This window comes from Pseudoalteromonas sp. MMG024 (assembly GCF_021654175.1).
Lineage (GTDB): Bacteria > Pseudomonadota > Gammaproteobacteria > Enterobacterales > Alteromonadaceae > Pseudoalteromonas.
Genome location: NZ_JAKFZO010000003.1, coordinates 1 through 115,343, shown reverse-complemented (window position 1 = coordinate 115,343; position 115,343 = coordinate 1). Strand labels below are relative to the sequence as shown.

The 115,343-nt window shown below is 40.4% G+C and carries 86 protein-coding genes (1 of these 86 running past the window's edge); 48 read left to right on the top strand and 38 right to left on the bottom strand.

From position 1 onward, the window contains the following. From L1068_RS03830 to L1068_RS03775, 12 genes are all read left to right on the top strand, one after another. On the top strand, positions 1–1,220 hold the 3' portion of the coding sequence (locus tag L1068_RS03830) for an MMPL family transporter (protein ID WP_237129164.1). 1,024 nt of this gene lie to the left of the window's left edge; the window shows 1,220 of its 2,244 coding nt (coding positions 1,025–2,244); its start codon lies beyond the left edge, outside the window; the stop codon is at positions 1,218–1,220. Then, complete coding sequence (locus tag L1068_RS03825) at positions 1,217–2,464, top strand: NAD(P)/FAD-dependent oxidoreductase (protein WP_237129163.1); 1,248 nt, start codon at positions 1,217–1,219, stop codon at positions 2,462–2,464. Before L1068_RS03830 ends, L1068_RS03825 begins: the two co-directional genes overlap by 4 nt. Continuing rightward, positions 2,446–2,988 (top strand): DUF3261 domain-containing protein, encoded by a 543-nt coding sequence (locus tag L1068_RS03820; RefSeq protein ID WP_237129162.1) that lies wholly within the window; start codon positions 2,446–2,448, stop codon positions 2,986–2,988. The genes L1068_RS03825 and L1068_RS03820 overlap by 19 nt, the downstream gene beginning before the upstream one ends. 1 nt (position 2,989) lies before the next feature. After that, entirely contained in the window at positions 2,990–4,165 is a 1,176-nt protein-coding gene (locus tag L1068_RS03815) for a beta-ketoacyl-ACP synthase (RefSeq protein WP_237129161.1), read from the top strand. 150 nt (positions 4,166–4,315) lie between these two features. Next, positions 4,316–4,771: a hotdog family protein gene (locus tag L1068_RS03810; RefSeq protein ID WP_237129160.1), complete on the top strand. Its 456-nt coding sequence runs from the start codon at positions 4,316–4,318 to the stop codon at positions 4,769–4,771. After that, complete coding sequence (gene fabG / locus L1068_RS03805) at positions 4,768–5,493, top strand: 3-oxoacyl-ACP reductase FabG (RefSeq protein ID WP_054980760.1); 726 nt, start codon at positions 4,768–4,770, stop codon at positions 5,491–5,493. Before L1068_RS03810 ends, fabG begins: the two co-directional genes overlap by 4 nt. Further along, positions 5,493–6,716 carry a beta-ketoacyl-ACP synthase gene (locus tag L1068_RS03800; protein WP_237129159.1) on the top strand — a complete coding sequence of 408 codons (1,224 nt, stop codon included), beginning with the start codon at positions 5,493–5,495 and terminating at the stop codon, positions 6,714–6,716. The genes fabG and L1068_RS03800 overlap by 1 nt, the downstream gene beginning before the upstream one ends. 3 nt (positions 6,717–6,719) lie before the next feature. Beyond that, positions 6,720–7,523, top strand: a complete 804-nt coding sequence (locus L1068_RS03795; protein WP_237129158.1) for a MipA/OmpV family protein — start codon at positions 6,720–6,722, stop codon at positions 7,521–7,523. Positions 7,524–7,532: 9 nt separating this feature from the next. Beyond that, positions 7,533–7,961 carry a hypothetical protein gene (locus L1068_RS03790; RefSeq protein ID WP_010559404.1) on the top strand — a complete coding sequence of 143 codons (429 nt, stop codon included), beginning with the start codon at positions 7,533–7,535 and terminating at the stop codon, positions 7,959–7,961. 62 nt (positions 7,962–8,023) lie between these two features. Further along, positions 8,024–8,239 carry a VF530 family protein gene (locus L1068_RS03785; RefSeq protein WP_010559403.1) on the top strand — a complete coding sequence of 72 codons (216 nt, stop codon included), beginning with the start codon at positions 8,024–8,026 and terminating at the stop codon, positions 8,237–8,239. A gap of 67 nt (positions 8,240–8,306) precedes the next feature. Continuing rightward, complete coding sequence (locus L1068_RS03780) at positions 8,307–8,567, top strand: DUF3081 family protein (protein ID WP_010559402.1); 261 nt, start codon at positions 8,307–8,309, stop codon at positions 8,565–8,567. A gap of 76 nt (positions 8,568–8,643) precedes the next feature. Then, positions 8,644–9,171, top strand: a complete 528-nt coding sequence (locus tag L1068_RS03775; protein WP_237129157.1) for a hypothetical protein — start codon at positions 8,644–8,646, stop codon at positions 9,169–9,171. Positions 9,172–9,233: 62 nt separating this feature from the next. On the opposite strand, the gene L1068_RS03770 is transcribed toward L1068_RS03775, so the two are convergent. The 6 genes from L1068_RS03770 to L1068_RS03745 all read right to left on the bottom strand — a co-directional run bounded on the left by L1068_RS03770 (position 9,234) and on the right by L1068_RS03745 (position 15,988). Beyond that, positions 9,234–9,932 carry a TorF family putative porin gene (locus L1068_RS03770; protein ID WP_237129156.1) on the bottom strand — a complete coding sequence of 233 codons (699 nt, stop codon included), beginning with the start codon at positions 9,930–9,932 and terminating at the stop codon, positions 9,234–9,236. Positions 9,933–9,936: 4 nt separating this feature from the next. Next, a complete protein-coding gene (locus L1068_RS03765) occupies positions 9,937–11,154 on the bottom strand; it encodes a choline transporter (RefSeq protein WP_010559399.1) in 1,218 nt (405 codons plus the stop codon). Positions 11,155–11,288: 134 nt separating this feature from the next. Beyond that, positions 11,289–12,938 (bottom strand): choline dehydrogenase, encoded by a 1,650-nt coding sequence (gene betA / locus L1068_RS03760; RefSeq protein ID WP_237129155.1) that lies wholly within the window; start codon positions 12,936–12,938, stop codon positions 11,289–11,291. 11 nt (positions 12,939–12,949) lie between these two features. Next, positions 12,950–14,413, bottom strand: a complete 1,464-nt coding sequence (gene betB, locus L1068_RS03755; RefSeq protein WP_237129154.1) for a betaine-aldehyde dehydrogenase — start codon at positions 14,411–14,413, stop codon at positions 12,950–12,952. A gap of 2 nt (positions 14,414–14,415) precedes the next feature. Beyond that, positions 14,416–15,006: a transcriptional regulator BetI gene (gene betI, locus L1068_RS03750; protein WP_237129153.1), complete on the bottom strand. Its 591-nt coding sequence runs from the start codon at positions 15,004–15,006 to the stop codon at positions 14,416–14,418. 589 nt (positions 15,007–15,595) lie between these two features. Beyond that, the gene (locus tag L1068_RS03745) at positions 15,596–15,988 is read right to left on the bottom strand and encodes a hypothetical protein (RefSeq protein WP_237129152.1); all 393 of its coding nucleotides are present in this window, start codon (positions 15,986–15,988) and stop codon (positions 15,596–15,598) included. Positions 15,989–16,127: 139 nt separating this feature from the next. Between L1068_RS03745 and L1068_RS03740 the strand changes: the two genes are divergently transcribed. Continuing rightward, on the top strand, positions 16,128–18,068 hold the full coding sequence (locus tag L1068_RS03740; protein ID WP_237129151.1) for a TonB-dependent receptor: 1,941 nt from the start codon (positions 16,128–16,130) through the stop codon (positions 18,066–18,068). A 32-nt stretch (positions 18,069–18,100) separates the two neighbouring features. Here the strand turns inward: L1068_RS03740 and L1068_RS03735 are convergent, their stop codons facing one another. Beyond that, positions 18,101–19,471, bottom strand: coding sequence for a hypothetical protein (locus L1068_RS03735; protein WP_237129150.1), 1,371 nt, complete (start codon positions 19,469–19,471; stop codon positions 18,101–18,103). Positions 19,472–19,646: 175 nt separating this feature from the next. Here L1068_RS03735 and L1068_RS03730 point away from each other — a divergent pair, with 175 nt between their 5' ends. Continuing rightward, the gene (locus tag L1068_RS03730) at positions 19,647–21,686 is read left to right on the top strand and encodes a S9 family peptidase (protein WP_237129149.1); all 2,040 of its coding nucleotides are present in this window, start codon (positions 19,647–19,649) and stop codon (positions 21,684–21,686) included. 72 nt (positions 21,687–21,758) lie between these two features. Here L1068_RS03730 and L1068_RS03725 read toward each other — a convergent pair whose 3' ends face one another. The 6 genes from L1068_RS03725 to L1068_RS03700 all read right to left on the bottom strand — a co-directional run bounded on the left by L1068_RS03725 (position 21,759) and on the right by L1068_RS03700 (position 34,324). Then, the gene (locus L1068_RS03725) at positions 21,759–22,793 is read right to left on the bottom strand and encodes a nitronate monooxygenase (RefSeq protein ID WP_237129148.1); all 1,035 of its coding nucleotides are present in this window, start codon (positions 22,791–22,793) and stop codon (positions 21,759–21,761) included. A gap of 124 nt (positions 22,794–22,917) precedes the next feature. Then, entirely contained in the window at positions 22,918–29,943 is a 7,026-nt protein-coding gene (locus L1068_RS03720) for an Ig-like domain-containing protein (protein WP_237129147.1), read from the bottom strand. A gap of 699 nt (positions 29,944–30,642) precedes the next feature. Then, the gene (locus tag L1068_RS03715; RefSeq protein WP_237129146.1) at positions 30,643–31,125 is read right to left on the bottom strand and encodes an MgtC/SapB family protein; all 483 of its coding nucleotides are present in this window, start codon (positions 31,123–31,125) and stop codon (positions 30,643–30,645) included. Positions 31,126–31,141: 16 nt separating this feature from the next. Next, positions 31,142–32,470 (bottom strand): hemolysin family protein, encoded by a 1,329-nt coding sequence (locus L1068_RS03710; protein ID WP_237129145.1) that lies wholly within the window; start codon positions 32,468–32,470, stop codon positions 31,142–31,144. Between the two features lie 272 nt (positions 32,471–32,742). Then, positions 32,743–33,297: a rhomboid family intramembrane serine protease gene (locus L1068_RS03705; protein WP_237129144.1), complete on the bottom strand. Its 555-nt coding sequence runs from the start codon at positions 33,295–33,297 to the stop codon at positions 32,743–32,745. A gap of 79 nt (positions 33,298–33,376) precedes the next feature. Continuing rightward, positions 33,377–34,324 carry an alpha/beta hydrolase gene (locus tag L1068_RS03700; RefSeq protein WP_237129143.1) on the bottom strand — a complete coding sequence of 316 codons (948 nt, stop codon included), beginning with the start codon at positions 34,322–34,324 and terminating at the stop codon, positions 33,377–33,379. A 166-nt stretch (positions 34,325–34,490) separates the two neighbouring features. On the opposite strand from L1068_RS03700, the gene L1068_RS03695 reads away from it, so the two are divergent. Next, positions 34,491–35,645, top strand: coding sequence for a murein transglycosylase domain-containing protein (locus tag L1068_RS03695; RefSeq protein WP_237129142.1), 1,155 nt, complete (start codon positions 34,491–34,493; stop codon positions 35,643–35,645). On the opposite strand, the gene L1068_RS03690 is transcribed toward L1068_RS03695, so the two are convergent. Continuing rightward, positions 35,642–36,271: a LysE family translocator gene (locus tag L1068_RS03690; protein WP_237129141.1), complete on the bottom strand. Its 630-nt coding sequence runs from the start codon at positions 36,269–36,271 to the stop codon at positions 35,642–35,644. The genes L1068_RS03695 and L1068_RS03690 overlap by 4 nt on opposite strands. A gap of 484 nt (positions 36,272–36,755) precedes the next feature. Between L1068_RS03690 and L1068_RS03685 the strand changes: the two genes are divergently transcribed. The 5 genes from L1068_RS03685 (at position 36,756) to L1068_RS03665 (ending at position 41,936) form a co-directional block, all read left to right on the top strand. Beyond that, entirely contained in the window at positions 36,756–36,983 is a 228-nt protein-coding gene (locus L1068_RS03685) for a hypothetical protein (RefSeq protein WP_237129140.1), read from the top strand. A 192-nt stretch (positions 36,984–37,175) separates the two neighbouring features. Next, on the top strand, positions 37,176–37,553 hold the full coding sequence (locus tag L1068_RS03680; protein WP_237129139.1) for a hypothetical protein: 378 nt from the start codon (positions 37,176–37,178) through the stop codon (positions 37,551–37,553). Positions 37,554–38,075: 522 nt separating this feature from the next. Next, positions 38,076–38,438, top strand: coding sequence for a hypothetical protein (locus tag L1068_RS03675; RefSeq protein WP_237129138.1), 363 nt, complete (start codon positions 38,076–38,078; stop codon positions 38,436–38,438). A 227-nt stretch (positions 38,439–38,665) separates the two neighbouring features. Continuing rightward, positions 38,666–40,813: an alkaline phosphatase family protein gene (locus L1068_RS03670; RefSeq protein WP_237129137.1), complete on the top strand. Its 2,148-nt coding sequence runs from the start codon at positions 38,666–38,668 to the stop codon at positions 40,811–40,813. 352 nt (positions 40,814–41,165) lie between these two features. Next, positions 41,166–41,936, top strand: coding sequence for a hypothetical protein (locus tag L1068_RS03665; RefSeq protein ID WP_237129136.1), 771 nt, complete (start codon positions 41,166–41,168; stop codon positions 41,934–41,936). Positions 41,937–41,967: 31 nt separating this feature from the next. Here the strand turns inward: L1068_RS03665 and L1068_RS03660 are convergent, their stop codons facing one another. Further along, a complete protein-coding gene (locus tag L1068_RS03660) occupies positions 41,968–42,699 on the bottom strand; it encodes a glutathione peroxidase (protein WP_010559376.1) in 732 nt (243 codons plus the stop codon). 156 nt (positions 42,700–42,855) lie between these two features. After that, a complete protein-coding gene (locus tag L1068_RS03655; protein ID WP_237129135.1) occupies positions 42,856–43,548 on the bottom strand; it encodes a glutathione S-transferase family protein in 693 nt (230 codons plus the stop codon). A gap of 403 nt (positions 43,549–43,951) precedes the next feature. Between L1068_RS03655 and L1068_RS03650 the strand changes: the two genes are divergently transcribed. Beyond that, a complete protein-coding gene (locus L1068_RS03650; RefSeq protein WP_237129134.1) occupies positions 43,952–44,602 on the top strand; it encodes a hypothetical protein in 651 nt (216 codons plus the stop codon). A gap of 99 nt (positions 44,603–44,701) precedes the next feature. Here the strand turns inward: L1068_RS03650 and L1068_RS03645 are convergent, their stop codons facing one another. Next, entirely contained in the window at positions 44,702–45,631 is a 930-nt protein-coding gene (locus L1068_RS03645) for a hypothetical protein (protein WP_237129133.1), read from the bottom strand. A gap of 313 nt (positions 45,632–45,944) precedes the next feature. On the opposite strand from L1068_RS03645, the gene L1068_RS03640 reads away from it, so the two are divergent. From L1068_RS03640 to L1068_RS03625, 4 genes are all read left to right on the top strand, one after another. Continuing rightward, on the top strand, positions 45,945–47,915 hold the full coding sequence (locus L1068_RS03640) for a BCCT family transporter (RefSeq protein ID WP_237129132.1): 1,971 nt from the start codon (positions 45,945–45,947) through the stop codon (positions 47,913–47,915). Between the two features lie 338 nt (positions 47,916–48,253). Next, positions 48,254–48,559 carry a DUF1294 domain-containing protein gene (locus L1068_RS03635; RefSeq protein ID WP_237129131.1) on the top strand — a complete coding sequence of 102 codons (306 nt, stop codon included), beginning with the start codon at positions 48,254–48,256 and terminating at the stop codon, positions 48,557–48,559. 137 nt (positions 48,560–48,696) lie between these two features. Next, positions 48,697–49,107 (top strand): alternative ribosome rescue aminoacyl-tRNA hydrolase ArfB, encoded by a 411-nt coding sequence (gene arfB / locus L1068_RS03630; RefSeq protein ID WP_237129130.1) that lies wholly within the window; start codon positions 48,697–48,699, stop codon positions 49,105–49,107. Between the two features lie 140 nt (positions 49,108–49,247). Continuing rightward, a complete protein-coding gene (locus L1068_RS03625; protein WP_054979143.1) occupies positions 49,248–51,821 on the top strand; it encodes a TonB-dependent receptor in 2,574 nt (857 codons plus the stop codon). A 47-nt stretch (positions 51,822–51,868) separates the two neighbouring features. Here L1068_RS03625 and L1068_RS03620 read toward each other — a convergent pair whose 3' ends face one another. Continuing rightward, positions 51,869–53,101, bottom strand: coding sequence for an HDOD domain-containing protein (locus L1068_RS03620; RefSeq protein ID WP_237129129.1), 1,233 nt, complete (start codon positions 53,099–53,101; stop codon positions 51,869–51,871). 108 nt (positions 53,102–53,209) lie between these two features. Beyond that, on the bottom strand, positions 53,210–54,583 hold the full coding sequence (locus L1068_RS03615; protein ID WP_237129128.1) for a hypothetical protein: 1,374 nt from the start codon (positions 54,581–54,583) through the stop codon (positions 53,210–53,212). A gap of 889 nt (positions 54,584–55,472) precedes the next feature. Here L1068_RS03615 and soxR point away from each other — a divergent pair. Beyond that, entirely contained in the window at positions 55,473–55,913 is a 441-nt protein-coding gene (soxR, locus tag L1068_RS03610; protein ID WP_010559365.1) for a redox-sensitive transcriptional activator SoxR, read from the top strand. Between the two features lie 191 nt (positions 55,914–56,104). On the opposite strand, the gene L1068_RS03605 is transcribed toward soxR, so the two are convergent. Next, positions 56,105–57,490, bottom strand: coding sequence for an aspartate ammonia-lyase (locus L1068_RS03605; RefSeq protein WP_237129127.1), 1,386 nt, complete (start codon positions 57,488–57,490; stop codon positions 56,105–56,107). Positions 57,491–57,650: 160 nt separating this feature from the next. Then, on the bottom strand, positions 57,651–58,535 hold the full coding sequence (locus tag L1068_RS03600; RefSeq protein ID WP_237129126.1) for a LysR substrate-binding domain-containing protein: 885 nt from the start codon (positions 58,533–58,535) through the stop codon (positions 57,651–57,653). 68 nt (positions 58,536–58,603) lie between these two features. On the opposite strand from L1068_RS03600, the gene L1068_RS03595 reads away from it, so the two are divergent. Next, complete coding sequence (locus L1068_RS03595) at positions 58,604–59,188, top strand: hypothetical protein (protein ID WP_054979149.1); 585 nt, start codon at positions 58,604–58,606, stop codon at positions 59,186–59,188. A gap of 35 nt (positions 59,189–59,223) precedes the next feature. Here L1068_RS03595 and L1068_RS03590 read toward each other — a convergent pair whose 3' ends face one another. Continuing rightward, positions 59,224–59,508, bottom strand: coding sequence for a DUF1496 domain-containing protein (locus tag L1068_RS03590; protein ID WP_237129125.1), 285 nt, complete (start codon positions 59,506–59,508; stop codon positions 59,224–59,226). 140 nt (positions 59,509–59,648) lie between these two features. On the opposite strand from L1068_RS03590, the gene L1068_RS03585 reads away from it, so the two are divergent. After that, entirely contained in the window at positions 59,649–60,455 is an 807-nt protein-coding gene (locus tag L1068_RS03585; protein WP_237129124.1) for a hypothetical protein, read from the top strand. A 6-nt stretch (positions 60,456–60,461) separates the two neighbouring features. Here L1068_RS03585 and maiA read toward each other — a convergent pair whose 3' ends face one another. Together maiA and hmgA are read right to left on the bottom strand one after the other, a co-directional pair. Next, a complete protein-coding gene (gene maiA, locus L1068_RS03580) occupies positions 60,462–61,088 on the bottom strand; it encodes a maleylacetoacetate isomerase (protein WP_237129123.1) in 627 nt (208 codons plus the stop codon). A 99-nt stretch (positions 61,089–61,187) separates the two neighbouring features. Next, positions 61,188–62,483, bottom strand: coding sequence for a homogentisate 1,2-dioxygenase (hmgA, locus tag L1068_RS03575; RefSeq protein ID WP_105171892.1), 1,296 nt, complete (start codon positions 62,481–62,483; stop codon positions 61,188–61,190). Between the two features lie 235 nt (positions 62,484–62,718). Here hmgA and L1068_RS03570 point away from each other — a divergent pair, with 235 nt between their 5' ends. After that, positions 62,719–63,144, top strand: coding sequence for a MarR family winged helix-turn-helix transcriptional regulator (locus L1068_RS03570; RefSeq protein WP_237129122.1), 426 nt, complete (start codon positions 62,719–62,721; stop codon positions 63,142–63,144). 70 nt (positions 63,145–63,214) lie between these two features. Here L1068_RS03570 and L1068_RS03565 read toward each other — a convergent pair whose 3' ends face one another. The 3 genes from L1068_RS03565 to L1068_RS03555 all read right to left on the bottom strand — a co-directional run bounded on the left by L1068_RS03565 (position 63,215) and on the right by L1068_RS03555 (position 70,559). After that, on the bottom strand, positions 63,215–66,313 hold the full coding sequence (locus tag L1068_RS03565) for a TonB-dependent receptor (RefSeq protein ID WP_237129121.1): 3,099 nt from the start codon (positions 66,311–66,313) through the stop codon (positions 63,215–63,217). 164 nt (positions 66,314–66,477) lie between these two features. After that, positions 66,478–69,663: a TonB-dependent receptor gene (locus tag L1068_RS03560; RefSeq protein WP_237129120.1), complete on the bottom strand. Its 3,186-nt coding sequence runs from the start codon at positions 69,661–69,663 to the stop codon at positions 66,478–66,480. A 74-nt stretch (positions 69,664–69,737) separates the two neighbouring features. Beyond that, complete coding sequence (locus L1068_RS03555) at positions 69,738–70,559, bottom strand: S1/P1 nuclease (protein ID WP_237129119.1); 822 nt, start codon at positions 70,557–70,559, stop codon at positions 69,738–69,740. Positions 70,560–70,895: 336 nt separating this feature from the next. Between L1068_RS03555 and L1068_RS03550 the strand changes: the two genes are divergently transcribed. Both L1068_RS03550 and L1068_RS03545 read left to right on the top strand, forming a co-directional pair. Next, positions 70,896–71,624, top strand: a complete 729-nt coding sequence (locus L1068_RS03550; protein ID WP_237129118.1) for a hypothetical protein — start codon at positions 70,896–70,898, stop codon at positions 71,622–71,624. Next, positions 71,611–72,546 carry a hypothetical protein gene (locus L1068_RS03545; RefSeq protein WP_237129117.1) on the top strand — a complete coding sequence of 312 codons (936 nt, stop codon included), beginning with the start codon at positions 71,611–71,613 and terminating at the stop codon, positions 72,544–72,546. The genes L1068_RS03550 and L1068_RS03545 overlap by 14 nt, the downstream gene beginning before the upstream one ends. 444 nt (positions 72,547–72,990) lie before the next feature. On the opposite strand, the gene ushA is transcribed toward L1068_RS03545, so the two are convergent. Further along, a complete protein-coding gene (gene ushA, locus L1068_RS03540; protein WP_237129116.1) occupies positions 72,991–74,559 on the bottom strand; it encodes a bifunctional UDP-sugar hydrolase/5'-nucleotidase UshA in 1,569 nt (522 codons plus the stop codon). A 261-nt stretch (positions 74,560–74,820) separates the two neighbouring features. Here ushA and L1068_RS03535 point away from each other — a divergent pair, with 261 nt between their 5' ends. From L1068_RS03535 to L1068_RS03510, 6 genes are all read left to right on the top strand, one after another. Further along, the gene (locus L1068_RS03535; protein WP_237129115.1) at positions 74,821–75,591 is read left to right on the top strand and encodes a peptidylprolyl isomerase; all 771 of its coding nucleotides are present in this window, start codon (positions 74,821–74,823) and stop codon (positions 75,589–75,591) included. Between the two features lie 259 nt (positions 75,592–75,850). Beyond that, a complete protein-coding gene (locus L1068_RS03530) occupies positions 75,851–78,736 on the top strand; it encodes an insulinase family protein (RefSeq protein ID WP_237129114.1) in 2,886 nt (961 codons plus the stop codon). Between the two features lie 130 nt (positions 78,737–78,866). Continuing rightward, positions 78,867–80,567 carry a lysophospholipid acyltransferase family protein gene (locus tag L1068_RS03525; protein ID WP_237129113.1) on the top strand — a complete coding sequence of 567 codons (1,701 nt, stop codon included), beginning with the start codon at positions 78,867–78,869 and terminating at the stop codon, positions 80,565–80,567. Between the two features lie 52 nt (positions 80,568–80,619). Further along, complete coding sequence (locus L1068_RS03520; RefSeq protein WP_237129112.1) at positions 80,620–81,006, top strand: MAPEG family protein; 387 nt, start codon at positions 80,620–80,622, stop codon at positions 81,004–81,006. Positions 81,007–81,037: 31 nt separating this feature from the next. Next, the gene (yghU, locus tag L1068_RS03515) at positions 81,038–81,877 is read left to right on the top strand and encodes a glutathione-dependent disulfide-bond oxidoreductase (RefSeq protein ID WP_237129111.1); all 840 of its coding nucleotides are present in this window, start codon (positions 81,038–81,040) and stop codon (positions 81,875–81,877) included. A gap of 79 nt (positions 81,878–81,956) precedes the next feature. Further along, positions 81,957–82,451 carry a GNAT family N-acetyltransferase gene (locus tag L1068_RS03510; protein WP_237129110.1) on the top strand — a complete coding sequence of 165 codons (495 nt, stop codon included), beginning with the start codon at positions 81,957–81,959 and terminating at the stop codon, positions 82,449–82,451. Here L1068_RS03510 and L1068_RS03505 read toward each other — a convergent pair. Genes L1068_RS03505 through L1068_RS03495 form a run of 3 tightly spaced genes read right to left on the bottom strand, consistent with a single transcriptional unit; the run spans position 82,426 to position 85,911 of the window. After that, the gene (locus tag L1068_RS03505) at positions 82,426–83,031 is read right to left on the bottom strand and encodes an ABC-type transport auxiliary lipoprotein family protein (protein WP_054979166.1); all 606 of its coding nucleotides are present in this window, start codon (positions 83,029–83,031) and stop codon (positions 82,426–82,428) included. The two genes, L1068_RS03510 and L1068_RS03505, sit on opposite strands and share 26 nt — an antisense overlap. Before the next feature lie 4 nt (positions 83,032–83,035). Further along, positions 83,036–84,691, bottom strand: a complete 1,656-nt coding sequence (gene pqiB / locus L1068_RS03500) for an intermembrane transport protein PqiB (protein WP_010559343.1) — start codon at positions 84,689–84,691, stop codon at positions 83,036–83,038. Next, positions 84,688–85,911: a paraquat-inducible protein A gene (locus tag L1068_RS03495; RefSeq protein WP_237129109.1), complete on the bottom strand. Its 1,224-nt coding sequence runs from the start codon at positions 85,909–85,911 to the stop codon at positions 84,688–84,690. Before L1068_RS03495 ends, pqiB begins: the two co-directional genes overlap by 4 nt. A 108-nt stretch (positions 85,912–86,019) precedes the next feature. On the opposite strand from L1068_RS03495, the gene L1068_RS03490 reads away from it, so the two are divergent. The 3 genes from L1068_RS03490 to L1068_RS03480 all read left to right on the top strand — a co-directional run bounded on the left by L1068_RS03490 (position 86,020) and on the right by L1068_RS03480 (position 88,497). Beyond that, positions 86,020–87,240 carry an iron-containing alcohol dehydrogenase gene (locus tag L1068_RS03490; RefSeq protein WP_237129108.1) on the top strand — a complete coding sequence of 407 codons (1,221 nt, stop codon included), beginning with the start codon at positions 86,020–86,022 and terminating at the stop codon, positions 87,238–87,240. Positions 87,241–87,912: 672 nt separating this feature from the next. Further along, entirely contained in the window at positions 87,913–88,050 is a 138-nt protein-coding gene (locus L1068_RS03485) for a hypothetical protein (RefSeq protein WP_237129107.1), read from the top strand. 48 nt (positions 88,051–88,098) lie between these two features. Further along, entirely contained in the window at positions 88,099–88,497 is a 399-nt protein-coding gene (locus L1068_RS03480; RefSeq protein ID WP_237129106.1) for a hypothetical protein, read from the top strand. A 267-nt stretch (positions 88,498–88,764) separates the two neighbouring features. On the opposite strand, the gene L1068_RS03475 is transcribed toward L1068_RS03480, so the two are convergent. After that, positions 88,765–90,120: a hypothetical protein gene (locus L1068_RS03475; RefSeq protein ID WP_237129105.1), complete on the bottom strand. Its 1,356-nt coding sequence runs from the start codon at positions 90,118–90,120 to the stop codon at positions 88,765–88,767. Positions 90,121–90,249: 129 nt separating this feature from the next. Then, on the bottom strand, positions 90,250–92,877 hold the full coding sequence (locus L1068_RS03470; RefSeq protein ID WP_237129104.1) for a TonB-dependent receptor: 2,628 nt from the start codon (positions 92,875–92,877) through the stop codon (positions 90,250–90,252). A gap of 123 nt (positions 92,878–93,000) precedes the next feature. Here L1068_RS03470 and L1068_RS03465 point away from each other — a divergent pair, with 123 nt between their 5' ends. Beyond that, the gene (locus L1068_RS03465) at positions 93,001–95,052 is read left to right on the top strand and encodes a winged helix-turn-helix domain-containing protein (RefSeq protein ID WP_237129103.1); all 2,052 of its coding nucleotides are present in this window, start codon (positions 93,001–93,003) and stop codon (positions 95,050–95,052) included. A gap of 29 nt (positions 95,053–95,081) precedes the next feature. On the opposite strand, the gene L1068_RS03460 is transcribed toward L1068_RS03465, so the two are convergent. From L1068_RS03460 to L1068_RS03450, 3 genes are all read right to left on the bottom strand, one after another. Then, positions 95,082–96,467 carry a TonB family protein gene (locus tag L1068_RS03460; protein ID WP_237129102.1) on the bottom strand — a complete coding sequence of 462 codons (1,386 nt, stop codon included), beginning with the start codon at positions 96,465–96,467 and terminating at the stop codon, positions 95,082–95,084. 275 nt (positions 96,468–96,742) lie between these two features. Then, positions 96,743–99,295: a TonB-dependent receptor gene (locus L1068_RS03455; protein ID WP_237129101.1), complete on the bottom strand. Its 2,553-nt coding sequence runs from the start codon at positions 99,293–99,295 to the stop codon at positions 96,743–96,745. A gap of 823 nt (positions 99,296–100,118) precedes the next feature. Continuing rightward, a complete protein-coding gene (locus tag L1068_RS03450) occupies positions 100,119–101,345 on the bottom strand; it encodes a threonine/serine exporter family protein (RefSeq protein WP_237129100.1) in 1,227 nt (408 codons plus the stop codon). A 343-nt stretch (positions 101,346–101,688) separates the two neighbouring features. Between L1068_RS03450 and L1068_RS03445 the strand changes: the two genes are divergently transcribed. Further along, positions 101,689–102,501: a transporter substrate-binding domain-containing protein gene (locus L1068_RS03445; protein WP_237129099.1), complete on the top strand. Its 813-nt coding sequence runs from the start codon at positions 101,689–101,691 to the stop codon at positions 102,499–102,501. 145 nt (positions 102,502–102,646) lie between these two features. Continuing rightward, positions 102,647–102,943, top strand: coding sequence for an antibiotic biosynthesis monooxygenase (locus L1068_RS03440; RefSeq protein WP_237129098.1), 297 nt, complete (start codon positions 102,647–102,649; stop codon positions 102,941–102,943). A 140-nt stretch (positions 102,944–103,083) separates the two neighbouring features. Here L1068_RS03440 and L1068_RS03435 read toward each other — a convergent pair whose 3' ends face one another. Together L1068_RS03435 and L1068_RS03430 are read right to left on the bottom strand one after the other, a co-directional pair. Next, positions 103,084–105,048 carry a methyl-accepting chemotaxis protein gene (locus L1068_RS03435; RefSeq protein ID WP_237129097.1) on the bottom strand — a complete coding sequence of 655 codons (1,965 nt, stop codon included), beginning with the start codon at positions 105,046–105,048 and terminating at the stop codon, positions 103,084–103,086. Between the two features lie 140 nt (positions 105,049–105,188). Further along, positions 105,189–106,433: a glycosyltransferase gene (locus L1068_RS03430; protein ID WP_237129096.1), complete on the bottom strand. Its 1,245-nt coding sequence runs from the start codon at positions 106,431–106,433 to the stop codon at positions 105,189–105,191. Positions 106,434–106,813: 380 nt separating this feature from the next. On the opposite strand from L1068_RS03430, the gene L1068_RS03425 reads away from it, so the two are divergent. From L1068_RS03425 to L1068_RS03405, 5 genes are all read left to right on the top strand, one after another. Beyond that, the gene (locus L1068_RS03425; RefSeq protein WP_237129095.1) at positions 106,814–109,219 is read left to right on the top strand and encodes a prolyl oligopeptidase family serine peptidase; all 2,406 of its coding nucleotides are present in this window, start codon (positions 106,814–106,816) and stop codon (positions 109,217–109,219) included. Positions 109,220–109,365: 146 nt separating this feature from the next. Continuing rightward, on the top strand, positions 109,366–111,306 hold the full coding sequence (locus L1068_RS03420) for a methyl-accepting chemotaxis protein (protein ID WP_237129094.1): 1,941 nt from the start codon (positions 109,366–109,368) through the stop codon (positions 111,304–111,306). 325 nt (positions 111,307–111,631) lie between these two features. Beyond that, positions 111,632–113,578 (top strand): methyl-accepting chemotaxis protein, encoded by a 1,947-nt coding sequence (locus tag L1068_RS03415; RefSeq protein WP_237129093.1) that lies wholly within the window; start codon positions 111,632–111,634, stop codon positions 113,576–113,578. A 162-nt stretch (positions 113,579–113,740) separates the two neighbouring features. Continuing rightward, entirely contained in the window at positions 113,741–114,097 is a 357-nt protein-coding gene (locus tag L1068_RS03410) for a ribosome recycling factor family protein (RefSeq protein ID WP_237129092.1), read from the top strand. 612 nt (positions 114,098–114,709) lie between these two features. Further along, positions 114,710–115,168: a DUF6174 domain-containing protein gene (locus L1068_RS03405; RefSeq protein WP_343221839.1), complete on the top strand. Its 459-nt coding sequence runs from the start codon at positions 114,710–114,712 to the stop codon at positions 115,166–115,168. The last annotated feature ends 175 nt before the right edge of the window (positions 115,169–115,343 follow it).

The window sequence follows — 115,343 nt, the reverse complement described above, 5'->3', positions numbered from 1 at the left end:
TGGTTCTTGGCTTTGTAACAACTGCCGCAGGTTATGCACTTTATAGCTTTTCACCAATGGCCTTATTACAACAAGTCGCGGTGTTTATGATTTTTGGTCTGCTTGGTGCGCTTGTGTTTTCTCTTTTTTGTCAGTATGCGCTTGATCTTAAAATTAAAAAGCCGCGTATTGCTTGGGCGAATGTGTTAATGCGATTAAATCGTGAAAAAGCGAAGTTACTGGCAGTATTAGTTGTATTGTTCTCCCTTGGCTTTTTAGTGAAACCGATTGTGCATCAAGATGACGTTGCTGTTTTGAGTAATACAAGTGAGACACTTAAACATAATGAAATGTTTAACCTTGCTTTACTTGGCCAAAGTAATAAGCACCACTTTTTACTGACTGCTGACTCCATGCAATCGGCGCTTGAAAAACAAGAGACGGTAGTTAAATGGTTGGAAAAAAACGCCAATCAGGTTGAAGTAAACAGTTTGGCAAATTACTTGCCGTCACTAAATGCGCAGCAAACTACCTATACCTTACTACAAAATAAAGTAGTGGCGGGTCACTATACTGAGGTGAGCAGTTCGCTTGGCATTAATGTGGGGGTTGAGCAATATTCGCCATTAACGGTGAGCGAATTTAGACAGTCGCCACTTAAGCAGCTGTTACCGCTTCATTTAGTGTTTGAAGATGCGCACAATGCGGTGCTTTGGTTTAATGTTGACACATTAACGAGTGATACCCTGAATGAATTATTAAACGAACATGGAGATTTCTTGCATTTACTTGATAAACGTCAAGAAATTTCAGATGCATTAGGTCATTATCGCTCTACAGTAATGGGACTTATGGCATTAAGTGCGGTGGTTGCAATGCTCGTTATGGCGCTACGTTTTGACTTGGTCACGGCGTTGTTGTCAGGGCTTATCATTGGCTTAGTGACGCTGTGTGCATTGTTACTCTCGAGTTGGTTACAAGGTGCGGTAAATTTATTTAATTACCTCGCAACAATTTTAATTTTAGCGCTGGCAATTGATTATCTAATTTTTTATCGTAGTAAGGGCTTGTGCCAAAGTAACTTGCAGGCAATAAGTTTATCATTATGTTCATCATGTTTGGTGTTTGGCATATTAATATTGAGTAAAACACCGGCTGTTTTTAGTTTTGGTTTAACCTTAGTTATCGGGTTAGTGAGCCTTTACCTATTGGCTCCCTGTATTGTCAAGGAAAGGAAATGAAGGTAGAAAAAGTTGATGTAGTTGTAATTGGTGCAGGTCCTTCAGGCGCAGTTGCAAGTAGTTTATTAAATAAACAAGGAAAAAAGGTTGTCGTATTAGAGCGTGAAACATTCCCGCGCTTTTCAATTGGCGAGAGCTTATTACCTCAGTGCATGACCTATTTAGCTGAAGCTGGCTTAGTTGATAGTTTAAATTCACAAGCGGATGCACTTGGCTTTCAGTTTAAAAATGGTGCCGCATTTGAAAAATCAGGCGAACACACCTTTTTCGACTTTACCGATAAGTTTACCGAAGGACCAGGTACTACGTTTCAAGTAAAACGTGCAGACTTTGATAAATTACTTGCCGATGGCGCAGCGCAGCAAGGGGTTACAATTCGTTATCGTCATACTGTAATTGAAGTGACTGAACACGCTGATTTTATGCGTTTAATTGTGATTGACCAAAGCGGTGAAACCTATACAGTTGAGGCTAAATTTGTGTTAGACGCGAGCGGCTTTGGCCGAGTGTTACCGCGTTTACTCGATTTAGAAAAACCGTCAAAATTCCCTGTGCGCAGTTCTTATTTCACGCATGTTGAAGACAATATTGATGATGCTAACTTTGATCGCAATAAAATTCTAATTACTGTTCACCCAGAGCATCCAGATGTGTGGTATTGGTTAATTCCATTTTCAGATGGTACGGCAAGTATTGGTGTAGTAATTGAGCCTGAAAAAGTTGTGGCAGCAGAGCGCGAACATCAAGAGATTTTGTTTGATTATATCAATCAAGTACCAAACTTATCTCAACTACTAAAAAGTGCCAAAGCGATTGCACCTGCACGCCAAATTAAAGGCTATTCAGCGGACGTAACACGTTTACATGGCGAGCGCTTTGCGCTGTTAGGCAATGCTGGAGAGTTTCTAGATCCTGTATTTTCAAGTGGTGTAACCATTGCACTTCGCTCTGCGTGTCTAATTGCACCTGTGGTAAATGATTTGCTCGATGGCAAAGAAGTAGATCTTGCTACACAATATGCAGAGCCGCTTAAGCAAGGTGTTGATTGCTTTAAAACCTTTGTTACTGCGTGGTATGACGGTCGTTTCCAAGACGTTATCTTCCATAAAGAGCAAGATCCGCAAATCAGACAAATGGTATGCTCAATTCTTGCTGGTTACGCGTGGGATACAAGTAATCCATACGTTGCGCATAGCGAGCGTCGTTTAGATGTATTAGCGAAGTTATGCAAAGAGTATCAGTAACCTTACTAATACTGTGTTTATTGGTAGTAGGTTGTTCAAGTGCACACCGTATTGATACGGTGTCGCTTGATAGCGCCATTCACTATGAATTACAAGCAGTACCTGAAAATTGGCCAAAAATGTCTGCACTGCAATTGGTCACAGTTACACGGGGTGATAAGCAAAATACCTTGTTGTTACAAAGCGAACGTTCCGAGCAGCAACTCAATTTAGTCGCGCTAACAGCGCAAGGAATAAGTTTATTCTCATTATCGCTGTTCAAAGACGGTAATTATCACGTTGAAAACCATTTACCCGGCATTAATTTGTACCCAAGCCATATGCTAGCCGATATGCAATTGGCAACATGGCCGCTTACAAATGTTAAGCAAGGGCTACTTGGCGCATCCATTTCGCAGCAGCAAGACGCACGCATTATTAGCGACCTAAATGGCGAGGTAATGCGCATTCGCTACACAGACACCACTACGACAATTACCCACATGCGTCGTCACTACACAATCACTATCGAAGAGATAAACTAATATGGCAATCGGCTTAAATGACTTAGGGCTTGTTTGTAGCCTAGGCGACAGTAAGCAAAGTGTGATGGCAGCACTGTCAAACAGTGAACTATCACAGCCGCAATTACTGACCAAATTTGATAAACCGGGCAATGACGGAACTGAATTTTTTGTCGGTGCTGTAAGCGCAACGTTACCAGAAATTTGTGAGCCACAGTTTAATACGCGCAATAATCAATTGTTGTTAACCGCGTTCAAACAAATTGAGCAAACATTTACAGCGCTAACAAAACAATCTGAAAAACAACGTATTGCCATTGTTTTAGGCACCAGCACTAGCGCCATTAGTGAAGGTGAAAGCGCCTATCAGCAATTTACAGATGAGGGTGATTACCCAGCGCATTTTAATTATCGTCAGCAAGAATTACATGCACCGAGTGAATATTTAGCGCATATAACGGGTGCAAGTGGCCCTTGTTACACTATTTCAACGGCATGTAGCTCAAGCGGTAAAGCATTAGTCAGTGCGCGCGGTTTAATTGAATCGGGTATCGCAGATCTGGTGCTTTGTGGCGGCGTAGATAGTTTATGTAAAATGACCTTAAATGGTTTTAAAGCGCTTGAATCGACCGCGGCTGAATACTGTAAACCGTTTCACAGCGAGCGTGATGGTATTAATATTGGCGAGGCGGCGGCACTTTTTGTAATGAGTAAACAGCCTGCTGCTGTGCGTTTATGTGGCGCCGGTGAAAGTTCTGATGCGTATCATGTTTCAGCGCCAGAACCGTCTGGCCGTGGAGCGATCGCAAGTATGACGAAAGCTTTGCAAGACGCTGGCATCGATGCCAAAGAGATTGGTTACATTAATGCTCATGGTACCGGCACACCAAAAAACGATGAAATGGAAGCGAACGCCATTCATTACCTTGGTTTTGATTGTTTAGTGAGTTCAACCAAAGGTTTTACCGGTCATACGCTTGGAGCGGCTGGGGCATTGGAAGCGGGGATCTGCTGGTTATTACTAAGTGATTTCAATAAAGACGAGGTAATTCCTGCCAATTACCGTGTAGCGGAACTTGATGAAAAACTTTCGCCAATTAGACTCGCAGCATCGAATTCTTCTGGTAAAATACGCTTTTGTTTATCCAACTCGTTTGCGTTTGGTGGCAATAATGTGTCACTTGTTTTTGGTAATTAGCGCATCAACGGAAAAACACCGAATTAAAAATGTAACGCTAGGCATCAGTGCTAACACTTAAGTGCCAGCGCTAGTAAACTCGATTAAGTGCTCACGCCCTATTTGGGCGTTGTTTATTTTGCACCCTTAATCCGAAACTTAGGTTAATTCATGACACATTATTCGATTGAAGCGGTGCTACCTCACGCCGACCCAATGATCTTGCTCACGCGCTTGGTGAGCTATGATCAAGACTCTGCAGTTTGCGAGGTCGATATCTCTGCACAATCAGCGTTTTTTAACGAACAAACTCAATCAGTTGCAAGTTACATTGGTACTGAATATATGGCACAATCTATCGCAGCATACGCAGGTGCTTTAGCACTCGATGACAATGCTGCGGTTAAAATTGGATTTTTAATTGGTTCGCGTAAATATAAGACATTTACTCCTGAGTTTACGCTAAGGCAGACGTTAGCTGTTTCGGTTAAAAAACTGTTTCAAGAAGAAACAGGGTTAAGTGTATTTGAATGCCAAATTCTGCATGCAGATACGGTTCTTGCTGAAGCTAAAATCAATGTCTTTCAACCAGATGATCCTGTGCAGTTTTTAAAGGAACAACAATGACAAAACGTGTATTAGTAACTGGCTCAAGTCGCGGAATTGGCAAGGCCATCGCATTAAGATTGGCCGAAGACGGATTCGATATTACGCTTCATTGCCGCAGTGGCATTGACGCGGCAATGCAAGTAAAAGAACAAATAGAAGCACTTGGCCGGCACGTTAGCCTTGTTCAATTTGACGTATGTGACCGTCAAAAAACGCAGCAAGCATTGCTTGCGGATGTCGAAGCCCATGGAGCGTATTATGGCGTTGTCTGCAATGCCGGTGTAACACGCGATACTGCCTTTCCTGCAATGACAGGTGAAGAGTGGGATGAAGTATTAACTACAGGATTAGATGGTTTCTACAACGTAGTGCAACCTTTGGTGATGCCGATGATCCAAACTCGTAAAGGCGGCCGCATTATCACTATGGCGTCGGTATCGGGCATTGCTGGTAACCGTGGGCAGGTTAACTACAGCGCAGCAAAAGCAGGTTTAATTGGTGCAACTAAGGCACTGGCGCTGGAAGTGGCAAAACGTAAAATTACAGTAAATTGCGTCGCACCGGGTTTAGTTGCAACCGATATGGTTGATGATTTACCAGTCGATGAAATTTTAAAAATGGTACCTATGCGCCGTATGGCAGAGCCAAAAGAAGTGGCGGGTACAGTGGCATTTTTAATGTCAGATGACGCTGCCTATATTACGCGTCAGGTTATTTCGGTAAATGGTGGGTTAGTTTAGTGAAACGCGTTGTTGTAACAGGAATGTCTGCGATTACTGCGCTAGGCGATGATTGGCAAACGTTTAAAAGTGCCTTAAAAACAGGTGAAAATGCAGTAGAGACAATGCCAGATTGGACATTTATTAATGGCTTAAATACCAATTTGGGCGCGCCAGTGAAGCATTTTGAAAAGCCTAAGCATTATTCACGCAAAAAGATCCGTTCAATGGGACGGGTATCACTTATGGCAACGCGCGCAACAGAATTAGCTCTCGAACAAGCTGGCCTTTTAGAGCACCCATCGTTAACGAATGGCGATACCGGTATCGCGTACGGCTCATCAATTGGCTCTACTGCGCCGCTTATTCCATTTGGCCGCATGATGGACAGTGGCGAAATGACTGGTGTGACAGCAACGAGTTATATTCAAATGATGGCGCATACCGCGCCAGTTAATGTGGGCGTATTTTTTGGCTTAAAAGGTCGCGTTATTACCACAAGCTCAGCATGTACATCAGGCTCACAAGGTTTGGGCTATGCTTTTGAGGCGATTAAATTTGGTCGTCAAAAGCTAATGGTTGCAGGTGGCGCAGAAGAGCTGTGTGTAACCGAAGCCGCAGTATTCGATACGTTATACGCGACCAGTTGCAAGAATGACACGCCAAAACAAACCCCACGCCCGTTTGATAAAGACCGTGACGGCCTGGTGATTGGTGAAGGTGCATGTACCTTTATTTTAGAAGAGTTAGAACACGCACAAGCGCGAGGCGCACATATTATTGCAGAAATTGTTGGCTTTGGCTGTAATTCAGACGGCCAACATGTAACCCAGCCAACCAGCGAAACCATGCAAGTGGCGATTGAGCAAGCAATTGCCGAGGCGGGTATAGAAAAGTCTCAAATTGGTTATGTGAATGCTCACGGCACATCAACTGACCGTGGTGACATTGCCGAATCTCATGCTACTTTCAATGTGTTAGGTAAGGTGCCGATTAGTTCGTTAAAGAGTTATTTAGGACACACCTTAGGCGCGTGCGGCGCTATTGAAGCGTGGGCGAGTATTCATATGATGCAAGACAATTGGTTTGGTGGCACGACGAACTTAGATAATGTCGACCCAGAATGTGCGCCACTCGATTACTTAAATGTAGAGGGACGTGAAATCAACACCGATTATGTGATGAGTAACAACTTTGCGTTTGGTGGGATCAATACCTCGTTAATCTTTAAACGCTGGTCGTAAATCATGTTGATGCGATGGATTGCACTTAGCCTACTGTTTATCTCAACACACAGTGTTGCCGATGAAGTCACGTTTGGCATTGGCGCATTTTATTCATCGCTCCCGCATTATTTAGGCGCAGAACAAAACGAAAGTTATGTGGTGCCGCTGCCGTACATTCACATAGAGAAAGAACATTATAAAGTAGAGCGCAACGAATTCGAATCATTTTATGAAGTTGCACCTAATCATTTTATTAGTGTCAGTGCAGGTGGTGCGATTGCCGTATCAAGTAAAGATAATCGTGCCCGCGAAGGCATGGACGACCTTGCCTGGGTAGGCGAAATAGGCCCAAGCTATCAATATTTTAGTTTTGGTAATCCTACCTCAGACGACTATCTGTACATTTCACCTTTTGTTCGAAAAGCCTACGCATTTGATGGCGGAGATATTGACGATATTGGCAGTGTGTATGGCGTTATGCTAGAGGCAGGGCAGCAGATTTATCAAGATGGCCAGCACCAAGTAAACCTTACTGGACGTTTTAGTACGCGTTTTGGAAGCCATGCTTACAACAGCTACTTTTATCACGTTGCTGAACAATTTCAAACAATTGACCGTTTGTCTTTCGATGCGGATGCGGGTTATCTTGCATCGGTATTTAGTTTAGGATTAACTTACGATAACGATTGGCTTTGGGCCGGCGGTTTTCTTCGATATTATAATTATTCACACAGTGCAAATCAGCAAAGTCCCCTGTTGCGTGATAATCACAACGTTGCACTTGGTTTTGGCTTTGCATGGAAGTTCTATTCATTAAAAAATTAGGGAGAAGTAATGAAAAAATTAATTCTTGGTGTTTCGCTTGCACTTGCTGCAAGTACTGCAACGGCGCGTGATGATATTGGTCGTTACTCAGTTGAAGAGCTACTAAGCACAGCAAAAGCTGAGCAAGCGCTTGATCCAAATATTAAACTATTTTTTGGTAAGCAAAAAGCGGGCGAAGTAAAGTCAACTTACGGTGAAGTGCAAACCAATAAAAAAACCAATGCGTTCAACAAAAGCGATAAAGAAGCGTGCCAATGGGTAATGCTTAGTGCATTGAAATCATTACAAGAGCGCGCGCGTAGAGAAGGCATGAATGCCGTAATGAACATTAGTTCGTACTATAAAAAACGCGAATTTGTAAGTGATACTGAATTTGAATGTGGCGCAGGTTTTGTAATGGCCGGTGTGACATTAAAAGGTGATTTGGTTAAACTATAAGAGTTCAACCATTCTTTAAAAAAAGCCCGTTTAGGGCTTTTTTAATATTTAAGGCAGCAAAAATGCAAAACCAACCAAATAACCCATTACATGGCTTAACGTTAGAGAAAATTGTGACACAATTGGTCGAAGAGTATGGTTGGGATGGCCTTTACCGCGAGATTAAAATTAACTGTTTTTCAAACGATCCTTCAATTAAATCATCGCTAAAATTTTTACGTCGTACCCAATGGGCGCGTGACAAAGTTGAAGCACTTTACCTTGATACGTTCCGCTAACTGATCTAAACGTCCAGTAACTCACTATAATTAAGTAACAATTTGAGAAATCAGGGAGTGCTTAATTATGAAAAACGAGCTAGACGCCAAACTATTATTGAAAGTATTCGACCTTATCTACCAAAAGGGCGAAGACTTTGAAGACGGTAAACTCTATCAAGGGATCACCGCGTTTTCTGATATTGACGGCTACACCATTTACCTGAAAGGAAATGGTGTATTGCTGCGTTTTGGCTTTCACAACACCTATCATCTTGATTATGAACACAGTAAATTAAAAGACGTGTTTATGAGCAAACTCGAATCTTTGGTTAAAGAAGTCGAATAACGCCTTCCTTTAGTTAGCTAACCTACTTAAATCTAAAAAATATTTATTTGAAAAACGCGATACGCGCGAGGAACTTATGAGACAGATCATTATTTTAATTCTTTTGCTATTAGGTACTGGATGCACAACGCATTATCCAAACCAAGATATTGAAGGAAAACGGTTTCCAAATGTCACAGGCACCAGTTTAGAAAAACAAACCGTTAGTTTACCAGCGCATGTTGCTGGCAAGCCGAGTGTATATTTAATTGGCTATAAACAAGATTCGCAATTTGATATTGATCGCTGGTTAATTGGACTTGATATGAAAGAAGTGGACGTGGTTGCTTTTGAATTACCTACTATTGCAGGCATGTTTCCGCGTATGTTTAGTGCCCAAATTGATGAGGGTATGCGGCGCGGCATTCCAAAAGAGTTATGGGGTGGGGTAATTACAATTTATGAGGACGGTGAGCGTATTCAGGCTTTTACCGGCAATGAAAAACCAAACAACGCAAGGGTTTTGTTGTTAGATGAAAAGGGTAAAATTGTTTATTTTTATGACAGCGGTTTTAGCGTTGCTGCGCTAAATGATTTAATTGCCCGGTTGGCAGAGCTAGGTTAATTTAGGTAAAAGAAAAGGCGCAATGTGCGCCTTTTTACTTTTATGCGTTTAAATATTGCAGGTTACAGCGAGAATGTTCTTGAAATAGAGAACACTAAGCGCTCATCTGCGGTGTCCCAATCAAGGTTTGTGTTTTCCGCCGCAAGCTCTAGGTTAAACCCTTTAAAGCTGGTTTGATAGGCTAATCGATAGTGATGATACGACGAATTATTGCCATCCCATAACCACTTATCGCCATCAAGTGAGTTTGACACATCAAAACTTGCACGTAGCGTATGATTTGGCGCGATTTCATAAGAATGCGCTAGCATCGAAACAGTGTGGCCTGCGCCTGTACCAAAGTAATCCCAGCTGTACCAAAAGTTAAACTCGGTATTACCTAATGCTGATGAATAGCCAAATTTTGCGTAAGCTTCAGGGTAGTTACCATCATCTGAATAACTTGCACCGTGGTAGGTGTAATACGCGATACCATAATCAAGGCTTAGCGCATCGTTAAGGCTGATATAGTGCCCAGCGTAAAAATCCCACTCAATGTTAGTGTCGTCACCAAAATCTACATTTGATGCCCAACTACCCGCGTAAAAGCCATTGTCAAATGATTTGTCGAGACTAACCTGTAGCGCTGGGTCGTTCATGGTTTGGCTAACACCGTTGAAAGTGTAGTCAGATGCCCCAGTTACCGTTGTACTCCAATCGGCATGCGCCACGCTTGTCATTACTGCAACCGGGATTAGTGATAATTTAATTAAATTTTTCATATGATTAGCTTATTGTCTCTATTTTATTAAAATCAATTGCGTTTTCTTTTGGAGAACTTTGAATCGTCTTAACTGTTTTGAATTTATTAACCAAAATAAAACCAAAACCAGCAAAGAAAATCGCAATAACAATGGCACCAACCCATTGGATTTGTAAAAAGTTCAGTTTAAATAATAGTGTTAAAAGTGAAAGTGCAACAATATTTAGCAACAGATAATTGCGCTTACCTAAACGGGCGACGGTTAGGTTAAGGTTATCTGTGTATAAGCGGATCAGTGAGTCTAATGAATTGATCACAAACACAATACCAACAAATACCATTGCAAAATTCACTAGGCCATCGGTTGCAATACCAGCATCATGGTAGTGATACAGCACGGCAAACCAAGCGGCAATTGGAATTGACGGGAAAATCAACATCGCTGCGAGTACTTGGTAGGTTTTAAGTCCACCAACAAAACGAGAGGTGAATTGACCAATCATAATGCTCCACGCAAACCACCAGAATAAATAGAATTCATGATAATCGTTAAGCGGCAATACAAAATGATGAATATTCGCAAAGTAGTCGCCAATTAGTGCTAAGTTATTTGTATAGGCACTCATTTCGCTGTCGCCAAATACAAAGGCGCCAGCCCACATAGCAACAATTAACGCGATAAATACCCAGGTTGTTGTAATACTTAAAAAGCGTACATAACGAATACTGGTGCTTGAATAAGCAGCAAAACAAATTGCCGCAAATACAATTAAGTAAAATGTTGGCACAATTGATTCGCCATCACCTACCGCAGGTAAATACCAAGGCAAGTTACTCAGTAACAAAAAGGCAGTAAACGCACATGTGCCTATAATCACCACGTTGTTAACCAATTTTACCAGCGGAATTTCGAAAAATTTCACTTTAGGTTCAATTACACAGAAATAAAAACAGGTCAAAAAGTAGAAACCCCAAATTAAGAATCCCCAAAAACCAAACTCAATTGCGAGTGGGTTTGTGAAGCCATATTCTGGGCTTGCTTTTATGTCTGCATAACCGGCAAACTCGGTTAGCGGGAACATGATCAGGCCAACGTCGAGGCCAGATGTAAACAGAATTGCAATAAAGGTAAATGTTTTAACTGGGGTCACACCCACTACTTGCATATTGCCCCATTTATATAAAATAAAGGCGATTGAAAGTAAGGTGAACAAAATGCCAGCACTAAGCCATAAGGTCATTGTCACCCTCCCAGTATAAGTAAAAATAGTCCATAGTTTTCCTATTTGTTGTTGTCATAGTTAATTAATAGCGAGTTGCTATTTGTTGAAAATAACGATGAAAGTTGTGATGCTTTCATCGTTATTACCAATTTTTAGCGCTGTTGCTGCTGCCAATCTGGCTTAATGCCAACAGGCACAGCAGTTGAGTTAAGCGCTGGCTTTGCCAAAATGATGTCAGCCGCTTTTTCTGCAACCATAATGGTTGGCGCATTTAAATTGCCGTTCGGTATGGTTGGGAAAATAGAAGAGTCCACTACGCGTAAATTGCTTATTCCGCGCACTTGCGTATTTGAATTTACTACCGCCATATCGTCTTCCCCCATTTTGCATGAGCAACTTGGATGATAAGCACTTTCAACGGCATCACGCACAAAGGCATCAATTTCTTCATCAGTTTGAATTTGTTCGCCAGGTTGAATTTCACCGTCGCGGTAATCATCAAATGCAGGCTGTGCGATAATTTCGCGAGTTAAACGCACGCAAGCGCGGAACCCTTCAATATCGTCGGGGTGCTGTAAGTAATTAAACTGAATCTTTGGCGCAATACTCGGATCAGACGATTGAATCGTCACCGCACCACGACTTTTCGGTTTATTGTGGCCCACATGTACCTGAAAACCATGGCCATCAAATGCCGATTTACCATCGTAACGAATCGCCGCAGGTAAAAAGTGATATTGAATATCTGGCCATTCAACGCCCGCTTTTGAACGAATAAAAGCGCAGGATTCAAAGTGGTTAGTAACTCCAAGACCTGATTTTGCAAACAACCATTGTGCGCCAATTAAACCTTTTGAAATCAGCCCTAACTTGCCATTTAACGTAATTGGCTTTTTACATTTGTACTGAAAATAAAACTCTAGATGATCTTGTAAGTTTTGACCGACACCTGGTAACTCGTGCTGCACTTTTACGCCGGCTTGTTCAAGCACGTCGCGTGGTCCAATGCCCGATAATTGCAAAATATGGGGTGAGCCAATCGGACCGGCGCTTAAAATAACCTCTTTATTAGCAATGGCGCGATGCGCTTTCCCTTTAATGGTGTAGTTCACACCCGTTGCTTTTTTGCCTTCCAAACGTACTTTAGTTACCAGTGCATTGGTTACTATGGTTAAATTCTTGCGGTGCTTTATTGGATCTAAATAAGCGCGACTTGCCGAGCAGCGAATGCCGTTTTTAACGGTCATATGCATTGGGCCAAAACCTTCTTGGTTTTCACCGTTGTAGTCGTGAGTATGGTCATAACCTGCTTGTTTACCCGCTTCGATAAACGCGCGGTACAAAGGGTTAGCCATCTCATTACCGTTATTAACGCCAAGTTCACCATTGCCGCCGCGATAATTATCTTCACCTAAATACCAGCTTTCGGCTTTTTTGAAGTAAGGTAAGCACGCTTGGTAATCCCAGTTTTCTGCGCCGTGTACGGCCCATTCGTCAAAGTCTTTTGCATGACCACGTACGTACACCATGCCATTAATTGACGAAGAGCCACCCAATACCTTGCCGCGCGGGCAGTGCATACTGCGATTATTAAGGTAAGGCTCTTTTTCAGTATGAAATTGCCATGCGTATTTATCGCCATTCATTGGAATTGATAACGCCGTTGGCATTTGAATAAAAATACTTTTATCCGAACCACCGGTTTCCAGTAAAAGTACCGAATGTTCGGGATTTTCAGATAAACGGTTGGCGAGCACACACCCAGCTGAGCCTGCGCCGACAATAATATAATCGTACTGCATAAAATTACTCACTAAAATGGGCTTTCAATTTGGCTCATGCCAACATAAATTGATTTGGTTTGGGTGTAACTGTTCAGTGTTTCAACACCGTTTTCGCGGCCGATACCTGAGCGCTTGTATCCGCCAACGGGCATTTCTGCAGGCGAATTACCGTAGCTGTTTATCCAACAAATACCGGCATTTAATTGATGAATCACGCGGTGAGCACGTTTGATGTTTTGACTAAAGACACCCGCGGCTAAACCAAGTTCTGTATTATTCGCGCGTTTAATCACGTCATCTTCATCGTCAAACGGTAATACACACATCACTGGGCCAAAAATTTCTTCTTTGACTATGGTCATGTCGTCATTGCAATCAACAAAAATAGTTGGCGCAACGAAGTTACCGTTAGGTGCAGATTCTGGCGTTGCCTGATAACCCCCAGTTAAAACCGTGGCACCTTGCTGTTTACCAAGCTCGATATAGTTTAAAACCAAGGCTAAGTGCTTTTTCGAAATTAGCGCGCCTAAATTAACATTTGGATCGAGTGGATCGCCCATTACAATGTTATTTTCGGTGCGGTTTTTTAACTCTTCGATAAACTCATCGTAAACATTTCTTTGAACATAAACACGAGTGCAGTTGGTACACACTTCACCTTGGGTATAGAAGTTACCAAGCATTGCAGCGCTTACCGCTTCGGTGATTTCGGCATCATCGAACACGATTAACGGCGACTTACCACCCAGTTCCATGGTCACTTCTTTTAAGTTGCTGGCCGCACTTTGCATCACTTTTTGGCCTGTGCCCACTTCACCAGTGAACGAGACTTTTTCAATATCTGAGTGTGTTGTTAACCATTGACCAACATCGCCTGCGCCGTGTACCACGTTGAATACACCTGCTGGCATGCCTGCTTCAATAAATATTTTGGCAAGTTCAACCGCGCCGCGAGGTGTTTCTTCAGATGGTTTGAAAATTAAAACGTTACCTGCCGCAAGTGCCGGGCCCGATTTCCAACAGGCAATTTGCAGTGGATAGTTCCACGCACCAATACCAGCGCAAATGCCTAATGGCTCTTTTCGTGTATAGAAAAAGTCATTACCAACCGTTTGCTGTGAACCTAGTTGTGTTGGTGCAAGGCCTGCAAAATATTCAATAACATCGGCACCTGTTTCAATATCCACACAGTCGGCTTCTTGAATTGGCTTACCTGTATCCAGTACTTCAATTTTTGCCAAATCGTCGTTGCGCTCACGCAATAGGGCAACCGCTTTTAATAAAATTCGACTACGTTCAACAGCGCTCATTGCTGACCAAGTTGCAAAGCCCTGTTTGGCACTTTCAATGGCTTGCTCTTTTATAAAGTCGTCTGCGATTTCAGTTTGGTAAATAACCTCGTTTGTAGCGGGATTGATTACATCAAACGACTGACCTGATTTGTTTTCAAGCAGTTCGCCATGAATAAAGTTGAGCAATTTAGGAAGAGACATAATTAATCCTGACACACGGGAATAAGGGAGTTAACGTAGTTTTTAGCAAGCAATTCTGCATTGCTAAATTCGGCTTCGTTTGCTTTGGTTAATACGGCACGTAACCAAAGGCCGTCGATCATCGCTGCGCTAAGGGTTGCAGCTTGTAATGCTTGTTCATAAGGCAATAACGTTTTGAACGAATAAAGTAAATTGCTGTACAGACGTTTTGCGTTGACCGCTTGCAAGCGGTGTAATTGTTCGTCATGCATTGATTCTGCCCAAAAACTCAGCCACGTTTTGGTGACATGCGCCTGCTTTTGTACAACTGAGAAATTTGCTTCAACGATTAACATAAGACGTTGTTGCTGACTTATGTTTTCGTCGATTTTTGAGATTAAGCTGGATTTTAAACTGGTTAGTAAGTAACGCACGGTCGCTTCAATTAACCCATTCTTACTACCAAAGTAGTGACTGATAATGCCCGAGGACAATCCAGCATGTTTGCTAATGGTATTAATCGTTGTTGCTTTTAATCCGAGCTCGGCAACTGAGTTTAATGTGGCGTCAATCAGCTGTTGACGACGTATGGGTTCGTATCCAACTTTAGGCATATTTTTATTAATTGATCGTTCAATAAAAATAAATTTTAATGAACTCTAACTAATATTTCAAATCTAAGGGCGCGTTTACGTTTGTGTTTATGTATGTTTTTGCAATGATATAAAATAGTAAGCTACTGAATTTGTTATTTTAATTTTGTCATTAAAATTATTTAAAAATAATTTGTTTTGTTGTCATATTATTACAATTAAAACTATTTCTACTGTAAGTAAATTGGTGTTCCGAGAAATGCGGGGCAAGTTTTAGCTGGCGTTAATTTAAGAAATGGCTCTCAAAAAGAGGCTGTTTGGTTAATGTAGTTTATGTGGATGCATAGGGTGTTAAGGCAACAATACCAATTCACTTAAATAGCTGATCATCGTAGCGGACGAAGCATCATGCTCACTGCGTTAGAATTTATCAATGTAGAACAAATACATAAGAAAAATTCCGCCTTGTTATCATTTCATTTATTCAGCGCTATCCCTGAGCTCATATTTAACAGAATTGGTATAATAAAAAAGATTAGCAGGAAGTTTTTTGAGATGGGTAAACAGGGTAACTAATTTTTAATTTAGGTACGTTACCCTTATTTAAGTGTTAAGCAATGAGTTGCTTTACTACAGCAAGTTGTTGTTCGCCAGTGGTGGCTTTCGCAAGTTGCGATGCTAATTTGCTGCCATTTATGTCAGACAGTAATTTTGCTAATGCATGTTTGGATAAGGTTACGTCAAAATAATCATTAAGTTCATGACCTCCAAACCAAATTAGTCCGGCTTTTTCCAGCCAATCAATAGCGGCACTAATTTCAATTGCTAAATCAAGCGGCGAATCGCAATGAAATCCACCTTGATTAATTAACATGTGCGCTAACGTGGAGCATGAAATGTCTATTTTGTTGGGAAATGCCGTTTGAGTTTGTGTCATTACATGGCATACCACAGCTTGAAACAAGGACATATTAGGCAGGTTTTTACTGATTGTATCGTTCATATTTTTCTTTAACCACTTGCTGTTGCGGCACTTTTTACTATTCTTAAAATATACATTTTTTAAGTATCATACACTAATAATAATGCCAATATTGCCTTTTCGTTGTGTAACACTGCTGCCGTTTGCGCTTATGCTAAGTGTGTCTGAACATGCTTTTAGTGCAACAAATTCCGATCTCTTCGCGCTCGATTTGCATCAGCTGAGTGAAATTGAAGTCACCATTGCCAGTAATACGCTGGAAACAAAAGAAACGGTTCCCTCTACCATTACGGTGTTTGATGAAAAGCAGCTCACAGCCTTAGGTGTAAACAATGCGTTTGACGTATTGAACTACGTACCGGGTATGCAAATGGCGCGCGGCGATTGGGTAGGTGCTGTGCCAAAAGAGCATGCTAGAGGGGTAAGGTTAGACAATGGCTATTTGTTAATTTTACTTGATGGCGTGCGTTTAAACGAAACATCGTTTGGTAAAGCCACGGTTTATACTCCCTATATTGCCGCATCTGTGCTTGAAAAAGTTGAAATCATTCGAGGTCCTGGTTCGGCCCTTTACGGCAGCAATGCGTTTTTAGGTGTAGTTAATTTTATTACTAAAAAAGCACATAAAAGGTTTGAAATTGCGATTGGCGACCACGGTTATAAAGCGCTCAGTGGCAGTTATGCAAATACACAGGAGCAAATGAGTTTCAGTGCGAATGTCTCGTTACAACATAGTGATGGGCAATCATACCACGTAGGGGAGCAATTAACGGTTAACGACCCTTTAAAGCATGTATTTGTGAACGCCCATTTGGACTACCAAAATAGTGAATTGCGTTTTCATTTTATTGAAAATCAACTGGATGAGTTTATAAACCTCGGTGGTTTTAGTAAACAAAATGTACATACCAGTCAGTCTGCCAGCATTAGTTTGCAGCATCAATTATGGCAAAATGATCATCATGAAATTGACGTGTTGGCAAGCTACGCTAATTTTCAAATCGATTCTTCTGGCATGGTGTTACCAACGGCAGCGGGTATTGTAAGTAATGATTTTCTCACTGGGCCAAACTGGCGAACGCAGTGGAGTAAGTTAAAGTTTACCCATAATTACAAGCTATCAAGCGATAAGCAATTAAACTCTGGTTTCGAATACCGCCATGCCAGTCAATATCAAGCGGGTGTTACGACCAACTTTTATGATTTTGATAGTCAGTTAATCATTCCAAACGATGCGTTTTATTTAGGCGGATTACAACGGATTGAGAACATTCCTGAATTTGCAGCGCTACGTGCTTCGCATGATTTTTATGGCGCATATAGCCAATTAAAGTGGCAGTTAAATCCAAGCTGGTTGTTTTTTATTGGTGCGCGATACGATGACATAAGAGATCTAGATAGTAAATTATCACCGCGTTTTTCAGCGATTTGGCATGCATTTGATAATCAAACTATTAAGCTTCAATACGGCGAGTCATTCAGAACCCCGGTTAATAATGAGCTTTACTCAAGCGACAGTGTTACCAAAGGCAATCCTAACTTAACGTCTGAATACGTTAAAACAACCGAGCTAGCGTGGCTTTATAATGGCAAAAGCGCATCACTTGAAGCTGTGCTATTTAACAATCAATTAAGAGACTTTATTAATCTAGTACCAACTGCCGGAACCAGTTTTTTTACCTTTGAAAATAGTGTTAATGAGAATATGTCTGGGGTGGAATTATCCGCTAAAAAGCTCTATCACAAGCTACAAATAACCGCTAACTACACGCAGTTATTTGACGACCCAATAAATCAAAGCTTTAAGCGTTTTGCTAATTTACAGTTGAGTTATCCAACCGACTTTATCGATTTTCATATCAACGCCTTGTGGCGTGACAAAATTGAAGCTGAGCGCAGTGATGAATTTCGCTATTATCAACCGAGTTACACGCTAGTAAACATAAAGTTAGCGCGTAGTTTTGAACAGCATACATTGTCACTAACAGGTGAAAACCTATTTGATAAAGACTATAGCATTTTTGATCCGCGAGTTTGGAATGGCGCGGTGCCAGGAAAAGGCCGGCAACTGGTGTTAAGTTACGAATATGCCTTTAACTAACACAAACGATTAGGTTTAGTTATCAGCGCGTCCTAATCAGGCATTGCTTCAATGCTGACAATCGCAGAACGATTTAAGGTAATCTTGTAGCGTTTAGCTGTTTTTGTACCATTTGCCGAGTAGGTAACCACTAAGTTTATCTGATAACGCCTTTCTACCGATTGACCCGATACTTTGCTGCCATCCAAACTGTAGAGTTTGCCAGCGCCTTTTTTTAAGTATCTGACAAACGGGGTTAAGTTAAAAAACACTTGCTGCTGAATTTCTTCATAACCTGGTAAAAACGCTTTAGCAATCACTTTACTATCACAGCGGTAATGAATTAAATGTGCCGCTTGCTTGTTTTGCTGACGTCTTTTTTTAAATAAATTCTCGACATCATCGGGTAGTGCTTTTCGACGAATATGTTCAAGCCATACAGTTTGAGTATGAATGGTTTTGTCATCCGCACTGCTTTTAAATATATGACGCCATTTGGGGCGCCCTTGCCTTATTTTACGCCAAATTACGCGGGTTAAATCTTCTTTAAATGTTTCACGTAGACCATAAATAACCCCCAACATGGCAATCAGCGCTAATGTAACTTCTTGGAAGTTTGAACGCGCATTAAGAACTAAAAACATCACAAACGCCATCATAACCGCTGTGACGGTGCCACGGACTAAACGCTGCAAGTTTAAGTTAAGGTTTTTGGTTTCTTTACTAAACACCACACCATATTCGATTAGCCTTTGCAGTAAGCGCATTTTGTTGGTGATGCGATTGGGATCCTCTAGGGTTTGTTTAGAATTGTACTCACGCTCTTCACGGTAGGCGCTTTCACTGCGACAAAAATCACGTAATGCCTCACGCGCTTTTGCAAACTCACTGCTTTTTGGACCTTTTGACAACAGCTTTAAAAACATTTGTTCACAGTGCCAACTTAAGTAGTTATCGGCGTTGTCGAAATATGACTTTAGCTTTTTGTCGGGCGGTGTGTAGCGGCGCAATTTCTTCAATAACACGCCTGCTTGTTCAACCAATTCAGTGGCTGCGGGATAAAACACCTCGGCATCTTTTATTTTTTGTGTATGTTTAATATCTGCCTCAAGCGCCAAGCGAATTTGGTAAGAGTAAAGGTTTAAATTCAATCGGTAATCAGATTTTTCACCTTTTGACTGACTGATAAAGCGGCTACGTACTAAAGGTAAATGTAATTGCTCAGAATAATAGGCACTGTGGCTTTTCACATGGGCGTGAAAATAGTCTTCTTCGTTTAAGGTACTGGTGTTGATGCCCATTTCTACGGGCAAAGAAAAATACAGATCGAGGCGCTGTGTTTCTTTGGGAAGTAATAAATAGCTTAACTTAATTGATAAGCTTTCATCTTGAGCGAGTTTTACGTCTCTGTCGATATTGAGCACTCCTTTTCTGCTTTAGTTATCGCTATTAAGCATAGCATAAATCTACTTTAATAACATGATGTTAAATTATAAAGCGCGTTTAAACCCGTCAATATGCAGTCTATCTTAGGCATGTTGCAAAAATGAATTGAGTTGCTACATTGCCTAAGCAACCAATAAAAATGGACCCTTTTTTATGAGTAAAATAATAAAAACTACGCTGTTAGCAGGATTAGTTAGTTTAAGCGTAGGCCCAGCAATTGCCAGTGACAATGCAACTTGGCAATATGAAGATGTGTTTAACATTGAATATGCAGCTTCACCTCAAGTTAGCCCAAGTGGTGACAGTATTGTTTATGAGCGTCGCAGCATGGACATTATGAGTGACAGTACACGCATCAACTTGTGGCAGTATAATCTCAGCAGCAATGCCCATACGCCGTTGCTTTCAGGTAAGGCACAGTATCGCATGGCACGTTTTTCATCGGACGGAAAAAAGCTGGCGTATATTTCAAATGAAGAGGGCGATAATCAGCTTTATGTGCGTTGGTTGCAAAGTGGCGACACGGCTCGCGTAACGAATGTGGAACATGGCGTAAGTAGTATAAGTTGGTCACCAAATGGTCAATGGATCGCGTTTTCTATGTTTAAACCACAAGAAGCGAAAGTTATTTTTAGCGAAATGCCAAAGAAACCAAAAGGGGCTAATTGGGCTGGTACTGCAAAGTATATTGATCAGATGAGTTATCGTAGCGACGGACGTGGGTTTTTACCCTATGGCTATCGCCATATTTATGTTGTACCAGCAGAGGGCGGCACGCCTCGTCAAATCACTACAGGCGATTTTCACCATGGCGGCAATATTGCGTGGAGCCAAGATGGTGAGCAGATATTTATCAGCGGCGACCGCCACCCTGATTGGCAAGATAGACCACGTGAGTCAGACATTTATCAAATTAATGTTGCTACGGGCGAAACCACTAATGTGACCAAACGCGAAGGCCCTGATGCTGCGCCAGTGATGTCGCCAAATGGTAAAAAGATTGCGTATTTGCGTTTTGATGATAAAAAGCTATCGAGCCAAAACAACGACATTTTTATCATGAACAATGACGGTACTGATGTTAAAAATTTAACTGCGAAACTCGATAGACCAATAGGCAACCCTAAGTGGGATACAAAAGGCCGTGGTCTTTACTTTAGCTATGACGATTATGGCCAAAAATACGTAGGCTACGTAAACCTGAAAGGAAAAATCACAGAAAAAATAACCAAACTGGGTGGCCAGTCTTTAGGGCGTCCGTATACCTCGGGTGAATTTGCGGTAGTAGATACGAATGAACTGGTTGTGACATTAGCCAATGCCAGTCGACCTGCCGATCTTGCGATGGTTAAAAAGGGAAAAACGCGTAAAGTTACCTCATTAAATGAAGATTTACTCGGCCATAAAACAACTGCGGAAATGGGGGAGATCACGGTTAAATCAACGGTTGATGGTCGTGATATTCAAGCTTGGTATGCACTGCCACCTAATTTTGATAAAAATAAAAAGTATCCGTTGATTTTAGAAATTCACGGTGGTCCACATACTGCTTATGGTCCAAATTTTAGTACCGAAGTGCAGTTAATGGCTGCAAAAGGCTATGTTGTCGTGTGGGCGAATCCGCGCGGCAGTACGTCTTATGGTGAAGATTTCGCGAATCTTATCCACCACAATTACCCTTCGCAAGATTACAACGATTTAATGGATGTTGTTGATGGCATGGTTGCGAAACCGTATGTTGATAGCAATAACTTGTTTGTAACGGGTGGCTCTGGTGGTGGTGTTTTAACTGCTTGGATTGTGGGTAAAACTGACCGCTTTAAGGCCGCTGTGGTGGCAAAGCCTGTCATTAACTGGTTGAGCTTTGCTCTGACCGCTGACGGTTACTCGTATTTTACAAAATACTGGATGCCAGGCATGCCATGGGATCATGTTGAGCATTTATGGGCTCGTTCGCCACTTTCGCTGGTGGGCAATGTTACCACACCAACTATGTTATTAACTGGCGAAGAAGATGTGCGTACGCCGATGAGTGAAACTGAGCAATATTATCAAGCATTACAACTGCGTAAAGTGGATTCGGCAATGGTGCGTATTCCTAAAGCAAGTCATGGTATTGCGGCAAGACCAAGTAACTTGATCCAGAAAGTTGGTAATATAATGGCGTGGTTTGAAAAATATCGCACCCAATAAAGTCTGTTTTAGATAATAAAAAGCCCCGAAATATCGGGGCTTTTTATTGACTAATTAACTGGGGTTAACACACTAAATTTGTTTATTAGCAAGTGTTTGAATACGCGTTTCGGCGCCTGATACAACATCGTTGATGATTTGCTCTACCGACTTAACCTCGTGAATAACCCCTTGCGATTGACCTATAAATTGCACACCGTTGTCTAAATCGCCATCGATGGTTGCAGCTTCAAGTTTTTCGGTAGCGGCACCAAATAATGACAACATTTTTATTTTATCAAACTGTGCTATTAAGCCGACAAGCAGTTTCCACACCGGCATATCGACCATTTTTGCTGCTTTAAATGACTTAATGGTGGCGATTAAAAAATTCATTGGCTTTTTAGTAGCTTTTTGTGCTGCCGGTGTTTTCATTACGCGCGCATAAAGACCATCAAAATTCTTGGAATAAATAGTATCTGCGACGCGTTTTTCTATCACCGCATTCTTAACATTTTGGTGCACTGGGCTCTCAAGGCTGGTTGCAAAACGAGAGCCCATTGCGACAGCGTCTGCGCCAAGGGCGAGAGCTGCCACTAAACCTCGACTGTCGGCAAAACCACCTGCGGCGATTACAGGAATATCCACAATATCGACGATATTGGGTACTAAACATAGCGATGTAACTTCGCCGCCATGAGCGGCTGCTTCATGTCCGGTCACTAGTAGTGCGTCGACCCCTGATTTTTGTGCGGCAAGGGCGTGTTTTTCTGTCACCACTGTGGCGATTACTTTACCGCCATATTGCTTAGCGCCTTCAACAAGCCAATCACCTTTACCAAGTGAAAAGTTAATCACAGGTACCTGTAGCTCGAGTGCGATTTTGGCGTTTTGTTTCGCGCCAGGCATCATTAACGTAATGCCAATGCCAAATGGCTTATCGGTAAGCGAGCGGATTGTTGCAATTGCATCTCGGGTTTGTTGTTGGCTAAGTGGACCTGACGCCAAAATACCTAAACCGCCTGCATTACAAACGGCCGCGACTAACTCTGGTGTTGAAATCCAGCTCATGCCGGGTAATACGATAGGGTGTTCAATGCCAAAAAGTTCGGTAATGCGTGTTTGCATAGGTATTGCCTGTTTAACTGGTCAGATGTGTTAGAGTTTACAAACTATTAACCCAAGATGGAATAGCTTTCGGCAATAAAAAGGCCTGCAATTGCAGGCCTTTGATAGTCTGACGTAACGAGTGCTATTTACACACACCTCTTGCATTGGTGATACGGAAGCGAAGCTGCGTATCATTATAGTCGCCATCACCACCGGTATCGTCACAGTTTATGTAACCTGTGTTATTGCTACCTAAAATAGTCTTACAGCTACCATACTTCCAAGTACGGTTATTTTCTTTAAATTGGTAAGAAATAGAGAAGGTGTTACCACCGGTTAATGTTGCCTGTTCTACCCAGTTACTGGTGTTGCTTGGCTGAATCCACGACGTTATAGCGCTGCCATTAGAAAGCACTTTATACGCTTGTTGATAATCGGCACTACGTTTGTGGGCAAATGCAATACGGGTACCTGGTGCAAAAGTTAAACCATTGCCAGATTCTGTAATACATTGGGCTAATGCTTTAGTTACATTGATATTTACCTGGCTTGAAGCGGTGCCACTTTTGCCATCACTAATACCGTATGTAACGACCACTAGACCTTCGTAATTTTCAGGTGCTTGATAACGTACTGTACCGTTACTGTTAATTGTTGCAATACCGTGGCTGGCACTAACATTTGTTACGGTTAGGGTATCGCCATCAGGGTCGTTGTCGTTACCAAGTACATTAATTGACGATAAGCGCTCACCTTGCGTTACCGATGCTGAATCTGGGTTCGCAATGGGTGCTTGGTTAGTTGAAAGTACAGTCACTTCAAGTACCGCTTGTGCTGTACCGTTGGTTTTACCATCGCTCACGGTGTAAGTAATACGTGCTTTACCAACCCAGTTTGTAGGGGGAGTAAAGGTAACGGTGTTATCACTGTTTACTTGTGCTACGCCAACGTTTGCTACAGCGTTTGTAACGCTAAGGGTATCGGAGTCTTGGTCGCTATCGTTTGCAAGTACATTGAAGCGTGTTAGCGACGTATCTTGATCAATTGTTGCAACATCGTTATTTGCTGATGGTGCGTTGTTTTGTTTAACACGTACATCTACTAAAGCACTGTCAGTTAAACCTTCAGGATCTTTGATGGTGTATGTAATCCAATCTTGACCATGGAAGCCAACATCTGGTGTGTAGGTCAGGTTTTGGTTGCTATCAATTACCACGGTACCGTGATTAGCAACCGCAGAAATCAGCATTAAATCATCACCGTTAAGATCTGAGTCGTTCCAAAGTACATCAACATTGTAAAGTGGCGTGTCTTGGAATGCTTGAATGCCATCATCTACAGCCACAGGCGGTTGATTTACCGAGTTTACAACCACAGTAATCGAGCCGGTTACTGAACCACCGTTACCATCTGACACTGTGACATCAATTTTCGCAGTGCCAACAAAGTCTTTGGTTGGCGTAAAGTAAATAATGCCATTGCCATCTACTGAAACGATACCGTCATCAGTTGATACTGAAACCGGTTTAGCGTTGTCGCCATCTTTATCTTCAATTTTATCGAGAATATTAATCGCGTTATTTTTTGAGTTTTCATCAACGGCAACTGATGCTGGTTGCATGGTAGGCGCATCGTTAACAGGCATTACGTCAATTGTAATGTAGCCAGTCGATTGATTTTCGCCATCAGTGATGGTGTACTCAATGCCGACTTCACCATTAAAATCAGCATCTGGTTTGTAATTTATAAGATTACCGTTAACCGTCACTTTGCCTTTTGCAGTTGTTGCCGATACCAATGAAATTGAGTGACCGTCTGGGTCTTCATCATTTTTCAGTGCATCAAAGCCAGTAATTGATTCATCTTCATTGATTGAAAGGTAATCACTACGTGTAATTGGCGCATCATCAAGTGCTTTTACGGTTACTTTTACAAGACCTTCTGCTGTGCCACCTTTACCATCTTCAACTTGGTAAGTGATGGTATCGTCACCGTAGTAATTTAGGTTTGGTGTATAACGCAAGCTACCGTCTGATTTTACCTCTACGCTACCGTTTAACGCGGTAGCCGATACTGCTTTTGCAGGATCTTCATCAACATCTGAAATATGTTGAGTTAAATCAACGACATTATTTTTAGAGTCTTCATCAACTTCAATGATTTTTTCAGTTGTGGTTGGGTCGTCGTTTACCGCATTTACCGTAACAATAACTACTGCACTGTCGCTTAATTCACCATCGTTAATGGTGTAGCGAATTGTATCTTTACCGAAGAAGTTGTCGTTTGGCTGGTAACTTAGCGTGCCATTAGCGTTGATAGTAACAACACCGTGGTCAGACTCAGCTTGAGTTACTGTTAATGTATCGTTGTCAGGATCACTATCGTTTGCTAGCACATCAATGACATCGATTTTCTGGTCTTCATCGGTTTGTGCTTCATCGTTATTTGCGTTTGGTGCATCCGTTTCACCAGTTACCAGTACATTGATAATACCTACTACCGAACCACCATTACCATCGACTACCGTGTAGCTAATCTGATCGCTACCAGCATAATTTTCTTTTGGTGAATAGCTTAATGTGCCATCTGGGTTAACGCTTACTTCACCGTGGTTAGCTGTGGCATTCGTTACCGTTAAAGTATCACCATCTACATCATCGGTATAAGGGCTGGTATCAACAATCTCGTTTTCGCTGTCTTCTGCAACCGTTAGCGAAGCAGTCTCTGCGGTAGGTAGATCATTAACTGGTGTCACTGTAACGGCAATCTTTGCGTTTAATTCGGTTTCACCATCACTTACCACGAAAAGAATTTCATCGTCACCAAAGTAATTTTCATTTGGTTTGTAAGTGAACTGTCCGTTACCGGCATCAATTAACTGGCCGTTTGTTGCAACTGGGTTGCCAATAATTGAAAGTGCTTCACCTTCTGGATCAGTTACGCCTTCTAGCAAGTTAATATTGGTAATCTCAACATCTTCTTTTGTTGTAAGCGTGCGCTCTGTTTGACGCGGTTCATCATTTACAGCCGCAATTTCAACGGTAACTTGGCTTGTCGCTACGCCACCTCGACCGTCGCTAATGCTATAAATGATAATATCTTTACCATTGTAATCAGCGTTTGGTTGATAGTTGATACTGTTGTCATCGTTTACAGTCACTACGCCGTGTAATGATGTAGGCGTACCTAAAATAGCCAGCGGATCGAAGTTTGGATCTTCGTCGTTTGCGATAACCGCAATTGATTCAGCGAGCTCATCTTCGTTGATTTCAAGGGTATCTGGGTTTGCGATTGGCTCGGCATTGTCATCGTCATTAATAAATACATTGCCAACCACGTTATCTACCACTAACGCAAAGCTTTCAGATTGCTCAAATTCGTCATTCGTAAGTGTTGCTACTTTAACAAGTACAGTATCTGTGTTTTCAGGTAACGTAATATCTTGTGTTGAAGCAAGTAAAACGGTTTGCCAGCTCTGGCCTAAGTCAAAGCTGACCTCTACGGTTGTGTCGTAGTCTTCTTGTGCAAGCGCATTACCGTCAACTAACTGGAACGGGAAGCTAATTTCGCGTTCTACTTTGCTATCTAACGTAACCTCAAATGTGGTTGTAGCGCCTTCTGACACAGGATCTGGCATTGCTATAACCGACATCACTTGTGGTTTTGGTGCTGTGCCGTCTGTTACTGATACTGCTTTTGCGTGTTTGCTGGTTTCTTCAAACCATGCCGATAGCTCATAAGCTTCATTTTCTTCAACGCTATCATCAACTAAAGACGTTACTTTAATTAATACATTTTGAATTTCAGCTGGTACGTTAACCGATTTATTTTCAACCAGCGACATTTCTTGCCAGGTAACGCCGTTATCAAGTGAAACGTATCCTGAATTTAAGAAGTCGTCATTGGTGGTATCATTTAAACCAATCACATTGAAGCTGAGTGATTGCGATTTCTCTAACTTACGGTCAAACACAACATTGAAAGTGACTTCTTCACCTTCCATCATTGGGTTTTTGTCAGTGCTGATAAAATCAATTACCGCATTTTTAGGTGTCGCATCAATAAGTAATACTGGCGCTTCAATTAAATCGAGTTGCTCTTGCTGAGTCCATGCATGTAATTGCAGGGTTTCAATTTCTTCGTCTGCGTGTTGATCTTTAATAATCGATACGCGAACAAGGAATTCTTGCGTATCTTTCTCAAGCAAGAATGAATTTGCTGCGCTAAGGTCGATTGTCTGCCAGAAAGCGCCATCGTCAAATGAGAACTCGGCTTGAGGATCAAAATCGTCATTTGCTTTTGCATCGTCTGACTTTAGTTCTACAAACACGTTTTGTGTCGTGACTACTTGTTTATCTAAACTTAACTCAAATACTGCGTAGTTGCCTTCAGAAACTTCATACTCTCGCGGTGCGTTTTCGATTAAGCGTGCCGGTATAGAATTTGGGTCGTCTAAAATTTCTGCTTCAGCACTAACATTTGCAACCTGTAATTTGTAGCTTTCCGTATCTTCCGCTTCTTCATCTGTTAACGTAACAATTTTCACTAGAAAATGATTTATGCCTTCAGGCATTGTCACTTCTGAGGTAGTGTTTAAGTTGGCTTTAATCCAGTTTGCGCCATTATCGCTGCTATATTCAATTTCAGATGAATAATCTCGTTCTTTTACAGCGGTTACATCTTCTAATGAAAGTGAAAAAGGTGTTACTGCATTTGTAACGTCAGTTAAGAATACGGTAAATGTATGTTCCTTACCTTCTTTTACTTTTTTAGTTTCTACGATTACATCTGCTACTTCAGGAGCTGGGGTCGTGTTTTGATTTTCAATGATTAAACTTTCAGCTTTACGGTCGATACCGTCGTCTTTACCCCAAGCTGCAAGCACTAGCTGTTCTTGTTGTTCGTCAAGAGTGTCGTTAGCAGTTGTCACTTTTACATCAAAACAACGCAATCCTTGTGGTACTGCAACCGTGGCAGTATTGGATAGATCAATTTGTGTATTAAATGTGATACCTTGATCGAAGCTGATATATGCAACTGGGTCAATGTCGGCAAGCACTGCAGTGTCAGGGTTTACTTCTAAATAATAGTCTTGTGTTTGTGTAGTGGTACCGTCTAGGCACACATTGAATAGTGCTGAGTTACCTTCAGATACTTTAAATGGCGTTGCCGTAATGCTACTTACTTCAGGGAAGTCATCGCTATTTTCGGTGCGATCTGAAATGGTAACTGTTGTTGTTTGTGTATCCGTGCCACCGCTAATTAAGTAGGCAGCTAGATTGAAATCTTCGCTGTTTTCTACTTCATCGTCGCGCAAAGTATGTACGCGAACATCCACATATTCAGTGCCTTCAGGAATAAGAGGGCGTTGTTTTGATGATAAATCGTATTCCATTGGCCACGTAATGCCGCCATCAAGCGAGATTTCTGCATTTGGATTGTAATCTCGTTGCGCGGTTGCTGCGCCATCATTTAAACGCAAACGCAGTTTTGCATCATCATTAAGTGGTTGATTAAACTGAACTCTAAAGGTTACAAATTCACCTTCTTCTACATTACTATCGAGCGCAAAAACCGAATGCACCGCGTCTTTTACTAAATCAAGATCTGCGTCTTCGTCATGAATGCGGATAATTTCAAATTCATGATCAGATTGGTCAGCACGGTGCCATGCATTAAGCTTTAATGCCTCAAAACCTTCGTCAATATCATCTTCATAAGATTCAAATTGGATATCAACATAGCGACCACCTGGTGGTACCAAAATTTCTTTGCGCGAAGATAAGTCAACGTTTTGTACAAAGGTTTCACCACGGTCGAATGAAATATTTGCGTTGGCTGAAAAGTCATCGCCCATCGTTGCCGAAAGTGCATCAAGCTCAAGGTTTAGTAACGTTGGTAGTACTAAATCTTTATTGAACTTCAAACGGAATTTAATGGTACGGCCTTCTTCAACAAGGTCATCAGTATGACGTGAATAAACAGCGTTGACGCGAAGATCACCTTGGTTACTTGATGGGTCGAGAATATCTTGATTAAGTGTTAGGCGATCCGACAGTGTATCTCTGTGCCATGCTTCGAGTGTGAAGTATTCTGTATCTTCATCTTTGCCGTCATCATTTAAATCAAGCAAAATATCGATATGACGACCACCTGGCGGTACTGAGATATTTTGTGGGCTCGCTAAATCCACTAAATACGGATAGCTTTCGCCACGGTTAAATGAAATAAACGCTGTGGTATTAAAATCTTGCCCTTTTTGTGCGGTACCGCTGCTTAATTTTAAGTTTAAATCTTTGTCATCATCGAGGATTTTGTTGAATTTCACGCGGATGTGCGCTTCATCACCTTCTTCAGGGCTTTTATCTAGGCTGTAAATTGCACTGATTTTATAGTAGCTGTCTTCACCACCAGAATGGTCTGAACCATCGCTGCCACAGTTAGCCGATGCTAAATCGGTAAAACGGTGAGCACTGGTTGATAAATAGCTGAGTGATGATTTACCCATGTCGTAAGCGAAAAATTCAGAGCCACCTAAATTATCCTGACGTGAAAAAATTAGTTCGCCTACCTGGTTTTTAGCGGCCCCTGTCGCTAATGCTAGGTTATGCTGGTTAACAATCTCAACGGTTAACGCTGTTGTATCAACGCGATACAAACTGTTTTTACTGACCAAATATAAGTTGTCGCCAATAAAGGTTAAATCACCCCAGTTTTTATCTTGTTCATTGCGAAAGCCTGTAAGCTCTCCATAAATTGCGACATAGCCTGTCGTTGGATCTATGGTAAATAAGGTATCGTCGTGTGCGGCCCACAGTAAATTTTGGCTCGGATCGCTTACCAAGCGGTAAGTGAATTTAGTTTTACCAACCTGATGATGTGAACCCGAGTTAATATCATAATATGCAAGATAACTGTGGCCATTATTTTGTGGAACTGAAACATAATATAAACGCTGTGACGTTTTATCGAGTGCGATTGCGGCAGAATCATAAAGTGCGATTGAGTTTGACAGGCTTTGACCTGTGTATTCATCTAGCTTATGAATAACACCTTGGCCTGCATCACTGGCAATACCATAAATCGGGCTGTGGCATTGTGAATAGGCCGAAAAACCTGACGTAGCAAGGGCTGCACATACAAGGGTTCTGACAGCGTTTAGTTTCATAGGGGGCTCCAACTGGCTAACAGAGTAAAATATAAAGAAATTTTTTCCGAGATTTTACGTTAAGTTGAAACGTAATGAAAATGTTTGTCGTAAAAAATGATTAGAAAAATATTACACTCTATAACAGAAAAAATTTCTCTAAGTTCTTTAGATACTTAAAACCAAAGCCAGTAAGCTTAGGGGGAGCAGGGCAGGCGTGTACATAATGATGTGTCGACTTTAGCTATAGCAAAAATGTAAATAATTAAATACAGAAACCTTAATTTCTATATGGATATTTTTAATCCCTAATTTATTGATTAGTTGAATGCTATCTAGCAAGTAGGGGAATACTAGGGTCTGTTGATCTTTGCTGTTCTATTTTTGTTCTGTTTGAGCGTGCTTTTATCGCGGCGCTCGATGTGTGGCCTAGTAATTTAAGCGAATATCGAGCAACAATGAGAAAAGTGCGCTCAAAAGAACCGTTCGGCAGCGCTTGATTGGCTTTTCTACTGTGTTATCGGCTGGCTCACATAGAATAACTATGCCACGCAGCCTCTGCCTTGTATAAAACCCAATCAAACTGCTGCAAAAACGAACTTGAAAGGTCAACAGACCCTAGGTGTTTTACGAAGGTAGATTGATTGTTTTAAACGTAATTCGTCACGTTGCTAAAAGTACAGATGTTTGCGTTTTAGCGAGTAAGTAGCGCTTGATGCGCTACTTATTGCGTTTTTTCCAACCATTAAAGCGTGCATGAACGCCGCGAGTAAGTGAGGTAAAATAGTCTTCTAGCACGTCTACACCGTATAAAATAACGACCACTAAAATACTCAATTTAATTGCACCTAGTTCGCCCGAAATATCAATCGCAACGCCTATTGCGGCGAGTACCCAAATAGTTGCAGCTGAGGTAACTCCAACAACAATACCGTCTTTGGCAAGCATAACACCGGCACCTAAAAAGCCAACGCCAGTGACAACTTGTCCGATGATACGCGATGTATCAGTGACATCATTATTCAGTGAGTTTGACGCGGCAATAAACATGTAAGTACCAAGCACAATAAGGGCTGATGTTCGAATCCCCACAGGCTTGCCGCGTAGTTGACGTTCTAAGCCAATAATAAAGCCGCAACAAATTGCAGCGCCAATTTTTGTCCATTGAAATAGGCTTATTGATAAATAACTAATAATATCCAATTGTTATCCGTATTAATTACGTATTCGCATCAGTTGGATGCTGTGGTTTAGGGTCAATTAATGTTTCATCGAGCAGACGAGTGATCAGCAGCTGATCGACTCGAATGCCATCGATATCTACCGCTTCAAATTTATAACCTGCATGAGTAACAAAATCTGCGCGCTTTGGAATGCGCTTCATCATGTAAATAATAAACCCAGCAGTTGTTTCGTACTGACTTTCATCAGGGAATTCATCAATTTCAAGCAACTTGATTAAATCAACTATGGGCGTTGCACCATCAACAAGCCACGAATTCGCGTCGCGTTTAACAATTTGCTCTTCACCATCAAATTGCACTAAATCCCCCATAAAACAACTCATTAAATCCTTAATGGTGACAACACCAACAATTAGCGCGTATTCATTTACCACTACAGCAAATTGTGTCGATGCCGATTTAAACGCATTTAGTGCCTCTGATAGCGTTAAGGTTTCGGGTAAGTAAACAACCTCTTTAGTTAAAATATCGGGATTAAGGTGTGCTTTACCCGTTTCAAGAATTTGTTTAAGGATTACTTTAGATTCAATTGTGCCAACAAGCTTATCTAACTGACCATCACATACTAAAAATTGATTGTGCGGATGAGCTAATATCTTGCTGCAAATACGCTCGCTATCTTCGTTAATATCAAAAAATACAATTGATTCGCGCGTCGTCATAACCGTTGGCAAAGTGCGTGCTTCTAATTCAAACACATTGCCAATTAAACGATACTCTTGCTGTTGCAATGAACCATCTTGTGCACCAGCTTCCATTACCGCCACAATGTCTTCAGTCGTAACGATTTCTTCTCGCTGCGTCGGTAGCTTAAAAATCCGCAGCACAATATTGCTAATGCCATTAAATAAAATCACAAAAGGTGTTAGTGCAAGCGTTAACCAATTCATTAGGTTAACCACTCGTAACGCAACCGTTTCAGGCATAATCATGGCAATGCGTTTAGGCAATAGATCAGCAAACAAAATAAACAGCGATGTAATAATCAAAAACGACAGTAAAAAGCTAATTTGTCCCCCTAAATCACCGGTATACACTAGACTAACAAGCTCTGATGTATAGGGTGTTAAGGCTTGCTCGCCAATTATCCCGCCAAGAATGGCAATCGCGTTTAACGCGATTTGGATCATCGCAAAAAATCCGCCGGGCTGTTCTTGCAACTTAAGCACTGCATTAGCATTTTTACTGCCTTCGTCAGCCATAACACGTAACTTAATTTTACGGGCGGCAGCAATAGCTATCTCCGACATAGCGAACAACGCGCCGAACAGAATAAGCAAACTAATACCCAATAAATCACTCATTTCATTCTCCAAACTAGATGTGAGCATAATTGACCAATTCGCGTTACGAGTTAATTTTGGCACAGTCCGGTGGAGAAGCAGCAATCAAGTATTAGTTGCTGCATTTTCACGCCTTGGGTGACGCTTTTAGTGCTTTCAGCAGTGTTTTTAGGCTTAAAAACATGCGAATTGGAATTTACCTGAAAGGTGGTAAAAGCGCGCAATTATTATGCAAAACAAAGCGCGCTGCAATCTATTTTTTAATAATTAAATTTTCATTAAAAAACAAAGTTTTAAGAGTGTTTTTGCGAGGTGCTATTAAAAACTTTTCCCGCAATAAGTCCGGCAATAAAACCAAAGAAATGACTGCTCCAACTCACACCAGGAATAAATTGCGTAAGAGAATAAATTACACCGGCGTATAAAAAACAGATTATAATGGCGAGGATCAGATTAAAAATATTTCGGCTAAATATGGCATTGCTTAGAATATACGCAATAAGGCCAAATACCATGGTACTTGCACCGGCGTGATACCCGTCAAAGGCAAATACCCATACTGCGCTACCAGCAACAATTGCAATAAATAAGTACACTAATAAAAAGCGCTTTAATCCTTGTTGTAATGTAATAAACGCAAGCACTGCGAGCGGAGCCGCGTTTGATAATAAATGTTGCCAGCTGTGATGGATCCACGGCGCAAAGATAATTCCTGCTAACCCGTTTAGTGTTCTGGGGTAGATACCTAAACCCGATACCGCGCCTTGGCTAATGGCATTTACGAGTTGCACACTGAACAAAATAGCAAGTAGTGCAAAAATAATTCTTATAGGCTGCTTTATATGCATGATACGTTTTATGCGTAGTTATTTACGTTGCTTGATTTGTAGTTACTCACTCTATCGTTTTCAATGGTATTGGCAACCACTAATTCTGAATGTTGGCTAAATGTTGCTTTGCCATTTGCTTTTTTAAATGGCGCTTTTGCGCCTTTTGCACGTGTTTATATATCCACTTGGTTAATTTGGTCATTAATTCAGGGGGAAAATCATGCCCCATGCCATTGATGGATTTCAATTTTGAACGTTTAATTGCTTGCGCCGTTTGATAGCCCGCTTTAATAGGAATAACCGGGTCGTGCTCACCGTGAATAACAAGTGTAGGCACTTTAATCGCAGCTAATAAGTGTTTTCGATTTTGGCTTGCCGCAATCGCTGCAAGTTGCCGTTTTATGCCATTGGGGTTAAGGCTACGTTCTACATTCTGTTTGGCTTGTTGATACAGCGCTTGCTCATTTTGCGGGAAATTAGGACTGCCGATCAGCTGATTTAACTTTACCGTGTAGTTTATAAATGCATCTTTACATACGCTTTTGGGTTGATGTTTAGTGAGTGTAAACAATACCTTTAAGCCTTGTTTAGAAAGGGGAATATTGTAAGACGAAGACATAATAGAGGTTAGGCTGAGCACTTTCTTTTTATGCTTAGCTGCAACAATTTGCCCAATCATGCCGCCCATGGATGCGCCAATTACATGGGCTTTTTTAATTTTAAGTGCTTTCATCAGCCCAACCACATCACATGCCATATCATCAAGCGTATAGGGGGCTAAAGCTCCTTTATTAAAGGGCTTTGTTAGCCAAATCTTTAGCAGATTAGGGTTGCCACATTGATCAAAATGACTTGAAAGCCCCACATCGCGATTATCAAATCGGATCACCCGTAGCCCTTTTTGTGCTAATCCGTAATAGAATGGGTCTGGCCAAACCGTCATTTGTGCACCTAAACCCATAATGAGAATAACTGCGGGATGTGTTGGGTCGCCGTAGTCTTCATAGTGGAGGCGCACGCCATTTTTTAGTCGTACACTCGGCATAAGTTACCGCTAATTTGGCAATATAACTGTAAAGTAACAAAGCTAGTTTTCAGATAAATGACAACGCGATATCACGCTAGGCGCTAGCAATTGGTTATGTTTTATATTGATTTTAAAGTGTTTTATTTTACACTAAGCTTAAGTTTACGAAGGCGCAGGTCTGGGCATGCAATACAGAATACTATTAATTGGGTTGTTGTTAAGTGTTGCAAGTTGTAAATCGACCGTCGATGTAAAATCGCCCAAAGCACTGGAGAAACTCTCTAAGCAAATTGAACAAAACCCCCATGATATTGTTGCAATCGCCAAAGGTGTTGAACAATCAACAGCCGCTATAAAAACGGATACGCGTCGAATAAGACAACTTTTTGATGAGCTAGACTCTATCATTAAACGTATTTGGGGCAATAAACACAGTTCGCTGCCAAGTAACAAACGCTATGTAAAGTATTCAAACAATTATCAAGCGCGCGCTATTGTCGATTTTGAAAAAGGCACAGTAAAAGTAGAAACCATAGCTACAAAAAAGGTAGCTTCAAAACTGGCACAGGCAGTGTTTGAAACACTACTAACAACTGATGATCCGTCAACGACCGATATATTTTCAAGTAATGCACCCAATCTAAGTGGTGAGCCATTTTTGTATCCGCAAGTTCGCGACCATGACGGAGAATTAGTACGTTTTGAATGGCGCGCCAGGCGTTACGCAAATTATCTTGTGGATCACTATACAAAGATAGAGCACGACGATAACCGTCAGTTTAGTTCTGTGAGCTTTAAGCTCGTTAACGAACATCAGCATTTGCGTCATTTAAAGTACAGCAATGCTGTGTTAGCTGCAGCTAAACGTTATAATATTAATGCTGCGCTCATTTATGCGGTGATTGAAACTGAGAGCGCGTTTAATCCGTATGCGGTAAGTCGCTCTAATGCGTATGGTTTAATGCAAATAATGCCTGCAACTGCAGGGCGAGACGTATTCAAACTTGAAAAAGGAAAAACTGGGCAACCAAGCAAAGCGCAGCTTATGCAGCCAAACTATAATATTGATATTGGCACCGCTTACTTAAAGATTTTAAACACCCGTTACCTAAAAGGTGTGGAAAACAAAAGAAGTCGTGAATATACGGTTATTTCAGCCTATAACGGTGGTGCGGGCAATGTGTTAAAAACCTATCACAGCAATCGCGATACCGCGGTTAAATTGATTAATCGACAAAACCCAGGTGCGGTGTATCAACGTTTGCGCCATCACCACCCTCGTCAAGAGTCCCGCAGATACCTAGAGAAAGTAACAAACGCAAAACAGAAATATCACTAATTGCGGTTTGATAATGATAATAAGGTGCCTGCGCTGATAAACACAGAGCCGGTTAATCTGTTAAAAAGACGCATTCTGTTATTGTGATACAACCAATTTGACGATTTAACGCCGAGCAATACGTAAAACATTAACCAGCTTAATTCTAACAACATAAAGGTAATGGCGAAGGTACTGTACTGACTAAGCAAAGAGCCATTTGGATTGATGAATTGTGGAAACAAGGCTGTGAAAAAGACAATTGCTTTAGGGTTACTGGCACCGACAATAAAGCCCTGAAAAAAGTTATCTGTTAGCAACCGTTTATTTGATGAATTGACTTCTACTTTTGCTAAATTATCCGCTTTTGAGCGAAATGACTGAACTCCCAAATAAACTAAATATGCAGAACCTAAGTATTTTACTAGTGTAAACGCAAGCTCTGATGTTGCGATAAGCACGCCTAATCCGGTAAATGAAAGCGTAAGAATAAGTGTAATAGCAATTAAACTGCCAAGTGCAGCAATAAAACCGCCGAGCGTGCCGGAACTTACCGCGCGTGTCATACAAAATAACGCGCTTGGCCCCGGTGATGCGGTTAGCACTAACACTGACAAAAAGTACATAACCCACGTATTTATATCCATTGTTATCCCTAAGCGGTTTTTGTTTAAGTTAACAGGTAATTTGCGGTGCGGTAATTAAAAACTTTGCAGTATTTAAATTTTTCAACTTTAACAATTTGAATTATTTAAAAACGGCCTTACTAAAAGAATATGGATATACGTAGCGTACACATAATAAAAACACTCTTACTGCTGTTAGTTGTAATATCAGCGCTGCTCCCATTTAATCTAACCCGCACGTTAATCTCAGAGCGGCCTCAACCAGCGATAAATGCAGCCGCGTCAAAGTTGGTTTCACACAATAAATACATTCGTAAAAACACAGCTTATGCTTTCACTACCAAACTTGTATTTAAAAGGTTGTTACAACTCGTTGCAGCACGTTACGATTATTTGCCGCCTTTTATTAGCTTTTTAAAGCGCGATACCTACCTATTTAACAAATCTTATAGCCATATATAACGGGTCCTTTGTCAATAAACATTAATATTTAAAAGGAAACGTTATGACACAAGCAGTCACACTTTTTGTGCTGGTTTTTGTTTGGGCATTTTTTATTTTATTGTTATGGAAAATGGTTGGTTGGGCGAAAAAACGCAAAACCGGCGCGTATGTTTTTGGGGCATTAGTTCATATGGTGTTACCTGACCCAAAAATTGAGCAAACCGTTGCCATTGTAAAGCAGCAAAAAGAACAAAAAACCGAAGCAAGTGACGAGCAAAGCGACAAATAATGTAAGCCAGCATTTGCTGGCTTTTTTGCGGAAATACAAAATAATTCTTCGTTAAACGTGTATTCGGTTTTATAACTCGTTTGCCTACCCAATTAAATGTTCGTTTTTACAATGCATAAGCGCTATTCTTGTATAAAGAGTGTGAAGTTAATAACTTACTTCAAGTAATAAAATGTAGCTGTTGTTTAAACTATGATTGAACCTGTTTATAGCGTGTCACTTAAACATAATCTTGTGGTCGTTAAGATTGCAGGTGATTGGGATATTCAAGCTGATATTGGTTATTTAACTCTGCTTGATGAAACCATTTCGCTGGTTAAAAATGCTCCTTGGGCGCTCTTTGCCGATTTACGTGGATGGCGAGTATCTGAAGAGGTTATTAACTATAAACATAACAAAACTATTCAACTTACAAGAAATAATCAAATAGCGGAGTGTTGGCTGGTTGATAGCGAAGAGCAAGGTCAACATATTCAACATCATATCGAAAATACAAATATTCCGTTTCTTAAAGTCACCACAGAACAAGAAGCAGAAAACTGGCTTTCGCAGTATGACTGCAACATCTAATCTACGTAGCAATCTAAACTATGTTCAATGGGTTTTGGGTGTATTCCAAACTCAAGAAATGTCACGTTTTATTAAAGCCGATTTTCGACGAAGCTGATTATGTTCTTTTGAAAAATTTCCTTACTTAATACGTTTCTACATATCACTAAATTTTGTGTACAGTAACTTAATCTCTAATTCAAAGGTTACGTTTATAAAGAATGGTCAAGAAAACTTTAATAAATAAGGCAACACGCTAGTGTATACCGAACGGCGTACACGCTGGTTTTTTCGTGTGTTTAGTATCGCAACTGCACTTGGGCTGATAACCATGCTAGATGGTGATTACTCCTATCGTATTCAGGGTAACCAAGTGATAGTCAATGCGACTGATCAGCCTTTTAAATTTTACACAAGCGCTATTATTGACGGGCTTTTGTGTGTTGTTTCAACGTGGATAGGGTTCTTTAGTAAAGATAGACCGACTATAGGCAAGCGCTAATGGGTTATTACATGCTTTTTGTTAGTGTGGTGTGTTTGTGTATGGCAGCTTGGTTACTTGTAAGGCGCATACGGTTTCGTTCAAAAGCCAACATTTATAAAGGTGTCGTAATCGATTTGGTAATCAGAAATCATGATGGCGTATCTAACGGTGCACGCAATAAGTATTTGTTAATTGAATACTTCGATAATTACGAAAGAAGAGAATTCTTATGTGAAGATGCGGTGATTGCAGCTTTTTATCATATAAACGATAACGTTGAAGTGTTGGTAGGTGAAGAAGGAAAACATCCACGTGTACGCATCAATAACGTATTTTCACTTGCTGTGCCTTCTATCGTGCTCATTATTATTGGGTTAGGTAGCTTACTTGGCGCAAATTCAATTTTTGGTTGGTGGAGGTAAAGCTTAAAGGTTGTGTTAATTGCTGCTATCGCTTTTATCGATAGGGTATAAAAACTAGTCTGTTAAATGGAACTTGGATTTAATTTACAACCACTCATTACGTTTTGGTGTATTTTTAATCAAATTGTTACTCCTTTGTCACTTCAAAATCACTTAATAGTAATACGTTAGCTTTAAAGTTTAATTGGTCTAGACCAAGTTAAAAAATTAATCTAACAGGAATTACTATGAAAACAAAAAACATGTCGTGCAGTTACCCAATAAAGCAAATCGCGAAAGTGTCGTTGTTGATTGCTGGTGTGGCAATGTCTACCTCTGTCTTAGCGAAAACACATTCATTGCTGATAGCCGTTGATGGGTTACGTGGCGACGGTATTGAAAATGCGCATACTCCTAATCTTGATAACTTGATTAGTGGAAATTGGGCGAATGGCTATAACACCGCATTTGCACATTATGCGCAAACTATGAAGGACGCAGCGCCAAACAGTGGTCCTAATCATGTGGGTATTATGACAGGGGTTACATCAAGTAAAAGTGGTGTTACAGGTAATAATGATGTGGCGGGGGGCAATTATGCAGCGTATCCTCATTATTTGACCTTATTAGAGCAAGCAAACCCATCACTAAACACTGCCTATTTGGTGACATGGAGCACCGATATGCAAATTACCAATAGCGCAGACGTAAAAATAGATGCAGATGATGCAACGAATACACAAAATGCGATTGATATCATAAATGGCACCTTTACAGCGTCGAATTGGCAGCACGGGACTAATGTTGATGCATTATTTCTATTTCTCGATGACGTAGACGGTGCAGGGCATGCATGTTGTTTTGCACCGTCAGATGACGGTTATATTAATGAAATAAACGATGTTGATAGTCAAATTGGTCGCATATTGGCTGCAATTAAAAGTCGTCCTAACTTTGACAGTGAAGATTGGCAAATTGTTCTGACATCTGATCACGGTGGACGTGGTTCATCGCACGGTATTCATGCAGCAGATAACTATACTATTCCATTTTTAGTGTCATCTAAAACCGCTAAACAAGGGTATTTAGCGGGCGTTCCTCATAATTATGACGCAGCTCCTACAGTACTTGCCCATCATGGCTTAGCTGTGCCTGCAAATATGGATGGTGTTGTGCAGGGGAACTTAGTGCGTGTTGTTAACGATAATGGCATAAAGCAAGACCTTAAAACCTATTTACCATTTGATGGCAATTATCTTGATGCATCAGGCAATGCGCTTCACGCTCAAGTAGGCGGGGGCACACCAAATGTGCAAGCAGGTGGTAAGTTTGGTCAATATGTAAAGTTAAACGACGACCAAGAATACCTGACACTAGGAAAACCAACAGGACTGGATTTTGGCACAGATACAAACTTTACCTTGATGACCTGGTTTAGAGTGAGTGGCGACCAAGCCGGTGACCCTGTGATTGTTGGTAATAAAAATTGGGTAAGTGGGGCAAATCGCGGCACATTATTACTTGCTAACGAAGGTAATGGCGATGACTTTGGCATTAATTTAGCGTCATCAGGTGCCAACAGAAAAGACATCGATCCAATCGATTACAGCTTTAATGGCTGGTGGTTACTGGTTGCAACGTTTGACCGTAATGGTGTTGCCACTATGTACGCAGGAAGTCCAACGGGTGAACTTAATATTATCGCTGGTGATATTGCTAATGTGGGTGATATTAATTCAGAGCTTAACTGGAATATTGGGCAAGATGGTACCGGTAATTATACTTATAACTTAAAAGCCGATTTGGATGATTTTGCCGTGTGGCGCCGTGCGCTAAGTCTTGATGAAGTGCGCACTATTTATAACAAAGGGCAAGGTACTGAATTAAACACCTTACTAAACAATGTGCAAAATCGGTATTTAACCCAGCAATCAAACATTCAAGTTGGTCAAGATTTGTCTTTGGTGATCACAACCGAAGTTAACGGCGAAACGTGTGGTTTGGAATGGGATAACAACCGCTTTTTTAATGAGCGTAATGCGAAATGGGATTGTATCGGCAATGCCGATCCAATGACCTTCACAGTTACTGGCATCACTAATGATGGCAATAAATTAATTGCGGATGGTTATTTAGTCGCCAATGGTAATAAAGGCGCGTTTGAATGGGACTCGTCTAAGCATGCTAATGAACGCAATGCAAAATTTGATGAAAACTCATCGGGCGACTTAATCTCAATTTGGCTGGTGAATGATAGTAATCAAACACGTATTGTCACCGAAGCAAGCGGCCAAATGTGTGGCTTGGAGTGGGATGCATCTAAACTCAGTAATGAGCGAAATGCCAAGTGGGATTGCACACCAAATATGGACACATTTCGTATTGAATTACTCTAGCGCGTGTTGTTATTTACGGTTTGAATTATGTTCAAATTGAAACTGTTTTGATAGCGGCGTCGTTTTTTAGGCTTTTTGGTTTGAGTCAAAAAGCGACAATAAAGCGCTGCAGAAATAAGCAGCAACGGTCATCACGTTCTATAACACTAACCCATTACCGCTTTGGTGGTGGGTTATGTCTTTTATCTCTTTAAATTATTACGCACTATTGATATTGTAAGCCGTGTTGTAGTCATTGATATACAGGGTGTTTTAATTATGGCTGTTCATTACGTTTATTTACACAATGGTTTGAATTAGAAAAGAAAATCACCGTATTATTGGCACCTATTTTATTTAAAAGGACTTTCTTTTGAACAAGTTGATTGTCATAAGCACGGTGGTATCAAGTATTGTGCTTGCAGGGTGTGAATCGACGCCTGAAGTGAAACCGCGCATGGCGCGATTTAATAGCCCCGAAGTTAATAGCCAACCTTTTCATTTTAACATTACCGCGGGCTCTGATAGCTCAAACCAAATTGCCATAAATAAAAATAAAAAGAGCGAGCGAGATAATACACTGCGTTTCTCAGCAGCGATGACACTAGGGAAAGGTTTAGAAGCACGTTTTGTTGATAACGGAGAAAATCAAGTTAGCTTAAAATACCAAATGCTAGGCGCACCGCTTGAAGAGAAAAAAGCGGGTAACGTGTCGTTAGCTGGCAGCCTTGGTTATATTTGGGATAAACGCAGCGAAAGTGCTACAAAGCAGTACAATGATTGGTCAATGGAACACAAAACTTACGATTTGTCGCTGATTGCAGGGTATCGCTTAAATCGCCAAGCCTTGTTGTACGGTAGTGTGTTTTATCAAAATGGTGATGTAGAGGGTAAATATTATCTAATTGAACACTATAATGTGGAGCAAAATAAAACCATTAATGAGGGCTGTGGCTGGGATAAAACCTGTGTAGGGTCTTATTTTTCAGACAAAGGTAATGCGTATGGCTTAAGTTTGGCGTTAGAGTATGAATTGTTAACTTGGCTCGCAGTCACCGGAGAAATTGTGCATCATCGTGCCGATTGGTTTGAACGCACTAATAATGAGACTGGTGCTCATTTAAATGTAGAGTTTAGGTTTTAAAAAGGCTGCATCTGCAGCCTTTTGTACATGATTAGTCCTGAAAGTAGCTTTCTAAATCGTCTGAGCCACCAATGTGCTTACCACCAATAAAGACTTGTGGCACGGTTTCTCGCCCCGACATAGCTTTTAAGCTTGTTAACGTTGCGTCTTTACCCAATACAATTTCTTCATAATTAAAGCCATGCTTATCGAGCAAGCGTTTTGCATTTTGGCAATATGGGCAATTAGGTTTCGTAAATAATGCAACAGGCTTTGGTTTAACCGCATTAGGGTTAATATAATCAAGCATGGTATCGGCGTCTGATACTTCAAACGGGTCGCCGTCTACCTCTGGTTCAATAAACATTTTTTCAATTACGCCATCTTTTACCAGCATTGAGTAGCGCCAACTGCGCTTGCCAAAGCCTATCGCGCTTTTGTCAACAAGCATACCCATGCCGTGGGTAAATTCACCTGTACCATCTGGAATTAAGCGAATATTGTCAGCTTCTTGGTCATTTGCCCATGCTGACATAACAAAACTATCGTTAACCGATACACATAAAATATCGTCTACGCCATTCGCTTTAAAGGTGTTGGCAAGTTCGTTAAAGCGTGGCAAATGGGTTGATGAACAGGTTGGTGTAAATGCGCCTGGTAGTGAAAATACCACCACTGTTTTGCCTTTAAATAAGTCATCTGTTGTTACTGTTTGCCATTCGTTGTTAGCAAAAATTGGTAAAGTGACTTGTGGTACTGATTGTCCTGAAATATCTTTCAACATGGTACGCCCTTCTAAATATCTGTATTTTTTAATTGGGTTTAGTATGCCAATTAACTAACCTAAGCTCTAATGGATTAAATGGGTGTAATTAATCTATTAAATCGATGGTTTGATTTTAATTTACCTTAGTTAAAACCTTAACGACGCTAATTCTAGCTAAACACCACATGATTCATAACAGCGATTGATGTAAGCCACTAAGTTAGGCTTTTGCTCAATCGCTGCTTTTATTGACGTTTCAAGTTTTCCATTTAATAGATTGGTCAATGTTGCATAGGCTGCGCAGTCATATTGGGTCATGTAATCAGATACAAAATACGGTTTTTCTCCCAATAAGTTAGCCAAATGCGCTACTGCTTCAATTGCAAAATCATATATTTGCGTTCTTGAATGCCGCCCAAGTCCTTGCGCATAAATGCTTTTAATTAAGTTCTTTCTTACTAAATTTGGTACAAAGAGTTTGAGAATTCCGGGCATTTCTGAAAATAACTCGGCTTTAGTCGTCGGCCAAAACGCGTCATCAACCCAGCGGCTGTAAACTAAGCACCAATACAACTTCTCTTCAACTAATTCTTTAATCAAATAACCGAGGGCATGCTGCTCGTCGCTCAATGAAGCATCAAGTTGCGCGGTTTGATCTAATTGTGCGAGAATAATATTTGAATCGGCAACTAATTCATTGTTTATCAATGCCACGGGAAACTTCTTTTTTGGCATTTTTTCTGAATCAATACGATATTTGACTTGGTATTCTATCTTGGCCAATTTGCAGTAGGCTTCAAGCTTAAGCGCAAATGGGCTTGCGTTGGTAAGGCCAAAAGCGGGTGGAAATTCGTAGAGTGTTATCATAATTACTGTCTTTGTTTTTTTGGGGTCTGTAGATCTTTGCTGTTCTACTTTTGTTTTTTTTGAGCGTGCTTTTATCGCGGTGCTCGATGTGTGGCCTAGCAATCTAAGCGAATGAGAAAGTGCGCTCAAAAGAACCGTTCGGCAACGCTTGATTGGGTTTTCTACTGTGTTATCGGCTGACTCACATAGAATAACTATGCCACGCAGCCTCTGCCTTGTATAAAACCCAATCAAACTGCTGCAAAAACGAACTTGAAAGATCAACAGACCCTAATAATAACGATTTGTTTGTCAGGGAGTATCAGTAGTGATGTTTATGTATATTTAATTACAAGACTAACTGATAACGCTTCAAAAATCTTTAAAACCATGATTGAATTAAGCAAAAAAGCAAACACTACTTATGTCTGACATTATTTTACTGATTGAAAATAACGCACAAATTGCTTTAAGCCTGATTATTGTGCTGATTTTTATTATTCTTTTTAAACAGCATCAACAAAAGGAGAATGCGGTTACGAATAATATAGCAGGGCATGCACACCTAAAATTATTCGAAATAACGGCTAACCAACTACTGGTATTTCAAACGTTATTGGGCGAAATGATTTTTCGTCATAAATCCGAAATCGCTGAGCAGTTAGATGCAGCATCAAAAGCCTTTTTAGAAGATACAAACGCAGCGATAGAGCTAAATAATCCAAATAAAGAGCTTCAGCTCAAAAAAGAATTTCAGGCACTTATCAGCAATACTCGGCAGACGGTGCAAGATGATCAATTAAAAATAAGCTTGGCGGTAAAACAAATAGAAATGCTGGCGTCAAATGATCTCACTTTGTGTGTGCTTAATATTCAAAGTAAGGTGGCTGCAATGTTGTTGCATACAGATGCATACCTGAATCATTTATCGAACATAGCCGAAAGCCCGTTTGATTCGCGTTTGCAAACAAAGTTAGCGCTAAGTGATGATGACCAAACTGTGCTTTTAGCATTAATTGATGAATTAAATGCACAGTTTAAGCAAGAGAAAAAACGTCTGCTAGCGAGTAAGTAAAGAATATGGGGCTACCCTGTGTTTTGTAAACGACGTAATTAAAATAACTCGAAAAAACAGCCCGCACTAAATTGTACATTCAAGGTTTAAAGTAAAGACTTAAACCACAAGGTCAATTTGTTGTAATAAACCGACTTGCCCTTTACTACTCAAATAAAATCCCGACTGACGGACGGCGCCTTTGAGTTCTCCGTCGTTACGAATATTAAGCGGCGTTTGGGCGTGTTGTAGCCCTATGGCACCAATATTTGCTTCACTTAGTGATATAAGTTTGTCTTCATTCTCACTTTTAACCCATACATGTAGCGACTGAAAAATACTGTCGTTTTCATCAATAAAGCCGTTTGTGTCTTCATCGTATTGGCTAAGGTCGTTAAAGCCATTACCACTCAGTGCACCAAAAAGCTCGTTACCGTTATCAATTTTGCCATTGTTGTTTCGATCAAGTGCTAAATAGCCAAACCCTTTGTCAAGATGTGCAATTTTATCTTGTTCACCATCAGCGTCGATATCAAAACCGTGTTCACTGGTACTTAACGAAACCGGCTTATTGGTAAAACTAATCACGAGAGGGTCTTTCATATTTATGGTTTCAATTGACCGTTGATACTCGGTATGAGTTTGCTCAAACGCCAACTTGAACTCAAATCTAATCTCCCGACCACTTTCAAGCTTGAGCTCTCCCGCAAGTTTTAGGTCGTTACTTTGATGTTCATGGTTAAGTCGTTCAACAATAACTTCGATAGGGCCATCGGGTTGACTCGTGTCTGCTTCTATTGGTTGGCTTGCGTCAGGCTGTTCCATTTCGTTTTTGTCAAACCAATCAATTTCTTTGCCGGTAAGCTCTTGAATAAGTAATTTTAGAATATGAATTTTAGCATCGTCTTCGAGTGAAATATCCTCTAAAGAATGTTCTACCCTCTCAACACTTGGTGCGCGTGGCGGGGTGATGGGAGTTTCTCGCCGCTCTGATTCAAATTCACTGACATACGTGTTTTCAAGTTTTACATTTGCGCTTTCAATTTTCATGTGTCATCCAATTATAATTATCCATAACTTGTCATCGGCAGTGAAAATTTAAAGTTGAATGTTTTTTATACTAATGTGCGTGTTGTTATTTGAGTAATTTGCTAAATGCTTATAGGGGTGAACATAAATGCGCTTACTATCGTTAAGATGTCGAATTATTTTTATTGATACGTTAATTTTTTGGAAATCACGCTTTTTTAGCGCGTCTTAGTTATATTTTGAACTTATAAATCGGGTGGATTGTATAAAAAGTTGAGAACACGCCTTAATATTGCATTATAATAATTAGAGTACTAAGCAAACTCCCTGACTTATGCAAAATAAAACAAATGTTCTAAATAAAGCGGTTTTTTTACCTGCGTCTTTTGTTATATCGGTTCTTTTGATTGTGGCGATTATGGCGCCAGAATTTTCCAACGAATTATATAACTCATTGCAATCAACCATAGTTACCAATGGTGGTTGGTTCTACATATTGGCGGTTGCCATAATCCTCGGTTTTGTATTGTATTTGAGTTTATCGCGCTTTGGCTCGGTGAAACTCGGGCCGGATCACTCTACGCCAGATTATAAGTTATCAACATGGATAGCTATGCTGTTTGCAGCGGGTATGGGCATAGGTTTGATGTTTTTCGGTGTGGCTGAGCCGATTATGCACTATGTATCGCCACCAACAGCTGAAGTCAACTCCCTTGATGCAATTAGAGAAGCGATGAAAATAACCTTTTTCCATTGGGGTTTTCATGCATGGGGAATATACGCCATTGTGGCCCTGGTGCTTGCGTATTTTAGTTATCGCCATCGCTTACCGCTAACGCTTCGTTCTGCTTTACACCCAATTATTGGCGATAAGATTTATGGCTGGCAAGGGCACGTAGTTGATGTGTTTGCGGTAGTTAGTACGGTATTTGGTGTGGCCACATCGCTTGGGCTGGGAGCAAGCCAAGTAAATTCAGGGCTGAATTATTTATTTGATGTTGATGTAAACGTGCTTAACCAAGTGCTCATTATGCTTGCAATTACTGCACTTGCATCTATTTCAGTAGCAACAGGACTTGATAAGGGCATTAAGATTCTGTCTGAAACTAATATGTTGCTTGCCATTGCCTTGTTGATTTTTATTTTTGTACTTGGGCCTTCGGTATTCTTACTACAGGCTTATGTGCAAAACGTGGGTCAGTACCTGTCTGAAATTGTCTCAAATACATTTAATTTGTTTGCCTATGAAAAGAAAAGCTGGATTGGTGGCTGGACCATTTTTTATTGGGGTTGGTGGCTTGCTTGGGCACCGTTTGTTGGGTTGTTCATAGCCCGCATTTCAAAAGGGCGCACTATTCGTGAATTTATATTAGGTGTAATGGTTGTACCGACGGCGTTTACACTATTATGGATGACCATTTTTGGTAACAGTGCAATTTACCTTGTTGTAGAGCAAGGTTATGTGTCGTTGATGGAGATGGTAAGTAATGACTCGGCCGTTGCTCTATTTGTGTTTTTAGAAGCCTTCCCATGGAGTGCATTCTTAACCGGGCTTTCGATATTAATGATTGTTATTTTCTTTGTAACGTCATGCGATTCAGGCGCGATGGTAATTAATATGCTGTGTTCAAATGGTGAGGATGATACACCGCTTTGGCAACGCTTGTATTGGGCTATCGGTGTTGGCGTGGTGGCTGCGGTGTTAAGCTTAGTGGGGGGCTTGAACGCATTACAAACCATGACAATTGCGAGCGCGTTACCATTTGCTATCGTGTTGCTATTTGCGTGCTTTGGTTTAGTTAAAGCGCTGCAAATTGAAGCTGCAAAGATGGACAGTTTACAAATGAACATAACGCCCACAAATCATTATGTTGATGGTGAAGACTGGCAAGAAAAACTCAACAATATTGTGTCAACGCCTGACAAAAAGAACACCGCGGATTTTATTAATAAAGTCGTAAAGCGCGCGTTTAAAGCGTTGAAAAATCAATTCGAACTTAATGATATTCAAACCGAAATTATTGTTAAAGATTCAGGGCTTATTTTAAAAGTGTATCACGGCGACGAACATGACTTTGTTTACGGTGTTCATAAGAAAAAACACGTACAACCGAGCTTTAACAGCGACGAAGACGAGGAGTGTTACTATCGCGCTGAGGTGCATTTAGTAGAAGGTGGTCAAGACTACGACATTATGGGATGGTCACAGAATGCGGTTATTAACGATGTAATTGATCAATACCAAAAGCATATGCACTTTTTACATTTGTTACGCGATGAGACGGTTACCGTAAGCAATAACTAATTGAGATGGGGCGAACTCTGTGTCGCCCTTTTTTATGTGTGCTGGCTAAACGTTGCTTGATACTTTGCTATTTCGTATCTTATGAATGAGAGCGCAGCTTTTATTTTAAGCTAACAAGACGACTTTTGATGCTGACCACAACAGCGATAAAACTTGGTGCGGTTGGTAAGTATTCTATTGGCTACCAAATTAGCTATTTGAAAGGACTTATATAAATTTGAATATTACAAACCTTACGTCTGTAATCTGATAAACTGCGTGGTGCTGATTTATATAACTGATTTCCCATCTTAATGATCTTATTTGTAATATTATTTTGCCTAGTAATAGCCGGTTTAGTGTGGTTAAAGTTATTGCCGTTTTGGCTCGTCCCTACATACACCGTGATGAGTGTTTTCACCTTTATTGTTTATGGTATTGATAAGTACAAAGCAAAAAAAGATAAAGTGCGAGTGCCCGAATCGACGCTTCATATTTATGATGTGTTAGGTGGCTGGTTAGGTGCTGTTTTTGCGCAAGCGTTTTTTAGACATAAAACACTAAAGCAATCGTTTCGAAAATGGTTTTTGCTGACAATTAGTGTAAATGTTTTGTGTGTTGCAGTGCTGGCGTTACTACCTGTTTTAACTAATTTGAGTCGCTAACACGTTATTGCATTACCACTATTTTAACAGTTGAATGCGTGCGCGTTGTTTAATCCGATTTTATGATTATAACCGTCTCAATAGAGTTCCAATCATAACGCGCTAATTTTATCAATCAACGTAACAGAGGGTTTTAAATGTTACAAATTTCAAATTCAGTCAGTATTGCCGATTGGGAGCTTGAGTTAACAGCGATTCGCTCACAAGGCAGTGGTGGGCAAAATGTAAATAAAGTGGCAACTGCAATTCACCTACGATTTGATATTAAACGCAGCACCTTGCCACAAATTTATAAGGAAAAGCTATTAGCCCTAAATGACAGCCGCATTACTAATGATGGGGTTATTGTTATTAAATCGCAATCATTTAGAACTCAAGAGTTAAACAAACAAGATGCCCTAGATAGGTTTAAAACGCTTATTCAATCGGCGATGGTTGTGCAAAAAAAACGCAGGGCAACAAAACCGACAAAAAGCTCTCAACGAAAGCGGCTAGACAGTAAGAAAAAACACAGTCATACAAAAGCGCTGAGAGGAAAAATTAGATAATTTACTGTTTTAGTATAAAAAATGTGCTAACGATACATTTTATTCAATTTTATACTTGAAAAATCCCCAATTTAGTCTATTTATGTAAATAGTATGTTAAACATATTTACATAATAATTAACTAAGTTGCTAGGGAAATTATGAAAATTAAAGCGCTACGTAAGGCAATATTACTTGCCTGCTCATCAACACTCGTCTCAACCATGTCTTATTCTGCAATAGCAGAAGAAAATAACACCGAAGAGGTTAAAAAAGACGTCGAAAAAATCGCCGTAGTAGGTACACGCTCTGCACCACGTTCAATCGCCGATTCACCTGTACCGATTGATATTATTGGTGGCGATGATCTAGAAAAGCATGGTTCGTCTGACATGCTAGAGCTACTTGTAAGCCAAGTTCCTTCATTTAATGTGCGTCAACAGCCTATCAGTGATGCCGCAACGTTAATTCGTCCTGTTAACCTTCGTGGTTTATCGTCTGACAGTACTTTGGTACTTGTTAATGGTAAACGACGTCACCGTGCATCGGTTATTGCATTCCAAGGTGGTGGTGTGAATGATGGTGCACAAGGACCTGATATCTCGGTAATTCCAAGCATTGCGTTAAAACAAGTTGAAGTGCTTCGTGACGGTGCTGCAGCGCAATACGGTTCAGATGCCATCGCAGGCGTAATGAACTTTGTGTTAAAAGATTCAGCCGAAGGTGGCAGTATCACAGTTAAATACGGTGAGTATTTTGAAGGTGACGGCGACACAACCACAATTGAGGGTAACATTGGCATGCCTTTTACCGATGACGGCTTTGCTAACTTGTCTTTCGCATTAAAAAATGCTGATGCGACAAGCCGCTCAGTTCAGCGTCCAGACGCTGGAGGTCTCGCTGACGCAGGTAACACTTACATCAATGATCCTGCGCAAGTATGGGGTAACCCAGAAATCGAAGACGACTTGTCAGTTTTTGGTAATGTGGGCCTTGATTTAGGTAATGATAAAGAATTCTACATGTTTGGTAACTATTCTGAACGTGATGCAACAGGTGGCTTTTATTATCGTAATCCACATAACCGCAGTAATGTTTATTCAAACGATGGCGGCGAAACTTTGCTAATAGGTGATATTGGTCAAGCAAATGGCGGTCCTAGAACATGTGCTGTTGTACCGGCAAATGTACCGAATGTACTTGATACACAAGCATATAAAGATATGGTTGCTGATCCTAACTGTTTCTCAATGAACATGATTTTCCCTGGTGGTTACACGCCGCAATTTGCTGGCAACATCGTTGATACATCGCTTACCATGGGTGTTGAAGGCGAGATTAGTGGTGGCTGGTTAGATGAAGTTTATTTTGATTTAAGCGGCTCAGTTGGTCGAAATGCAGCGGATTTCTACCTTTATAACTCGCTTAACCCATCACTTGGTTTAGACACGCCAGTGGACTTTGATACGGGTAAATATATTCAACTTGAAAAGACATTTAACTTTGATTTAGTTAAATCACTTGAAGTTGGTCTGGACGATCCTCTAAACCTTGCCGGTGGTTTTGAATTTAGAGAAGAATCGTTTGAAATAGTGTCAGGTGAAGAAGCATCTTGGAAAGCCGGACCTTACGCAGACCAAGGCTTTAATATTGGTTCACATGGCTTTAAAGGCTTTGGTCCTGAATCTCAAGGAACTAATACTCGTCGTAACTGGGCGGCATATGTTGACGCTGAAGCGTATTTGACGGAAAGCTTGCTATTTGGCGCAGCACTTCGTTACGAAGATTATAATACCTTTGGTGATACAGCGAACTACAAATTAACATTGCAATATGCTATTTCAGATGATTGGCAGGTTCGTGGTTCAACAAGTACTGGCTTTAGAGCACCGACCGTTGGTCAGGCAAATGTTGTAAACACGGCAACATCACTTGTAGGCGGTGAATTAATTCAAAGTTTCTTAGCGCCGCCAACAGATCCACTTTCTGCATTTTATGGTGGTAAAGAGCTGACACCAGAAGAGTCAACAAGTTATGCATTAGGTACCGTATACGAATATGATGACTTCTTCTTAACAGTAGATTACTACAACATTGAAGTAACAGATCGTATCGCGCAGTCTAGTCAAATTACAGTACGTGAAGAAGATTATGCTGAACTTAGAGCGCTTGGTGTACAAAACCCAGAGTTAATCTCGGCTGTTACCTACTTTGCAAATGACTTTGATACTACAACACAAGGTGTTGATATTGTTGCTAACTATTCAGCCGATTTACTCAATGGCGCAACAAAATTTGCGTTAGCGTATAACTGGAATGAAACAACGGTTGACGCGTTTAACCCTGCAACCACAAGCGACGGTAAAGTAAAACGTTTAGAAGAAGGCATGCCTCAGCACCGTGCTACGTTCACAATTACCCAAAACTGGGATGATATTAGCATGTTTGTGCGCGCTAACTACTTTGGCGAATACTTCGCAGTGCATGCTGATGATGATTGTTTAGACGGTTGTTGGAATGAAATTGCGGATTCATCATTTACCTTTGATGCGGAAGTGAGCTATTTCATTAATGAGAGCTTTAAAGCAGCGGTTGGTGCGAACAACATTTTCGACCAAGAAGCACAAAAACTACCAACTGCTTCGTATGGTGTACTAGGTGCTAAATATTATGAAAGTGGTCCGTACGACTACAACGGTGGTTTCTACTACGTGAAATTAAGCTATATGTTTTAATATATAAGTTATATAACGCCAAAGCCCAGCCAAGTTGCTGGGCTTTTTTATAGCGGGTCTTCTTGCTGAGTACAGTTATATAAAATATCACTCCACTTTATAGCTTCATAATAAAACGCTGGTAAATCCGCTTGATCGAGCTTTAGTTTGTTACATTGTGATTCTATTTTTTGCCAATTACCAGATTCATAACTAAGCACGAGTTCAAGAATATTTCGATTGAGGTTCTCTTGGCCAATTAATGCATCACTAATGTCTTTTCCGAGTGGGAGCTGCTTGATAATTACGTCCATAGAGCGATCGAAAATGGCATCTAATAATGAGAAAAGACCAACCAAGAATGATTTACTTTTTAAACTTGGCGCGATTTTTTGCGCAATGACATCGCAAAATTTGGCTCGAATGGTCGACATGCGAATTAGCTCGTGGGGCTTGTCTTTAGCAAAGTGTGCAGTAACAACTAGGTTTAAAAAACGCTTCGCGTTTTGGTCACCAAGGTAAATCAAGCCTTGTTTAATTGAGTTAATTTCTTCGCGAGTAGGAAATAGACCCGAATTGATAAAGCGCAGTAATTTGTAGCAAAGCGCAGCATCTTGCTCAACTAGATTAGCGATTTTGTCGTAATTGAGCTCTTCTTTTACCAGTTCGGTATAGAGCAACACCACAGTTTGTGAGTGGCTTACCATATCTTGCTGTTCAATTAATTGCGGACGACATAAAAAGTACCCTTGAAAGTAATCGAAGCCAAGTTGTTTGGCGAGTTCGAAATCTTCATGAGTTTCAATTTTTGTCGCCATTAGTTTGATGTTTTTTTGTTGCTTTAACTTATTAATATCAGCAATTACCGTGTTTAACGGCGTTCTGCTAATATCAAATTTCACCAAACGGCATAAGTTGCAATAAGGTTGCCAGTCAAAGTCGGGAGTGTAGGGATCAAGCGCCAGCACATAGTTTTTGTGAAATAAGCTACGGCATGCTTCATAGACTTCTTGATTAGGCACGAAGTCTGTCATTAACTCTACAATAAAATCGTTGCTTGGTAACAGCTCAGGCTGCTTTTGCAATATACCAAGATGTGGAAACTTAATAAGCGCTTTTTTCCCCGACGTTAAGCGCCGTAACCCGATAATAAACTGACTATCGGCGATAAGTTTTGAGGTGGCAATAACCGAGTCTACGGTAGGAAATGAATTAGCGCGGCTATTACGAAATAGCAGCTCATAGGCGACTAATCTTTTTTTGTGATTTAATACTGCTTGACGTGCTGTGTAAATTTTCAATTTGTTTTTAAAATTAGCGATTTACCTTTCAATTTAGCTTTTTTTAGCGTTTTTGCAATAATAAAAAAGGGTCAAATGACCCTTTTTTAAATTCACTAACTAATGTTGTTATGCTTGATCTTGTAATGGCACAACGTTGTTTTGAGCCCGTATTTGCTCAAGCTCTAACTTAGCATCATCTACTTCACGTTCTAGGTCGCGGACACGTGCCATCGCTTTTTCGGCGCTGCGCGTTAAACGTTCTACAGTCGTTGCAGAGTTTTGCTTAATAAATTCAAGTTGCTCTTGTAGCTTCTCGTTTTCATTCTCATAACGCCATGCGTTTTGTTGTTCGCTAACAAGTTTTTCTTCAAGTAGTCTGATCTTAGAAAGGTTTTGATCAGAGTTCTGCGTTAAGCGCTGAATAGTAGCGGTTGAATTGTTCTTAACGAAGTCCATTTGCTTAAGTAAGTTTTCTTTTTCACTTTCAAAGCTTGTCGCAATCTTCTGAGCCTCGGCCAGCTGTGTTTGCATTTCTTCGATTTGCTCTTTAGCACCTTTAACCGCAGTTTGCTGATCTTGGTTATGCTGTGATAGCTCAAGATTTTGTTTCTTCATCATTTCAATGCTTTGCTCAGCTTGTTTAAGCTGTGCTTGCATAGCTTCTTTTGCTTGACGAAGATCTTCAACTTCTGAGTTATGTTGCTCTGCTTTCGCTGCGTGTGTATTTGCAGTTTGCTCTAGCTGTGAGAGCTGAGAAAGGGTAGAGTTTTTCTCTTGTAATAATGCTTGGATTTTCGAATCTTTTTCTTCAAGTGCCGCTTCAAGGGTTTGTACTTGGCTTGCAACATTCTCAGTAAGCTCACTTACTTTTGCTTCACCAGACTGTTTTAGCTCAGCAATGGTGCGTTCACTTGACTCTTTCAATTCTGCAACGGTCGCAGCGTTATTAGCTTTTAATTGCTCAATGGTGTTTTCATTGGCAATTCGCATATCTTCAATTGTTTGATTTTTTGACTCAGTAAGGTCTTGAAGTTGCTTTTCGTGGTGCTCTTTTAGCGATGAAATTTCGACATCAGCATTGTCCTCGACTTCTGCGATTGTTTGCTTAAACTGGCTTGTTTCTTCTTCTAAACGCGCCTCAAGCATTTGCACTTTTTCGGTTAACTCACCGGTAATTTGTTCAGTTTTTTGTAGACTAAGGATAGCGAACTTTTCGGCTTCAATAGCACGTTCAAGTTGAACTTCGAAATCACGATTAATAGCATTTGAGAAACGTTTAATCTCGCGGTGAAATGCAGCCATATACTCGTCACTTAATGACCCTGTATCAGCTGTCGCTTGGCGTGTGTCTTGCGACTCACTGCGCCAACGTTGGTAGTGTGCAAGAATACTCGCAGTGCTGCCTTCACATTCTTGTAAAATGGCCTCAACCGACACCGGCTTTCCATCAGAAACCAGTTGGTCGCACAATTCTTTTACTTTTGCGTAATTTGTTGTCATTTCTCTATCCTTGTAGAGCATACATAGTTTTGGGGACTAATTTTTTGCCGTTAATGATAAAGTATTAATTTCAATTCAGGTCGCTTAGACTTTCACTTCATCTAAATGAAAATAACGGCATGGTGTAACAATAGCAATTTTGTCCAGAAAAGATCAACTCTAGTTAGCCTATTTAATTGCCAATTTAGAACTAGTTAGTGGTTTTATATAAGTATTAATTATTTTAAATCCTGTTTTATAACTTTTGGTTAATAATTAGGTACTATAATAAAAATTGTTTTCTTTTAACTAATTTAGTCGATTACTCGAAGTTTTAGCATTAAATTTAAGTAGATATATGCGTTAAATTGGTATTGATAGGACTGTTGTTTGCAAATGCCATGAAAAGAGAGTGGCAGTTATTATGAAAAATTACTTTGTTAGTCTTAACTTACTGTTTACATAAGGGATAAGGTTAACGAACGTAAACAAGCCGCTGCCTTTCTGCAAGCTTTAAGTTCAGCCAAGTTAAATTACCACAAGCTTTTAAGCGATTAACATATTGATTCGTGATTTAGCATGAGGCGTAGGCGAAGATTTGCATTAAGCAAGTTAACTATGACGGTATTTTGAAAGGAATTTTAGAATACAAGTATAGTATCTTAATAGGTGCTTTCTTTGGCGTAATGTAAATCTAAAACCATTGCCCTTTGCATATTCTTTTTATGTTTTCTCATATCTTAAATATGCTCGGTTTAATAAAGTGAAATGCGATGTATTTACGCATTAACCGAGACATAGCTTGTTACGTATTTTGTCGTAATTTTTTCGCGTCATACTTGAGTTCTTCATTACTTATTATAAAAATGTACGGGTATTTTATAGAATTAAACAGTGAACAATTTTAGTTATGGCTGATGCGAACCTTTCGGTTGGAAATATTGCAAAACGTGCTGGGGTTAAAGTCTCGACGCTCCACTTTTACGAAGAAAAAGGATTAATTCGAAGTTGGCGTAATAGTGGCAACCAAAGGCGATATAAACCGGATGTATTAAGACGGATCGCATTAATTAAAGCAGGCCAGAAAATTGGTGTTAGTTTAAGTGATATTAAAGCAATTTTGTCGCAATTACCGAATGAACGGACACCTACGGTTAGTGACTGGGAACACATCGCTACTGCGTGGCGTGATAAGTTAACACAACAGATTTTATATATTGAAAAGCTAAAAGACTCTCTCACATCGTGTATTGGTTGCGGTTGTTTGTCGTTGGAAAGATGTCACTTATATAACCAAGATGATTGCTTAAAGGAAGAAGGCGAGGGAGCCGTTATTTTAGAGCGAAAATAGTGGTGTAGAAATAGGTTAGATTGGTTTTAACTTGCCGTTTTTCTAACGATTCATTTTGATAATTCGGCATTTTGCATGCGATTGATTGGTGCGAAATAATCGATAAACACATCAAACAACGCTTAGTATTGCTTTGCAAAGAAAGTGTATAGCATTTGCTATACACTTAATTTATTAAAAGTGCTTAAGCCCTATGCAGGCTCAGTCAATTTTTCTGGTTGCATAATATCTGCTAGCTGAGATTCACTAAGGATCCCTTTTTCCAACACTAAGTCTTTGATATTTTTACCTGAACTTAATGCGTCTTTAGCTATATTGGTTGCAGCGTCGTAACCAATAAATGGGTTTAATGCCGTAACAAGCGCAAGGCTATTGTCTAATAAATAATGACAACGCTCATGGTTTGCACTAATGCCTGAAACGCAGTGCTGATCAAACATGCTACATGCGTTAGTTAGTAGCGCCATTTCTTCCATAATATTAAATGCGATTAACGGCTCCATTGCGTTTAATTGCAGTTGTCCTGCTTCAGCCGCCATACTGATTGCTGAGTCTAATCCAATTACTTGATATGCGACTTGGCTTACGGCTTCTGGAATAACCGGATTAACCTTACCCGGCATAATTGAACTACCAGGTTGTTTGGCTGGTAAATTTATTTCGCTTAACCCTGCGCGTGGTCCCATACTTAATAGGCGTAAATCATTGGCGATTTTAGATAATTTGATTGCAAGACGTTTAAGTGCTGATGAGTAAATTACAAACGCGCCCATATCAGAGCTGGCCTCAATTAAATCTTCGGCCTTAACAAAGGGTAGTTCAGTTAAATATGCTAACTGCTTGATTGCTAAATCAGGATAGCCTTTTTTGGTATTTATCCCTGTTCCAACCGCGGTTCCACCTAAGTTGATTTCATAGAAAAATGGACTTAACTGATTAAGTAACTTTATTTCTTCACGTAGCGTTGATGCGAACCCCGTAAATTCTTGACCTAATGTCATTGGAACCGCATCTTGCAATTGGGTTCTGGCGAGCTTAAGAATATGTTTAAATTCTTGAGATTTTTCAGAAAAACGCTCAATCAAGCCTTCTAGGCTGGCTATCAGCTTTGGCTGTTGTAGCAAGATACTTAGTCGAATGGCGCTTGGGTAAACATCGTTGGTTGATTGCGACAAGTTTACATCGCAATTAGGGTGTATAAATTGATAAGCCCCTAGTGGATGTCCTAACTTTTGCAGTGCGATATTAGCGATTACTTCGTTGGCATTCATATTGGTTGATGTGCCAGCGCCGCCTTGGATCATGCCAACAGGAAATTGATCATTATACTGGCCATCAATTAGATCATTGCATGATGCAAAAATTGCATCAGCTTTTTCATCGTTAATTAGACCTAGTTGCTGGTTTGCGCGAACACAGGCTGCTTTAACGTAGGCGAGTGATTTAATCATCGCAGGGTATTGCGTCAGTGTCTTGTCACTTAACGGAAAGTTATTTACTGCGCGCTGAGTTTGTATACCATAGAGTACATTGTTTTCAATTGTCATTGTACCGAGAAGATCAGATTCTATACGCATTGCTTTTTTGTCTTGTATTGGTGAGAGTCGGCGCAAGATTACCGATAAGCTAGGTTAAAGACTAATGCTTTAAATAGTTTTTGAATATGCAAATTATGCATAGCACTGGAAGGCTTTCATATCACCTAGCGTTCTAATGATTACTTTTACTCATTCAACCTTAGTTCAAATCGTCGCTTTCTAGTGCCTGTGTTATGCCTTGCCAGTAAATAGATTTTGTATGATCGCTAGACGGAATTCGATATAAGCTAACGCTTAGGTTATTGATGGCATCAAACCCGGTGATAATGCTGAGCTTTTCTTCTTGAAGCTCTTTTTCAATCGCGAATTCAGGCAGCCATGCCATACCTAGCCCTTGCATCACCATGGTTTTTAAACTGTCTGCCATTGATGAACTCGCCACTTTATCAAGTCTGCTTTTTGTTTGCTGGTCTAGTGCATTATCAACGGTACGGCCGAGAAAAATTGAAGCTTGATAAGCAAGGTAGGGTACTTTAGTTGCCGTTTGCCACGTATTAACTTGAGAACTCAGTGCGACCGGCAATAGTTTTACTGCGCCAAGTTCAAAACGCTCATAACCTTCACTTAGTAATTCTTCATCATGAAATGCGAGTAAATAGTCACAGTTATTACTTTTGAGTAGTTTTGTACAGTCGTCAGCATCGGCGATTTGAAGCTCAGCGCTGACATTAGGTAACTGTCGCTTTAGAGTTTTTAATATTTTTGGAAATATCCCTAACGCTAAGGTATGAGTTGCGGCGATTTTTAGCTCTTGGGCATAACTTGTTGCCCGTAGCTTTTCAGCCGAGTTGTTGAGTAAATGTAGTACTGATTGTGCAGTTGGCTGAAACGCAATGCCTTCTTTTGTGAGACTAAGCGGGTTGGTGCGTCTATCAATGAGTTTACACCCCAAACTCTTTTCTAATGCTTGAATTCGACGACTAAACGCCGGTTGGGTTACAAATCGTAATTGTGCAGCTAAACTAAAGTTTTTAGTTTCACTTAGAATAAGAAAGTCTTGTAACCATTTTGTTTCTATGTTCATTTAACGTATCAAACTAATTTAGAGTACAGTATTGAGCAATGCTCACATTGATTTAAAGGGATCATACTATGCGCATAATAATGATGTTAGTTATTTTACTCGCAAGCTTTACATTAAGCGCAGCGCAATGCCTAAGTGCCCCACCGAGCAAAGTTGGTTTAGCAGATTTACCTGCTAATAATAAATTAACGCGCAGTCAAGAAGCGAGCTTGAATCGTTTGTTTAAAGATTTAAGCGGTTCGTGGCTTGGAAAAAGTGATGGGTTTTATTGTATTGGTGAAGAGCTTGCTAATGCGCGTAAGGTCCCCAAATCGCATAGACTGGAAATGGTTTTTGCTAATGATGACTCTATGGTTTTAAGAGCGAAAACCAACGCCCAAGAGCGCGATGAATTTACACAACGGATCCAAAGTTTAACCTTATATGCAAATCAAGGTTACCTGCGGTTTGATCAGAATAACGAGGCTGGCGATATTTGGATAGAGGCACTGTCATCTACTCATGTTAGTGTTTGGTCAGTTAGTCGAGCAGGTACTGTGTATCATCTTATTAATCGCGTATTAAAGCGCAGCCCAAGTGCGTTTACATTAACTATGACAACATACAGCAACAACCGTTTGACGAGCCACTATGTCGCGCGTATGTCTAATTAGCTTGATGTTTAGCAGCAAAGCCAATTGAGTCGCGTTTAATTTACCGTTATCTTGGGCTTTGTTTTTGGGTAAATAATATTGCCTTTTTTATCAAGCTGATACCATGCCACAGGGCCATTTTCTTGGTTAGGGTATCTTTGTGTGCAAATTAACCTTGTGTCGTTAACCTCAATTACCGCACCTAAGGTATATTTTTTATCGTCATACCAACAGATCAAATGATTTACCTCAGTTTCTAGCCAAATATGCTTTTTTGGTGTTTGCGCTTTCGCTAACGAAGAGACAATCAACATTGGTAGTACTAAAGCCAAAACTCTCATTGTTGTTTCCTTATATTTGTGAATTTATTCATTCACTTCTAACCTTAAAGAGTTGCTAAGAGCAGAGTAGCGTAAATACCATGTTATGTCGTTTTTTTGCTTTATTTTTATTCTTTCTAAGTATACCTCTGCACAGTAAAGTGATAGATATCACGGTTGAAACCGATATTTATTTCTATGCTAAGGACATTATTGGCAAAACGCCAATCTTAGATATTACAGATTATTCGGGTAAAAATGCCCAGCGCGATGTCGTTGAATTTATTCTTATACAACAAGCGCTACTATTAGGCGGTGCAGATATTCAGTTTAACTTTATTTATGGCAATTACGATGCGCGTAATTTGAAGTTGTTAAACGAAGGCTTGTTGTTGCTATCGTTTGATTCACTTTGGCTAAGTGCGACAGAGCAATATAAGGATAATTTATTTATTAGTGAGCCGCTTATTCGCAAAGGTGAGTACTACGCGGGTGTGTATACATCTGAACAAAACGTTGCAAACTATGATGCAAAGACCTTATCGCTTTCGGACATGACAATTGTTTCAAGTAAAGATTGGCATGTTGATTGGGTCACCTTACAAAGTTTAAAACCTAAAAAGCTTGTGCATGAATCTGATTGGATTGTAATGGCTAAAATGGTTAGCCGAGGCTGGATTGATGGTATGTTAGCGCCGTTTAAAAAGCAGCATAACTTTTCTTACATTGGCCCTGACTATAAAATTTTTGCTATTCCCAATGTAAAAGTTGCGCTTAATGATAGTCGCCACTTTGTCGTTTCTAAAAAACACCCTTTAGGAAAACAAACGTTTGAAGCGTTGCAGCGTGGGCTAAAAATACTGAGAGACCGTGGCCTAATTGAAAAAGCCTACCGAGAGGCAGGCTTTTTAAATGACGATGTAAAAGACTGGCGTACCATTAAAGTAGCTGAGCCTTTATTTAATTAGTGTAACTTAGTTTGCATCAAGCTGGTTTTCAGGTGCGGCATCAATAAATGCTTGTATGCTGTTACAACGTTGATAAATCGCATTAATTTTTGGGAATTGTGCCAAATCAAGGCCAAATCGTAATGCATTAAATACTTGCGGCACTAAGCATACATCGGCAAGGCTCGGAGTATCGCCACAACAAAAATCCGTTGCACCAATTTGCTTTTCTAGTTTTTCAAAGCCAATTTCGATCCAGTGTAAATACCAAGCAGTTTTTTGCTCTTCGGTTACATTGAGTTCACCGGTTAAATACTTTAATACGCGTAAATTATCGATTGGGTGAATGTCACAAGCAATTGCATAGGCAAAACTACGTACTTGTGCTTTTTGCCACGGTTCATTGGGTAACAGTGGCGTTTCTGGATGAATCTCATCAAGGTATTCTAAAATCGCAAGCGATTGACCTAGCTTTCCGTTCTCAGTTTCGAGCGCAGGAAGTAAACCTTGTGGATTCACGTTTAGGTAATCGTCGCTTTGTTGTTCACTTTTTAGAAGATTTACCGGCACCATTTCGTGATCTAAGGCTTTTAAATTAAGCGCAATACGAACACGATAAGCAGCAGATGAGCGAAAATAAGTATAAAGTTTCATAAAATTAAGTCCTTTAAGCACGAACAAAAAAGAACGGTTTTCCGTTCTTTTTATACTAACTTTGTTAAGTATGCGGTCAGCAATTTAAGTGAAAAAATATTACTGACTAAAATATTTCTTAATACCTTTCCAGCAATCTAGGTAATTCTGCTGACGCTCTTTACCTTCAAGTGCATACTTGGTTGGTGAAATAACGTAACGCGATTCAAACATAAATGCGAGCGTGTTTTCATAACGCTGTGGTTCAAGCTCTGCATTTGATGCTTTTTCAAAGACGTCTGCTTCAGGGCCATGTGGCGACATGCAGTTATGTAAGCTCATTCCACCAGGTACAAAACCGTGTTCTTTTGCATCGTATACACCTTCAATTAAGCCCATAAACTCACTCATAATATTACGATGATAATAAGGTGGTCTGAAGGTATTTTCTGCAACCATCCAACGTGGTGGGAAGATCACAAAATCTACATTTGCAACGCCGGCAGTGCCTGAAGGTGAAGTTAATACCGTAAAAATAGATGGATCTGGGTGATCAAAACTTACCGTGTTCATTACGTTAAAACGCGAAAGCTCGTACTTGTATGGCGCACTGTTACCTGTCCAAGCAACAACATCAAGTGGTGAGTGACCGATATCGCAGCGGAACAAGTTGCCATTAAACTTAGCGACAAGTTCAAAGTCGCCTTCAATATCTTCAAATGCGGCAACAGGATATTGGAAGTCACGCTCATTGGTATAACCATTTGCGCCTACAGGACCGCGTTCAGGCAGAATATAAGGGTGACCGTAATTTTCGCAAATATAACCACGCGCTGTAGCTTCAATTAGTTCAACCGAGAACTTAATGCCACGTGGAATTACTGCAATTTCTCCAGGTTTGATTGCAAGTTTACCGCATTCAGTATGAAGTACTATAGCGCCTTGTTGTGGCACAAAGAGTAATTCACCATCGGCATTATAAAAGTAGCGACCATCCATTGAGCTATTCGCTACGTAAACATGAATACCAATACCTGTTTGACCATTGGCACTGCCATTTGCAGCCATGGTGATTAAGCCGTCGACAAAGTCAGTTTTTTCAGTTGGAATATCAATCGGGTTCCAGCGAAGCATAGTCGGAGGTGTTGGCACCTCGGTGATTGGTGCAGTGCGCAGTAAACCGTTATCAAGCGGTGAATAATCGCCTTGTACAACAGAAGGACGGATGCGATAAAACCAATTACGACGATTATCTGCACGCGGTGCTGTAAACGCTGTGGTGTTGTATTGTTCAGCGTATAAATCGTACTTTACTTTTTGCGGTGAAAACTGGCCGATAGGCAATGCACCCTCAAGGGCTTCTGTTTCAAACTCGTTACCAAAGCCGGTTAAATAGTCATATTCTGGAAAACTCATAGTCACTCCCATTGTGATTTTTAATCAATATAGTCTCACGTGAGACTAAATGCAAGTGCGCTTTTTACTTTTAGCGTTTATTAACATGATAAAGAGTAGCTTTATTGAAAAGTGTGTAACACCGTAAGCGTTGCTTGTATAAAAATGACCTAAGCGGTGCAGTACACGCTAGACTTGCTTGTAAAACGCATAAGTTAGCGTCACACTAACCGAAAATTTCTAAAACAAACACATTATGATAAGTCTTGATTCGTTCTTACCATATCGCATGGCGCGTCTTAGTAATGCACTCAGTAATAGTTTTGCAAAAGTATATGCCGATAAGTATGGATTAACAGTACCCCAATGGCGCGTGATTGCTCATTTGGCGCAGCAATCAAACTTAACCGCTAAAGATATCTGCGATAGGGCAGAACTTGATAAATCCACTGCATCGCGAGCGGTAAAGCAATTAATAGCAAAAGGCATTATTTTGGGTATGCGAGACGAAAAAGATAAACGCGCGACGGTGCTTGCCCTAACTGAAGTAGGCGAACAATTGTTTTTCCAATTAGCAAGTGATGCAAATAATTGGCAAAATGCATTATTTGATAAATTAACGCACGAAGAGCAAAGTACATTATTTATCATTATAAATAAGCTCGATGATGTGACCGATTAGTTTCGTAAGTTGCTTTAAAATCAAAAATGCCCAGCATGAGCAGGGCATTTTTAGTTAACAATAGTTTGTGTTAGAAGTTGTAACGCACGCCTAAGCGAATTTCCCAAAGAGATGGATCAACTTCTACACTGGTGCCTGATGGATTATAAAATTCCTCAAACACATATTGTCCTTGGTCATTCACATCCGCTTTGATAGCAGGTTGGAATGTACTACCACGTTTCAATACACCCCAGTCATCGTTTAGCATGTTGCCGATGTTTTTAACGATAAAGTAGGCTGAACCTGAGTGACCATCGTTAAAACCAGGAAATTGCTGCTCAACTTTGAAATCAATAGTTGTCCACCAATCACCATCGATTTCATTTCTATCTTGTATTTCGCCGCGTTTTAATCCTTCCGAGCTAACCCAAGCATTGAACGCTGCTAGGTCGAAGCCATCACCATAAACAACGTTTGCATCATTGCTTTGCGGTACATATAAAAGCTGGCGGTCCTCGTCATTAAATCCTAAACCACCAGTATCATAAGAGAAAGTGTATGAATAAGGGTTAGTTTGGCTAATTTGCCCAAATAGGTTAAAGCGCGTTTCTAAGCCATCAATAAATTCATGTACATAACCTGCGGAAAAGGTGAAACGATGTGGCACCTCGTAATTGGATGTAGAAACACCTGGGTTTTCAGGATCACTTACAGCTATTCGATGATAGTTTGAAAACGCCACAGAGCTTGTCATTGGGTGCACTTCTTTCGCAATGGTATATGCATAAGAGGCTGCAATATCAAAGCCGTTATCAAATGCTTTATTAAAAGCAAAAGAAAGCACATGGGAATAACCGTCACTACCTTTGACATTTGTCAGTAACAGATCGGATTCATAAGGGTGGTTCACTCCTGAATACACCGGGCGTCCGTCCGGCGCAGTTCCGGTAACTTCATCAGCTAGGTTTCTGATAACAGCAGAATCTTGTTTATCGGTATACAGATAATCTAAGTTAAAGATGTAGTTTGACTCTGTGATATAGGTTCCACCTAAGGCAAACTTCCATTCCGACGGAATTTCAAAGTTCGGATCGGTTACATTGGTGCTATCGTCCGCACCACCTTGTGAAACCGCGTCGTAAAGTTCAACTGGAATATCGTAACCGGGGCGCCCTGAACCATTAAACGCTATTGCATCAGGCCCCAAAATTTGAAGGTTTTTCTTATCGACTTGAATATTACGAATACCATCGTTTGAATAACTGTTTGAAATCCAAACATTCGGGTTACCGCCAGAATATAAACCAAATCCACCACGCAGCTCTAGTTGATCGTTGTAAATCCAGTTAAAGCCAAAACGTGGTTGCAGCAAATCAACGCCATCTAAGTTTTGTTGATTTGTAAAACCGTAACGCTGTTCAAAATTTACACTGTATTCTGGCACGTCATCACTGGTGTACACGTCATAACGTAAGCCAAAAGTCAGTGTTAAATCGTAATCAATTAAGTCGTATGTGTCTTGCACATAAAACGTATTGAGCGCGTACTCAAATTCACCAGCAGCGTCTTTAGGGTTGTGGCTTTGTGCATTGCCGTAATATACGCGAGCAATACCGTTTTCAAAATCATCAATCGAACTAAAACGGTATTCGCCCTCATTATGCTGGACAAACATATTAAAAACATCAAGTGACTCGCGTTCATAACCAAACGATATTTCATGATTATCTAAAAAGTAAGTACCTGCGAGCTTAAGTGATAAGTTGTCGTATTTTAGTTTGTTTGCTTGTCGCGAGTCATCAGGGCCAATGAAAACATTGACGTCTGGCGTTGGCGTTGATATACGCATTTCGCCAAAACCTGATGCCGCATCAATAGATATTTGACGATTATCTAACTTCGAATAGCCAATGCGTACTTCAGTTGAAAAGTCATCGGTCCAATCGGAATAAAGTGACGAAACGAAAGATTGTAATTTGGCGCCGCGTTCATAAAAGTGATTTGATAAAGATAGGGCACTTGAGCCCGAATCCGATTCACTTAGCGTATAACCATCATTATAGTTATATACTAGGCTTGCACGGTGATCATCGCTGATGTTCCAGTCTAGTTTGACTAATAATTTTTCATCTTCAACTGGCAAACTTGGGATCATGCTACCAGGATCATAACCGTAATTCGTTTTAGCAATTTGCGTAATGCGGTCTATCGTAGCTTGGCTTATTTTTCCATTTGCAAACGGCGTGTAATCAAATATCTGTGCGCCATCGAGCTCTTCATAAGAGGTGAAGAAAAATAATTTGTCTTTTATTAGTGGTAAACCAACATTAAAGCCATAACGTTTTTCACTGTAGTCACCTGTATCGACGTGAGTTCCTTCAATTGAATCACCCTTTAATGCATCACTGGTGTAATCAAAAAATACGCTGCCACTAACTTCATTATTACCTGATTTTGTAACCGCATTGATGTTACATGATGTAAACCCGCCGTATTGCACATCAAACGGTGCGAGTTCAACTGCTACTTGGTCTATCGCATCAAAAGAAAAGGGCATGCGTTCAGTGGGATAACCGTTACTGTTCAAGCCAAAATTATCGTTCATACGCGCGCCATCAACAGTTAAACTGTTAAAACGTGGATTACCGCCAGCGCACTGAATCGCATCGCTTGCCGCTTCGTTTATATAGATCCTCGGATCGGTTCGAATAATGTCTTTAATATCGCGATTAATTGCAGGCTTACTTTGTAAATCATTTAAGGTGAAGTTACTTGCAGGCCCTGTACCGCCCGATTGCATTGAAAGAGGGCGACCAGTAACAAGTATTTGCTCCATTGCTGATGCTGATTGAAGCTGCACACTTAATGGGTACTCTTTACCTAATGTAAGATAAATATTTTCTACCATAGTTTCTTCAAACTCGTTGGAATCAACGATTACTTGATAAGGACCGCCAACACGAAGGCCTTTTGCGCTAAATAAGCCTGCGTCGTTAACAGTTGCAGTTTTTACTGAACCAGAAGGTAAGTGGATAATCGTTATTTGTGTGCCAGTGGCAGGGTTACCGTTAGGCCCTACAATGTTACCTTTTAACGACGATGACGTATCATTTGCATTAACCACTGTTGAACATAGACAGCTTGCGACTGCAAGTGGCAGTAGTTTTTTGTTGAAGAGCGTGTTCATAGATCTTTCCCTTGATAGTAGTTTTAGTAAGCCTAAAACAGCATCATTAAGCTTTTATTAAAATTATTACTTTTTGGTTACACTGCAATAGTTTAGTCCAATTTAATTCAGTGTAAAAAAAAGCCCAGCAATTGCTGGGCTTTTATTTTCAAGGGATTTTTAATTTAGAACTTGTAACTTACACCAATCTTAGCTTGCCACGCTGACGAGCCAATATCGATTGTGCTGTAGTTTAATGTGCTTGCACCATCAAAACGTTTGTCAAGAATATAACGGCCTTGATCATCTAAGCCACCAAAGTCATAAAGCGTTTGGTTAGGGTATGTTAGACGTTTTTCAACACCCCAATCGCTGTTAAGCAAGTTAGCGAAGTTATCAACCATTAAGTAAACTTGCGCTTTGTGACCTTTTGCAAAACCAGGGATCTCTTGCTTAATGCTGATATCCATCTTAGTTACCCAAGGCTGGCTATCAGAGTTACGGTCCATAATTGAACCTGAAGCACTTAAACCGGCTTTATTCATAAGCGCGCTTAACTCTTCCCAAGAAATACCAGACTCTTCCCAGTTTACATTTGGATCATCAGCACCCGTTGGGATGTAAGCAAGGTATGCGCTGTTTGAGTAGAAGTCGCGAGTATCACCTAAATCACTATCTTTATACATGCCCATTACCCAGCTGAAAGGGCGACCTGAGCGACGTTCGAAGAACATATCAAAACGTGTTTCGTAACCGTCAAAGAACTCACGCTTGTAGTTTAGGTTTAACTTAAAGCTGTGTTCAATTTCGTAGTGACCGCGCGCAGCCATATCCATGTTACGGCTTTTAACAATGTTATGCTTATAGTTACTTTGTGCACGAGATGAAGAACCTACGTGATTTTCTTCGATATCTTGGTGCGTGTAACTCATGGTCATGCTTACGCCGTTATCCCAGTTTTTCGCAAGTGACGTAACAAAGATAATTGAGCGACCATCGTCATCAGCATTAGTCATCATGATGTCGAAGTTGTCAGCTTTATCGCCTTCGTAACGGCTTTCGTAAATTACACGTTCGCCATCAGCTGCTAAACCCACTTCTTTAAGTGCTGTGTTTTTCCAAACTGCTTCATTTTGTTTCTTCTCATAAGCAAGTTCTGCTGACCAAATGTAGTCATCACCAAAACCTTCAATTGAGAAGTTGTAGTCAAAGCCTAATTGTGCACGCCAGCTTGATGGTAGCTCAAAGTTAGGATCCGTGTAGTTAGTGCTACCTGCACCTGGTACTAATGAATCTTGGATTGCCTGAGGTACTTCTGTAATATCAGCAGGGTTTTGCGAATAGTAATCAGCAATTGCACTGCTTGGTGCTGCGACAAAAGTAATACCATCGTTTTGGAATGGGTTGTTATACCAAACGTTAGGGATACCACCTTGGAAACGGCCTACACCACCTTTAACGGTTAAGTCGTCGCTCGCAAACCATTGGAAACCAATACGTGGAAGAATGATGTCTAAGCCATCAAGGTTTTCTTGGTTGCTGAAACCATAAGTTTCTAAAAACGCTTCGTTAAGGCGTGGTTTATCATCAGAAGATAAACGTTCATAACGTACACCAGCAGTTAACTCAACGTCATCGTGCGGGTAGAAAGTGTCTTCGATGTAAAGTGCAATTTGGCTACGTGTTGCGTCATAGGCCGTGTCTTTTGAATCGTTTGTGTAGGCATTTGCATAGTCAAAATCGTAGCTACCACGGAAGTTACCAACTTCACGATTTGCAAAACCATCAAAGCTATCAAATTCCCATGAACCTAATGAGTTTGCTGCAAATAGGTTGTATAAACGTAAACGCTCGTACTTAGCACCAAATTTAATCTCATGGTCGCCAAGTAGGTATGTACCATCAAATGCAAGCGCAGTATTTTGGTTTTCTGCGTAGTTCGCATGACGGAATTGATCCATACCAAACTGGTAAGCAGGGCCACGGAACTTTTCTTCAACTAGCACGCTACCGATGTTTGAGTTAGTGTTGCTCTCAGTTGTTACATCTTTGTGGCTAATGCTGATTTCTGATGAAAAATCATCATTCCAATCTGAATAAATCTTAGTTGCGAAGTTATTGAATGTATTAACATAAGTGTAACGGTTTGATGCTAACATCACAGTGTCGCCACCATTACCGAAGTTACGCTCATCTTGGTCGTCTTGCCACTGGTAAGTGAAATCTAGACGATGCGCGTCGTTAATATTCCAAGTGATTTTACTGATTAGTGTATCGTTAGTATCTTCCGGATCACCACCTAAAGAATCAGTCATACCGTATTCTGTTTCTAAAATAGATAAGAAACGGTTGAAGTTTTCTTCAGTTGTGTTGTAAAGGTGAGTTGCACCAGAACCTTCAAAACCATAATCCATTTCTAATTCACTACGCCATGATGTGTAGTTCGCGAAGAAGAATAGTTTATCTTTGATAATTGGACCACCAACACTGAAACCGTAACGTGCTTCAGTTTGAATTGGGTCTACTTTTTCGGTTTCGTACGTACGCTCGTCTTGACCTTTAATTTCAACTAGGCGATCTACGTCACCAGCCATATCTGGTGTTGATGTTTCATAATAGCCAGAGAACTTAAACTCGTTTGTACCTGACTTAGTTACCGCGTTAATTGTACCGCCACCAAAGTTACCTTTAGATGCTGAGAATGGTGCAAAGTCAACAGTAACCTGCTCAATAGCATCAAGTGATACTGGCGGCTGTTGTGATGGGTAACCACTGAAGTTTAGGCCGAAATCATCATTTTGTGAGATGCCATCAACGGTTAACGCGTTAGTACGTGGATTGTTACCAGCAATTGTTAATTCACCAGAACCAGTTACTGTCGCTAGTGGGTTAATACGCGCAATATCTTTAATATCACGGTTGAAGCTTGGTGCATTTTCGATGATTTCTGCACCGAATGCACTGTTTGCTCCGCCAGCTTGTTGTGTATAGCTAACACCCGTTACTTGAATTGTTTCCATCGTTAATGGTTCAAGTTGCTCGCTAATACGGCTTGTTTGACCAAGGCTTAAGTAAATACGATCTTTAGTGATATCTTTATACTTGTCTGAATCGATGATTACAGTGTAAGGACCACCAACACGAAGACCTTTAGCAAGGAATGCACCTGCGTCGTTCGTAGTGTATTCAGTAACCGTACCCGATGGCTCGTGAATTAATTTAATTTTAACGTTAGCAGCAGCTTCACCTGCAGGCGTAGTAATTTTACCGCGCACAGCTGATGAGGTTTCTGTCGCATAAACTGCACCAGATGCACCCAAACAAGCAGCAACAGCAAGTGTTAAAGCGCTTTTACGTAGTTGCGTTTTCATTAGTAGTTTCCCGTGTAACTAAATTTGAAAGTTAGTTTTAAAAATTTTATTGCTTTTGTTCATGCGTTAGCAGATTACTTAGTAGCTGCTTTCGCGTGTGCCGATTCGTCAAAAATGTGGTTTAACAAACCAGCTAATCTAATTCCGCCTTGTAGCAAACGCTGTTTAATCACAGGCATTTGCTCGTAGACGTAATGGTATTTAAATTCACCGTTACCGATATCATACAAACCTTGTGCTAAATGAAATGATTCAAGCACCCAATCTTTGGGCTCTGAGGCTAGGTAAGTAGAGATGAGCTTTGCGTCATTTGTATCAATAAACTCGGCGAATTCACTGTAAGAAAGGTTTTCGCTTTCAACTAAGTCTTTATCCCACAATGAGTGTAAATTGGTTTCTTTACCGAAAAATTTCACTTTTATTTTATTTCCACCCCAGTCTTCACTGCGACCAGCATGCATTGGTTGATGAATATCACCAACTAAATGAGTGAGGAAACGAAAATAAAATTGCTTGTCTTTTAATGAGGTGTTCGTGCTTTTAAGCACTGCGGTGGCTTTCAAAATACCAGCATAAATATCAGTAACTTCGCCCTCAGTAGCTGAAAGGTGATAATGATGAGGTTTAAATTCGTCTGCTGACGCGATATTAATATAGTGCCATTTTCCAGACTCTTTTTGCCAAAAGGATTCTGGGTTGGAGCGCATTTCATCAGCCCAAGTGGTTACTTCAGCCAGTTTATCGCCTTGTAATAATGGGGAAATAGCATTACGAGTTTCAGCAGTTAAATGATTGTCGGCAATCTTGCCGATTATACGATGCCCATTTTGACTCCATGCGCCCGCTTGAAAGTGCGTTAGCGTAAGAGCAATTAATATCAAAGAACGTAAGCTCATAATCATCTTTTTAATTGTATGTAGTTGTTATCAACAAGGCTAATTGTCCTTAGTTTTACAAAAATAGAAAGGACTCATTGGGATTCATAATTACTTGTTAACAAACTAGTTAAATCAACGGTTTATGTTTTTTAAATAAATTTACTTGTTGCAATAAGTAAATATACGTGATGAAATTGAGGCTTGAATTGAGCATAGATAATAACAATTAAAATGAAATATAACTTTTTGTTTTCAAAAGCGGTAATAACAGCTGTTTTTTGTATGTTAATTGTTCTTTTTGGGTTTTTAGGGGGCTCTCAATACCCAACCAAATTAAAGGCAATTGATACTTTTATGTCTGTCAAGCAACAATGTGATAAAGCGTTGTCAGAAAATGAAAATACGTTCAATATTTATGTACCAACAGAGCAGTTAGCAAAGCAGCTCATACCGTATTTTTGTAATAACCCGATTGTTGCAAAGCAGTTTGGCCAAGTGCAGTTAAACTGGGGTCATAATATGAGTGATGCATTAGATTTTATCGGGCGAGGCAACGCTGATTTAATCATGACTAAAGAGAATTTAATGGTTGCCTTTAAAAGCGAATACACTTTTAACTATAAAACTTTGCTTGCCTATCCTGATTACACAGCATTTTTTATCTCGTTAAACGAAAAACCAAAGCTTGAAAAAGAGTATTTTATTGATAAGCGTATTGGCCTGTTGGATTACCCAAGTAGTCGTTCTGGCTACATTTTACCGAGAACGCTGTTTAAACGTTTAAATATTAACGTCGATAGTTTGGACATTGTGCAGGCTAGCTCCCATTCTACGCTGAGAGATCTGTTAGCTGAAGGAAAAGTCGATGTGATTGCGTCGTATTGGAAGCAAGACGATATGGACCGTTTTTTGGAAAATTACATTACGCCGATTAGCAGTAAAGTGAGTGGAAGTCGTTGGTATTTTAAAATGGAGACAGAGAACACAGAACTTGTATGTGCAATTAATCAAATTATTCACCGCCATGCAAATGCCCAAACCTCTCCCTATTTTAAAGATGTAGAAAGTTATGTTGAATGTTAAAAAAAATAAGCAAATTTTGCTGTGCATACTAGTGTTTTTGGTATTTCAGTTAGTCTATGGCGTAGCTAAACGCATAAATCTTGTTAATGCTCAGTACCAGTTAACACAACATATTGAAAATAGAATCGCAAAAGACTTAAATCGCTTACCTTTGCCTGATCCGAATAAAAGCAGTGCTGGCAATGACTTGGCCGTGGCAAATTACATTACGGCATTAAATGAAAAATTAACGCACCATCCTCTATTACCAAAGGTATTGGCTATTCAGTCAAATAAGTACGATGTTGGCTCAAATCGTAAAGTTATAACCCATCAATTTAGTACGCCTACACAAGTAGTGCGATTTGCTTTCTCGCTGAAAAAATTGGGTTTATTTGATTATTTTTCGTGGTTGGCACTCATCGCAAGTATCGGATTTTATTTTTTAGTTAACTACCGCTATGACTTGAAGTTAACAAAAAACAATTTGGTAGTAGAGAATATTGACGAAGAGCGAGCGAGATTGGTTATCGACCTTGAACAGAAATTGCTGATCAACAGTCGTACTCACACAAGCGTACCACTCGCCAATAAGCCATTATGTTTTTATACAGCATTGATAGAATATTGCATGGCGCAACCAGATGTTTTACTTAACCAAAATAAAGAGCTGCCAGATGAACTTGTTAGCCTTGCAAACAAGTATTTTTATCGTTTAACAGAATTAGGACACACTATTCGTAAAAGGCCGAACTTTTCAAATAGTTTAGAGAAAACGCTAAGTGAAATTCGCGCTGCGCTAGATGAAATTCTATTGGATGATATTGAACTAAAAGACATGCTCTATCCACCAAAAGCCCATGGAGAAGGGTCACGTTCAAAGCTTCATCATTACGGATTACGTAATGTTGATACTGATCAAATTGAAATAATCGGTAAATAAATGTGAGAATTCAGTCGATGATACGTATTATGCTTTTAAGTTTCTGAGGCGTCTGCGTTTATCGACCTCTAATTTAATAAGTTTTTGAGTTATTAAAATTTGGTAACGCGTTTAACTTTGATTCTCGCAATTTAGCAAAACCGAGTAGACGTGGTGAAAAATACGGGTTCTATCATTTTAACGATTGTTATTTATTCGGTTTTTTCGCTGTTAGCAACTTCAATTTCTACTTTGTCAAGCGTGATAAAATTCATTTGAGGATCATTCGAAGTTAGCTCCGGTAGCTAAAATATCTAATTTGGTTTTTATGTTTCTAATTAAATCAAATACGCAAACCAATTAAAAAACTTATTTTTGTAGTAGGGCCTAGCTTGGGAACGCTAGCTTTATGCTATGAAAGGTAAAAGACGTAAGTGTTAGCTTACGCCTTTTAGCAGGGAGGTTTTAAATCTTAGTTGCATCAACCGGAGAGTTTTGCAAAAAGTAATTTTTCAATACTTCAGCGTCAATGGTATCAGTTGCAACAAAATGCGGATGCTTTGTCATATTCGGGTAGCCATCACCGCCTGCCGCATTATAGCTATTAAGTGTAAAACGATAGCGTTTATTGGCATCAAAAGGTTTATTATCGATACTGATTATGCTTAATTGGTCATTTTCTTTTTTAAATTCAATGCCATAAAACTGGCAGTACGCGCCTGAATCTGGCGGGAAGCTCGCTGCTAAACTGATGTAATCAATTAGCTCTTGGCCTTTAAGTTCAAGATAGGTAATACGGTTTTTAAATGGGTGAACCTGCAAAATATCTTTGTAGCTAACGTCGCCCGCTTTAATTGAATCGCGAATACCACCGCCGCTAATAATACCGAAATCTGCACCGACACTTTCACTTTGTGCTTTCGCAATCAAACGGCCTAGATTGGTTTGTACAAAGCGAACTTTGTTACGCGAACCTTCTAAATCACCAATTAATTCACCAATCGGCTGCGAAATTTTTGCTGAACCTTTTTCTTGGTACGGTGTTAAAAATGCGAGCATTTTCGGATCTTCCGGGATCTTTTCTGATGCAAGCTTTTTAACGGTTTGACCATCTTGCTTTGTTTCGCGCAGCATATTAACCGGAATAAGGTCATAGTTTAGTAATGTAAGCGCGTTATTTTTCAGTGAAAACTCGGCTTTACCCACATACTTACCCCATTCATGCGCTTGCATGATCCATGTGCCGTTTTGACGATCAGGACGACATTCATCACCTGGTAGAAAGTCGCTATCAGCAGTATTGTCACCTTCCATACAAACAGGTTCTTGTGAATGTCCACCAATAATAAGATCCAACGCACCTGCATTAAGTGTACGGGCCAAAGTCACGTCGCCCGGTGCGTTAATGCCATGTTTGGCATCAACGTAATGCCCCATGTGCGTTACGGCAATTGTAATATCGGGTTGGTAGGTTTTTTCGAGTTTTTCTAGTAAAGGAGCCGCAGCATCTGCGGGTGTACGAAACTCAAAATGACCTACATAATCAGGGTTTGCGATTTTAGCCGTATCTACAGTGGTTAAACCAATTACCGCAATTGTTAAATCATCACGTTTAATGATTTGGTAAGGCTGGTAGGCGTGTTCCCCCGTTTTTTTGTTAAATATGTTTGCCGAGAGCAGCGGGAAGTTTGCCCACGCAATTTGTTTATCTAGAATCTCTAGAGAATTATCAAACTCGTGATTACCGATAGCCATGGCATCGTAGCCAATTAAGCTCATGCCTTTAAAATCTGGTTCAGCGTATTGTAAATCGGATTCAGGTACGCCAGTGTTTATGTCACCACCTGATAACAACAGTACTTGATGATTTTTCGCTTTTGCTTCAGCACGCAAACGGTCAATAAGCGTTTTTCTTGCGGCCATACCATACTCACCTTGCCCATTGCGCCAAAAGCGCCCGTGGTGGTCATTGGTGTGCAAAATGGTGAGCTTTTGCTCATTATTTGTCGCGTAGCTGTTGTTCATAAACAGCATAGAGAGTGCTAAAAAGGTGAAAGAGCGCACAGTAATCATTATAAATTTCGGCAGTTAATTAACAAACGCTATTATTCTAACCATCACAATAAAATTATGGGCGGACAATTGTCCGGTTATGTGGGCCGAAATCGCAAAACCTCGTAATTATTGTTAAAGGAGTGTTATTAATTGTAATTATCACGTGAGTTTTATAGCCATATTGGCAAATAATCGGTAAGCTGCTTTCGATAAAAATTAACAAAATATTCACGGGAAATTATGGACAAGCTAAAACTATCTCTCTTAGCTGCTGGCTTATTTGCGGGCGCTGCGCAGGCAACGATTGTTGAGGTTCAAACTACACAAGGCAACTTTCAAATAAACCTGTTTGATGAAACTACACCAAAAACAGTCGAGAACTTTCTCAAGTATGTTAATGACGAGCGTTACAATGAAGTGGTGTTTCACCGCTTAATAACGAACTTCGTGCTGCAAGGTGGTGGCTACACTTATGAAGGTAGTAAGTTTATACCTATCGATACCTATGGTACTGTGGTAAATGAGCCTGTTTATTCTAACGTACGTGGCACCATTGCCATGGCAAAAGTTGAAAATGATTCAAATAGTGCGACGAGTCAGTGGTTTATCAATCTTAAAGATAATAGTGGCGATCTAGATCTACAAAACGGTGGTTTTACGGTATTTGGTCAAGTAATTGGTGAAGGCATGGATTTAATTGACCAATTATCAAATTTTGAGTGTAACACGGTACCTTTAACAAATACGACCAATGATGAGTGTGCAGACTTTAAAAATGGTAATGCATCGCTTGGCGCTGAACGTTTAATTACCATCGAAAATGTCACGATTATTGATAGCAACACTGACACCGCAAGTGATTTAACACCAAAGGAAAATACGTTAATAAAAGAGCAGCCAAAGCCGCCAGTAACGTCGGATGATTCAGGTGGTAGTTTTGGCGCATTATTGGGCTTAATGGCGAGTGCGTTAATTTGGCGACGCAAGCGCAAGCCTGTGCTAGCGCGCTAATGCAAAATCTCATTTGTTGACAAACCGTTACAAATAATACAATTAAAGTATTGCATTTAATCACTGCTTTTTTATAGTGGAATAAATGTATATCAATTCACTTAATTGATTAATCATTTTAGCAGGCTATATTTTATGCCTCAGCGTTTCATTTATCCAACGCGCTAGGTGATTACCTATTTAGTAGAATTGGTATTAAAAAACGCTCTATGACAAGACATTAGAGCGTTTTTTGTATTTATAACTCTAGGGAACCATTATGAAAAAAGCACTTAGCCTAAGTGCATTAGCACTGGCTGTATTAGTTGGCTGTAATGCAACTAACCAAGCTAATACCTCTTCGAATAATCCAAATCTTTACGCAGAATCACTGGTTGTTAGCCCGAACGATAACCGCGAATACAAAACATTAAAATTAAGCAACGAGATTGAAGTTGTTTTAGTGTCGGACCCAAGTGTTGATAAATCTGCTGCAGCACTCAGTGTGGGCGTTGGCTTATTGCATGACCCAATGACACAACAAGGTATGGCGCATTATTTAGAGCATATGTTGTTTTTAGGCACTGAACGTTTCCCTGACACCAACGAATATTCAGAGTTTATGACCAAAAATGGTGGTGCTCATAACGCATATACGTGGTTAGATATTACCAACTATATGTTCAAAGCGAACAACGATGCATTTGAAGAAGGACTTGATCGTTTTTCTGACTTCTTTAAGTCACCGAAGCTTTACCCAGAGTATACAGACAAAGAAAAGAACGCAGTAAACGCTGAATGGTCAATGCGCCGCGAGCTTGATTTCTTTGGTCAGTTTAAACTAGCGCGTAAAATGATGGGCGAACACCCAGCAAACCGCTTTTTAATCGGTAATTTAGAAACCCTTGGTGATAAAGAAGGCAGCAAGCTACACACCGAAACCGTTGCCTTTTTTGATAAATACTATTCATCAAATATCATGAAAGTAGCCTTACTCAGCAATAAGCCACTTGCTGAGATGGAAGCGCTAGCGAATAAATACTTTTCAGATATTAAAAATAAAAATATTGAAAAGCCGACTGTTACAGCGAAAGTTGATTTAACGAAAGTTGGCGGTAAAAAGGTATTTTATAAGCCAAACAAAGACGTTAAACAATTAACACTCGACTTCACAATTGAAAATAACAGCGACCAATTTGCGCTTAAACCAAATCGTTTTCTGTCATACCTAATTTATTCAGAAATGCCGGGCACACCCGCTACGCTATTACGTGAAAAGGGCTGGATCTCAGATCTAGGTGCTAATGCATCGCCTTCACATTATGGCAACTATGGTACGTTCTCAATTGATGTAACGTTAACCGATAGTGGTATGGAACACCGTGATGAGATTGTTGCTATTATCATGCAGTACATTGACCTTATTCGTGAAAAAGGCGTTGATAAAAAGTACTTTGATGAAATCAGAACATCACTTAATAACCAGTTCAAATTCTTAGAAAAAGGCGATGAATTTGGTTATGTATCTAACCTCGCTGGCGCAATGCAAGTGTATCCAACGAATCATGTGATTAACGCACCATATTATTATGGTCAGTTTGACGAAAAAGCAATTGAACAAGTGCTTGGTCAACTTAGACCAGAAACGTTAAAAATTTGGTATGTAAGCCAAAAAGAAGAAACAGACAGTACACTTCATTTCTATGATGGTAACTACCGCATTGCTGATATTTCACAAGACGAAATTAACAGCTGGAAAGCGCCAACAAACCTTGCAATGAACTTGCCTGCAGTAAACCGCTTATTGCCAGAAAGCTTTGATTTAAAAGCCACGGGCGATGAAATTAAAGAGAAACCGCAACTTGTTCACGACACTAAGCATATTAAAGTATGGCAGTTTGCGAGCAAAAACTTCTCGCATCAGCCAAAAGGCATGCTGAAAGTGTATATTAATAACCCAGCAACGCTTAGTGATATGGACACGGCGATTCTATTATCGGTTTGGCAAGACCTATACAGTAAGAATGTTGTTGCGTTGAATACAGAAGCAGGGGTGGGCGGTATGTCTATGAGCCTTTCTGATTCAAACGGTGTGGTATTTACTGTAAATGGTTTTACCGACAAACAAAGCGAATTAATTGTAGCCGGTATGAACGAGTTACGTGTTGCGCCAACCGAACTTGAGTTTAACCAAGCGAAAGATCGTTTCTTACGTGCTGTTGCAAACAAGAGCAAAAACTTCCCTTACAGCCAAGCATTCAATGCGTTTTATAAAGTAACAAGCCAAGGCAGTTATGAAGATGCAGCACTGATTGAACGTGCTAAATCGCTTTCAATTAGCGATTTAAATAAGGTAATGGAGCAGGTACTTAATAACAACCAAGTACGCGTATTTATGTTTGGTAACTACGACCAGAATGACGTGAAAACCGTTGTATCTAGTCTTGAAAAGGCGCTACCTAACGAGGTGACAACAACGCAATACGCACGTGCGAAAGCGTGGTTACCAAAAGCTGGTCAAGTATTTAGCGTACAACGTGATATTGACGTAGCCGATGTTGCTTTAGTTGATATGCATATGCACCCAGTAAAAGGTAAGAAACAAGAAGCGCAAGGGCTTGTTTTACAAGGCCACTTTAGCAATAAAGTATTTGATAAATTACGCACCGAAGAGCAACTAGCGTACGCAGTAGGTGGCTTTAGCACCACGCTTGACGACTATGTTGGTTTTGGTATGTACATTCAAACACCAGTTAAAGGACCAGGTGAAATGCAGGCACGTTTCGATGAATACAAGCTTGAGTATAAAAAAGAGCTCGATGCAATTAGCGAAGAGACGTTTGCACAACTTAAAAATGCGGTACTGATCAAGCTAAACGAGCAGCCGAAAAACCTAGGTGATGAGCTAAGACCATACTTGTCAGATTGGTATGAAGAAAACTTTGATTTCAACTCAAAAGCTGAGCTGATTAAAGAAGTAGAGCAAGTAACACTTGCTGATGTTAAAGACTTTTACGCAAAAACGGTACTAAATAAAGATGCAGCGCGCTTAAACGTGCAAATGCGCGGTACAAAATTCGCGGACAAGGCATTTGGCAAAATTGAAAATCAGACGATTATTTCTGACATTACAAATGCAGGTAAGGTACTTGATTATCAAAAGTAATTGATAGTTTTTTGTGAAAGGCGAGCAAATGCTCGCCTTTTTTATGCGTCACAATTGTTCAATATAAACTCAATATTCGCGTCACATTTGCTTCATATGCTGCACTTAAAACAGCTTTATGGCCAATGTTATGATCCATGTCGACCAAGTAATCGCAAAACAATTTCCGCAACTTATAAATAACTCTTTGCTTTATAAATCAAGCAGCAAATTATTAAAAAATTTAATGCATGAAGGTGATTTTCATCAATTTGAAAATGATTTTCCGCATTTATCAGGGCTTGATTTTGTAGAGCAAGTACTTGATTACTTTGATGTTAGTTATTCTGTGCGAGATAGCGAAAAGCTGCATATTCCCGCATCAGGGCGTTTGGTGATAATCGCCAATCACCCAATTGGCTCGCTCGACGCATTGGCACTGATTAAATTAATTAGTGAAGTGCGTAGCGATATTCGCGTGATGGCAAACCAGCTGCTTTATAGCCTAGCGCCGCTACAAGAAATGTTAGTACCGGTTGATAACATTAAAGGCACAACCAGCAAAATTACTGTCAATCGCATAAAAGAACATTTGAGCAATGAAGGTGTGTTGTTAATCTTTCCTGCTGGTGAAGTATCACGTTTAAGGCCAACAGGGGTGCGCGATACCTTTTGGCAAAAAGGCTTTTTGAAAATCGCAAAAGCGTATCAAGCGCCCATACTGCCAATGCATGTTGATGCTAAAAACTCCCCCATGTTTTATAGCGTATCAATGCTTTATAAACCGCTTGCGTCGTTCTTGTTAGTGAATGAAATGTTTAAGCAACGCAAACGTAATTTTCCTATACGCATCGGCGCACTTATTCCATATAGCGCGTTTAATGATTCATCGCTTCACGATACGCAGTTAACTAAACTGTTTAAAAAACATATTTATGCCATAGGTGACGGTAAACCAGGCTATTTTCAAACGGAAAAATGCATTGCCTTGCCAGAGAACAAAGCTAATTTGAGCCGATTAATTCGTGAAAAATGTAAATTGCTTGGGGAAACCCATGACGGAAAGATGATCTACTTATATCAGCATGGTGATAGCTGCGTAATTATGCGTGAAATTGGCCGCTTACGCGAAATCGCGTTTCGTGCGGTGGGCGAGGGCACAAATCAAAAGCGCGATATAGATAAATACGATAGCGATTATTTGCACTTGATTTTATGGGATAAAGACGAACTAGAAATTGTCGGCGCATACCGATTTGGACGTGCTGATGTTTTAACACAAAATGCAAAAAGTGCCGGATTATACTCATCAACGCTAGTGAATTTCAAAGACGAAATGGCACCTTATTTTGCAAAAGGACTCGAGCTTGGTCGCAGTTTTGTGCAGCCAAAATACTGGGGCAAACGCAGTTTGGATTACTTATGGTTTGGTATAGGCGCGTATTTGCAGCATCACCCTGAAATTCGCTATCTATTTGGCCCTGTTAGTATAAGCGGCACGTTACCTGAACCTGCAAAAGATCAGCTGGTAAGCTTTTACTCCCATTACTTTGCTCATCAAAGCACATTAGCAACATCAAACAATCCGTATCGCTACACAAACACGAATGAATTGCCAAATTACACAAACGACTATAAAGAAGACTTCAAAGCACTAAAAAGCACATTGGCAGTGCAAGGTGTGGCGATCCCCACTTTATACAAACAATATACCGAGTTGTGTGAGCCTGGCGGCGTTAAGTTTTTGTGTTTTGGTGTTGATCCAGACTTTAACAATAGTGTTGATGGTCTTGTTTTAGTTGATTTAAATACATTGAAACAAAACAAACGAAAACGTTATTTAAATCAGTAGATTTACCTGCAGGAATATGTCAGGTTAATAAGAAAACAAAAAGGGTTTTGTTGTGATATCTGTTATTCCTCTTTACGCGGCGCTGCTAGGCTTGATTTACATTTATTTGAGTGTGGCAACGCTAACGCGCCGCAAAAAAATTCTCGTCGCGTTAGGCGATGGCGGCGACAAACTGCTGCAAAAGAAAATGCGAGCGCACGGTAACTTTCAAGAATACGCTCCAATTAGTGTAATATTAATCGGATTTACCGAATACCTAGGTGCTGCATCACTGTTTGTTCACGGATTAGGTGTTGCACTGCTTGTTGGGCGTATTTCTCATGCCTATGGTGTGAGCATGCTACATGAAAAATTAGTATTTCGCGTAACAGGCATGACATTAACCTTCTCATCTATTTTGCTTAGCAGTATCGCAATACTCTATCTTTTATATCGTTAATAAATCGCTTTAAAATTCAGTGAGGTTAGTTATGGCTAATAATCAGTATACGCCGCCAAAAGTGTGGCAATGGCAAGCGGGAAACGGCGGCAAATTTGCTAGTATTAATCGTCCCGAGTCAGGTGCGACCCACGATAAAACCTTGCCTCAAGGAACACATCCGCTACAACTTTATTCGCTTGCTACGCCAAATGGTGTAAAGGTAACGATTCTACTCGAAGAACTAATTGAAGTGGGCATACAAGACGCTGAATACGACGCCTACTTAATTGATATTATGGAAGGCGAACAGTTTAGTTCAGGTTTTGTTGAGATTAATCCTAACTCTAAAATTCCTGCGTTGCTCGATACCTCTGCATCGCCCGCTACACCTGTGTTTGAATCAGGCGCTATTCTGCTTTACCTCGCTGAAAAATTTAATTGCTTTATTCCACAAAATGCAAATGATAGGGCGAAATGTTTATCTTGGCTGTTTTGGCAAATGGGCAGCGGCCCGGCATTAGGTGGCGGGTTTGGTCATTTTTACGCGTATGCTCCTGAGCCACTGGAATACCCAATTAACCGATTTACTATGGAAGTAAAACGCCAGTTGGATCTACTAAACAAACACTTAGCAAACAATAAATACATGTGTGGTGACACCTACACTATTGCTGATATGGCAATTTGGCCCTGGTACGGTGTATTGGTACGTGGCGATTTATATGACGCTGCTGAGTTTTTAGCGGTAGATGAATACCCACATTTAAAGGCATGGGCAGACCGTATATTTGAACGACCAGCGGTACAACGTGGCCGCAGAGTAAACCGCAGTTGGGGCGATGAAAGTGAGCAATTGCATGAGCGCCATAGTGCGGACGATTTTAATTAAACTGTAAAGGCCAACACGCTCTAGTTATATTTAAAATAAAATTGTATATTTTATTTGTTTTTCAGTTGTAAGGATAAATGTGAAAAATATCGCGCTACAAGAATTAACCACTGCCGATGCTGAATTCATTTTTAACTTAGTAACGCAAGCGAGTTTTAGAGAGCACATTGGTGATAAAGGGGTGTATGACCTAACCAGTGCTGCAAAACACCTTGAAGAAAAGTACATTCAGCCCTACCAGCAATATGGATATGGGTTATGGGGTATAAAAGATCTCGACCGTGATTGTTTTGTTGGCGTATGTGGTTTAGTTACACGCCCCGATTTTGATATTCCTGATCTTGGCTATTCGTTACTTGATGAGTTTACAAAGCAAGGTTATGTGGCAGAAGCCGCGCGCAAAACCATTGAACGTGCCCGCAGTAAACACGGCTTTGACACATTAAATGCCATCACTTCACCCACTAATAATGCGTCAATTAACGTGCTTGAAAAACTTGGCTTTAAGTTTATTAAGCAATTTGAACTTGCCGGTTATGACGGGGTTTCTAACCTTTATCAATTAGCGCTTTAAGCTCAGTTGCAACCGCGTTGTTGACATTGTTCCACGCACTATTTAGCGCGCTAACAAGCGGGCCGTAGCCGTCATCGTTAAGCGATACAGCTTGATTAAAGCCTTGGCTATACACGATAGTAGCCGAGGTATGCTCAAGTTTATATACTGTCACTATGCCTGCTATTACACCTTCGCCGTTTTGATTCGCTTGAAACTTAGTCAGATAATAATCTACGCGAAAGGTTGGTAACGTGGCATTAATTGCAGATTCTAACTGTAGGGGAATAACACGGCTTTGCGACAACTGGTTATCCAGATTAACCACGCTTGCTTGCAGTAACAATTCACTGGGACTGCTGCTCCACAAATGGCCGTTGGCGCTTTGAATTTGTAGTGGCGCAACCTCAACAGCAATACCACGATTGGCAAGATGCCCGGTTAACTTAGGGTTACTCACGATAATATTAGCGCGCGCTTGTTTGCCTAATTTACTTGGCGCAAATTCGCCACCATCAAGCTGGTAATAACTAATAGTGTCAACTTGGCTGCTACACCCGCCCAATAATAAAAAAAGAACTGAAACCAGTAAAATACGCATTGTGTTATTGTTTCCTTGGGGTTGGATCGGTTGCCAATTGTTTATCAAAAATAAACATATTAGGTTGCTCGTTTAAGCCTTTTGACAACGGCTGCAATTGCTCTGCTAATTGTTTTAACTGATCAAGTGTGCTGTTTAATTCGTGATAAATAGCTGAACCTTTTTCGTAATCTGACATGGTTTTTTCAAACTGCAACATGGTTTCATCAAATGTTGCCATCGATTTTTCTACTTGCGCTAAGGTTTCATTAAACTCATTAGGCAGAGTTTGCGTGTCTTTACGATTTAACAGTTCGCGCAGTTCAACGGCGAATGTGTTGTATTCGTTCATTGTTTTATCAAAACTATTAAGCGGTGTTTGCATATCTAAATTATTAAACTTCGCTAGTAATTCCGATACTTGGTTCGCCATTACGCTAAAGCCACTAGAGGTGCTTGGAAACACTTTTAAGCCAGCAAATTCAGATTGCTGAAATGGCTCAACATCTTGGTATAAATCAAAATCAATATAAATTGAACCCGTGAGTAAATTACCAGTTTTAAGGGATGCTCTTAAGCCTTTTTCAATCCAGCCATCTAGGCTATTTTGCCAGAACTCTTTGGCAATTTTGGTATCGTGGAAGATACGCTTATATTCAATTTTAATCTTAACCGGTACAGCCGTACTGTCAGTTGAAAAATGGGCAGGCCGATTATCAATCACTAACATCGCAGGTGCTTCTTCAACGGTGCCAATACGAATACCGCGATATTCAACTGGCGCACCCGGTGTTAAGCCGCGAATTGATTGCTCAAACTGAATAACATAATAATCGTACTCGTCGTAGCGATGTTCTAGCGCTTTTTGGTAATCGCTGTTTAGTCTGAATGTTTGGTTTTGCTTAGCCAAAGCATCGGGTTTTTCGCCTTCAGGAATAGCAAACGAAATACCGCCTTTCAGCATTTTTGCCAGTGAACTGGTTTTAAAATTAATCCCATCCGCCGATAGGTCAACTTCAATCGCTGAGTTTACCCAAAACACCACATTTTCTGTGACCAGATTTTCATAAGGTGAGCGAATAAAAATGCCATAACGCATAATCTGCTGTTGCCAATCAAACTTAGCAGTTTCAACTTGCCCAACACTGTACCCGTTATAATAAATTGTGGTACCCACATCGATTACATTGGTATTTTTACTGGTAAGCAAATAGCGCTGACCTTTTATGTTATCGGGAATTTGAGGCGGCGTATCTAATAGCGTAAATTGACGTGTTCTGGCATCACTTTCACCCGGTAAAAATTCAAAATAAACACCCGATAACAAAGTGTTTAACCCAGAAATACCGGTTTCGTCGATGCGTGTTTTAACAATCCATATTTTTGCATCTTGATTAAGTAAATGCTCGTAATCTTTGTCAATTACCGCGCGTGCAACAACTGTGGTTTGGTCTTCAGCAAGGCGTACTTGGGCAATGACACCCATCTTTACGCTGCGTACTTTAATTTCTGTTTTGCCGGGGATCACACCTTCTGCATTTGGCATAGTAATGTAAATAGTCGTGCCTTGGCTTTGTTGGTATTGATAAAACATCCAACTTGCAACAAACACGGCAATAAGTGGAATGATCCAGATAGGTGAGAGCGTTCGCTTTTTACTAATAGCGGCAGTAGGGCTCATTCAGAAAACCTCTTTTTATCCCAGATTAAACGTGGGTCGAATAGTTGCGCAGCAATCATAGAGGTGATCACCATAATTGCAAAAAAGATTGCACCAACACCAATTGTTATCGACATTAAAACGCCTAATTGTACTAATGAAACTAAAATAACCACAACAAACACATCGATCATCGACCATTTGCCAACAAGCTCTATTAAAACATAAGCACGTGCTGCTTGTTTTCTACTAATGTGTTGTTTTTTTGTAACTAAATAACACAGCCAAAATAATACAAACAATTTGCCGATAGGAATACAAATACTGGCTATGAAAATAATGATAGCGATTGGGTACGAGCCAATCTGCCACAGTGTAAAAACACCATTAAGAATAGTGGACGGTTCGTCAATTGAGAAAATCCAAGTGTGCATTATCGGGAAAAAATTCGCTGGTATATAACAAATTAGCGACGTGATGGTAAATGCTAAAACCCATTGAATATGTTGCGTATTGCGTACCGACGTTTTGCTATTACAGCGCGAACACATATCGTCGTAAGTTAATAACTGACAAACATGACAAGCCCGCAAATTTTGATTTTTAGCGCGCGAGCCTAAGCTTTCATCAATTGCTATTTTGTTTTGGTCGGCGAGCTGTAGCCACAAACTATGGCTATCGTAATAATATAGCGTGAGTGAATAACACAGCACAAAAGCGGAAAACGCCCAAAAACTTAAACCAAAGGTAATTTCAGCCATTGCCATAATTTTAATCATGCTGATCAGCACGCCAATTAGGAATATTTCCGACATAACCCAAGGTTTTAAGTAGTAAATCGTTTTTAAGCAAAATCGCGAAAGCGGCTTAGGTAACACATACAATGCCCCCATATGAAGCGGAATAAACAGTGTTAATAACACAAAAGGCAAACCAATAATGGTGATATCAATCAGTGCGGCGACGAAAAAGTTATCTTGATAAAACAATATTTTTGCCGCGTCGAGCAAATTGATGGTTTGGCTTAATCCTTGATTGCTAAACGAGATAAATGGGTAGAGTAAGGCGCTAAACAGCAAGATAAGTGACGCGATGCTGAGCGCAACCACTTTTTGAGCGCGCGCGTTAATTGTGCGGCTTAATAAGGTATGACAATTTGGGCAATAGGCATGCTCCCCATGGCTGAGCGTTGGGATAGTGACTATTTGATCGCAGTGATGACACGCGAGTTGTATTTCCATTCAGGTGCTTACTTTGTCTTGTTACTCTTTGATTTTCTTATATCCTTGATTGTAAGGCAAGAAATTGTGCTAGGATATTTGCTCTAATAACAACAAAGGACAACAACCATGGCGCAATCAATTGGACTGACTAAACGGCTGCTGTGTCGTTGCTATCACATGGCGTTACGCATTGCCTTGTTTGTTTATCCTATTCCACGACCAAAGTGCTTTAAAAGCGCGCAAATCGATATCTGGCTTGCTGAATTAAAACAACAAGGTATTGAACGTCTATTGGTGGTTACCGACAAAACCTTGCTTACACTAGGTATAGCAGAGTCTGTCATTACTGCCCTTGAAAGTGCTGGCATTCGCACCTCTATTTATTCAGATATTTTACCTGATCCCGATATTAACGAAATTGAGTCGGGCTTTACGCTTTATACACAAGATAAGTGCCAAGGCATTGTTGCAATTGGCGGTGGCTCGGTGATTGATGGCGCAAAACTAATAGGGGTGCGTGCAGCAAAGCCGCATAAAACACTCACGCAATTACGTGGCTTATTTAAAGTGATGCGCCGTTTACCACCGCTAACCGCAGTGCCAACTACCGCAGGTACAGGCTCAGAAACAACGGTTGCAGCGGTGGTTTCAAACCGTAAGCAGCAGGACAAATTCGCAATTGCAGATTACTGCTTAGCGCCAAAATACGCGTTATTAATGCCTGAATTAAGCCAAGGCTTACCGCCATTTATTACCGCCACAACCGCTATGGATGCATTAACACATGCAATAGAAGCATTTATAGGTATTAACGGCACGCAATTTACTAATCAAAAAGCGTTAAGCGCATGCAAACTTATTTTTGATAATTTTCCATTAGTGATTCAAGAGCCAAGTAATATCAAGGTACGAGAAAACCTGCTAAACGCATCCTTTTATGCGGGCGAAGCGTTTACTCGCACATCGGTCGGGTATGTGCATGCCATTGCCCATCAGCTTGGCGCAAAATATCACGTGGCCCATGGCCTTGCTAATGCCATCTTGCTGGATGTGGTGTTAGCGGAGTATGGCGAGAAAATACATGATAAATTGGCCCTTATTGCTGATTATTGTAAGCTAGGTGATAACAAAATTGACGACCGATCACAAAAAGCGATGCTGGTGATTGAAACAATACGTGAATTAAAAGGATTGGCGAATCTTCCAACCAAAGTAGATGAGCTTGATGCTACGGATATCCCAGATATAACAAGGGCAGCCATGAAAGAAGCACACCCTGATTATCCTGTGCCAGAGTTTTGGTCAAGCAATCGGTTTGATCACGTTTTACAGCAAGTTTTAACGTAAAACTCTGGGTGGCTCTTTATATTGTTATTGGTTTTAGGGGGGTATGTGTTAGGTGGAGGGCTGTAGTGAACGAGTTTGTGACTTTGATAAAACTATTAAACATAAACCTCCCTTTCTATAATAAAGCCCATCCATGGGCTTCATGTTACTTTTCTTTGCTTCGCCAAAGATAAAGTAACCAAAAGAAAGGCGACCGCACTATCAAACTTAATCCTCAAAGCAACTTTGAATTTATTGATAAGCGCCATGATACGGCATCCATGCCTGAGTATGGCTTACTCAACTCGCTACGCTCCTTGTTTCGCATTATCAATTCAAACTTGATTCTCGGGTTTGATAAAAGCGGACAAGAACTTTAGCACCAGCCTTTAAGGTCGATAATGAGCGAACAGCGGACGTTGAGATTTTTTAAACCCTTACTTTTCAGCCTCTGAATTTAAACCTTTCCCCCATATTCAAGAAAATGCGCAAATTGCGCACTTTTGTCTTTCTCAAAAAATTAACCACATGTATTTTTAATAATACTGGCAACTAGTTATCAACTTTTTTAAAACTAACCCATTCAGAAAAGTGCGCGATTTGCGCACTATTAAATTGTTAACTGCCAAAGGAAAGTTATGAGTGATTTTGAGTGGACTGCTTTTTGGAGCTATTCTCATTCAAGTCATAACAATGACCTCAGATTATTATCTTGAACTTCCATTCAATATTTATGTAGAGAATATTCTGTCGGTAGTTGATTCGGTATTAATGCTATTGGTTGCCATTGCATTTTCTAAGTTAGTTAAGAAAGTAGACTCGGGTGTGTAACCAATTGATTTTTGCCTCTTATCGGGGCGTAATGTGTTTTTCTAATTTATGAATAAATTTAGAGTTTTATTAGTCCCTGCAGCTGGTTTAATAGGAGCGCTATTAGGCTATTTTCTTGCGCCGCCACAACCACTGTATCCCTTTGCAGGCGAAAAGCATGAACTTGAACTCATTTACTATATTGAGCTTCATATAATCATCTATTTAGGTTTCTTTTCAGCATGCTTTACATTTTTATCTTCTAAGCTCCTTAAAACTTCCATAAGTTTAGCCATCGGCTCATTAATTTCAGTTGGTTTATTTATTTGCGCAGTAGATGATTTAAGGAGCGGTGCTATACCTTACTACAGTTTTCGAGAAATAGTTGCATATGTAATTGGTTGTATTTCTTGGTATGGTATCGTTTATTTGCTTAGTAGCTTTTTCAATAAAAACAAAGTGGTATAAACACATAGCAAAGCAAATTAAAAGGTCGGACAAAAAACAGTTGGCTTTGTTCGTATCTCACAAATTATAGCCAACTTTTTTAGCCGTTTATTTGCGGCGTTACGAATGACAGTTGTTGGCACGTATCTGCCTGTCAGAATTTAATTATCCCTTTTAGGCAATTTTGGCGTTTCAAATCACACTTACTTTGCGAATACTTAATATCAAACGCGACGCATAAATTTTCATACGATTGCGCCGCGATTGATTAACGTTTATAAGCTGAGGTTACTCGGCTAGGGTTTTTAGTTGAGTAATTTTATAGCCGCTTGTCGCGTTCGTATCTTCTTCCAAAATCAAAATGTAATTTCCGGTTTGTGAAAAGTCGATATCTGCCATTTGTAAGACGCTGATAGTTTGGTTGTTTACTTCATAAGTGACGGTTACATCGTAACTTTGCGAATCTAACGTCACCGATTTTGTCGCGAATGCGTCAATGTTTTTGATGTAGCTTGTGGTGTCGTCAATGGTTTCATTACCCTCGGTAAAATAAATATCGACTTTGGCGATATTGGTATCATATGGTGAATGATCAATCAGGTTAACAACCTGCACATTATGCGATACCGCGTTAGGCGTTAAATCTTCAGTAATCGATATCATTGCAGGATAATCGTCAGTATGCTGATAGAAAATACTGATAAGCGAGGTGTTTTTGTTAACTGCTTCAACAAAATTATTCACGATAGGGTTATTTGAGCTATCTAACATCGACAGTGTAAAGGTACCTGCATTCGCTGGAAAATAATCGGTTACTGTGTCGGATGGGGTTGCAGGCGTTGTAATATCGTCCTTGGTGCTAAGCGCATTAAAGGTAACGGCTGGGTACTCATCAATCGCATTGTAAAAACGCATTTGCGACATGGCATCAACATGGGTCAGCGAGGTAACGCTTGACCCATCAGAAACTAAATCAAGTGTAATACCACCTGGTTGCGATGAAAAGCTTGGGCGTAACATGGCAATATAGCTTTGTTCATCATCTAGCTCCACCATGCTCGATTGAAAAATAACCTCATCGCTGCCAGCGAGGGTGATGTAAAAGGTGTAATGATCTTCGCTTTTTTCTTGCAGCTCAGGTAGTGCTAAATATTGGGTTGAAGTTAATAGCTCGGCATCCACAAAAGCGTAATCGTCTTTAGCAAGGTAAATATCGTATTCTTGCTGATCTGAAATGGTATTAATGGCGCTGATTTGAATTTTGTCTTCGCCGTCAAATTCGCTAATTGCAAATTCGTCAATGCGTGGCTCGTTGTAGTCGCCCGATAAGACTTTTAATAGTTTTACATCGCTTTTAATGGCAAGTGTGTCGTCGTCATTTAGTAGCGGTATATAGTCATCGTTATCGTTTAAATAAACGTAGTTTAACGTGTAGTCGTCACGGTTATAGTTATGGCGGGTGGTTACTTCACCAAACGTTGCGCCGGTGCGTACGGTATTGTCGATTTCTAGATAAACCGTTGGGCTGTTGGCACTGGCATTATACATTTGTACGAAACCTGTGCCTGAAGAGTCGTCACTGCTACCGCAGGCTGCAAGCATAGAAATGGCGAGGAACAGCGTTGTATTTTTAACATTTATCATTATTGTTTTTCCATGAGTTGGGTTGTTATCTACCCTGAGTATGTCATGGGAAAATCAATGATATAACCATTTTTACCTACTATTACAATGGGTTACAATAAGTCACGTGAGTAACATATTCTCACAGTTTTAGTAAGTAAAACGTACCCCAACATAAAAGCGCCTGCCATTGCGATAAACTGCTTTTGGTGAGTAATGACTGCCTTCGTAGAGGTAGCTAATTTCGTCACCGAGGTTTAACCCTTCAAGATTAAGCGATAAATTCTCATTGATATGATAGCTAAATGTGGCGTCAATTTGCGAAAAGTCATCTTGCATTTCAAGGCCAACGCCGGTGGCGAATTCTGTACGATAGTTGTGGGAAATACGGGCACTCAGCCATTCATTTTCAAAGTAACCGGTTAGGTTAAAGGTATGCTCTGAGGTGCCAGGAATAAAAGCTTGCTGCTCGGTGTTACCATCGCGTTTACCATCAACAAAGGTGTAGTTTGTAATAATGCCAAGGCCTTGTAAAAACTCATGTTGATAACTCAACTCAATACCCCAAACATTACCGCCTGCGCCGTTAATCGGTCGGTCAATGGTCATTAGTATGTCTTCGTGTACTTCTAATTGCCGTTTAAACTCAATAAATGATTTTACGTCTTTGGCAAACGCGGCAACCGATAGCAAACCAATATCTGAAAAATACCATTCGAGTGACATATCAAATTGAGTCGCGCGGTATGGGTCGAGGTCGGGGTTGCCGCCTTGTCCTTGCGCTTGTGTAACGTTGTAATTGGTTGATGGCATTAAATGATTGTATTCGGCGCGCGCCATAACTTTTGCAGCGGCAAAGCGAAATGCGAGGTCGCGCTTTAAGTCAAAATTTAAATTTAAGCTTGGCAGAATATCCGTGTAATGTTTGCTTTGCTCTTGCCACACAAAGTTAGTTTGCGCACTACTGGACGATGCGATTTGTTGATAGGCGCCCGCGTCTTGAATGGTATTAACAATGCGGACACCCACATTAGCGCGGAATAAATCAGTAAGTAGATTTAGCTTGGTGTATAAAGCACTGGTTTGTTCTTGAATATCAAAACGGCTGGCTTGCTCTACCTGCTGCTCAAATGGGTAATCGCCATAGGCATTTGCAAGAGGTTGAGTATCGGCAAATGCATAGTGTTTAAGTGTTTCGTCAGAACCAATGCCGTGTAAATAGTCCTTCGGAAAGGGCGCACTAAAATTTGCGAGCGTCCAATCGAGCGTATCTTTAATATCGCTGTAACTGCCATTATTTGAACGTAAGCGTTCAAAACCACGTTGGTGATTGCGATATTTAATGCCAAAATCAACACTGTCTATAAGATTATGAATAAGCGCTTTTGAAAAGTCAGCTTGTAAATACCACTCTTGATCAACGGAATGCTGAGAGTCGTTTCTAACTTCGCTTATCCACCAGTTTTCAGCTTGGTTTGGATTGATTTCATAATGGGTTTTAATGTCGCGTTTGTCTCGGGTATCGACGCTAAATCCCGAATTTGCCGACCACTGCGATGTATTGTCGTCGTAAGTACCGCCGCTACCGCGGGTAAAGCCGAACTGGTATTCATTTTGCCACAAGTTAACAGACTGCATTGCTTTAACGTTAATACTGCTAGTTTTAATGGTTGATTGACGCCAAATTGCTTCCATTGAGGTACTAAAAGGCTCGGTATTTTCGGGGTCTACCTTCGAATAATCGGCGTACGCTAAGGTATTATTGATGATTTGATAGTCATTAATTACGCCACCGCGTGAGAATACGTTTGACGGTTGCCATAAAAAGTTTTGATTGGTGTTGTCTGCATCTAACTGTGAATACAAGACATCAAACTCAAATTGCCATGTGGCACTTGGCTGATAATCAATCGTCATGGTTGCGCTGGTACGCAAGCGTTCTTGTTGAAACACCGCAGAGCCGCCACCACTTGGAGTCCAAATGTTTTTTATGTCAGCGCTGTCAAAGTCGCTGTATGTTAATTTGCCATCATCGCGTGTTTTAAAGTGTGCTTGATGCCAACCCCAAGACTCCAGACCATCTCGGCGTAAGGTGCGCTGCTGGCGATTTAACGTAAACAACATACCAAAATCGCGATTACTGTTTACATAGTTATAAAAGGCAGCAAGTTGTGGGTCGAGCTCGTTTGATAAGTCGCTATATTGGCTTTGCAGCGTGACAATAAATTGGGTGTCGGTCGTTAATGGTCTGTGGGTTTTTATATTAATCGCTCCGCCAAGAGAGCCTTCGTCTTGGTTCGCTTGTGGCGTTTTAAATACCTCTAATTTGCTAACAAGTTCAGCGGGTAACATGGTGTAGTTAAAGCCACGATTTGGCTGCGATGAAATCCACCAATCGGCTGAAGCGATATTTTGACCGTTTAAAAATGTTCTATTTTGCCCTGGTGTCGTACCGCGTACACCAATACGCTCGCCTTCGCCCATTACACGCGTAAGCGATATACCGGTAACACGCTGAAGCGCTTCAGCAACGTTTTTGTCGGGAAATTTCCCGATTTCTTGGGCACTCAGCACATCGCTAATTGCCGAGTGTTGTTTTTTATCGGCAAGGGATTGTAATAAGCTCTTGTGAATGCCACGTATTTCAATGGTGTCGAGATCGATGTCGGGAGTATTTGCAAACGCGCCGTTAGAGAAAAACGCAGTCATCGATGCCAAAGACATTGCGCGTAATTTAAAGCGAAGGTGTTGTGCCTGTTTATTATTGTGTGTTTGCATATGATCCCCTTTGCACTTTAAACGACTGAATTATATGAACTGCGTGTATTTACTGAGCGATTGTTAACGCTTAAAATGCAATCACCATAATACTGTTATACGTGCTATAAGGCTAGACTAATTTTGTCACTCACTTCGTTACCTAACTCATTAATTCAAATAGACAAAATTTTAGTTGATTTCAGCGCAATGCGAATTAAACGAGCGGGTACATGGCATAAGGTTGAAAGCAAGCAGCTGATATTGTTGGCGCTACTGATTGAACAACAAGGGCGGGCAATATCGCGAGATGAGTTACTCGATAAAATTTGGCCAAATGTGATTGTTAGCGATAACTCGCTCAGTAAGTTGGTAACGCAATTACGCAAAACGATCGGTGACGATCGTAACGATCAAGGTATTATTCGTACTGTACCGCGCGTAGGTTATCAGTTAATTGCTACTGCAACACACCTTGAACACAAAGCGGCATCGTTTAAGCAGCAAAATGTCGCGATTGTGGGTGCATTATGTTTAATGTTAGGTGGGTTATTTAGCTTAGGGCTTTCGCATCTGAGTAAGCCTTATTCGCTTGGCGATGATTACAGCGAGCGACGCATTACTCAGCGCGGTGGCGTGGAGCAGGGCGCGTCTTTTTCAAATGACGGGCGATATATGGTGTTTAACTATCGCGCAATTGGTAAAAGCAATACCGACTTAGCGGTGATGGACCTACAACAACACATTTCCCATGTAATTAAAAATGCCAATTACTCTGAGCAACGCGGTGTGTTTTCCCCTGATCAAAAATGGTTGGCGTATATTCGCAACGACGCGTTGCAATGCAATATTCGGGTGATATCAACGGCTAGTGCGATAGAAACATGGCGTTTATCACTCGATAGTAAATTAGCCGATTGCCCGTCTGGTTTGCATAAAATGGCATTGAGTTGGCCGCAAGATAACCTACTGATAGCCCACTTTAATCACAGTGTTGTGCGTTATTCATTAAACTTTGAGCCGTTTCCTCGAGCGGTTGATAGTCCAAACGTAATTGTTGACGATGTTGATGAATTAAGTGTGACTAACAATCAATTATTCACACTTAATACGCCGACAAATACCGTGGAGAAACGCGATTTTCATGGCAAACTTTTGACAACGCTGTCTCATGAAGAGCGCGGTATTAAAAAGCTCGCGGCCGACAATAACAGGCTGTGGCTTGTATCCAACAACTTGGCTTTTTATAAACACAATAAGCGTATTGGCGCGATGAATATTGAGGATGGCGATATTGATGAAATCAGCATTAATAGAAAAAACGGTGATATTCTATTAAGTAAAAGCCAGTCAAATACGGGGTTATTCACGGTTTCATCCGATGGTGTTGAACAATTAGGGTCGTCAATGAATGCGGTACGTGCGCCGGTTGTATCGCACACGGGCAACAAGTACGCATTTTTAACCTTAAATAAACGCTCAAATAAGGCTGACGTTTGGCTTAGCCATGTTAATAGTGACAGTGTGCAGTTTATTACGTCACTTTCAAAGTCTAACGTGCCTGAACTTATGTCGTTTTCACCAAACGGCAATTTTTTACTTTTAGCCTATTTAGATTCCCATCTTTCGCTGATTGATTTAACAACTAAAAATAGTATTACCGTGGCACAAGGGCAGTTTGACAATGTGTATTGGCAAAAAGAAGGCGATGGTGTGTTCTATGCGAAAAACGACGACAATAGCAGCAATAATTGGTATTTTGACTTGTCTACTGGGTTAGCGCAGCCGAACGCGCAGTCGTTAGCATTAGATTTTATGCTTGCTAATCAAGAATACCGAACGCTTATGACAACGGGCTTTCGAAATTATGCTAATCATGTGGCTAAGTATTTAGCTGAACGTGTTTTTGACCCCTTGCTAATTGATAATATTTTACCCTCAAGCCAACTATTCACTCCAAGCGTCTATCGAGGCGGTATTTATTTTATGGTTAAAAAAGGTGAAACCTTATTATTGTTTGATTATCAATTTGAAAGCCAAGAATATCGTGAAGTTGCAGACTTGAGTCAATTTAGTAATGCGCCAAATCATACACTGACTATCACCAGTTCTCACGATGGTAAGGAAGTGCTTGTGAATCTCGTCGATAACCTCCAATCAGATTTGGTTTTAATGAGTAAAACCACTGCTAATTAAGCGACTTGATAGTGAGGTTAAAGCTTAGCTTAAGATTTAGCAGCAAGCTTTCGTTTCAGTGCTTCCATTTCACTGAGGTCAATTTTTTGAGCATTGGCGTTATCAATTGCTCTGTCTAGCTGTTGTTTTGCACTTGAAATATCATGTTGTTGATACGAAAGTTTAGCCTTTAAGTACCAGGCTTCAGCGTTATTTGCGTTTTGGTGTAGCACAGAATCAATTTGCTGATGCAGTGCTTTGTATTCGCTTTCTGAAATATTAGCTTGGCTAAGAGCCAGTCGGGTGAGCGCGGTTTTTGCAAGCAGGTGGCCTTTATCACTTGCTTGGGTTAACCATAAGCGCGCTTTTTCCGTATCGTAATGAACTGATTTTTTAACTAACAGCTCGATGCCTAAACGGTACTGCGCCGATGCAAAACCATTTTGAGCGCTCAGTAACAGCCAGTTAAGTCCTTTTTTACGGTCTTGGGCGGTTTTATCGCCGGCAAGTAACTGTGTTGCAATACGATATTGCGCGAAGGGATAACCATTTTTTGCAGCATTTAGCATAAGATTTTGCGCTTCGCTTTCTTTTGGCCAATGGTATTTAAGCAATTTAGACGCGTTGTGTTTATCGGTCGTTAGCCATTGTGCAATGCGGTATTGCCACAAAGCATTGCCATTCTCCGCCTGTTCAATTACTTCAGCAATGTGTTTTTGATATTCACGTTGCTGGCGCGAAAACCCTTGCTGATAACGTTTACCTTTAAATGTGGTGAAGTGATAAAGCAAACTGCGACGTTTGATGGGAAGCTGCTCGCTTTGCTTAAAGCGCCAGCGTTTTAACGCCATTAGCATGGCGTTATCAAATGTTTTTTGTGGGTAGCTATCAATGATTTGCGCGTTGATCACGGCTCCTGCACCATCAATATCGTATTCAACCCATACCCATCCTTCAATACCGCGATCGACCGCATGTTCTGGATAAACAGGATCAACATTAAATGACTTTATTGGTTGAATTAAAGTGTTAAATGTTTCGTTAAATTGGGGTGCCAATGTGTTCACATAGCGATGATAGCTAAGTTCAGCGCCGAGTTGTTGCTTTGCTTGGTGTAAAGCGTCACTGTTTTGTGTTTGCGTGGCGATGTACTCTGCGGTGTTTTTTGCATCGGTTATTCCAAATTCGCCGGCAAGTGAAAACCATGCATACGCTTTGTTGATGTCTTTTTTTACGCCTCGGCCGTGTAAATGCATAACGGCAATATTAAACATCGCATCGCTATTACCAAGTTTTGCAAGCTGTGAAAATTCGTTTAAGGCTTTTTTATATTCACCATTGGTATAGTTAACTGATGCGCTCAGTAAGTCGGCTTTCAAGCCGAAATGCATAAGCGAAAAACACAGTAACAACAATGTCGTAATTAGATAACGCAATGACAAAACCAAATATCGACTAAGGGGGTTTAAACGTTTTGCAACGAAAAAACGAAAAAGTGGGTTAAGAATACGCAAACTTACTGCGGAATTGAATTGATATTTCGACTTTTCTAAGAAATTTTAATGGCTTGTAGCGCAATAATTGAAAGCGAAAAAAACAGCGAACATTACATTCGCTGTTTTGGGGGGTTCTGAAGTATAAGAGTTTTCTAATAGGGGGCAGTCCTGTGTTAGCTATGCGCAATTAAGCGCAGTGAAACTCTTTTTCAGAATTAAAAATTAAATCGAACACCTGCAACATAGCGACGGCCATCGGCATAAACACCGGTTAGTGCTTGCTCTACACCTTTTTCTTGGTAGCTAAAGGTATGCTCGTCGGTTAAGTTAATGGCTTCAAATACTAATGTAATGTTCTCGGTTACGTTGTAGTTAAGATTGGCATCAATTTGTCCGTAATCGTCTACGTAACCCGGCCAACCAAGACCTGTATCATAGCCTGTGCGGTAGTTGTACGAAATACGGCCGTTTAGGTACTCATTTTCATAGTATGCACTTAGGTTAATCGTGTGCTCAGAGTTACCAGGAATAGTGATATCTTCACCATTTGGACCTTTCGCTTCACCATCAACATAAGTGTAGTTAGCCATTACACCTAGGCCTTGATAAATATCGTGCTGCACCGCAAGCTCTAAACCTTGAATTGTACCGCTACGACCATTTACCGGGCGATTTACCAATATACCAACACCTTCGTGAGTTTCAAGCGTTAGCTGTGAGTCTAGGAAAGATTGAATATCTTTATGGAATAGCGCCGCTGAGAATAAACTTGCTTCATCAAAGTACCATTCAATACTTACATCAAACTGATTTGCACGATACGGGTCGATATCGGGGTTACCACCTGTACCGGTTTTAGTTTCTAGGTTGTATGAAGTAGACGGAGTCATTGAGTTATAATCTGGACGAGACATAACGCGTGCCGCTGCAAGTCGCATAATAAGGTCATCATCTAAGTCAATCGCTAAGTTAAGGCTTGGAAGTACGTCAAAATAGTCTTTTGATTGCGTTTGCCAATTTTCACCTACGTAAGCGCCTGTATCTTGGTTTGTTTGTACTAAACGTACGCCTAAGTTACCGCGCAAACTATCTGCGTCAATATCCGCCTTAATGTAACCAGCCAAGATTTGCTCTTCTACTTCAAAGGTACTTGCTTTTAATAAGTTGTATTGCCAACCAAGCGCATCACCTTCACGACGTACTTTGTTTGAATCAGTAATGGCGTAGTTTTTAAGTGTGTCACTTGAGCCTAAACCCGATAGATAATCTGACGGCATTTGGAGCGAGTAATCGGCTAATGACCAGCCTAAATCGGTACGTGTTGCAGTTTGACGTTTTTCATTATAGCGACTGTGGTCGCGATATTTAGCGCCAAACTTAATATTACTAAATACTGCAACATCAACTGGGCGGTTAAAGTCTACTTGTACATAATGTTCATCGTCTTTGGCGTTATTTTGGTCGTAACGTAAGAAATCAAGTGACCATTTAGTGCCATCAGCTGGACCAGCGCTATAGCTTGTTTTCATATCTTCAACACTTGACGCATCATATGAATGTACGTAGTTACCGCCCCAACCAACGCTGCGGTCAGCATGTGATCCACCTGAGCCCTTGGTATAACCTAAGTGTACTGAGGTTTGCCAAATATCACCTTGATAATCTGCTTTTAAATCATATGACTCGGTGCTAAGTTCTGAGTTACGCACTTTGGTTTCATCAAGAATATTATTGCCATCTGGCGATAAACCCAGTGTGCCTGCAATAAGCATTTTACCAACTTTGTCATGATCAATAATCGTCACGTCTTGATATTTTGAACCGCCGTACCCAGGTAACCACAAGAAGTTTTGGTTTTCATTGTTAGCTTCTAATGTTGAATCAAGGGCATTAAAGGTAATGTCTAATTCATTACTTGGACGGTATTGTAGCGACGCATTGAAACCAGTGCGGATACGCTCTTGCGAAAACATGGCTGAACCACCGCCACCAGAGCTATAAACATTCTTGTGTACTGTACCATCTTCCATTTCAATATCGCGATGCGTCCAGCTCCATGACTCAATACCATCTCGGCGTAGATTACGTTGCTGACGTACCACTGAGATTAGTGCACCAAAGGTTTCGTCTTCATTTTTCCATGAATATAAGCCACTTAGTTGTGGGTCAGTTTCACCTGATACTTCACTGTGTTGTGCCATTAAGCTACCAGCGATTTTATTGGCTTCTAACTCTAGTGGTTTACGGGTACGAACGATCACTGTACCACCAATAGAGCCCTCATCAATATCGGCTTCTGGTGACTTATACACTTCAAGTCCAGATACAATTTCTGAAGGAAGCATAGTGTAATTAAAACCACGACTAGCAGGGGAGTTTGTCCACCAATCTACTGAGCCTACAGCTTGGCCATTTAATAATGTTCTGTTTTGGCTTTCAGACGTACCACGAATACTTACTCGTTCACCTTCACCAAAATTACGTGAAATCGATACGCCGGTAATACGCTGAAGCGACTCTGCTACGTTTTGGTCTGGAAATTTGCCAATGTCTTCAGCGGTTACGGCATCAACAACCGAACCCGAAAAACGTTTAGTGTTAAGTGATTTAACTAAGCTGCCACGGATCCCGCGGACTTGAATTACCTCAACGTCGCTTTGTTCAGCCGTGTTTTCTTCTGCAGCCTGTACATATGTTGTGCTTAAGCTCGCAGCCAATAATGCCTGACTAATAGCTAGGCTTAATTTATTCTTAGTAGATATAGCCATTGTTTCCCCTTGCGATGTAAAAACCATCAGTTGTTATTTTTTAACGGTAACTGTTTGCTTAAATCACACACCGTTAACAATTGCCCAATGCGGAATGTGTTTTAAGCTGGGGTAATAGCTACATGATTAGTTATGAATCGTATTGATTGATTATGAATAGTTATGAATTATCAAATTAAATTTTAAATCGTCATTTTATTCAATGCTTTATTGTTTTAGCTATATTTAATAAATTAAGTTTATTTAAAGAGATTTTTAGAAGATTAATTGGTTTATGCACCTATTCGATATTTAAATAGGATGAAAATAGGGTTTATGTGTTATTTATTCGTTAAATTTTTCTGTTTTGGCTATTAAAAAGCTATCGTTGAGCATGCCGCTTGATTGGCCGATTTAAAAATAAGCCTTTTAAGTAACAGGTGGGTTGTGTCGTTCACTTTTCGCTTTTACTAAGTGGATGGAGACAGAAAGCGTATATAGAATACTGAGCGATTGCGCGTTAGTTGTTTTACATAGCCAGAGTGACAACATGATTCAAAAACCAACCAGCTTGATACAACACATTTTATTTGAAAGAAGCTTATGTTTGAAAGAGGATATATGGCTCAGAATAAGGCTCTCTTATTAATTGGATTTTCTTATGGGGGTGGTATTGGCCGACAAATTAAGAAAGACTAAAAAGCGGGCTTAGCTCGTTCGAGTAATGAGTTGTTTGACCTCATGATATTGAAAAACGCTATTTAAAGCGTAAGTGAACCACATCATGGTTAACCAATAAAGCTGGTGGAAAGGGTGAGTCGCCTAGGTTGGCGACTCGAATATCTTAAAGGCTTTTCTTTGGCGGTAATGCCACGTTTGCAAATATGAGTCCGGCGACCAGAGACATAAAAATAAGAAACGTTTGTTGGCCAATACCTGTACTTGCAATAAACTCTTGCCCCGAGATTAACGAGTTTAATCCGATATAGGTTTTACTTCCGGGAACCAATACGATCAAACCTTGCATTGCGACGATACATGCGGGTGCATTGGCAACACGTGTAAAGAAGTTACTGTAAACACCAACCGCGAATGCACCAACAAACGTGCCGAGTGCATAATCTAAATACATGGCGCCTGCGATACTGGCACCATAAGCGACAAACCCCGCCACAATTGACCACACTGCATGTTTCGCCTTAGTACGAAAGATAACGATTAAGCTCATACATAAAATAGCGATGGCCAGCCATGCAGTCCATTTTGGCATTTGTGGTGGTGCAACAAAGTCGGTTTGACCAAATAGCGAAAAGCCAACCGCAATACCTAAAAAAGCACCAAAATAGAGTTTAAAGAGCAGCATTAACGCATCCATTACGCGTGCAGTGCCAGAAACTAAATGACGAGCAGATAATTCAGCCAAACCAAGTGTTAACGCCAAGCCCGGTATAAATACAATGATGGCGGATAATATAACCATACGTATATTGATGCCAGGGTCGATGTAAACGCTTATCGCGCACGCTAAAATGGCGGCAACAATAGAAACCACAGCTTCAAGCATATGGGCTACACGTTTCGAGCGTTCTGACCAAAGTACAAATAAATATATTACACAGCTAATTAATGTTGACCAAAGTACGTCGTTCCAACTTGTTCCCATGAGCATGGCAAATGCGCCGGCCGACATAACAAACGCGATACCTGTGATAAAACGATTATAGGGATTTGGGAAATTAGCTATTTCATCAAGCGCGTGATCGGCTTGCTCTAAGGTAATCGTGTAGTCAGTTAGTTTATCAACGAGTTCATCACTGCGAGCAAGTGCGCCTAGGTCTAATTCACCAGGCGCAACACGCGCCGCATGGGTATATTCGTCTTCATGGCCTTCTGTCCAGATAACAAATGTTAATGCGGTTGGTGTAATTATAAACGACGCTTTTAAGCCTAAAAATGTTGCTAAATTTTCTAGATGAGCTTCTAGTCGGTAAGCAGGTGTACCGAATTTGTGCAGCATTTTACCAAGCTTTACAATAAAGCGGCGTTTTTGCGTAAAACTAGCTGTGTTCAAGGTTTTAAATCTACATATACAGTGATGACTCGCAAATTTTATGTTTTATTTACGGTTTGTCTAGTTTTGTTTATGTTAAATATCAACAATTGTAATAAATCCGGGTCAAGATCAATAAAACACCCATCAATTTATACATATTGATAACAAAGGTAATTTATAAAATAAACTATTAATTTTATGTTAACGTTAAAGTAACATAGGTCAAGGCGCAAGGCTGATTGTTATGGAATGACGTGCTGTAATGTGTGAAACTAATTAGTTAGGTATGCTCTATTAGTAGTGTTTGCCAACCTATTAATGTGCAAAGTGTATGGTATGAAAAGGATATTGAGGTGTAAACGTGAACTGGATAGTCAAACTTGTCGTTATAACTGTATTTTTAAGTAATTTAGTGCAGGCGTATGAGAATGTAACAGTCACTATTTATACTGAACACTTTCCTCCTTACAACTTTCGAGACGGCGACAAAATCAAAGGCATTAATCATGATATTGTTGCCCGCGCATGCGAAGTCGCAGGTATAAAGTGCAAATTTAAAATGTATCCTTGGCAGCGTGCTATGGCATTGTCATTATCAAAACGTTTTGCTGGGCTGGTTTCAACTTCACGATTGCCGGACCGTGAAGCACATTTTCAATGGGTTGGTCCATTAGTCTCGAGTCCCGCATGTTTTTACAAGTTAGCTCATCGAAGCGATATTCATATTAATTCAAAGCAACAACTTAAAAATTACACTGTGGGCTTAAATAAAGGTGATGTTTATGAACATGTGTTGCAAAATTGGGGCATGCAAGAAAACGTTAATTACGTTATTTACTCAGAGAAGTTTGGTGAAGTAAACGCATTTAAAAATGGCAAGTTAGATTTATTTATTGCATCCGCCAATACACTTCAATATCACATAGATAGCGATAGGCTTGCGCTTCACGAAGTTGAACCTGTATTTGTAATAAGCGATGAGGCATTTCTCGGCAATTATTTAGCGCTTAATTTGGCAATGCCAATTGAAATAGTCGAGAAACTACAAAATGCGCTGGTTGAATTAAAGCAAAGTAACGAAATTAAGTTAATTAAAAAGCGTTATATTCCGACAGCACAAAGTGTGATTTCAGAATCAGAACTATCGTTAGCCAAACGCTGTATTTATGGTTAGTTTATTACGTTAAATTTAACCTTCGATTTAGTAATTGCGATTTTGCTAGCGTTATAAATCGTCTTCAAAATTGTAAAAGCACCTATTTAGTTTTCACACTAGAATTTGACGCAACACGCAATCGGCATTACTTTAAGGGAATAATATGTTTAGAGTGGTATACGAATGGAAAGTGCCAGTAGCGCAGCAACAAGCATTTCAAACTATTTGGCGCACAACAACCGAATCGATTCATGACACTGTAGAGGGGGCGCTTGGTAGTTTTATGCTGCGCTCTAGTGATGAACCAGAAAAAATACTCACAGTCGCTAAGTGGCATTCACGCAAACATTGGCAACAATTTTGGGGTAATTGTAATCCCCATCAAATGCAGAAGATGCGAGCAATAGCCGAGCGCATTTCGGTTGAAACATTTGATGAATTAGAAGATAGAAGCAAGTGATGAGTGTTACTTAGCACTGATTCTAAGCCAATAAAACCAAGCGTAATGGCTATATGCTTAAAACTGTATTGGAATAAGTGCCCAGGTTTTCAAAAGCGTTACACTTTCAAAAACTCGGGCAATTAAACTATTAACTCAGTTTAGTTAAGTTTAAATTTAGACCCGATCACATTTAATTCATCGGTAAGCGCTTTTAGCTGTAAACTGGCGTCAGCAATGAGCTCTGCACCTGCGGCGTTTTCAAGAGCTGCATTGTTTATTGCGGTAATGCTTTGGGTTATTTCTTCAGCGGCGATACTTTGTTGTGCAGCCGCCGTTGCAATTGCCTCGGTATTTTGCGTCATCATATCCATATCAGTTAACACATCGTGCATGGTTGCTTCACTGTTTTTGGCTTTTTCAAATGTGGTATTAGCAAGCTCGGTACTTTGCTCAATCGCAGTAACCGCACTTTGTGTATCTGATTGTAATTCGTAAATTATTTTCTCAATATTGGCCGTAGATTGCTGAGTTTTGAAAGCAAGTTGTCTAACTTCATCTGCCACCACGGCAAAACCGCGGCCTTGCTCGCCAGCGCGGGCTGCTTCAATTGCGGCGTTAAGCGCAAGTAAGTTGGTTTGCTCAGTCACGCTTTGAATCACTTCAAGCACCGAATTTATACCAATACTTTTTCGTTCGACTTGATTAATAACACTGTTAGCTTTGTTTAATGACGTTTCTAACTGTTCGATAGCACTGAGTGCATCATGAATATCACGATTTGCCTCCTGGCTTTTAAGGCTTGCCAGCTGTGTTTGTTCAGAGCAGTCTTTTGCGTTATTTGCCACTTCTTCAATGGTAATAGTCATTTCGTGCATAGCAGCAGATACGCGCTCAATACTCACGTGTTGCGCCTCTAAGCTAGATTTGGCTTGAATACTGGTTGAGCTTGTTTGCGACGCCATGCCCGTTAGTTGTTGGCTTGAAGAGATAGTTGAACTAATAATGCTATGTAAACTTTGGTTCATTTTTTTCATTGAATTAAGCAAACCAAAGGTGTACTGATTGCCAAATTGGTGTGTTAAATCACCATCAGCGATTTTCATCGCCAGTTTATGAATGTCTTTTGGTTCGCCACCAATTGGTTTTAAAATTGAACGGGTAATAAGTAGTGCAGTAACAACAATAAACACCAAGCTAAACAGCGAAATTATTAAAATCGATGATTTTAATGTTGCGGTTGCAGCAAAGGCCTCGGCTGCATCAATTTCTGATATAAGTACCCAGTTTATATCGCCAAAGTTGATTGGCATATACGCCGATAAGACAGCGCTGTCATTGTAATCTTGAATAATTTCGGTATTACTGATGCCGCTAAGTCCTTTGGTTACAGCAAGCGTGCTAACGCCATTATCGGTTATATTACCAGCGAAACTCGCTTTAACGCTGCGGCCAACAGGGTCTAAAAATGAGTCAGAGCGCATGCGATGATCTTGCCCAACAATATACGACTCACCAGTTTCACCCATACCTTCGCGTTGCTGCATTAACGTGTTTATTTTGGTAATTGATAGTTGTAACGCAATCACACCTTTTATTTCGCCGTTTTGTGTAATTGGCTGAGCGATAAAAGCAGCGGGTTCATTGTTACTCGGTGCGTAGGCCGAAAAATCGACAATGTTAAAGCTCTGGTTTAGTGTTGTTTTGTTAAACAGGCTGGCTAAGCCAGATTGCGCGTAAGGGCCATCAAGCAAATTTGTTTGATAGTCTGATTCTTTTGCAACGCTGTAAAAAATATCACCATTTAAATCAATTAAGAATAAATCGTAGTACTGATTAGTTTCGATAAAGCGCTTAAAGTAGTCGTGCTTTTGCTCGGCGAGTTCTGCGTTTGTTACATCATCCATGTTGGTCCATGACGATCCAATTAACGATAAATCGGCTTTGCTTTGGGCGAAGTAATTGCGTATTTCCGTGGCTTTAATGTTTTTGATCGACGTTAATTGATTAAATGCCTGTTGTTCAAGTGCATTATTAGAAATTGTAATTGCGATAAGGGTAATAATAATCACTGGCACTAATGCCAGTGCTAAAAAAGAAAATAACAGTTTTTGCTTAAGATTCATACGGTTTGAAACGATTTAGAGTAAAGTAAGCACAATATGTTACATTGTAATATAACTGTCATATAATGAGAATTGTTACTATTTGTAAACGAGCAATAATGTCAAATAATTAACAATGCTGTGTTTATACATATCGTTTTTTATTCGTCGTTATGCCGCGATTTGTTTTTTTCGGTGATCCATTGCGACATATATTTTGTGCTCGCATGCATATGATGTTTAAGCATTTGCCCGGTAAAATTGTTTAAGCGATGTTGTTCTAAGTCATCACGTAGTGAATTGATTTTTTCAATTAAGTCGCACGCTAGCGGTGCTTTAGCAAATTTTTCAACCAGCTTTTTATGGCACAAAGATGATTTTTGTTGCCACAGTGCACTATTCGAATACAAGTTTACGGCATCAGTAACAATATTTTCAGCGTGCTCACTCACAAGACCGGGCCAGTTTTCACTGTCGAACATGCCTTCAATACCAATTGGGGTTGTGATAGAAGGGGTTTGGCACACCATGGCATCTAAAAACTTTCCTTTTATACCAGCGCCATAACGCAGTGGACTTAACATCACTTTGGCATTTTTTATTACTTCATAGGCGTCATCACACCAGCCTTTTACAATAAAGCCGGTTTTTTCTTTAGATATAGCAGTGGCTTTTGGTGGTGGATACGAACCGTAGATATGTAGCTCTGCGGTTGGAAGTTGCTTACGTATTTGTGGCCAAATTTGCTGTAAAAATAACACACTATCCCAGTTTGGTGCGTGGCGAAAATTACCTATGGTGACAAAGTGCTGGCGCTCTTCGAAGCTTGGGTTATCTGCTAACTTATCGGTATCAAACATAAAGGGCAGATGATGCAATAAACTTGGCTCAAGCTTATATTGTGCTTGCAGCAAGTTCATTTCATAGTCTGAAATAATCAGTGATAAATCACAGCGCAAAATAGCCGCAATTTCACGCTTTGCCAGATCAGAAGACCAGTCTTGCGCTGTTAATAGGCGTCCCGCTTTGTGTGCTAAATGGCGTGCGTTTCTAACGCTCTGTAAATCTTCCGTATCAAGAATTTTCAACGCGTTAGGGCAGTATGTATCGACACGCCAGCCAAATTGTTCTTCCATCATAAAGCGGTCAAACATCACAATATCTGGGTTAAGTGCCGCAATATAGTCGTTAAAACTGTCACAATTAAGGGTAATTTCAGCGCTTGAAACGTGAATGCTGTTAAGGTCAAACATATGTGGCGTTTTTTGCGCAGGCGAGGCAAATTCTACCTGCCAGCCTTGCTCTAAAAATGTTTGCATAATCGACAAAATATGGCTGCCTGCAGCAGATGATTTAGGCTCCGGCCACACATAACCAATAACAAGAACTTTCACGGTGTTTCTCATCAAAAATATAATCGGCGCATTTTATCGTAAATTTAACGCAATTGCTTGAGTAAGGTAATTATAATCAATAGTCTTAACGTCGTTTTACGATTCAAATGATTGAATGGTAATCAATTAAAATAAAAAGTAAGGAAGGGAAGGCTAACGTAGGCTGTAAAATTAGGCTTATATTATACCAATTCAATTAAGTAGCTGATCATCCTAGCGGACTAAATGTCATGCTAACTGCGTTGGAATTTATCATTGTAGAACAACTACACAAGAAAAATTCTGCCTTGTTATCATTTCATTTATCCAGCACTATCCCTGATCACATACCTAACAGAATTGGTATCACTTCTCGTTTGCTTGAATAATAAAATCACTACCAAGGAACAGTAATGAAACTACTTAAATTATTGGTTGTTGCGAGTGTGTTTTGTGGTTCGTTTGCTCATGCTAATGAGCAAGATAGCTATCAAACACCCAGTAAAGCATTAGCCGATTTAGTTGATGCGAAACTAGCGCCAACAACGCGATTATCGCCCGATAATCAATGGATGGCGTTTTTGGAACGCCAACGTATTGCAACACTGCAAGAACTTGCTAAACCAGAACTTAAACTTGCCGGCATCAAGTTAAACCCTAAAAACTTTTCGCGAGCGAGACCTCGTTCAAAGTATCTGTCTATTACGTTTAAACACTTAGAAAATGGTCAAAACTTTACGGTTAAAGGCTTGCCAGAAGGACGTATTTTATCACCGTCGTGGTCTCCCGACAGTCAACATCTTGCATTTTTTATTGAGCAAGCGCATACGGCACAGTTATACCTTTTCAATATTTCAGAGCGCCGTCTGATCTCAGTTGATAACGCACCGCTTAATTCGGTGATTACATCACGCCCGTATACCTGGTTACCTAATAGTGAAGGGTTGTTAATTAACCTTGCCGCGAATGCTAATAATCAAGCACCGTCAGCGGAAAACGCTTCGATTGTACCCGTTATATCGCAAACAAGTGGCGAAAAAGCACCAGTACGTACATACCAGAATTTACTGCAAACACCACACGATAAAGCACTTTTTTCGTTTTATGGTTTAGGCCAGTTAGCTAAAGTGTCGCTTAACGGTAATGTTACAAAGTTGGCAAAGCCGGGCATTATTCGCTCTTTTGTACCTTCGCCAAATAGTGATTACATTTTGCTTGGGCAAATAGAAGCACCGTTTTCTTATTTAGTGCCGTATTCACGTTTTGCAACCAACTGGCAAGTAATTGATACAAAAGGAAAGCCAGTTGCAAGTGTTGAAAAACAAACGCTTGCTGAAAATATTCCGCAAGGTTTTGATAGTGTAAGAACAGATCGCCGCAGCTTTTCATGGCGTGCCGATAAACCAGCAACGCTAGTATGGGCACAGGCGCAAGATAACGGCTCAATGAAAACTGACGTACCGTTTCATGACTTCGTTTATAGTTGGAAAGCTCCGTTTAACAGTGAACCAAAGCTATTTGCAAAAGTTGAACGCCGCTTTGCTGGCATTCAATGGGCGAATGATAATGTTGCTATGTTGAGTGACTGGCGCTTTATCGACAGAAAAATTCGCACGCAAATTATCAATCCAGAAAACCCTGACGGCCCACGCGTACTGTTTAATGAACGCTCTTACAACGACGCGTATAACGACCCTGGTAACTTTGTTTACGAACAAACCGAGTTTGGTACGCGTGCGGTGAAAGTGGTTGGCGAGCGATACATGATGCTAACCGGTACTGGCGCATCAGACAAAGGCAATATTCCGTTTTTAGATCGGTTTGATATTAAAACCGCATCGTCAAAGCGTGTTTGGCAAAGCGAAGCGCCATACTATGAACGTGTGCGTGCGGTACTTGATGATGCAGGCGAAAAACTGATTACACTACGTGAATCTAAAACAGAACAACCGAATTTTTACATTCGTGACTTAAAACAAAATACGCTGACGCAATTTACCGAATTCGCACACCCTTACCCAGACTTTAAAAACATTAAAAAAGAGCAAATTAGCTATACCCGTGATGATGGTGTAGCACTAAGTGGTACTTTGTATTTACCTGCAAATTACAAAGGCGGCAAGGTGCCTGTGTTGATGTGGGCTTACCCGCTTGAATACAAAGATAAAGCAGTTGCATCGCAAGTACGTGATTCACCATATGAATTCACCTATATTGGCTATTGGGGACCGATGCCGTATTTAGCTAAAGGCATTGCGGTATTTGATGATCCGAAAATGCCGATTGTTGGCGTTGATGGCAGTGAGCCTAACGATACGTTTAGAACGCAATTAGTGAGCAGTGCACAAGCTGCAGTTGATGCGCTGGTTGAAAAAGGCGTAGCCGATGAATCACGCATAGCCATTGCGGGTCACTCGTATGGTGCATTTATGGTAGCGAATTTGTTAGCACACAGTGACTTATTCAAAACAGGTATTGCGCGAAGTGGCGCATATAATCGTACATTAACACCGTTTGGTTTCCAGGGTGAAGAACGTGATTTTTGGCAGGGACAAGCCGTATATTCAGCAATGTCGCCGTTTTTCCATGCGGAAAAAATTAATGAGCCTATGTTAATGATCCATGGTAAAGACGATCCAAACTCTGGTACTTATCCAATGCAGTCTGAGCGTATGTATAATGCGCTTAAAGGCTTAGGTAAAGAAGCAAGATTGGTAATGTTACCGTATGAAGGCCATGGCTATCGTGCAAGAGAGAGCATTTTGCATGTGCTTTGGGAGCAAGAGCAGTGGCTTGAGCAACATTTATTGAGTAAATAGACTTAATAGCGCTTAGCAAATGAAAAAATCGCCAGCATTCGTGCTGGCGATTTTTTATTGTTATTTTAGCAATATTTCGTTTTAAAACATATAACATTCGTAATTTTGGTCTATGCTTTTTATACTCAAAATCAAAATAACAATTCATGAAGCTTTCAGATATCAGCATTCGCAATGCACTTATTGCCACTATCACACTCGCACTTATTTTAAGTACACTTTTCTCAACGCTTTTTAGCAGTAATCAATTTAACTCTGTATTCGATGAGTTTAACGAGCAGGAATATTTTCCGGCGTTACTTGGCAAAGTAGAAGCCAGTATTCGTGCTGAACTTAATACGCCCATCGCGTTATCGAAAGGGCTTGCACAAAATGACTTTTTAATTGATTGGGCGTTAAAAGGCGAAAAAAGCGCTGACTGGCTGCGTATTCAGCAGTATTTTGCCAATGTTAAAAACACCAACGACGCAGCCGTGGTGTTTTGGGTATCTAAGCAAAGCTTAAATTACTATCAAAACGATGGCATTTTAAAAACGCTATCGGCGAGTAGCGACCGCGATAGCTGGTTTTTTCAATTTATGAGTTCGTCAAATACCCAACAAGTGGCTGTTGATGTAGACGAGCAGTCAAAACGTTTAACCGCCTTTATTAATGTAAAAGTGAACGCCAACGGGCAAGATTTAGGCCTAACCGGCCTCGGTTACGATATCAGTAAAATTATCGATATTGTTAATAGCAATAAAATTGGTAAAACAGGATATGTATTTTTACTGCGCCCAGATGGCAAAATTGCTGCACACCCAAACCAAGCGTTTGTGGGTAAAGACTATAAAGCTATCAAAAAATATTCGCCATTATCAGAATTACTGTCTGGATCAGTTTCACAGCAAACGCAATTAGAAAAAATTAAACTCGACAACGAAACCTATTTTGCCGCTACGCGAAACTTAGAAGACATCGGTTGGCAGTTGGTTGCTTTGATGCCAACCAGTGAAATGAGCAGCAAAATATCTAAAGCCATGATGTTAACAATTGCAGTAAACAGCGTAATTGCGGGTGTGTTTATTGTGCTTATGGTGTGGATTGCTAATCGCGTGTCGCGCAGTATTGCAAGTATCGGTAGCAAACTGCTTGAAATGGGTAATCAAGGCGGCGATTTAACCATGCGTTTGGATGATTCACGTCAAGATGAACTGGGTGACTTGGCGCGAGGGTTTAATGCGGTTATTGCTAACAATCAAAAGATGGTGATTAAACTTAAAGACATCGAATTGCAAATGGCGCAAGACATTCAAGCCCTAGTCGACTCGTTCGACCAAGTCACGAGTCTTTCATCAAACCAAGATGCACTCAGTGAACAAGTGGCATCGGCTATTACTGAAATGGGTACCACGGTTTCTGAGGTGTCAAACCTCGCATTAGATACCGCCAACACCAGCGAAAACGCAGTAAGTGATACGAAACAAAGTATCGACCAAATGCAGTCAAGCACATTAGCGATGAACCAGTTAACGCAAGTTATGGGCGAAGCGTATCAAAATATTCAAGAACTTGCTGGGCAGGCAGAGTCGATTAATTCAATTGTAGATGTAATTAACGCTATTTCAGAACAAACTAATTTACTTGCACTTAATGCAGCGATTGAAGCCGCGCGAGCAGGCGAGCAAGGACGTGGGTTTGCAGTGGTTGCTGATGAAGTAAGAACGCTTGCAAGTAAAACGCAAAGCTCGACGCAAGAAATTCGCGGGCAAATTGATCAATTCCAACGTTCAACTGAAATTGTTCTCAATGCCATGGCACAAGGCAATGAAACCACCAGTAAAGTAAGTGAAACATCGGCGCAATCAGCAGAAATTTTAACCACAATTGACCGCAGTATTACTGCGGTAAAAGATATGAACCAGCAAATCGCCACAGCGACTGAAGAGCAAAACGTGGTGGTGCAACATATTAATGAGTCGGCAGTACAAATCGCTGATCTATCGAAGCAGTTCAACGATATAGCGGTGGCAGATCAACAACAGCTAAAACGTTTAAATCACTTAGCAAGCGAGCTGTCATCACTTATTTCAGAGTTTACGGTATAAACACCAAATAAATGGGCTGCCCTGAAATATCGTATGTTCAGGGCAGCGGTTTTTTGCGCTTAATCTATACCAATTCATTCAATTAAAAATGGTGCGTCGAAGTTATTATTGTATTAACCACCGTTAACTTTGTTGGTGTCGAATAGCGCTAAAACTCTAATATCGAGTTGTTTGTGTGTTGTTTATTCGGTCTGATATCACATCACATTGTTGCGTTAATTAACATTAACTGCTCGAAATCTTGTACCAATTATAATAAACTTCAAACCTATTTGCCTGGCAATTGATGCCAAGTGTTACTAATTATCAAACAGATAGCAGTAGTATGATAAAACGTCTCAATATCAGTATTCGCAATGCGCTAATTCTTACCATTACGTTTGCATTAGTGTTAAGCACCTTGTTGTCCACGCTATTTAGCAGTGCGCAATTTAACCGCGTTTTCGAACAATTTAACGATCAAGCGTATTTTCCTGCTTTGCTGGGTAAAGTTGAAGCGAGTATTCGTGCAGAACTAAACACCCCACTTGCACTAGCGAAAGGCATGGAACAAAACAGCTTTTTGATGAAATGGGTCGAAGATGGAGAAAACGCGCAGCAGTGGCCTGAAATTAAAGATTACTTTGAGCATATAAAAAACGAAAATAATGCGGCAGTTGTCTTTTTAGTATCAAGTGTGACAGGCAAGTACTACCAAAATGATGGTATTTTAAAAACCATTTCAAATACCGATCCGCGCGATGCATGGTTTTATGCCTTTATGCAAAAGCCAATTGAGCAGCAACTTGCGGTAGCGGTTCACCAAGAAACGAAAAAGCTGATTGCTTACACTAATGTTAAGGTTAACCTAAATGGCAAAGACTACGGTTTAACGGGCCTTGGCTACGATATTAGCCGTATTATCGATATCATTAAAAGCAATAAGATTGGTGAAGCTGGCTATGTATTTTTGATTAAGGATGATAATACCTTTGCAGCACACCCAAACGAGCAGCTAGTTGGTTCTGATTTTAACAAAATTGAAAAATACCAACCGCTTAAGCAGCTTATCAACACATCTAAACAGTTAGAACATGCCCAAATCGATACCCTCAGTTTACAAGGCGAAAAGCACTATGTGGCAAGACAATCGCTAGAAGGCACCGGTCTTACCTTAGTGGCTTTATTGCCTACTTCTGAATTGAGCAATCAAATCACTAGCGCGTTATTTAAAACGGTTGCTGTAAGTTTGGTAATTGCGATTGGTTTTATCGTTGTGATGGTGCTGCTTGCAAATCGTATTTCGAAAAATATATCAGGTATTTCAGATAAATTACTCGCAATGGCGCAGCAAGATGGTGATTTAACGGTACGACTTGATGACAGTCGACATGATGAATTGGGAACCTTAGCTAAAGGCTTTAATGCGGTGATTGAAAACAATCAACGTATGATCACACGCCTTAAAGATATTGAAACTCAGCTTGCAAACGATATTCAGGTACTGGTTAAATCGTTCGAACGAGTAACCGATTTGGCGTTCCAACAAGACGGTTTAAGTGAGCAAGTTGCCTCAGCCATTACCGAAATGGGCACAACCGTGGCAGAAGTATCGCACCTTGCGCTTGATACTGCGAAAAGTAGCGAACACGCAGTAGATAACACTAAGCAAAGCATTAGCCAAGTTGAATCAAATGCCAGTGCAATGAAAGCATTAACGGGCGTAATTGAAAAAGCGCATCAGGACATTCAACAATTAGCGAACCAAGCAGAATCTATTAACTCGATTGTTGATGTGATCAATGCAATTTCAGAGCAAACAAACTTGCTTGCGCTTAATGCTGCAATTGAAGCGGCTCGAGCTGGAGAGCAGGGGCGTGGCTTTGCGGTGGTCGCTGATGAAGTGCGTACATTAGCAAGCAAAACACAAGGTTCAACCCAGCAAATTCGCAGTCAAATTGAGCAGTTCCAGCAATCAACCGAAACCGTGCTGTCAGCAATGGCGCAGGGTTTTGAAACGACAAAATCAGTGAGTGAAAGCTCGGTGGAATCAAGCCAAACGCTTAACCTGATTGATGCGCGTATCACAGAAGTAAAAGACATGAACCAGCAAATTGCCACCGCGACAGAAGAGCAGAATCACGTGGTTCAACACATTAATGAGTCGGCAGTAGAAATCGCCGATTTATCTCGCCAATTCCATGGCATCGCGATGAAAGATACAGAGCAATTAAAGCAATTGAATGCACTGTCAAATGAGCTATCTGAATTGATATCACGCTTTAAAGTGTGATATCAATTTATGTAACCTGTGAGTCTTTCTAACAAGCTTAATAATTTGCTAACAATGCGTAAAATTTACTGTGTAGAATAACTACATAAATAAAACGTTAACTTGTTAGCACTTTCTTTAGCCTGTTAACACTAAGGCATTTTACAAATTCCAACCGTTAACATGCTTGAAATTCAATTAAACAGTTTTGTACGACGTATCGCGCGTGCGAATGAGTTAAAAACGCTGATTAAGGCTTCTGGCGCAAATTTAACGCGAAAAGGGCGGTCTCGAAACTGGCAACTGCAAGGCGAGTGGCATCAGTTTGCGCTAATTATTGAATTGGCAGAAACGCAAAATGAGCCGAGTTGGTTGTGGGTGATTACCCAACTAAAAAGTGTAAAGCCAAAACCAAGTGCAAGTGAGCTAATTGAGATTGTAAGGCAGAACCCGACGATTACCCTTACACAACTCATGGCAAAAACCGATTGCACCCTGATTGAAGGAAGACAGGCGCTCGACAGTTTAGCGTTTGATTAAATGTAGTAGCGCATATTTTTATCTTGCAGTTTCTATGGATAGGTTTGGACTTCACCTGACGGGCTGCCATAATCGAATTTGTGACTTTGATAAAACTATTAAACATAACCTCCCTTTCTATAATAAAGCCCATCCATGGGCTTCATGTTACTTTTATAAAGTAACCAAAAGAAAGGCGACCGCACTATCAAACTTAATCCTCAAAGCAACTTTGAATTTATTGATAAGCGCCATGATACGGCATCCATGCCTGAGTATGGCTTACTCAACTCGCTACGCTTCCTGTCTCACATTATCAATTCAAAATTGATTTTCGGGTTTGATAAAAGCGGAAATGATTTTATGCAACAGCCTTCAAGGTCATCAATGAGTAACGGACGTTTAGATTTTTTAAACCCTTACTTTTCAGCCTCTGAATTTAAACCTTTCCCCCATATTCAAGAAAGTGCGCAAATTTCGCACTTTTATCTTTCTCAAAAAATTAACCGCATGTATTTTTAATAATACTGGCAACTATTTATCAACTTTGTTAAAACTAAAGCATTCAGAAAAATGCGCGATTGCAAATCAGAAATATGCGCAATTTGCGCACTATTAAATTGTTAGGGCTCTATGTATATTTTTGATGCTCGAAATTCAACTAGTGTATTGGTGTCTCTAGGTGCATTGATCGTTTTAGTTTTCATATTTTTGGGGCATGGTGAAATATTTGCCTCGATGAACAAACAGAAATCTGTTACTGAACAGCTAAAAATATGGGAATCCACACAGCCCGATTCATATAGTTATAAAATTGCTTCTGGGTGTATGAGCGTTACAAATGTCGAGGCCTATGTATTAAATGGTGTGCATTACTTCTCGAATCAAAAAAACCTAGGTGAGCTCGACAAAACAAAGTTAATTGATCTCTTCAATGTTGCAGAACTGGCTAGAGATCAAGCATACAAGTTGGAAATTCAATTTCATGATAAGTATGGATTTCCGACTAGCATCATTGTTGACTGGCAATCAAACACTGTCGATGATGAATGTTTTTATGAAGTTTCTGAGTTCGAAGTATTCGAGCCCTAACAAACGAATTAATTATGGACGTCTTACGCTTGGCTGGCGCTCATTCTTCGCTAAGTATAGCCAAGCTAAATCCGCCCATTATTCGGGCGTTGGTATGACTCCCACTGTCAAGTTAAACACACTGATCCTTGCCTAACTTTTTAAGCCATAATTACCTAAGCTCGAATTAGAGCGA

Bases quoted from the DNA above. Each gene is read 5' to 3' on its own strand.
- L1068_RS03415 (WP_237129093.1), top strand. From the start codon at position 111,632: ATGATAAAACGTCTCAATATCAGTATTCGCAATGCGCTAATTCTTACC.
- L1068_RS03825 (WP_237129163.1), top strand. From the start codon at position 1,217: ATGAAGGTAGAAAAAGTTGATGTAGTTGTAATTGGTGCAGGTCCTTCA.
- L1068_RS03795 (WP_237129158.1), top strand. From the start codon at position 6,720: ATGTTGATGCGATGGATTGCACTTAGCCTACTGTTTATCTCAACACAC.
- L1068_RS03645 (WP_237129133.1), bottom strand. From the start codon at position 45,631: ATGAAAATTGAAAGCGCAAATGTAAAACTTGAAAACACGTATGTCAGT.
- L1068_RS03555 (WP_237129119.1), bottom strand. From the start codon at position 70,559: ATGAGCTTACGTTCTTTGATATTAATTGCTCTTACGCTAACGCACTTT.
- L1068_RS03595 (WP_054979149.1), top strand. From the start codon at position 58,604: ATGCGCATAATAATGATGTTAGTTATTTTACTCGCAAGCTTTACATTA.
- arfB (WP_237129130.1), top strand. From the start codon at position 48,697: ATGTTACAAATTTCAAATTCAGTCAGTATTGCCGATTGGGAGCTTGAG.
- L1068_RS03720 (WP_237129147.1), bottom strand. From the start codon at position 29,943: ATGAAACTAAACGCTGTCAGAACCCTTGTATGTGCAGCCCTTGCTACG.
- L1068_RS03820 (WP_237129162.1), top strand. From the start codon at position 2,446: ATGCAAAGAGTATCAGTAACCTTACTAATACTGTGTTTATTGGTAGTA.
- L1068_RS03745 (WP_237129152.1), bottom strand. From the start codon at position 15,988: ATGAACGATACAATCAGTAAAAACCTGCCTAATATGTCCTTGTTTCAA.
- ushA (WP_237129116.1), bottom strand. From the start codon at position 74,559: ATGCTGTTTATGAACAACAGCTACGCGACAAATAATGAGCAAAAGCTC.
- L1068_RS03405 (WP_343221839.1), top strand. From the start codon at position 114,710: ATGTATATTTTTGATGCTCGAAATTCAACTAGTGTATTGGTGTCTCTA.
- L1068_RS03605 (WP_237129127.1), bottom strand. From the start codon at position 57,490: ATGCGTATAGAATCTGATCTTCTCGGTACAATGACAATTGAAAACAAT.
- L1068_RS03600 (WP_237129126.1), bottom strand. From the start codon at position 58,535: ATGAACATAGAAACAAAATGGTTACAAGACTTTCTTATTCTAAGTGAA.
- L1068_RS03480 (WP_237129106.1), top strand. From the start codon at position 88,099: ATGAATAAATTTAGAGTTTTATTAGTCCCTGCAGCTGGTTTAATAGGA.
- L1068_RS03545 (WP_237129117.1), top strand. From the start codon at position 71,611: ATGTTGAATGTTAAAAAAAATAAGCAAATTTTGCTGTGCATACTAGTG.
- L1068_RS03810 (WP_237129160.1), top strand. From the start codon at position 4,316: ATGACACATTATTCGATTGAAGCGGTGCTACCTCACGCCGACCCAATG.
- L1068_RS03770 (WP_237129156.1), bottom strand. From the start codon at position 9,932: ATGAAAAATTTAATTAAATTATCACTAATCCCGGTTGCAGTAATGACA.
- L1068_RS03495 (WP_237129109.1), bottom strand. From the start codon at position 85,911: ATGGAAATACAACTCGCGTGTCATCACTGCGATCAAATAGTCACTATC.
- soxR (WP_010559365.1), top strand. From the start codon at position 55,473: ATGGCTGATGCGAACCTTTCGGTTGGAAATATTGCAAAACGTGCTGGG.
- L1068_RS03560 (WP_237129120.1), bottom strand. From the start codon at position 69,663: ATGAAAACGCAACTACGTAAAAGCGCTTTAACACTTGCTGTTGCTGCT.
- L1068_RS03625 (WP_054979143.1), top strand. From the start codon at position 49,248: ATGAAAATTAAAGCGCTACGTAAGGCAATATTACTTGCCTGCTCATCA.
- L1068_RS03615 (WP_237129128.1), bottom strand. From the start codon at position 54,583: ATGACAACAAATTACGCAAAAGTAAAAGAATTGTGCGACCAACTGGTT.
- L1068_RS03710 (WP_237129145.1), bottom strand. From the start codon at position 32,470: ATGAGTGATTTATTGGGTATTAGTTTGCTTATTCTGTTCGGCGCGTTG.
- L1068_RS03470 (WP_237129104.1), bottom strand. From the start codon at position 92,877: ATGCAAACACACAATAATAAACAGGCACAACACCTTCGCTTTAAATTA.
- L1068_RS03440 (WP_237129098.1), top strand. From the start codon at position 102,647: ATGTTTAGAGTGGTATACGAATGGAAAGTGCCAGTAGCGCAGCAACAA.
- L1068_RS03455 (WP_237129101.1), bottom strand. From the start codon at position 99,295: ATGGCTATATCTACTAAGAATAAATTAAGCCTAGCTATTAGTCAGGCA.
- L1068_RS03430 (WP_237129096.1), bottom strand. From the start codon at position 106,433: ATGAGAAACACCGTGAAAGTTCTTGTTATTGGTTATGTGTGGCCGGAG.
- L1068_RS03700 (WP_237129143.1), bottom strand. From the start codon at position 34,324: ATGCCGAGTGTACGACTAAAAAATGGCGTGCGCCTCCACTATGAAGAC.
- L1068_RS03675 (WP_237129138.1), top strand. From the start codon at position 38,076: ATGGCAGCTTGGTTACTTGTAAGGCGCATACGGTTTCGTTCAAAAGCC.
- L1068_RS03485 (WP_237129107.1), top strand. From the start codon at position 87,913: ATGACCTCAGATTATTATCTTGAACTTCCATTCAATATTTATGTAGAG.
- L1068_RS03815 (WP_237129161.1), top strand. From the start codon at position 2,990: ATGGCAATCGGCTTAAATGACTTAGGGCTTGTTTGTAGCCTAGGCGAC.
- L1068_RS03725 (WP_237129148.1), bottom strand. From the start codon at position 22,793: ATGCAAACACGCATTACCGAACTTTTTGGCATTGAACACCCTATCGTA.
- L1068_RS03505 (WP_054979166.1), bottom strand. From the start codon at position 83,031: ATGCGTATTTTACTGGTTTCAGTTCTTTTTTTATTATTGGGCGGGTGT.
- L1068_RS03660 (WP_010559376.1), bottom strand. From the start codon at position 42,699: ATGTTGAAAGATATTTCAGGACAATCAGTACCACAAGTCACTTTACCA.
- L1068_RS03570 (WP_237129122.1), top strand. From the start codon at position 62,719: ATGATAAGTCTTGATTCGTTCTTACCATATCGCATGGCGCGTCTTAGT.
- betI (WP_237129153.1), bottom strand. From the start codon at position 15,006: ATGCCTAAAGTTGGATACGAACCCATACGTCGTCAACAGCTGATTGAC.
- L1068_RS03705 (WP_237129144.1), bottom strand. From the start codon at position 33,297: ATGCATATAAAGCAGCCTATAAGAATTATTTTTGCACTACTTGCTATT.
- L1068_RS03685 (WP_237129140.1), top strand. From the start codon at position 36,756: ATGACACAAGCAGTCACACTTTTTGTGCTGGTTTTTGTTTGGGCATTT.
- L1068_RS03425 (WP_237129095.1), top strand. From the start codon at position 106,814: ATGAAACTACTTAAATTATTGGTTGTTGCGAGTGTGTTTTGTGGTTCG.
- L1068_RS03435 (WP_237129097.1), bottom strand. From the start codon at position 105,048: ATGAATCTTAAGCAAAAACTGTTATTTTCTTTTTTAGCACTGGCATTA.
- betA (WP_237129155.1), bottom strand. From the start codon at position 12,938: ATGCAGTACGATTATATTATTGTCGGCGCAGGCTCAGCTGGGTGTGTG.
- L1068_RS03790 (WP_010559404.1), top strand. From the start codon at position 7,533: ATGAAAAAATTAATTCTTGGTGTTTCGCTTGCACTTGCTGCAAGTACT.
- L1068_RS03765 (WP_010559399.1), bottom strand. From the start codon at position 11,154: ATGACCTTATGGCTTAGTGCTGGCATTTTGTTCACCTTACTTTCAATC.
- L1068_RS03530 (WP_237129114.1), top strand. From the start codon at position 75,851: ATGAAAAAAGCACTTAGCCTAAGTGCATTAGCACTGGCTGTATTAGTT.
- pqiB (WP_010559343.1), bottom strand. From the start codon at position 84,691: ATGAGCCCTACTGCCGCTATTAGTAAAAAGCGAACGCTCTCACCTATC.
- L1068_RS03670 (WP_237129137.1), top strand. From the start codon at position 38,666: ATGAAAACAAAAAACATGTCGTGCAGTTACCCAATAAAGCAAATCGCG.
- L1068_RS03410 (WP_237129092.1), top strand. From the start codon at position 113,741: ATGCTTGAAATTCAATTAAACAGTTTTGTACGACGTATCGCGCGTGCG.
- fabG (WP_054980760.1), top strand. From the start codon at position 4,768: ATGACAAAACGTGTATTAGTAACTGGCTCAAGTCGCGGAATTGGCAAG.
- yghU (WP_237129111.1), top strand. From the start codon at position 81,038: ATGGCTAATAATCAGTATACGCCGCCAAAAGTGTGGCAATGGCAAGCG.
- L1068_RS03490 (WP_237129108.1), top strand. From the start codon at position 86,020: ATGGCGCAATCAATTGGACTGACTAAACGGCTGCTGTGTCGTTGCTAT.
- L1068_RS03590 (WP_237129125.1), bottom strand. From the start codon at position 59,508: ATGAGAGTTTTGGCTTTAGTACTACCAATGTTGATTGTCTCTTCGTTA.
- L1068_RS03550 (WP_237129118.1), top strand. From the start codon at position 70,896: ATGTCTGTCAAGCAACAATGTGATAAAGCGTTGTCAGAAAATGAAAAT.
- L1068_RS03695 (WP_237129142.1), top strand. From the start codon at position 34,491: ATGCAATACAGAATACTATTAATTGGGTTGTTGTTAAGTGTTGCAAGT.
- L1068_RS03690 (WP_237129141.1), bottom strand. From the start codon at position 36,271: ATGGATATAAATACGTGGGTTATGTACTTTTTGTCAGTGTTAGTGCTA.
- L1068_RS03650 (WP_237129134.1), top strand. From the start codon at position 43,952: ATGTCTGACATTATTTTACTGATTGAAAATAACGCACAAATTGCTTTA.
- L1068_RS03730 (WP_237129149.1), top strand. From the start codon at position 19,647: ATGAGTAAAATAATAAAAACTACGCTGTTAGCAGGATTAGTTAGTTTA.
- L1068_RS03525 (WP_237129113.1), top strand. From the start codon at position 78,867: ATGATCCATGTCGACCAAGTAATCGCAAAACAATTTCCGCAACTTATA.
- L1068_RS03535 (WP_237129115.1), top strand. From the start codon at position 74,821: ATGGACAAGCTAAAACTATCTCTCTTAGCTGCTGGCTTATTTGCGGGC.
- betB (WP_237129154.1), bottom strand. From the start codon at position 14,413: ATGTCTCTTCCTAAATTGCTCAACTTTATTCATGGCGAACTGCTTGAA.
- L1068_RS03640 (WP_237129132.1), top strand. From the start codon at position 45,945: ATGCAAAATAAAACAAATGTTCTAAATAAAGCGGTTTTTTTACCTGCG.
- L1068_RS03420 (WP_237129094.1), top strand. From the start codon at position 109,366: ATGAAGCTTTCAGATATCAGCATTCGCAATGCACTTATTGCCACTATC.
- L1068_RS03785 (WP_010559403.1), top strand. From the start codon at position 8,024: ATGCAAAACCAACCAAATAACCCATTACATGGCTTAACGTTAGAGAAA.
- maiA (WP_237129123.1), bottom strand. From the start codon at position 61,088: ATGAAACTTTATACTTATTTTCGCTCATCTGCTGCTTATCGTGTTCGT.
- L1068_RS03475 (WP_237129105.1), bottom strand. From the start codon at position 90,120: ATGATAAATGTTAAAAATACAACGCTGTTCCTCGCCATTTCTATGCTT.
- L1068_RS03680 (WP_237129139.1), top strand. From the start codon at position 37,176: ATGATTGAACCTGTTTATAGCGTGTCACTTAAACATAATCTTGTGGTC.
- L1068_RS03780 (WP_010559402.1), top strand. From the start codon at position 8,307: ATGAAAAACGAGCTAGACGCCAAACTATTATTGAAAGTATTCGACCTT.
- hmgA (WP_105171892.1), bottom strand. From the start codon at position 62,483: ATGAGTTTTCCAGAATATGACTATTTAACCGGCTTTGGTAACGAGTTT.
- L1068_RS03565 (WP_237129121.1), bottom strand. From the start codon at position 66,313: ATGAACACGCTCTTCAACAAAAAACTACTGCCACTTGCAGTCGCAAGC.
- L1068_RS03775 (WP_237129157.1), top strand. From the start codon at position 8,644: ATGAGACAGATCATTATTTTAATTCTTTTGCTATTAGGTACTGGATGC.
- L1068_RS03655 (WP_237129135.1), bottom strand. From the start codon at position 43,548: ATGATAACACTCTACGAATTTCCACCCGCTTTTGGCCTTACCAACGCA.